Annotated in this window: 101 protein-coding genes, 1 other RNA gene and 2 pseudogenes (2 of these 104 cut by a window edge); 62 read left to right on the top strand and 42 right to left on the bottom strand. The window is 64.9% G+C overall.

The genetic code is table 11. The features are described from left to right. On the bottom strand, window positions 1-496 hold the 5' portion of the coding sequence (gene lexA, locus OKW43_RS21975; protein ID WP_429449798.1) for a transcriptional repressor LexA. 155 nt of this gene lie to the left of the window's left edge; the window shows 496 of its 651 coding nt (coding positions 1-496); the start codon lies at window positions 494-496; the stop codon falls past the left edge of the window. A gap of 312 nt (window positions 497-808) precedes the next feature. Between lexA and OKW43_RS21980 the strand changes: the two genes are divergently transcribed. The 5 genes from OKW43_RS21980 (at window position 809) to OKW43_RS22000 (ending at window position 5,908) form a co-directional block, all read left to right on the top strand. Next, window positions 809-1,855 (top strand): sulfate ABC transporter substrate-binding protein, encoded by a 1,047-nt coding sequence (locus OKW43_RS21980; RefSeq protein ID WP_429449800.1) that lies wholly within the window; start codon window positions 809-811, stop codon window positions 1,853-1,855. Between the two features lie 161 nt (window positions 1,856-2,016). After that, complete coding sequence (gene cysT / locus OKW43_RS21985; protein WP_429449802.1) at window positions 2,017-2,919, top strand: sulfate ABC transporter permease subunit CysT; 903 nt, start codon at window positions 2,017-2,019, stop codon at window positions 2,917-2,919. Beyond that, a complete protein-coding gene (cysW, locus tag OKW43_RS21990; protein ID WP_429449804.1) occupies window positions 2,916-3,920 on the top strand; it encodes a sulfate ABC transporter permease subunit CysW in 1,005 nt (334 codons plus the stop codon). The genes cysT and cysW overlap by 4 nt, the downstream gene beginning before the upstream one ends. Continuing rightward, on the top strand, window positions 3,921-4,985 hold the full coding sequence (locus OKW43_RS21995) for a sulfate/molybdate ABC transporter ATP-binding protein (protein ID WP_429449806.1): 1,065 nt from the start codon (window positions 3,921-3,923) through the stop codon (window positions 4,983-4,985). It begins immediately after the preceding gene. After that, complete coding sequence (locus OKW43_RS22000; RefSeq protein WP_429449808.1) at window positions 4,982-5,908, top strand: CysB family HTH-type transcriptional regulator; 927 nt, start codon at window positions 4,982-4,984, stop codon at window positions 5,906-5,908. The genes OKW43_RS21995 and OKW43_RS22000 overlap by 4 nt, the downstream gene beginning before the upstream one ends. Before the next feature lie 145 nt (window positions 5,909-6,053). Here OKW43_RS22000 and OKW43_RS22005 read toward each other — a convergent pair whose 3' ends face one another. After that, window positions 6,054-9,539, bottom strand: coding sequence for a YadA-like family protein (locus OKW43_RS22005; RefSeq protein ID WP_429449810.1), 3,486 nt, complete (start codon window positions 9,537-9,539; stop codon window positions 6,054-6,056). A 549-nt stretch (window positions 9,540-10,088) separates the two neighbouring features. On the opposite strand from OKW43_RS22005, the gene OKW43_RS22010 reads away from it, so the two are divergent. Then, the gene (locus OKW43_RS22010) at window positions 10,089-11,135 is read left to right on the top strand and encodes an asparaginase (RefSeq protein ID WP_429449812.1); all 1,047 of its coding nucleotides are present in this window, start codon (window positions 10,089-10,091) and stop codon (window positions 11,133-11,135) included. 321 nt (window positions 11,136-11,456) lie between these two features. On the opposite strand, the gene OKW43_RS22015 is transcribed toward OKW43_RS22010, so the two are convergent. From OKW43_RS22015 to gcl, 3 genes are all read right to left on the bottom strand, one after another. Then, window positions 11,457-12,368: a 2-hydroxy-3-oxopropionate reductase gene (locus OKW43_RS22015; protein WP_187638664.1), complete on the bottom strand. Its 912-nt coding sequence runs from the start codon at window positions 12,366-12,368 to the stop codon at window positions 11,457-11,459. Window positions 12,369-12,443: 75 nt separating this feature from the next. Beyond that, window positions 12,444-13,253 carry a hydroxypyruvate isomerase gene (gene hyi, locus OKW43_RS22020; protein ID WP_187638665.1) on the bottom strand — a complete coding sequence of 270 codons (810 nt, stop codon included), beginning with the start codon at window positions 13,251-13,253 and terminating at the stop codon, window positions 12,444-12,446. Between the two features lie 128 nt (window positions 13,254-13,381). Continuing rightward, complete coding sequence (gene gcl, locus OKW43_RS22025) at window positions 13,382-15,157, bottom strand: glyoxylate carboligase (protein ID WP_429449815.1); 1,776 nt, start codon at window positions 15,155-15,157, stop codon at window positions 13,382-13,384. Window positions 15,158-15,329: 172 nt separating this feature from the next. On the opposite strand from gcl, the gene OKW43_RS22030 reads away from it, so the two are divergent. From OKW43_RS22030 to OKW43_RS22075, 10 genes are all read left to right on the top strand, one after another. Continuing rightward, a complete protein-coding gene (locus OKW43_RS22030; RefSeq protein ID WP_187638667.1) occupies window positions 15,330-16,244 on the top strand; it encodes a substrate binding domain-containing protein in 915 nt (304 codons plus the stop codon). Window positions 16,245-16,420: 176 nt separating this feature from the next. Then, window positions 16,421-17,314 (top strand): RNA polymerase sigma factor, encoded by an 894-nt coding sequence (locus OKW43_RS22035; protein WP_187638668.1) that lies wholly within the window; start codon window positions 16,421-16,423, stop codon window positions 17,312-17,314. Beyond that, a complete protein-coding gene (locus OKW43_RS22040; protein ID WP_429449818.1) occupies window positions 17,304-18,254 on the top strand; it encodes an anti-sigma factor family protein in 951 nt (316 codons plus the stop codon). The genes OKW43_RS22035 and OKW43_RS22040 overlap by 11 nt, the downstream gene beginning before the upstream one ends. A 192-nt stretch (window positions 18,255-18,446) precedes the next feature. Next, window positions 18,447-18,821: a 30S ribosomal protein S6 gene (gene rpsF, locus OKW43_RS22045; RefSeq protein WP_027197541.1), complete on the top strand. Its 375-nt coding sequence runs from the start codon at window positions 18,447-18,449 to the stop codon at window positions 18,819-18,821. A 69-nt stretch (window positions 18,822-18,890) separates the two neighbouring features. Then, window positions 18,891-19,190, top strand: coding sequence for a primosomal replication protein N (priB, locus tag OKW43_RS22050; protein WP_187638670.1), 300 nt, complete (start codon window positions 18,891-18,893; stop codon window positions 19,188-19,190). 2 nt (window positions 19,191-19,192) lie between these two features. Next, window positions 19,193-19,468, top strand: coding sequence for a 30S ribosomal protein S18 (gene rpsR, locus OKW43_RS22055; protein WP_013588504.1), 276 nt, complete (start codon window positions 19,193-19,195; stop codon window positions 19,466-19,468). Window positions 19,469-19,495: 27 nt separating this feature from the next. Continuing rightward, complete coding sequence (gene rplI / locus OKW43_RS22060; protein ID WP_187638671.1) at window positions 19,496-19,948, top strand: 50S ribosomal protein L9; 453 nt, start codon at window positions 19,496-19,498, stop codon at window positions 19,946-19,948. 166 nt (window positions 19,949-20,114) lie between these two features. Beyond that, window positions 20,115-21,503, top strand: coding sequence for a replicative DNA helicase (locus OKW43_RS22065; protein ID WP_187638672.1), 1,389 nt, complete (start codon window positions 20,115-20,117; stop codon window positions 21,501-21,503). 115 nt (window positions 21,504-21,618) lie between these two features. Then, window positions 21,619-22,245 (top strand): DUF47 domain-containing protein, encoded by a 627-nt coding sequence (locus OKW43_RS22070; RefSeq protein WP_187638673.1) that lies wholly within the window; start codon window positions 21,619-21,621, stop codon window positions 22,243-22,245. Next, window positions 22,245-23,255 carry an inorganic phosphate transporter gene (locus OKW43_RS22075; protein WP_429449822.1) on the top strand — a complete coding sequence of 337 codons (1,011 nt, stop codon included), beginning with the start codon at window positions 22,245-22,247 and terminating at the stop codon, window positions 23,253-23,255. Before OKW43_RS22070 ends, OKW43_RS22075 begins: the two co-directional genes overlap by 1 nt. Before the next feature lie 128 nt (window positions 23,256-23,383). On the opposite strand, the gene OKW43_RS22080 is transcribed toward OKW43_RS22075, so the two are convergent. The 13 genes from OKW43_RS22080 to OKW43_RS22140 all read right to left on the bottom strand — a co-directional run bounded on the left by OKW43_RS22080 (window position 23,384) and on the right by OKW43_RS22140 (window position 36,148). Then, a complete protein-coding gene (locus OKW43_RS22080; protein ID WP_429449824.1) occupies window positions 23,384-24,190 on the bottom strand; it encodes an SDR family oxidoreductase in 807 nt (268 codons plus the stop codon). A gap of 51 nt (window positions 24,191-24,241) precedes the next feature. Then, on the bottom strand, window positions 24,242-25,288 hold the full coding sequence (locus OKW43_RS22085) for a C40 family peptidase (RefSeq protein ID WP_429449826.1): 1,047 nt from the start codon (window positions 25,286-25,288) through the stop codon (window positions 24,242-24,244). A gap of 211 nt (window positions 25,289-25,499) precedes the next feature. Then, on the bottom strand, window positions 25,500-27,365 hold the full coding sequence (locus OKW43_RS22090) for a PhoH family protein (RefSeq protein ID WP_429449828.1): 1,866 nt from the start codon (window positions 27,363-27,365) through the stop codon (window positions 25,500-25,502). Between the two features lie 103 nt (window positions 27,366-27,468). Further along, window positions 27,469-27,645 (bottom strand): hypothetical protein, encoded by a 177-nt coding sequence (locus tag OKW43_RS22095; protein WP_429449830.1) that lies wholly within the window; start codon window positions 27,643-27,645, stop codon window positions 27,469-27,471. 75 nt (window positions 27,646-27,720) lie between these two features. Continuing rightward, on the bottom strand, window positions 27,721-28,182 hold the full coding sequence (locus tag OKW43_RS22100) for a peroxiredoxin (protein ID WP_429449832.1): 462 nt from the start codon (window positions 28,180-28,182) through the stop codon (window positions 27,721-27,723). A gap of 82 nt (window positions 28,183-28,264) precedes the next feature. Next, window positions 28,265-29,158, bottom strand: coding sequence for a polysaccharide deacetylase family protein (locus OKW43_RS22105; protein ID WP_429449834.1), 894 nt, complete (start codon window positions 29,156-29,158; stop codon window positions 28,265-28,267). Between the two features lie 10 nt (window positions 29,159-29,168). Further along, window positions 29,169-30,215 (bottom strand): bifunctional UDP-4-keto-pentose/UDP-xylose synthase, encoded by a 1,047-nt coding sequence (locus tag OKW43_RS22110; RefSeq protein WP_429449836.1) that lies wholly within the window; start codon window positions 30,213-30,215, stop codon window positions 29,169-29,171. Then, a complete protein-coding gene (locus tag OKW43_RS22115; RefSeq protein WP_429449838.1) occupies window positions 30,212-31,141 on the bottom strand; it encodes a formyltransferase in 930 nt (309 codons plus the stop codon). Before OKW43_RS22115 ends, OKW43_RS22110 begins: the two co-directional genes overlap by 4 nt. Continuing rightward, on the bottom strand, window positions 31,138-32,181 hold the full coding sequence (locus OKW43_RS22120; protein ID WP_187638683.1) for a glycosyltransferase: 1,044 nt from the start codon (window positions 32,179-32,181) through the stop codon (window positions 31,138-31,140). The genes OKW43_RS22115 and OKW43_RS22120 overlap by 4 nt, the downstream gene beginning before the upstream one ends. Window positions 32,182-32,187: 6 nt before the next feature. Beyond that, window positions 32,188-33,339: a DegT/DnrJ/EryC1/StrS family aminotransferase gene (locus OKW43_RS22125; RefSeq protein WP_187638684.1), complete on the bottom strand. Its 1,152-nt coding sequence runs from the start codon at window positions 33,337-33,339 to the stop codon at window positions 32,188-32,190. A gap of 175 nt (window positions 33,340-33,514) precedes the next feature. Continuing rightward, window positions 33,515-33,886, bottom strand: a complete 372-nt coding sequence (locus tag OKW43_RS22130; RefSeq protein WP_187638685.1) for an SMR family transporter — start codon at window positions 33,884-33,886, stop codon at window positions 33,515-33,517. 23 nt (window positions 33,887-33,909) lie between these two features. After that, window positions 33,910-35,655: a glycosyltransferase family 39 protein gene (locus tag OKW43_RS22135; RefSeq protein WP_429449841.1), complete on the bottom strand. Its 1,746-nt coding sequence runs from the start codon at window positions 35,653-35,655 to the stop codon at window positions 33,910-33,912. A gap of 118 nt (window positions 35,656-35,773) precedes the next feature. After that, the gene (locus OKW43_RS22140; protein ID WP_187638687.1) at window positions 35,774-36,148 is read right to left on the bottom strand and encodes an Mth938-like domain-containing protein; all 375 of its coding nucleotides are present in this window, start codon (window positions 36,146-36,148) and stop codon (window positions 35,774-35,776) included. A gap of 382 nt (window positions 36,149-36,530) precedes the next feature. Between OKW43_RS22140 and OKW43_RS22145 the strand changes: the two genes are divergently transcribed. The 6 genes from OKW43_RS22145 to moaE all read left to right on the top strand — a co-directional run bounded on the left by OKW43_RS22145 (window position 36,531) and on the right by moaE (window position 42,876). After that, window positions 36,531-37,778 carry a pyridoxal phosphate-dependent aminotransferase gene (locus tag OKW43_RS22145; protein WP_429449843.1) on the top strand — a complete coding sequence of 416 codons (1,248 nt, stop codon included), beginning with the start codon at window positions 36,531-36,533 and terminating at the stop codon, window positions 37,776-37,778. A gap of 90 nt (window positions 37,779-37,868) precedes the next feature. After that, the gene (locus OKW43_RS22150; RefSeq protein ID WP_187635160.1) at window positions 37,869-39,200 is read left to right on the top strand and encodes a homoserine dehydrogenase; all 1,332 of its coding nucleotides are present in this window, start codon (window positions 37,869-37,871) and stop codon (window positions 39,198-39,200) included. Between the two features lie 8 nt (window positions 39,201-39,208). Further along, window positions 39,209-40,660, top strand: a complete 1,452-nt coding sequence (thrC, locus tag OKW43_RS22155; RefSeq protein ID WP_429449846.1) for a threonine synthase — start codon at window positions 39,209-39,211, stop codon at window positions 40,658-40,660. Window positions 40,661-40,819: 159 nt separating this feature from the next. Next, window positions 40,820-42,046 (top strand): molybdopterin molybdotransferase MoeA, encoded by a 1,227-nt coding sequence (locus OKW43_RS22160; protein ID WP_429451761.1) that lies wholly within the window; start codon window positions 40,820-40,822, stop codon window positions 42,044-42,046. Window positions 42,047-42,091: 45 nt separating this feature from the next. Next, on the top strand, window positions 42,092-42,349 hold the full coding sequence (gene moaD / locus OKW43_RS22165; protein WP_187635162.1) for a molybdopterin converting factor subunit 1: 258 nt from the start codon (window positions 42,092-42,094) through the stop codon (window positions 42,347-42,349). Window positions 42,350-42,399: 50 nt separating this feature from the next. Next, window positions 42,400-42,876: a molybdopterin synthase catalytic subunit MoaE gene (gene moaE / locus OKW43_RS22170; protein WP_187635163.1), complete on the top strand. Its 477-nt coding sequence runs from the start codon at window positions 42,400-42,402 to the stop codon at window positions 42,874-42,876. A 73-nt stretch (window positions 42,877-42,949) separates the two neighbouring features. Here moaE and OKW43_RS22175 read toward each other — a convergent pair whose 3' ends face one another. Next, window positions 42,950-43,495 (bottom strand): group III truncated hemoglobin, encoded by a 546-nt coding sequence (locus tag OKW43_RS22175; RefSeq protein WP_429449849.1) that lies wholly within the window; start codon window positions 43,493-43,495, stop codon window positions 42,950-42,952. 256 nt (window positions 43,496-43,751) lie between these two features. Here OKW43_RS22175 and OKW43_RS22180 point away from each other — a divergent pair, with 256 nt between their 5' ends. Both OKW43_RS22180 and clpB read left to right on the top strand, forming a co-directional pair. Next, entirely contained in the window at window positions 43,752-44,282 is a 531-nt protein-coding gene (locus tag OKW43_RS22180) for an Rrf2 family transcriptional regulator (protein WP_429449851.1), read from the top strand. Between the two features lie 171 nt (window positions 44,283-44,453). Beyond that, window positions 44,454-47,059 (top strand): annotated as a pseudogene (gene clpB / locus OKW43_RS22185) (ATP-dependent chaperone ClpB). A gap of 179 nt (window positions 47,060-47,238) precedes the next feature. Here clpB and OKW43_RS22190 read toward each other — a convergent pair. From OKW43_RS22190 to trxA, 10 genes and pseudogenes are all read right to left on the bottom strand, one after another. Beyond that, the gene (locus OKW43_RS22190) at window positions 47,239-47,778 is read right to left on the bottom strand and encodes a YidB family protein (protein WP_429449853.1); all 540 of its coding nucleotides are present in this window, start codon (window positions 47,776-47,778) and stop codon (window positions 47,239-47,241) included. Further along, window positions 47,775-48,341 carry a ComEA family DNA-binding protein gene (locus OKW43_RS22195; protein ID WP_429449855.1) on the bottom strand — a complete coding sequence of 189 codons (567 nt, stop codon included), beginning with the start codon at window positions 48,339-48,341 and terminating at the stop codon, window positions 47,775-47,777. The genes OKW43_RS22190 and OKW43_RS22195 overlap by 4 nt, the downstream gene beginning before the upstream one ends. A gap of 297 nt (window positions 48,342-48,638) precedes the next feature. Beyond that, on the bottom strand, window positions 48,639-50,018 hold the full coding sequence (locus OKW43_RS22200; protein ID WP_187635169.1) for an MATE family efflux transporter: 1,380 nt from the start codon (window positions 50,016-50,018) through the stop codon (window positions 48,639-48,641). 2 nt (window positions 50,019-50,020) lie between these two features. Continuing rightward, the gene (locus tag OKW43_RS22205) at window positions 50,021-51,778 is read right to left on the bottom strand and encodes an ArnT family glycosyltransferase (RefSeq protein WP_429449857.1); all 1,758 of its coding nucleotides are present in this window, start codon (window positions 51,776-51,778) and stop codon (window positions 50,021-50,023) included. A gap of 306 nt (window positions 51,779-52,084) precedes the next feature. Next, window positions 52,085-52,348, bottom strand: coding sequence for a type B 50S ribosomal protein L31 (locus tag OKW43_RS22210; RefSeq protein WP_187635171.1), 264 nt, complete (start codon window positions 52,346-52,348; stop codon window positions 52,085-52,087). Window positions 52,349-52,526: 178 nt separating this feature from the next. After that, window positions 52,527-53,360 (bottom strand): zinc-dependent peptidase, encoded by an 834-nt coding sequence (locus tag OKW43_RS22215; RefSeq protein ID WP_429449861.1) that lies wholly within the window; start codon window positions 53,358-53,360, stop codon window positions 52,527-52,529. A 14-nt stretch (window positions 53,361-53,374) separates the two neighbouring features. Next, window positions 53,375-53,743: pseudogene (locus tag OKW43_RS22220) on the bottom strand (MFS transporter); the annotation flags it as partial. Between the two features lie 21 nt (window positions 53,744-53,764). Then, window positions 53,765-54,319 carry a MerR family transcriptional regulator gene (locus tag OKW43_RS22225; RefSeq protein WP_187635173.1) on the bottom strand — a complete coding sequence of 185 codons (555 nt, stop codon included), beginning with the start codon at window positions 54,317-54,319 and terminating at the stop codon, window positions 53,765-53,767. A gap of 177 nt (window positions 54,320-54,496) precedes the next feature. Beyond that, window positions 54,497-55,765 (bottom strand): transcription termination factor Rho, encoded by a 1,269-nt coding sequence (gene rho / locus OKW43_RS22230; protein WP_027197577.1) that lies wholly within the window; start codon window positions 55,763-55,765, stop codon window positions 54,497-54,499. Between the two features lie 206 nt (window positions 55,766-55,971). Next, window positions 55,972-56,298 (bottom strand): thioredoxin TrxA, encoded by a 327-nt coding sequence (trxA, locus tag OKW43_RS22235; RefSeq protein WP_013089343.1) that lies wholly within the window; start codon window positions 56,296-56,298, stop codon window positions 55,972-55,974. Window positions 56,299-56,781: 483 nt separating this feature from the next. Between trxA and ffs the strand changes: the two genes are divergently transcribed. From ffs to OKW43_RS22275, 8 genes are all read left to right on the top strand, one after another. Next, window positions 56,782-56,880, top strand: an RNA gene (gene ffs / locus OKW43_RS22240) — signal recognition particle sRNA small type. A gap of 179 nt (window positions 56,881-57,059) precedes the next feature. After that, entirely contained in the window at window positions 57,060-59,621 is a 2,562-nt protein-coding gene (locus OKW43_RS22245) for a DNA polymerase III subunit gamma/tau (protein WP_429449864.1), read from the top strand. Between the two features lie 73 nt (window positions 59,622-59,694). Further along, window positions 59,695-60,021 carry a YbaB/EbfC family nucleoid-associated protein gene (locus OKW43_RS22250; RefSeq protein ID WP_027197578.1) on the top strand — a complete coding sequence of 109 codons (327 nt, stop codon included), beginning with the start codon at window positions 59,695-59,697 and terminating at the stop codon, window positions 60,019-60,021. 228 nt (window positions 60,022-60,249) lie between these two features. Continuing rightward, window positions 60,250-60,846 (top strand): recombination mediator RecR, encoded by a 597-nt coding sequence (gene recR / locus OKW43_RS22255; RefSeq protein ID WP_429449866.1) that lies wholly within the window; start codon window positions 60,250-60,252, stop codon window positions 60,844-60,846. A gap of 74 nt (window positions 60,847-60,920) precedes the next feature. Beyond that, entirely contained in the window at window positions 60,921-62,162 is a 1,242-nt protein-coding gene (locus OKW43_RS22260) for a CaiB/BaiF CoA transferase family protein (protein ID WP_429449868.1), read from the top strand. A gap of 89 nt (window positions 62,163-62,251) precedes the next feature. After that, on the top strand, window positions 62,252-63,289 hold the full coding sequence (locus tag OKW43_RS22265) for an ABC transporter substrate-binding protein (RefSeq protein ID WP_187635176.1): 1,038 nt from the start codon (window positions 62,252-62,254) through the stop codon (window positions 63,287-63,289). A 121-nt stretch (window positions 63,290-63,410) separates the two neighbouring features. Further along, complete coding sequence (locus OKW43_RS22270; protein WP_187635177.1) at window positions 63,411-64,223, top strand: ABC transporter ATP-binding protein; 813 nt, start codon at window positions 63,411-63,413, stop codon at window positions 64,221-64,223. A gap of 72 nt (window positions 64,224-64,295) precedes the next feature. Continuing rightward, window positions 64,296-65,120, top strand: coding sequence for an ABC transporter permease (locus tag OKW43_RS22275; RefSeq protein WP_187635178.1), 825 nt, complete (start codon window positions 64,296-64,298; stop codon window positions 65,118-65,120). An 11-nt stretch (window positions 65,121-65,131) separates the two neighbouring features. Here OKW43_RS22275 and OKW43_RS22280 read toward each other — a convergent pair whose 3' ends face one another. Then, complete coding sequence (locus OKW43_RS22280) at window positions 65,132-66,106, bottom strand: NADPH:quinone oxidoreductase family protein (RefSeq protein WP_429449871.1); 975 nt, start codon at window positions 66,104-66,106, stop codon at window positions 65,132-65,134. A gap of 245 nt (window positions 66,107-66,351) precedes the next feature. Between OKW43_RS22280 and surE the strand changes: the two genes are divergently transcribed. From surE to rlmD, 6 genes are all read left to right on the top strand, one after another. Further along, the gene (gene surE / locus OKW43_RS22285) at window positions 66,352-67,110 is read left to right on the top strand and encodes a 5'/3'-nucleotidase SurE (protein WP_187635180.1); all 759 of its coding nucleotides are present in this window, start codon (window positions 66,352-66,354) and stop codon (window positions 67,108-67,110) included. Then, window positions 67,107-68,318 carry a protein-L-isoaspartate(D-aspartate) O-methyltransferase gene (locus OKW43_RS22290; RefSeq protein ID WP_429449874.1) on the top strand — a complete coding sequence of 404 codons (1,212 nt, stop codon included), beginning with the start codon at window positions 67,107-67,109 and terminating at the stop codon, window positions 68,316-68,318. The genes surE and OKW43_RS22290 overlap by 4 nt, the downstream gene beginning before the upstream one ends. Window positions 68,319-68,323: 5 nt before the next feature. Further along, entirely contained in the window at window positions 68,324-69,259 is a 936-nt protein-coding gene (locus OKW43_RS22295; protein ID WP_187635182.1) for a peptidoglycan DD-metalloendopeptidase family protein, read from the top strand. A gap of 11 nt (window positions 69,260-69,270) precedes the next feature. Then, window positions 69,271-70,359, top strand: coding sequence for an RNA polymerase sigma factor RpoS (gene rpoS, locus OKW43_RS22300; RefSeq protein ID WP_187635183.1), 1,089 nt, complete (start codon window positions 69,271-69,273; stop codon window positions 70,357-70,359). Window positions 70,360-70,362: 3 nt separating this feature from the next. Beyond that, complete coding sequence (locus tag OKW43_RS22305; protein WP_187635184.1) at window positions 70,363-71,139, top strand: 3'-5' exonuclease; 777 nt, start codon at window positions 70,363-70,365, stop codon at window positions 71,137-71,139. Window positions 71,140-71,260: 121 nt separating this feature from the next. Further along, on the top strand, window positions 71,261-72,691 hold the full coding sequence (gene rlmD / locus OKW43_RS22310; protein ID WP_187635185.1) for a 23S rRNA (uracil(1939)-C(5))-methyltransferase RlmD: 1,431 nt from the start codon (window positions 71,261-71,263) through the stop codon (window positions 72,689-72,691). A 93-nt stretch (window positions 72,692-72,784) separates the two neighbouring features. On the opposite strand, the gene OKW43_RS22315 is transcribed toward rlmD, so the two are convergent. Beyond that, window positions 72,785-73,645 (bottom strand): outer membrane protein assembly factor BamD, encoded by an 861-nt coding sequence (locus OKW43_RS22315; RefSeq protein ID WP_429449877.1) that lies wholly within the window; start codon window positions 73,643-73,645, stop codon window positions 72,785-72,787. Window positions 73,646-73,683: 38 nt separating this feature from the next. Between OKW43_RS22315 and OKW43_RS22320 the strand changes: the two genes are divergently transcribed. The 12 genes from OKW43_RS22320 to OKW43_RS22375 all read left to right on the top strand — a co-directional run bounded on the left by OKW43_RS22320 (window position 73,684) and on the right by OKW43_RS22375 (window position 88,354). Further along, window positions 73,684-74,934, top strand: coding sequence for an RluA family pseudouridine synthase (locus OKW43_RS22320; protein WP_429449879.1), 1,251 nt, complete (start codon window positions 73,684-73,686; stop codon window positions 74,932-74,934). Further along, entirely contained in the window at window positions 74,931-75,794 is an 864-nt protein-coding gene (gene pgeF / locus OKW43_RS22325) for a peptidoglycan editing factor PgeF (RefSeq protein ID WP_187635188.1), read from the top strand. Before OKW43_RS22320 ends, pgeF begins: the two co-directional genes overlap by 4 nt. A gap of 605 nt (window positions 75,795-76,399) precedes the next feature. Next, window positions 76,400-78,214: a class I poly(R)-hydroxyalkanoic acid synthase gene (phaC, locus tag OKW43_RS22330; RefSeq protein WP_429451763.1), complete on the top strand. Its 1,815-nt coding sequence runs from the start codon at window positions 76,400-76,402 to the stop codon at window positions 78,212-78,214. A 196-nt stretch (window positions 78,215-78,410) separates the two neighbouring features. After that, the gene (locus OKW43_RS22335; protein WP_429449881.1) at window positions 78,411-79,592 is read left to right on the top strand and encodes an acetyl-CoA C-acetyltransferase; all 1,182 of its coding nucleotides are present in this window, start codon (window positions 78,411-78,413) and stop codon (window positions 79,590-79,592) included. Window positions 79,593-79,821: 229 nt separating this feature from the next. Beyond that, complete coding sequence (locus tag OKW43_RS22340) at window positions 79,822-80,562, top strand: 3-ketoacyl-ACP reductase (protein WP_187635190.1); 741 nt, start codon at window positions 79,822-79,824, stop codon at window positions 80,560-80,562. A 137-nt stretch (window positions 80,563-80,699) separates the two neighbouring features. Further along, a complete protein-coding gene (gene phaR / locus OKW43_RS22345) occupies window positions 80,700-81,335 on the top strand; it encodes a polyhydroxyalkanoate synthesis repressor PhaR (protein ID WP_429449884.1) in 636 nt (211 codons plus the stop codon). Window positions 81,336-81,606: 271 nt separating this feature from the next. After that, window positions 81,607-82,650 carry a tRNA dihydrouridine synthase gene (locus OKW43_RS22350; RefSeq protein ID WP_429449886.1) on the top strand — a complete coding sequence of 348 codons (1,044 nt, stop codon included), beginning with the start codon at window positions 81,607-81,609 and terminating at the stop codon, window positions 82,648-82,650. Window positions 82,651-82,731: 81 nt separating this feature from the next. Then, entirely contained in the window at window positions 82,732-84,126 is a 1,395-nt protein-coding gene (gene rimO, locus OKW43_RS22355) for a 30S ribosomal protein S12 methylthiotransferase RimO (RefSeq protein WP_187635193.1), read from the top strand. Window positions 84,127-84,129: 3 nt separating this feature from the next. Continuing rightward, window positions 84,130-85,080 (top strand): sugar kinase, encoded by a 951-nt coding sequence (locus OKW43_RS22360; protein WP_429449888.1) that lies wholly within the window; start codon window positions 84,130-84,132, stop codon window positions 85,078-85,080. A gap of 94 nt (window positions 85,081-85,174) precedes the next feature. Next, the gene (bktB, locus tag OKW43_RS22365) at window positions 85,175-86,359 is read left to right on the top strand and encodes a beta-ketothiolase BktB (RefSeq protein WP_429449890.1); all 1,185 of its coding nucleotides are present in this window, start codon (window positions 85,175-85,177) and stop codon (window positions 86,357-86,359) included. 63 nt (window positions 86,360-86,422) lie between these two features. Continuing rightward, entirely contained in the window at window positions 86,423-87,085 is a 663-nt protein-coding gene (locus tag OKW43_RS22370) for a hypothetical protein (RefSeq protein ID WP_187635196.1), read from the top strand. 84 nt (window positions 87,086-87,169) lie between these two features. Continuing rightward, window positions 87,170-88,354 carry a cystathionine beta-lyase gene (locus tag OKW43_RS22375; protein ID WP_429449892.1) on the top strand — a complete coding sequence of 395 codons (1,185 nt, stop codon included), beginning with the start codon at window positions 87,170-87,172 and terminating at the stop codon, window positions 88,352-88,354. 145 nt (window positions 88,355-88,499) lie between these two features. Here OKW43_RS22375 and serB read toward each other — a convergent pair whose 3' ends face one another. Further along, window positions 88,500-89,339, bottom strand: a complete 840-nt coding sequence (serB, locus tag OKW43_RS22380) for a phosphoserine phosphatase SerB (RefSeq protein ID WP_429449894.1) — start codon at window positions 89,337-89,339, stop codon at window positions 88,500-88,502. Window positions 89,340-89,677: 338 nt separating this feature from the next. Here serB and OKW43_RS22385 point away from each other — a divergent pair, with 338 nt between their 5' ends. The 3 genes from OKW43_RS22385 to OKW43_RS22395 all read left to right on the top strand — a co-directional run bounded on the left by OKW43_RS22385 (window position 89,678) and on the right by OKW43_RS22395 (window position 93,975). Next, window positions 89,678-90,688, top strand: a complete 1,011-nt coding sequence (locus OKW43_RS22385; RefSeq protein ID WP_429449896.1) for a Ku protein — start codon at window positions 89,678-89,680, stop codon at window positions 90,686-90,688. Window positions 90,689-90,736: 48 nt separating this feature from the next. Next, window positions 90,737-93,577, top strand: coding sequence for a DNA ligase D (gene ligD / locus OKW43_RS22390; protein ID WP_429449898.1), 2,841 nt, complete (start codon window positions 90,737-90,739; stop codon window positions 93,575-93,577). Window positions 93,578-93,660: 83 nt separating this feature from the next. Then, window positions 93,661-93,975: a hypothetical protein gene (locus OKW43_RS22395; protein WP_187635201.1), complete on the top strand. Its 315-nt coding sequence runs from the start codon at window positions 93,661-93,663 to the stop codon at window positions 93,973-93,975. Window positions 93,976-93,997: 22 nt separating this feature from the next. Here the strand turns inward: OKW43_RS22395 and OKW43_RS22400 are convergent, their stop codons facing one another. Beyond that, complete coding sequence (locus tag OKW43_RS22400; RefSeq protein WP_429449901.1) at window positions 93,998-94,966, bottom strand: LysR family transcriptional regulator; 969 nt, start codon at window positions 94,964-94,966, stop codon at window positions 93,998-94,000. A 112-nt stretch (window positions 94,967-95,078) separates the two neighbouring features. Here OKW43_RS22400 and OKW43_RS22405 point away from each other — a divergent pair, with 112 nt between their 5' ends. Together OKW43_RS22405 and OKW43_RS22410 are read left to right on the top strand one after the other, a co-directional pair. Further along, window positions 95,079-96,095: a zinc-binding alcohol dehydrogenase family protein gene (locus tag OKW43_RS22405; RefSeq protein ID WP_429449903.1), complete on the top strand. Its 1,017-nt coding sequence runs from the start codon at window positions 95,079-95,081 to the stop codon at window positions 96,093-96,095. A 233-nt stretch (window positions 96,096-96,328) separates the two neighbouring features. Then, complete coding sequence (locus OKW43_RS22410; RefSeq protein WP_429449905.1) at window positions 96,329-96,877, top strand: DUF6013 family protein; 549 nt, start codon at window positions 96,329-96,331, stop codon at window positions 96,875-96,877. Between the two features lie 69 nt (window positions 96,878-96,946). Here OKW43_RS22410 and OKW43_RS22415 read toward each other — a convergent pair whose 3' ends face one another. Beyond that, a complete protein-coding gene (locus OKW43_RS22415) occupies window positions 96,947-97,753 on the bottom strand; it encodes an ABC transporter permease (protein ID WP_429449907.1) in 807 nt (268 codons plus the stop codon). Further along, window positions 97,750-98,490 carry an ABC transporter ATP-binding protein gene (locus OKW43_RS22420; RefSeq protein WP_429449909.1) on the bottom strand — a complete coding sequence of 247 codons (741 nt, stop codon included), beginning with the start codon at window positions 98,488-98,490 and terminating at the stop codon, window positions 97,750-97,752. Before OKW43_RS22420 ends, OKW43_RS22415 begins: the two co-directional genes overlap by 4 nt. A 203-nt stretch (window positions 98,491-98,693) precedes the next feature. Here OKW43_RS22420 and OKW43_RS22425 point away from each other — a divergent pair, with 203 nt between their 5' ends. Further along, window positions 98,694-101,159 carry an AsmA family protein gene (locus OKW43_RS22425; RefSeq protein WP_429449911.1) on the top strand — a complete coding sequence of 822 codons (2,466 nt, stop codon included), beginning with the start codon at window positions 98,694-98,696 and terminating at the stop codon, window positions 101,157-101,159. 52 nt (window positions 101,160-101,211) lie between these two features. On the opposite strand, the gene OKW43_RS22430 is transcribed toward OKW43_RS22425, so the two are convergent. Further along, complete coding sequence (locus OKW43_RS22430) at window positions 101,212-101,703, bottom strand: hypothetical protein (RefSeq protein WP_129957323.1); 492 nt, start codon at window positions 101,701-101,703, stop codon at window positions 101,212-101,214. A gap of 113 nt (window positions 101,704-101,816) precedes the next feature. On the opposite strand from OKW43_RS22430, the gene OKW43_RS22435 reads away from it, so the two are divergent. The 4 genes from OKW43_RS22435 to OKW43_RS22450 all read left to right on the top strand — a co-directional run bounded on the left by OKW43_RS22435 (window position 101,817) and on the right by OKW43_RS22450 (window position 106,040). After that, on the top strand, window positions 101,817-102,092 hold the full coding sequence (locus OKW43_RS22435; RefSeq protein WP_429449914.1) for a hypothetical protein: 276 nt from the start codon (window positions 101,817-101,819) through the stop codon (window positions 102,090-102,092). Further along, complete coding sequence (locus OKW43_RS22440; RefSeq protein ID WP_429449916.1) at window positions 102,089-103,699, top strand: sensor histidine kinase; 1,611 nt, start codon at window positions 102,089-102,091, stop codon at window positions 103,697-103,699. Before OKW43_RS22435 ends, OKW43_RS22440 begins: the two co-directional genes overlap by 4 nt. A gap of 80 nt (window positions 103,700-103,779) precedes the next feature. After that, window positions 103,780-104,007 (top strand): hypothetical protein, encoded by a 228-nt coding sequence (locus tag OKW43_RS22445; RefSeq protein WP_187635209.1) that lies wholly within the window; start codon window positions 103,780-103,782, stop codon window positions 104,005-104,007. 59 nt (window positions 104,008-104,066) lie between these two features. Further along, entirely contained in the window at window positions 104,067-106,040 is a 1,974-nt protein-coding gene (locus OKW43_RS22450) for a response regulator (RefSeq protein WP_429449919.1), read from the top strand. Between the two features lie 121 nt (window positions 106,041-106,161). Here the strand turns inward: OKW43_RS22450 and mscL are convergent, their stop codons facing one another. From mscL to mfd, 4 genes are all read right to left on the bottom strand, one after another. Beyond that, window positions 106,162-106,608, bottom strand: coding sequence for a large conductance mechanosensitive channel protein MscL (gene mscL, locus OKW43_RS22455; protein WP_187635211.1), 447 nt, complete (start codon window positions 106,606-106,608; stop codon window positions 106,162-106,164). Window positions 106,609-106,708: 100 nt separating this feature from the next. Further along, window positions 106,709-107,743: a threonine/serine dehydratase gene (locus OKW43_RS22460; RefSeq protein WP_187635212.1), complete on the bottom strand. Its 1,035-nt coding sequence runs from the start codon at window positions 107,741-107,743 to the stop codon at window positions 106,709-106,711. A gap of 88 nt (window positions 107,744-107,831) precedes the next feature. Beyond that, the gene (gene argE, locus OKW43_RS22465) at window positions 107,832-109,055 is read right to left on the bottom strand and encodes an acetylornithine deacetylase (protein WP_429449923.1); all 1,224 of its coding nucleotides are present in this window, start codon (window positions 109,053-109,055) and stop codon (window positions 107,832-107,834) included. 170 nt (window positions 109,056-109,225) lie between these two features. Continuing rightward, entirely contained in the window at window positions 109,226-112,708 is a 3,483-nt protein-coding gene (gene mfd / locus OKW43_RS22470) for a transcription-repair coupling factor (RefSeq protein WP_429449925.1), read from the bottom strand. A gap of 121 nt (window positions 112,709-112,829) precedes the next feature. Here mfd and ispD point away from each other — a divergent pair, with 121 nt between their 5' ends. Together ispD and ispF are read left to right on the top strand one after the other, a co-directional pair. Further along, window positions 112,830-113,543 (top strand): 2-C-methyl-D-erythritol 4-phosphate cytidylyltransferase, encoded by a 714-nt coding sequence (ispD, locus tag OKW43_RS22475; RefSeq protein WP_187635215.1) that lies wholly within the window; start codon window positions 112,830-112,832, stop codon window positions 113,541-113,543. A gap of 83 nt (window positions 113,544-113,626) precedes the next feature. Continuing rightward, complete coding sequence (ispF, locus tag OKW43_RS22480; RefSeq protein ID WP_018432029.1) at window positions 113,627-114,106, top strand: 2-C-methyl-D-erythritol 2,4-cyclodiphosphate synthase; 480 nt, start codon at window positions 113,627-113,629, stop codon at window positions 114,104-114,106. Between the two features lie 30 nt (window positions 114,107-114,136). Here ispF and OKW43_RS22485 read toward each other — a convergent pair whose 3' ends face one another. Then, a complete protein-coding gene (locus tag OKW43_RS22485; protein WP_187635216.1) occupies window positions 114,137-114,685 on the bottom strand; it encodes a peroxiredoxin in 549 nt (182 codons plus the stop codon). Window positions 114,686-114,759: 74 nt separating this feature from the next. Next, window positions 114,760-115,343 carry the final stretch of an ATP-binding protein gene (locus OKW43_RS22490; protein ID WP_187635217.1) on the bottom strand. Its footprint extends 766 nt past the window's final position, so only the last 584 of its 1,350 coding nucleotides appear in the window; its start codon lies beyond the right edge, outside the window; its stop codon occupies window positions 114,760-114,762.

Consider the following 115,343-nt stretch of genomic DNA (forward strand, 5'->3'; position numbering starts at 1 on the left):
CGCCGAGCCGCGCAATGATGATCTGGCCGTCCTTCGCTTCGCTGCGCTTTTGCACTGCGAGCAGGTCGCCGTCGAGAATCCCGGCGTCGCGCATAGACAGGCCGCGCACTTTCAGCAGGTAGTCGGGTTTGCTCGAGAACAGCGCCGGGTCGCACGCGTAGTGCTGCGAGATATGTTCCTGCGCGAGGATCGGGCTACCCGCCGCGACCCGGCCGATCAGCGGCAGCGACAACTGCATCAGGCCCGCATGCGGCAGCGTGAACTGGTGTGGCGCGTCCTCTTGCCCGGACAGCAGGCGGATGCCGCGCGACGCGCCAGCCGCGAGTTCGATCACCCCCTTGCGCGCCAGCGCGCGCAGATGCTCTTCCGCGGAATTGGCCGAGCTGAAACCGAGTTCGGCGGCGATTTCCGCGCGAGTGGGCGGAAAGCCGGTGCGTTCGATCGCGCGGCGGATCAGATCGAAAACCTGCTGCTGTCGTGCGGTGAGTTTTGTCATGGCCACTGTATGTATGAACAGGTGACTGTATTTTTATACAGTATCCGGCGCATTTCAAGCTTTACTTTAAGTTCGGCCGGAGGGGCGCGTTCGGGCGTCGTTTATCGGCCACATCGCGTCGTTTCCGGTGCGTCAACAGCCGTCGCATCTGCCGTTACCACTTTTGAGTATTAAAAAATGAAGAAACATTATTTTTAATGATGAAAGCCCTTCGATAGACTGGCCTCCGGATTGGCGCTCATGTGCACGTGACCGCGACGCAGAACAACACCAGACGCTTGGCAGCGGACCATCACACGGAGAAAAATCGAGATGAACTATCGGCACACGGGGCTTGCGGCTCGAACCAGAAAACTGATCACGGCGCTCGCCGTCGGCGCGGCGGGCGCGCTGGGCATGGTGGGCGCAAGCGGCATCGCGCACGCCGACACGACACTGCTGAACGTGTCCTACGATCCGACGCGCGAGCTGTATCAGGACATCAACCAGGCATTCGGCAAGGAATGGAAGGCCAGCAGCGGCGAAGCCGTCACCTTCAGGCAGTCGCACGGCGGCTCGGGCGCGCAGGCTCGCTCGGTGCTCGATGGTCTGCAGGCCGACGTCGTGACGCTCGCGCTCGCTTATGACATCGATGCGCTCGCGAACAAGGGGCTCGTCGACAGGAACTGGCAGAAGCGTTTGCCGGACAACGCGTCGCCGTACACCTCGACGATCGTGTTTCTCGTGCGCAAGGGCAACCCGAAGCACATCAAGGATTGGGACGATCTGGTGAAGCCGGGCGTGTCGATCGTGACGCCGAATCCGAAGACCTCGGGCGGCGCGCGCTGGAACTATCTGGCCGCGTGGGCCTACGCCGAGCATCAACCGGGCGGCAACGACCGGAAGGCCAGGGAGTTCGTCGGCAAGCTGTACAGGAACGCCGGCGTGCTCGATTCGGGCGCGCGCGGCGCGACGACGAGCTTCGTTCAGCGCGGCATTGGTGACGTGCTGATCGCGTGGGAAAACGAGGCGTTCCTGTCGCTGAAGGAGTTCGGTCCGGACAAGTTCGAGATCGTCGTGCCGTCGGTGAGCATTCTCGCGGAGCCGCCGGTCGCGGTGGTCGACAAGGTCGTCGACAGGCACGGCACCCGCAAGCTCGCCGAGGCTTATCTGAACTTCCTCTATAGCGAGGAGGGCCAGGAGATCGCCGCGCGCAATTTCTATCGTCCGCGTTCGAACAAGGTGCCGGCCGATCTGACCGCGAAGTTTCCGAAGCTGAAGCTGTACACGATCGACGATTCGTTCGGCGGCTGGACCAACGCGCAGAAGACGCATTTCGCCGACGGCGGCGTGTTCGATTCGATTTATCAGCCGCAGTAAAAACCGCCGCCTGCATCAAAGGCAGAGGTGAAAGGGCGCGCCCAATGGGCGCGCTTTCGGCTAACCGGAGGCCGTGGCCAGCAGTACCGCAGTTCGATAACGACACAACGAGACAGCAACACGACAACCGCGCGAGCATCAACCATGAACGAGTATCCAGCATGACCACGTTGACCTTCCGCAAGCCGAGCGCCTTGCCCGGCTTTGGCCTGACACTCGGCATCACGGTGGCTTATCTGAGCCTCGTGGTGCTGATTCCGTTGGCGGCGACCTTTCTGAAAACCGCGACGCTCGACTGGGATCAGTTCGTGCGCGCAGTCACGTCGCCGCGCGTGCTCGCGTCGTATCGGCTGACGTTTTTCTCGGCACTCGGCGGCGCGTTGATCAACGCGGTGTTCGGCTTTCTCGTCGCGTGGGTGCTGGTGCGCTACACGTTTGCGTTCAAGCGCATCGTCGATGCGGTCGTCGATTTGCCGTTCGCGCTGCCCACTTCCGTCGCGGGCATTTCGCTCGCGGCCGTCTATTCAGGCAACGGCTGGATCGGCCAGTTTCTCGCGCCGCTCGGCATCAAGATCGCGTTCACGCCCGCCGGCGTGCTGGTCGCGTTGACCTTCATCGGCCTGCCGTTCGTCGTGCGCACGGTGCAGCCGGTGCTCGAGGAGTTCGAGCGCGAGCAGGAGGAAGCGGCCGCGTGCCTCGGCGCGTCGCGCTGGCTCACGTTTCGCCGCGTCGTGCTGCCGGCCGTGTTCCCGGCGTTGCTGACCGGCTTCGCGCTCGCGTTCGCGCGCGCGCTCGGCGAATACGGCTCGGTGATCTTCATCGCCGGCAACGTGCCGATGAAGTCGGAGATCACGTCGCTGCTGATCATCACGAAGCTCGAGCAATACGACTATGCGGGCGCGACGGCGCTCGCGGTCGTGATGCTGGTCGTGTCGTTCCTGATGCTGCTGTTGATCAACACGCTGCAGTGGTATCTGCAGCGGCGCACGAGCCGCGGCAACGCGGCGCCGGCGCCGGCGCCGGTGGCCACGAACGTCGCCGCAATCGGTGGAGGTGTGCAATGAGCCGCGTTCCGACGAATCCGGCGAGCGCCGCGCGCCGCCCCGATCCGGTCAGCGAGCCGCCCGTCGTGCGCTGGCTGCTGATCGGCCTGGCGCTGCTGTTTCTCGCGCTGTTTCTGGTCGTGCCGCTCGTCGCGGTGTTCTATCAGGCGCTGAGCAAGGGGCTGCGTTTTTACTTCGAATCGCTTGTCGATCCGGACGCGCTGTCGGCCATCAGGTTGACGCTGATCACCGCGGCGATCGCGGTGCCGCTGAACCTCGGGTTCGGCCTCGCGGCGTCGTGGTGTATCGCGAAGTTCGAATTCCGCGGCAAGGCACTCCTGACCACGCTGATCGATCTGCCGTTTTCGGTGTCGCCGGTGATCTCCGGTCTGATCTACGTGCTGATGTTCGGCGCGCAGGGCTGGTTCGGCCCGTGGCTCGAAGATCACAACGTGCAGATCATCTTCGCGGTACCGGGCATCGTACTCGCGACGATCTTCGTCACGTTCCCGTTCGTCGCGCGCGAGTTGATTCCACTGATGCAGGCGCAGGGCAACGACGAGGAAGAAGCCGCGCACGTGCTCGGCGCATCGGGCTGGCAGACGTTCCGTCGCGTCACGCTGCCGAACGTCAAATGGGGTCTGCTGTACGGCGTGATTCTGTGCAATGCGCGCGCGATGGGCGAGTTCGGCGCGGTGTCGGTCGTGTCGGGTCATATTCGCGGGCAGACCGACACGATGCCGCTGCATGTCGAAATTCTCTACAACGAATACAACTTCTCGGCCGCGTTCGCCGTGGCGTCGGTGCTCGCGCTGCTGGCGCTGGTCACGTTGGGGCTGAAGCTGTTGGCCGAGCGTCATATGTCGGCGGAACTGTCGGCAGCGCGCGACGTGCCCGCGTATGCGGGGCCGGCGCCGTCCGGCGCTTCGCAGGCCGGGAGCGCGCAGTCCGCTTCTCATTCGTTTTTCGTCAACGCCACGCCTGCGTCGCAGCGACATCCGCTCAAGCAAGGAGAGCTGTAAATGGGTATCACCGTTCGTAACCTGCAAAAGCGCTTCGGCGATTTCGTCGCGCTCGACAACGTGTCGCTCGACTTTCCACCGGGCGAACTCGTCGCGCTGCTCGGGCCGTCGGGTTGCGGCAAGACGACACTGTTGCGCGTGATCGCCGGCCTCGAATACGCGGACGGCGGCCAGGTCGAGCTGCAAGGCCAGGACGTCGCGGCGGTCGGCGCGCGCGAGCGCGAGGTAGGCTTCGTGTTCCAGCATTACGCGCTGTTCCGTCATATGACGGTGTTCGAGAACGTTGCGTTCGGTCTGCGCGTGAAGCCGCGCAAGGAACGTCCGTCAGAGAAGGTGATTCGCGAGAAGGTGCATGAGCTGCTGAAGCTCGTGCAGCTCGACTGGCTCGCGCAACGCTATCCGTCGGAGCTGTCCGGCGGCCAGCGGCAGCGCATCGCGCTCGCGCGTGCGTTGGCTGTCGAGCCGAAAGTGCTGTTGCTCGACGAGCCGTTCGGCGCGCTCGACGCGAAGGTGCGCAAGGAACTGCGCAGCTGGTTGCGTCGCCTGCACGACGATCTGCATATCTCGACTATCTTCGTCACTCACGATCAGGAAGAAGCGCTCGAAGTGGCCGATCGCATCGTCGTGCTCAATCGGGGGCATGTCGAGCAGGTGGGGAGCCCGCAGGACGTGTACGACCATCCGCAGACGCCGTTCGTCTATGAGTTTCTCGGCGCGGCGAACCGTCTGCACGGCAGCGTCGATGCGCAAGGCTTCGTCGTCGATGGCGCCGCGCTGCCGGTCGCGATTGCCGCCGGTTTCAGCGGTCCTGCGTTCGCCTATGTGCGGCCGCACGATCTGCAGTTGTATCCGCAGGCAGCCGGGCATCGCGAGGGCATCGTCGTCGACCTGCGGCGCGTGGTGACGCTCGGCGGCTCGGTGCGCGTCGAGCTCGCGGGCCGTGAGGGCAACCTGCTCGAAGCCGAACTCGATCGCGAAACGTGGCGTGATCTGCAACTGACAATAGGCGATGGCGTGACGGCGGTGCCGCGCGCATTGCGCGTTTTTCCGGAGACAAATCGATGAATTTCCAGCAGTTGCGCTTCGTGCGCGAAGCGGTGCGGCAGAACATGAACCTGACCGAAGTGGCGAACGTGCTCTACACGTCGCAATCGGGCGTATCGAAGCAGATCAAGGATCTCGAGGACGAACTCGGGGTCGATATTTTCATCCGCCGCGGCAAGCGTCTGACGGGGCTCACCGAGCCGGGCAAGGCGGTGCATCAGCTGATCGAGCGGATGCTGCTCGATGCGGAGAATCTGCGCCGCGTCGCGCGCCAGTACGCCGATCAGGACAGCGGTCACCTCGTCGTCGCGACCACTCACACGCAGGCGCGCTACGCGCTGCCGAAGGTGGTCCGGCAGTTCACGTCGGTGTTTCCGAAAGTGCATCTGGCGCTGCGCCAGGGCAGCCCGCAGCAGATCGCGCAGATGATCATCAACGGCGAAGCGGATATCGGCATCTCGACCGAGGCGCTCGACCGTTTTCCCGACATCGTCACGTTCCCGTGCTATTCGTGGCATCACGTCGTGGTGGTGCCGAAGGATCATCCGCTCGTCGGCCGAGCGAATCTGACGCTCGACGAGATCGCCGAATTTCCGATCGTCACCTACGACCAGGACTTCACGGGCCGCTCGCATATCGACCAGGCGTTCGCAAAAGCGGGTGCGTTGCCCGACGTCGTGCTGACCGCGATCGACGCCGACGTGATCAAGACCTACGTGGAACTCGGCATGGGTATCGGCGTGGTCGCTGCGATGGCCTACGACCCGAAGCGCGACACCGAACTCGTCGCGCTCGACACGCAGCATCTCTTCGAGGCGAGCACGACCCGCGTCGGCCTGCGCAAGGGGGCATTCCTGCGCGCGTACGCGTATCGGTTGATCGAGATGTTCGCGCCGCAGTTGAGCGAGGCGGACATTGCGGCGCAGTTGCGTGAGGCGGCTTAGAGCCGCGAGCAGCTTAGGGTAGGACTTGCACCCGCAGGATGGGCGCAAAAAAAAGAGTCCTGCTGTGCCCGGCAAGACTCTCTCTAAACACCCGCTATACAGCTATTGGACTAACGGACCTTCCGCTTTTTACGTGACATGGCTATTAGAACTCGTAGCCAACCTGCGCACGTGCGCCAGCGTCACCAGTCGACGTGACCGACACCGCAGCGTTGACGAGCCACTTATTATTCCGTGAGCGGTACGTAGCTCCTACTGCTGCGGCGCTGCCGCCCTTATAGGTCGCCCCACCCGCAGCGACGATCGTCTTGCCCGGGCCCGACGGCGTCATGTTCGGCATTGCCATCGCTGCTGCGATCCCTGCGTAGGCGTTCTTCGCGACGTCGTTGATCGCCTGGTTGGTCGCGTTGATACGCTGATCGGTGTAGTTGTTGGCCTGCTGAACGCCTTGTGCGACCGAGCTGTTCATCTGACCGACATTGACTGCATCCGTGTCCACCGTACCCGCTGCGACGTTGGTGATCTGGCGTTCGTGACCCACTGAACCCACCGACACCGAGTTATCGCGATCCGTCACCGAGCCCTGACCCAACGCCACCGAGTTCGCATTGCCAGCCTGCGAGCCGGTGCCGATCGCCGTCGAGTTGCCGCCGGTTGCCGCCGCATTTGAGCCCACTGCCACCGCGTTGTCTGCTGTTGCACTGGCGTTTGCCCCGGCCACGGTGCTGCCCACACCGGTACCCGGCGTCGCCGCATTGGCCACTGCGTCATTGTTGCGGTCCGGCGACGAAACATCCGGGGTGACCGGCTGGATGTTCGACAGCTGGGAACCGAGATCCTTCACCTGCCCGTCGAGATCCGTCACCTGGTCCTGCAACGCCGACAGCTGGCCGAAGTTCACCGCGTCATACTGGCTCGTGCCGTTCGCCACATTGCTCAGGATCACCGGGCCTGCGCTCAGGCTTCCGCCGAGCGTCACGGAACCGAAGTTCACCGAGCCGTCAGCGTGACGGTCGTACTGCACCGCGCCCGACAGTTGCGTGCCGACATCGCCCACCTGCGTCTGCAGCTTCGTGATGTCCGTGGTGTTCTCCGTCACCCGGTCATCCAGGTTGGTGACGGCATCGCCTACGCTATGCACCGTCGTACCACCCACGCTGTAGCTCGGTGCGCTGATCGTGCCATCCGCGTTCACGGCCGAGCCGCCACCCAGACCCGCGGCGACGCTCGCCGAGTTCGCATACAGCTGGCTGCCGTTGACGGCTTCCTTGCTGCCCGCAGCAATCGCACCTTCGGCCACGCCGCTCAGCGTGCGCGCGCCATCGGTGCCACTGAAGTCCACCGTCGTGCCGTCCAGGCCCCTGGCCACCGTGATGACCTTGCTGGTCGCGTCCTGCTGCACCAGGCCGACGCTGCCGCCGTCCAGTTGCTGCGTCAGGTTCGTGACCGAGCCTTCCACGTTGGTCACGCGGCCGTCGATGCTGGTGATCGCCGTCTTGTTGGCCGCAACGTTCGTCGTGTTGGCCGCGATGCCGGCCGTGTTGGTCGTCACGTTCTGGTTGGTCGTGTGCAGCTGCGAACCGTTCACCGCTTCGGTGCTGGTGTCGCCGAGCGCGCCGGCCTTCACGCCGCCCAGCGTGCGCACGCCAGCGGTGCCACTGAAGTCCACCGTCGTGCCGTCCAGGCCCCTGGCCACCGTGATGGCCTTGCTGGTCGCGTCCTGCTGCACCAGGCCGACGCTGCCGCCGTCCAGTTGCTGCGTCAGGTTCGTGACCGAGCCTTCCACGTTGGTCACGCGGCCGTCGATGCTGGTGATCGCCGTCCTGTTGGCCGCGACGTTCGTCGCGTTGTCCGCGATGCTGGCCGCGTTGGTCGTCACGTTCTGGTTGGTCGCGTGCAGCTGCGAACCGTTCACCGCTTCGGTGCTGGTGTCGCCCAGCGCACCAGCCTTCACGCCGCTCAGCGTGCGCACGCCATCGGTGCCACTGAAGTCCACCGTCGTGCCGTCCAGGCCCCTGGCCACCGTGATGGCCTTGCTGGTCGCGTCCTGCTGCACCAGGCCGACGCTGCCGCCGTCCAGTTGCTGCGTCAGGTTCGTGACCGAGCCTTCCACGTTGGTCACGCGGCCGTCGATGCTGGTGATCGCCGTCCTGTTGGCCGCGACGTTCGTCGCGTTGTCCGCGATGCTGGCCGCGTTGGTCGTCACGTTCTGGTTGGTCGCGTGCAGCTGCGAACCGTTCACCGCTTCGGTGCTGGTGTCGCCCAGCGCGCCAGCCTTCACGCCGCTCAGCGTGCGCACGCCATCGGTGCCACTGAAGTCCACCGTCGTGCCGTCCAGGCCCCTGGCCACCGTGATGGCCTTGCTGGTCGCGTCCTGCTGCACCAGGCCGACGCTGCCGCCGTCCAGTTGCTGCGTCAGGTTCGTGACCGAGCCTTCCACGTTGGTCACGCGGCCGTCGATGCTGGTGATCGCGGTCCTGTTGGTCGCGACGTTCGTCGCATTGGCCGCGATGCCGGCCGTGTTGGTCGTTACGTTCTGGTTGGTCGCGTGCAGCTGCGAACCGTTCACCGCTTCGGTGCTGGTGTCGCCCAGCGCACCGGCCTTCACGCCGCTCAGCGTGCGCGCGCCATCGGTGCCACTGAAGTCCACCGTCGTGCCGTCCAGATCCTTGGCCACCGTGATGTTCCGGGTCGCTGCGTCGTGCTGCACCAGACCGATGGTGCCGTCGTTCAGGTTGTTGGTGACGTTCGTGATGTCGCCACTCATCTTCGTGATGTCAGCTTTGTTGATCGCGATGTCATTACTGTTGTCGAGCGCGATGTTGTGGATCATCACCAGGCCATCGTTGAGGTTGTCCATCTTCGAGGCGTTGCGGCGCACGTTTTCGTCAATGTTGGCAACCGCGTCACCCACGTTGTTGACCGTCGTACCGCCCACGCTGTAGCTCGGCGCGCTGATCGTGCCATCCGACTTGATCGCCGCCCCACCGCCTAGCGCATTCACCACTCCTCCGAGCTGGCTCAGATTGACAGCATCCGTACTTTGGGTACCTGCAGCCAGGTTCACAATCTGGCGTTGGCCGGTGGTCGCGCCTACCGACACCGTATTCGCCCGGTCGGCCACCGAATTCACGCCCAAAGCTACGCTATTGGTGGCGGTGACCGTGCTCCCGAAACCGAGCGCCACAGAATTTGAGGCACTCACGGTTGAAGCTGGGCCGAAAGCTGCCGAGCGATCACCGTTGACAACGGCCATTTCGCCGAGTGCAATCGCGCCACCCCCGTTCGCCTTGGCTGAATCGCCGATGGCAATGGCCGAGCTACCGTCATAATCAACGTCGCCTTTAGCGTTTGCACCAGCACCAATCGCTATCGATCCAGGAGTGCTGGCAGAAGCAGCGGCGGAGGTGATGGTCGAATTGTTAATAGCAATGTTGCCATAGGCGCCAATAGGATTCGTCACATTAGCAGCAGCATTCCCGCTGTAGCCGGCAATCACACCCAAGGCTACGCCGATGCTACCCATCACGCAGCGTGACTTGCTGCGTTTGCCGCGACGCGCAGTGTGCTCGGATGCAGCCACCCACGACCCAAGGGCTTCGCTCCAGATGCTGACATAGGATTTGTTCATGACATGATTCCTTTTAAAGTTTGAAAAAGAATTGAGTTATGCGAACTAATGCCAAATCGCTGTTGCCATTTCTTGCTGTTCAATATCAGCTGCAAAAACGGGAGCGATGTCGATCCCGAAAGCTCGTGGCCGCAGTAAGAATCGGCCAGATTCTGCCGAGTCAATCTAGGTCTGGCCTTTGCTAAATCTCTGTAACTGGGTTCAGTCTATATTTTTGAGATTGGGCAAAAATAGGTCAGGTCCGAATCGGCGCTGACCGGCATTTGAGCGCTGCAGCGCGTGAGATGGCGGTACCTGCCTGTAATTGCGGAAAGCGTGGCAACGCCAGAAATCTCGACACGACGACAGATGGTAGAAAGGGGCCCCTCATGTGTTTCATCAAGTATCAGCAGTTCAGCGATGTCCGCCTTCAATACTTGCGCTGAGGAGTGCAACTGGGCGTCGCACGGGATTCAGGCCCGCTCGCAAGTTGCGCGCGCACGCGGGGGCGAGCCTGCGTCCGGTTTTTCACGCATGGCGGCGCATAGCGCATCGCTTACAATCGCCGCCATGAATATCTCCACTTCTCCGTCTCTCCCGATTCCGCCCGGCCATCCCGCCGCGCCGACGCTGCCGCGCATCGCGGTGCTCGCGACCGGCGGCACGATCGCCGGCTCGGCCCCGGATGCCGCCAATACGTCGGGCTATCAGGCGGGCGTCGTCGGCGTCGATCAGCTGCTCGCGGCGGTGCCGGCGTTGTCCACGGTCGCGCGAATCGCCCCCGAGCAGATCGCCAGCGTCGATAGCAAGGACATGGCGATGCCGCTGTGGACCACGCTCGCGCAACGCATCGACACGCTGCTCGCGACGGACGACGTCGACGGCGTGGTGGTCACGCACGGTACCGATACGCTCGAAGAAACCGCCTACCTGCTGCATCTGACCGTCAAGTCGGACAAACCGGTCGTGCTGACCGCGGCGATGCGCCCAGCGTCGGCGCTCTCCGCCGACGGTCCGCTGAATCTGCTAAATGCGGTGACGGTCGCCGCGCACGCGGCGGCACGCGGGCAGGGCGTGCTGGTCGCGTTCAACAACCGGATTCATAGCGCGCGCGACGTCGTTAAAACGAGCACGTATGCGGTCGATGCCTTCCAGTCGCCCGAGATCGGCGCGCTCGGCTGGGTGCAGGATGGCCGCGTCGAATTCCAGCGCGGCGTGGTGCGCGCGCATACGTTCGCGAGCGAATTCACGATCGATGCGGCGTGGCCGCAAGTGGAGATCGTCACGAGCTATGCGGGCGTGTCGCGGATCGCCATCGATGCGTTGGTCGCCGCGGGTGTGCGCGGCATCGTCGTGGCGGGTACGGGCAATGGCTCGATCCACCAGTCGTTGCAGCAGGCGCTGGCGGATGCCGCGATGCGCGGCGTGGCGGTGGTGCGCTCGTCGCGCGTGGGTTCGGGGCATGTAATGCGCAACGGCGCGGCGGCCGACGATGCGCTCGGTTTCGTCAGCGCGGGTTCGCTGAATCCGTACAAGGCGAGGGTGTTGCTGATGCTGGCGCTGGCCGCGGGCCATACCGCGCCGGCGGCGTTGCAAAAGGTGTTCGATACGTATTGATAGCGATGCTCGCGACCGCGCTGCCGATACCGGTCGTATCGACGGTGGCGGCGAAATGGCCCAACGCTGAATCCGACAGCCGGACACCCGACGACGACGTCTGACCGACCAAGGCTTCCCCGGCGTAGCCGGGTGCCGCTGCGGACCCCACCTGCCGCTCTCAGCCCAGAGCGGCGCGATTTGCCCGTTCCACCACGCCGGCAGCCCAAGCTGCCACGCGACGAACGGGCGCCCCACCAGTGCTCACCGTGATTGCGCGGATGCCCAGGCGGCCATCAGCGCAATCAACGGCGTGTTCAATCACAGAGCAATCACGAAGACCTAAGCCGCCTTCGCGTCCTCGCTGTCCGGCGTCCGCGCGACCTCGTGGTTCGCCATGATCTCGAGCGCGCGCACCATCGCCGAGTGATCCCACGCCTTGCCGCCGTTCGCCGCACAGACGCTGAACAGCTGCTGCGCGCTCGCGGTATGTGGCAGCGCGATGCCGAGCTTGCGCGCGCCGTCGAGCGCGAGATTCAGGTCCTTCTGATGCAGCTCGATGCGAAAGCCCGGATTGAACGCGCGCTTCGTCATGCGCTCGCCATGCACTTCGAGAATCCGCGACGCCGCGAAGCCGCCCATCAACGCGCGGCGTACTCGCTCCGGATCGGCGCCCGAACGCGACGCGAACAGTAGCGCTTCGGCCACCGCCTCGATATTGAGCGCGACGATGATCTGGTTCGCGACCTTGCAGGTCTGACCCGCGCCGTTCTCGCCGATCAGCGAAATGTTCTTGCCCATCAGTTCGAATAGCGGCCTGGCCAGCGCAAAGGCTTTCTCGGGACCGCCGACCATGATCGTCAGCGACGCGTCGCGCGCGCCGATTTCGCCGCCGGATACCGGTGCATCGAGATAGTCGACGCCGAGCGCGTTGATCTTCTTCGCGAACGCCTGGGTGTCGAGCGGCGAGATCGAACTCATGTCGATCACGAGCTTGCCTTTGGTGAGACCCGCGGCGACGCCGTCGTCGGCGAACAGCACGTTGGCGACGTCAGGTGTGTCCGGCACCATGATGATGACGATGTCGGCAGCCTGCGCGACCGCGGTCGAACTGGCGACCACGCTCGTGCACTTCGCGATGTCGTCCGGCATCGGATACCCGCCGTTCACGAACAGCGCGTGTCCGCCCTTGATGAGGTTGCGCGCCATGTGCGCGCCCATGATGCCGAGTCCGATGAAGCCGATCTTTGCCATGTGTGTGAATCTCCAGGGTTATTAGGGGACGTGCGTTGAGGACCTTCAGGGAGCCGTGATGATCCCTGATGCGCCTCAAGCCGCCGCGTGTGCCGCGCCGCGCGTCTGACCGGCCACGCTTTGCACCCAGCCGAGGCCGGCATCGGTCGTCGTGCGCGGCTTGTATTCGCAACCGACGTAGCCTTCGTAGCCGAGCGAGTCGAGCAGCGCGAACAGGTACGGATAGTTGATCTCGCCGGTGCCCGGTTCGTGCCGGCCCGGGTTGTCCGCAAGCTGGATATGCGCGATCTGCGCGAGGTTCTTTTCGATCGTCGCCGCGAGTTCGCCTTCCATCCGCTGCATGTGATAGATGTCGTATTGCAGGAACAGATTGTCCGAGCCGACCTCGCGAATCACGTCGAGTCCGTCGCGCGAACGGTTCAGCGCGAAGCCCGGAATGTCGTATGAGTTGCACGGCTCGACGAGCAGCCGGATGCCGGCCTCCTTCAGCTCGCGCGCGGCAAAGCGCAGGTTCTCGACGATCGTCGCGCGGGCGGTGTCGGCGTCGACGTTCGCGCCCGGAATGCCGACGAGGCAGTTCAGTTGCGGCACCTTCAATGCGCTGGCGTATTCGATCGCGCGGCCGACGCCTGCCTGAAACTCGGCGACCCGATCGGGCAAACACGCGATGCCGCGTTCGCCGGCTTCCCAGTTGCCGGCCGGCAGGTTGTGCAGCACCAGTTTCAGGCGGTTCTGTTGCAGACGTTCGCTCAATTCGGCGATCGAATACGGGTACGGAAACAGGAATTCGACGGCATGAAAGCCGGCATTTGCCGCCGCCGCGAAACGGTCGAGGAACGGCATTTCGGTGAACAGCATCGTTAGGTTCGCTGCGAATTTCGGCATGGTGCGTATGTCTCTCAGGTCGGTCAGGGAATGGCGCGTTGGGTCGTAATGAGGCGAGGGCGCAGAGCACATGCTCGGCCCTCGCACCGCGCGCGCTGAATGCTGCGGATACCGCGAAGGCGCAACGCCTAGTCGAGCAGGCTGATCGCCGTCGGCGCGTCCGCGCGCTTTTCGGCCAGTTCCTCGAACTCGTTGATCGCGTCGATCTCGGTGCCCATCGAGATGTTGGTCACGCGTTCGAGAATCACTTCGACGATCACCGGCACGTTGAACTCGGCGAGCATCGACTGCGCTTTTTGTAGCGCCGGCTTCAGCTCTTCCGGCTTGAACACGCGAATCGCCTTGCAGCCGAGACCAACGGCCACCGCGACATGATCGACGCCATAGCCGTTCATCTCCGGCGAGTTGATGTTCTCGAAGCCGAGCTGCACGCAGTAGTCCATCTCGAACGCGCGCTGCGCCTGGCGAATCAGGCCGAGGTACGAGTTGTTCACGACGACATGCACGTACGGCAGCTTGAATTGCGCGCCGGCCGCGAGCTCCTCGATCATGAACTGGAAGTCGTAGTCGCCGGACAGCGCGACGATCGGCCGTTGCGGATCGGCCGCGCGCACGCCGAGCGCCGCCGGAATCGTCCAGCCGAGCGGGCCGGCCTGGCCGCAGTTGATCCAGTTGCGCGCCTTGTAGACGTGCAGGAATTGGGCGGCGGCGATCTGCGACAAGCCGATCGTGCTCACATAGCACGTGTCGCGGCCGAACACCTGGTTCATCTCTTCGTAGACGCGCTGCGGCTTCATCGGCACGTTGTCGAAGTGCGTCTTGCGCAGCATGGTGCGCTTGCGTTGCTGGCAATCGGCGACCCACGCGCTGCGATCCTTCAGCTTGCCCGCGGACTTCCATTCGCTGGCGACTTCGACGAACAGTTCGAGTGCGGCCTTCGCGTCCGACACGATGCCGAGATCCGGGCCGAACACGCGGCCGATCTGCGTCGGTTCGATATCGACGTGCACGAACTTGCGCCCCTTCGTATAGACATCGATGCTGCCGGTGTGACGGTTTGCCCAGCGATTGCCGATGCCGAGCACGAAGTCGGACGCGAGCATCGTTGCGTTGCCGTAGCGATGCGAGGTCTGCAGACCGACCATGCCGACCATCAGCGGATGGTCGTCGGCAATCGCGCCCCACGACATCAGCGTCGGGATCACCGGCACGCCGAGCGTTTCGGCGAACTTCACGAGCAGGTCTTCGGCCACGGCGTTCAGCACGCCTCCGCCCGATACGATCAGCGGCTTATCGGCATCGTTGAGCAGCGTCAGCGCCGCCTCGATCTGCTTGCGGGTTGCCTTCGGCTTGTAGACCGGCAGCGGTTCGTACGTGTCAATGTCGAATTCGATTTCGGCGAGCTGCACGTCGATCGGCAGATCGACCAGCACCGGGCCCGGACGGCCCGAGCGCATCAGATGGAACGCCTGCTGGAACACACGTGGCACCAGCGCCGGCTCGCGCACGGTCACGGCCCACTTGGTGACGGGCTTCGCGATCGATTCGATATCGACGGCCTGGAAGTCTTCCTTGTACAGGCGCGCGCGCGGCGCCTGGCCTGTGATAGCCAGAATAGGAATCGAGTCGGCCTGCGCGGAGTACAAGCCGGTGATCATGTCGGTGCCAGCGGGACCCGACGTGCCGATGCACACGCCGATGTTGCCCGGCTGCGCGCGGGTGTAGCCCTCGGCCATGTGCGACGCGCCTTCCACATGGCGCGCGAGCACGTGGCTGATGCCGCCGGCTTTGCGCATCGCCGAGTAGAACGGATTGATCGCGGCGCCCGGCACGCCGAACGCGGTATCGATGCCTTCTCTTTCGAGCACCAGAACGGCGGCGTCGACGGCTCTCATTTTGGCCATGAATGTCTCCTCAATGTCGGGGAATTACGTCGGTTGAAGGACACTGTAGGCCTGCGCCAAAGGTTTGATAAGATCAGTCCGGGTCGCTTATTCCGAAACAAAAAGTATCGAATGGCGTGAAGCCCGGCGCACGGCCGGCGGCGGCCTGCCATCAGACAGGTGGGAGACGAACATGGACCGCTTCAAACAGATCGAAACCTTCGTGCGAGTCGCCGACGCGGGCAGTCTCGCGGCGGCGGCGCTGGAGGAGGGGGTGTCGCCAGTGATCCTCGGGCGGCGCATCGATGCGCTCGAGAAGCGCCTCGGCGTGAAGCTGATGTATCGCACGACGCGGCGGCTCGTGGTCAGCGAGGACGGTGCCGCATTTCTCGAACGCTGCCGGGGACTCCTCAGCGAATGGGATCAGGCGGAGAACGAACTGAGCGCGGGACGCCGCGCGGTGAACGGCCATCTGATCGTGTCGGCGCCGGCGGCGTTCGGCCGCAAGCACGTCGCGCCGCTCGCGCCCGGGTTCTTGCGCGACAAACCCGGGTTGCAGATGTCGTTCAATCTGACCGACCGGGTCGTCGATCTGGTGCGCGAGGGTTACGACCTGTCGATCCGCATCGGCGGCGTGGTCGATCCGAACTTCGTCGCGGTGAAGCTCGCGTCGAACCGGCGTGTGGTGTGCGGCACGCCCGACTATTTCCGCCGCCACGGCAAACCGAAGACGCTCGAGGATCTGCCGGCCCACAACTGCCTCGCGTTCAATCTGCAAGGCGGACAGAACCGCGGCTGGTACTTCCGCCGCAACGGCAAGCTCGCGACAGTGCGGGTGGGCGGCTCGCTCGACTGCAACGACGGTGAACTGCTGCATCGCTGGGTCTCGGAAGGGCTCGGACTCGGCTGGCGCTCGACGTGGGAAATCCAGCGGCAGCTCGCGCGCGGCGAGCTCGAAACCGTGCTCGACGAGTATGCGCTGCCCGATTACGACATCCTCGCGGTCTATCCACAGCAACGCTTCGTGCCGGCGCGCGTGCGCTATTTCATCGACTACCTGAAAGACGTGTACGCGAGCGACGACTACTGGAACCGGTCGTCGTACTAGCTGGCGAGCGGCGCGCATAGGCGATCCTGATTTTTTGCGAATCCTCGCGTGAGTCGGGAATAAACTGGGTCTGTGGCCAGTTCTGCCGTGAAAGACACGTCAGGAACGACACCTCGCGGGGCGCGCAACAGCAGCGACCCGCACGAAGCAGCCGCCATGCCCTTGGAGGGGCCCACGTGGTCCAGACCGACTCAGACGCCGCCCGCGCGCGGGGCGAGCCAAATGCTGGCACCGACGCCGATGCCGATGCCGCGAAAAGCCGCCGCTTCCAGCAGCTGGCGTTGCCGCATCTCGACGCCGCGTACAACCTCGCGCGTTGGCTGTGCGGCAATCCCGCCGATGCCGAGGACGTCGTGCAGGAAGCGTTCATGCGTGCGTTCCGCTTCTTCGATACGTTTCGCGGCGACTCCGCGCGGCCGTGGCTGCTCGCGATCGTGCGCCGCACCTGGTACACGGAATGGCGGCGGCGCGCGCCGTCGCACGACATGCTCGAATTCGACGAAACCATGGACGACGCGACCCTCGACGGCTGGACTGCTGGCGGCGACGATCCGCAGACGCTCCTGATCCGCGACGAGGATGTACGGCAGGTGCACGACGCGTTGGCGCGTTTGCCGGTCGAGTATCGCGAGGTGCTCATTTTGCGAGAACTTGAAGAGATGGGATATCGGGAGATCGCGCTGGTGGCCGACGTACCGATCGGGACAGTGATGTCGCGACTCGCGCGTGGGCGGCGCAAGCTGGCGGAGGTGTTGATGGTGCTGCGACAAGGCGGGGGGGAATCGGATGGCGGCGGCCGCAAAGGCGGGCAGGGTGGGGGGCGCGGGCCGACGGATGCGCCGCTCGATCAGGCCGCGCAGTCCGGGCGACTCGCGCAGTCTGCGGCGTCTGCGGCGTCTGCGTCCTCCGCCGAGCCAGCACGAAGTTCGGGCGAAGGTGGACCGGCATCATCGTCAGATGTGCCCGTCACCGCATCAGTGACGCGGCTCCGGGCGTTTGCCGACGGCCGGCCCCTCAATATTCCCGGCGCTGCCGCCGACCCCGCTCAGGAGACGCCGGATGGACTGTAACGAAGCACGGCCGCTCCTCGATGCGAATGCCGATCACGAATTGCCGGCGCCCGATGCGCGCCGGGTGCAGCAGCATATCGAGAGCTGCGACGACTGCCGGCGCGCGGGCGACAACCTGCGCGCGCTGAGCGGCGCGCTGCGCGCGGCGCCGTATCATCGGGCGCCGCAGTCGTTGCGGCTGCGGATCGTGGCGGGCTTGCCCGGCGCGCCCGATAAAGCGACCGCGGTGGCGGCGGCGCCCGACGATGTACCGATAGACTCTGCCGGCAACGCTACCGCCGGCATGACGGAGCCGGCGACGCAGGAACCACGGCGTCAGCGGCGCGGGGCGCGGTGGCCCGCGTGGCTCGACGGATGGCTCAGGGGCTTCAGCGGCCCAACCGCCGCGGGCGGTGCAACCCGCGCGGCGGCGCGCGGCGGTGTCGCAGCACTTGTGATCGCGTTGTGCGCGGCCGCCGCGGTTCTGACGCTGACGCTGCACCGCCCCGCCGAATCCATGCCATTCACCGACGAACTCGTCGCAAGCCATGTGCGCGCGCAGGTATCCGGCCGCGACATCGACGTGATTTCGACCGACCGTCACACAGTCAAGCCGTGGTTCAACGGCCGGCTCGACTATTCGCCGCCCGTCGAGGATCTCGCAGCGAGCGGCTTCGCGCTGCAGGGCGGCCGGCTCGACTACCTCGCGCATCAGCGGGTCGCGGTGCTCGTGTACCGCGCCGGCAAGCACGTGATCGACGTGTACGTATTCCCGCAGTCGGCGGCGGGGGGGATGGCGCCGGCATCGCTCGATCGCGACGGTTATTCGATCTCTCACTGGGACGCGGCGGGCATGACCTGGTGGGCGATCACGGATGCCGCGCCCGATGCGCTGAGAGGCCTCGAAGCGGCGCTCAGAGCGCGTTTGCAGAGTGGCAGCCAGCGCACGGAAGCGGGTTGAGTGACAATAGCGGCGCCGCTTGCGCGACCCACCACCTCTAAGCTCTTGAAAACACGTCCGATTCCGCCACCGAATCGGCGGAATACCTTGCAACCCGTCCCCATTCAGGTTACACTTTCAGGCTTCTCACTTGCCGCACCGGTTCCGACGCCCGGGCGGCTTCTATCCAAAAGTCAGCACAAGGAGTGTGTAATGCGTCATTACGAAATCGTCTTTATCGTGCATCCCGATCAGAGCGAGCAGGTGCCCGCCATGATCGAGCGTTACAAGAGCACGATCACGTCGCACGGTGGTCAGATCCACCGCGTCGAAGACTGGGGCCGTCGCCAACTGGCCTACATGATCGAGAAACTCGCGAAGGCTCACTACGTCTGCATGAACATCGAATGCGACCAGACGACGCTCGACGAACTGGAACACGCGTTCAAGTTCAACGACGCCGTTCTGCGTCACCTCATCGTCAAGATGAAGAAGGCCGAAACCGGCCCGTCGCCGATGATGAAGGAAGTGCACCGCGAAGAAGCCAAGAAGTCGGCAGCCGCTCAGCCGACCGAAGCGCAGGCTTAAGACTCACTATTTAAGCTGCCAGACTCGCGGCGTCGCTCCGCTCAAGTACACGAAGGCATACACAGGTACATGAACCGGCTGCAACTCACGGCGAGCGTCGTCGAACGCGAATCGGTGCGGTATACCCCCGCCGGCGTTCCGATCGCAAGCTGCACGTTGCACCACCGCACGGAAGTCGTCGAGGCGGGCATTGCCCGTCAGGTCGAACTGACCGTGCAGGCGGTCGCCGCGGGCGAAGCGAGCGGTAAGCTCGAAAACTGTCAGATGGGCGTCGAAACGCTCTTCACAGGTTTTCTGGCGAAAAAACACCGTAACGCGCGAACTCTGGTATTTCACATCACAGCATTGCAGGACATTGGAAAGGACTAATCATGCCCCGCCCGACTGGTAAAAAATTCGACAAGCGTCGTCAGCAACAGAACCCGCTGTTCAAGCGCAAGAAGTTCTGCCGTTTCACGGCCGCTGGCGTCGAGTACATCGACTACAAAGACATCGAAACGCTGAAGGACTTCATCGGCGAGAACGGCAAGATCACGCCGGCACGTCTCACGGGTACCAAGGCTCATTATCAACGCCAGTTGGACACGGCCATCAAGCGCGCGCGTTTCCTCGCGCTGGTGCCGTACACCGACCAGCACAAGGCCTAACCCGACGACGCGATAAGGAGCATCCGAATGCAAATCATTCTTCTGGAAAAAGTCGTCAATCTGGGTAACTTGGGCGACATCGTGAAGGTCAAGGACGGCTACGCACGTAACTTCCTGATCCCGAACAAGAAAGCTCGCCGTGCAACGAAGGAAGCCCTGGCTGAATTCGAAGTGCGCCGCGCAGAACTCGAAAAGACCGCCGCTGAAAAGCTGGCAGCCGCCCAGGCTCAAGGCGAAAAGCTGGCAGGCCAGACCGTTCAGGTCAAGCAGAAGGCGGGCGTCGACGGCCGTCTGTTCGGCTCTGTGACGAACGCCGACATCGCCGCAGCGCTCGGCAAGCAAGGCTTCGAAGTCGAAAAGTCGCAAGTGCGTCTGCCCGAAGGCCCGCTGAAGATGGTTGGCGAGCACCCGGTTCAGGTTTCGCTGCACACCGACGTTCTCGTCGATGTGACGGTGGCTGTGATCGGCGAGCACGTCTAAGTCGACCGCTGAGCGTCACGCAGTATCAGCCAGCACTTGGCTGGTGAAGGGCAGGGGCCGGGTAACCGGCCCCTGCTTTTTTTGTGCCCGGCTATCTGTCCTGTACCCCTACGTTTGCGTTTTTTCTGCTCGCAGCCGTCGCCGGATTGCCCGATAATTCCTCCCCATGAACGCACCGTCCAAAGATCCCCAACTCGAGTCGCTGAAAGTCCCGCCGCATTCGATCGAAGCCGAGCAATCGGTGCTGGGCGGCCTGTTGCTCGACAATGCGGCGTGGGACCGCATCGCCGACTTCCTCGCGCAGAGCGACTTCTACCGCTACGACCACCGCATCATCTTCGAGCACATCGGCAAGCTGATCGCGGCCACGCGGCCGGCCGACGTGGTCACTGTCTACGAAGCGCTCGGCACCTCGGGCAAGGCGGAAGAGGTCGGCGGACTCGCCTACCTGAATGCGCTCGCACAGAACACGCCGAGCGCGGCCAATATCCGCCGCTACGCGGAAATCGTGCGCGACCGTGCAGTGCTGCGCCGGCTCGTGTCGGTCGCCGACGAAATCTCTTCCGACGCGTTCAACCCGCAAGGCAAGGAAGTTCGGCAATTGCTGGACGAAGCGGAATCGAAGGTGTTCTCGATCGCCGAAGACGGCGCACGCGGCACCCAGGGCTTTCTCGAGATCGGGCCGCTACTGACCGAAGTGGTCGAACGGATCGACACGCTCTATCACACCGCCAATCCGAGTGACGTGACCGGCACGCCGACCGGCTTCGTCGATCTGGACCGCATGACCTCGGGCATGCACGGCGGCGAGTTGATCATCGTCGCGGGCCGTCCGTCGATGGGTAAGACGGCGCTTTCGATGAACATCGGCGAATACGTCGCGGTCGAGTACGGACTGCCGGTGGCGGTGTTTTCGATGGAAATGCCGGGCACCCAGCTCACGATGCGTATGCTGGGCTCGGTCGGCCGGCTCGATCAGCATCGCATGCGAACCGGGCGCCTGACCGACGAGGATTGGCCGAAGCTCACGCACGCGGTGCAGAAAATGAGCGAGGCGCAAATCTTCATCGACGAAACCGGCGGTCTGAACCCGATGGAACTGCGCTCGCGCGCGCGCCGGCTGTCGCGCCAGTGCGGCAAGCTCGGCCTGATCATCATCGACTACCTGCAGTTGATGAGCGGCTCGTCGTCGGGCGAAAACCGCGCGACCGAAATCTCGGAAATCTCGCGGTCGCTGAAGAGCCTCGCGAAGGAACTCGACGTGCCGGTGATCGCGTTGTCGCAGCTCAATCGCGGCCTCGAGCAGCGTCCGAACAAGCGACCGATCATGTCGGACTTGCGCGAATCGGGTGCAATCGAGCAGGACGCCGATGTGATCCTGTTCATTTACCGCGACGAAGTGTACAACCCGGACAGCCCCGACAAGGGCACCGCCGAAATTATCATCGGCAAACAGCGGAATGGTCCGATCGGTCCGGTTCGACTCACGTTCCACGGCCAGTACACGAAGTTCGACAACTTTGCTGGAGCGCAAAACTTCTACGGCGGCGAGTGACGCGAGAGGTCGCGAGCTGTTGTAACTGCGTTGCCGCCAGTGCGGCAACGGTGGCGCAACGGTACAATATGGCGGTTTTATGTCAGCCATAACGTGACCCATTTCCAGGATCCCAATGTTCGGTCGATTCATGCCCACCGAGGGCAAGTTCTTTGAAATATTCAATTCGCACGCAACGTGCATCATCTCGGCAAGCCGCGAACTCGAGCTCCTGATCGACAATCTGCAGGACGCCGAAACCCACAAGCAGAACGTGCAAAAGGCCGAGAAAGCGGCCGACAAGCTCACGCACGAAGCCATCGACCTGCTGCACAAGACCTTCATCACGCCGCTCGACCGTGACGAGATCCACAAGCTGATCACGACGATGGACGACATCCTCGACCTGATGGAGGACGTCGCGACCGCGATCTCGCTGTATGACGTGCAAGCGGTCACGTCGGAGGCGAGCCAGCTTGCGCATATCTGCACGGCGACCTGCGAGCGCGTGCAGTTCGCGGTTAGCCTGCTCTCGGACATGAAGCAGGCGAGCCAGATCCTGAAGGCCTGCGAGGAAATCGACCGGCTCGAATCGGAAGCCGATCGCGTGCTGCGCGCGGCGATGTCGAAGCTGTTCCGCGAGGAAGACGACGTCAAGGTCCTGATCAAGCTGAAGGCGATCTACGAGCTGCTCGAAACCATCACGGACAAGTGTGAGGATGTGGCGAACATCATCGAAGGCATCGTGCTGGAAAACGCATAATGCAATCGATACAACTCGCTATCTGGGTCGTCACCGGCCTGGTTGCCATCGCGCTGGTGTTCGACTTCATGAACGGCTTTCATGACGCGGCGAATTCGATCGCCACGGTCGTGTCGACCGGCGTGCTGAAGCCGCAGCAGGCGGTGGCGTTCGCGGCGGCGTTCAACGTCATCGCGTATTTCGTGTTCCACCTGAAGGTGGCCACGACCGTCGGCAAGGGCACGATCGACCCGGACATCGTCGATCACTACGTGATCTTCGGCGCGCTGGTCGGCGCGATTGCGTGGAACGTGATTACCTGGGTGTACGGTATCCCATCCAGCTCGTCGCACGCGCTGATCGGCGGGCTCGTGGGCGCGGCGCTCGCGAAGTCGGGCTGGGGGTCGCTCAACTGGGACGGCCTGATGAAGACCGTCGCGTTCATCTTCATTTCGCCGCTGCTCGGCTTCGTGCTCGGCTCGTTTTTCACGCTGCTGGTGTCGTGGCTGTACTTCCGCACGCCGCCGAGCAAGGTCGACCGGCGCTTCCGCCGCCTGCAGCTGATCTCCGCTGGCTTATATAGCCTCGGTCATGGGGGCAACGACGCGCAGAAGACCATCGGCATCATCTGGATGCTGCTGATCGCAACCGGCTTCGCGTCGATGAAGGCGGCTGCGCCGCCGCTGTGGGTCATCGGCGGCTGCTATCTGTCGATGGGCCTCGGAACGCTGTTCGGCGGCTGGCGCATCGTGCGCACGATGGGGCAGAAAATCACGAAGCTCAAACCGGTCGGCGGCTTCTGTGCCGAGTCGGGCGGGGCGCTCACGCTGTTCACCGCGTCGGCACTTGGCATTCCCGTCTCCACCACACATACGATTACCGGCGCGATCGTCGGGGTCGGCGCGACGCAGAAATTGAGCGCGGTGCGCTGGGGCGTTGCCGGCAACATCGTGTGGGCGTGGATTCTGACGATTCCGGCTTCCGCGGTGCTGTCCGGCGGGGCCTGGTGGCTGGGTCACCACCTCCTGTAATCACCGTGCGATGCGGGCCTGCGCTGCTGGGTCGGCTGAGTCCGGCTGAACCGCACGCGCGGGGTTCGGCTTCACGCCGCCCGTTGCGTCGCACCGGTTTCCCTACGTAGTTCGACAACAAGCCCCGGTCAGATCAATGGTGCGTTTGCGCCATCCATCGGAATGATCGCGCCCGTCACATAGCTCGCGCGGCGGCTCGCGAGGAACATCGCCACGTCGGCGATTTCCTCTGGTTTGGCATAGCGGCCGAGCGGCATCCTGGCTTGGCCGCGCGTGAGCGCTTCGTCGTTGCCGATGCCTTGCTGCGCTGCCTCCAGCCGGACCGCTTCCTCGACGCGCTCGGTCAGCGTCGGGCCTGGATTGATCGCGTTGATGCGGATGCCGTAGCGCGCGTAGTAATGCGCGAGGCCGACCGTCGCGAGCATCAGCGCCGCGTTGGCCGCGCCGCCCGCGATATGAATGTCGCTCGCGACCTTGCCGCCCATGCCGATGATATTGACGACCGTGCCCGGCTCCGCACCACCGTTGGCCTTCGCGCGCTCGGCCATACGGCGCAGCACTTCCTGCTGTGGGTAGATGTACGGGAAATACTTCGCTTCCATCGTCGCGCGGAATGCGTCGGCATCGAGCGTTTCGGGGTCGTACCGGCGCGCGGCGCCGGCGCTGTTGATCAGCACGTCGATCGGACCCACTGCGGTGGTGACTTCCTCGACGATATCGGTGGCGCTGTGCGGCTCGTGCAGGTCTGCGCGCGTGCGGTGCACGTGGAATCCTTCCTGTTTCAGCTGCTCGTAGGCGCGCGCCAGATTGGCGGGATCGCGCGACACGATCGCGACCTTCGCGCCTTCCTGCGCGAAGGCTCGCGCGCAGGCGAAGCCGATGCCTTTGCTGCCACCGGTGATGAGCACTACCTTATTCTTGAGCCCGAGTTCCATGGTCGTCACCCGCCGTCGAAAGAATATCGATGACGATAGCAGATCACGGCGTCAGAAGTTGCCGTTCGCGAATCGGGCGATGGGGTCGTCGCTGCTTTGCGTGGGGGCGGGCGCGCCGTGCGAGGCCGTCGACGCGCGCATCAGCTGAACGCCGCTTGTGCCTTCGGTCTGCTGTGCCTGCCGCGCCTGGCGTTCCGCGATGGAAGCGGGCGGGGCCGGTTCGAATGCATCGGCGGCGGCGTCGATTGCGTCGGGTGCGGTTTGCGCAAGGGTGCGGGCGGTCGTCGCGGGCTGCATCGGTTGCGCGGGCGAAGAGGTGTCACCTTCATACGTGCTGGCCTGCGCCGCCGGGGTGCCCGTCGCTGCCACGGCGGCGGCCGGGCGCGCCTGCATCTGCGCGGCGCTGAGGCCGGACGGCGGCGGCTCGAATTGATCGGCTTGCGAGACGGGTGTGCCGCCACTTGCACTGGTCGCCGGGGTCGCGGCCGCGACCGCAACACCACGCCCGGTCTGGGGCGCCGCCGCCTGATAACCCGGTGTATCGAACGGGGCCGGCGTCGCCGCCGGCCCAGCCATCCGGCGGATCCCGTCGAAGCGCTTCGCCCAGTAGGGATTGGTCAGATAGTCGAGCCGCACCGTGCCGCCCGTCGACGGCGCGTTGACGAAGCGCAGCTTGCCCACGTAGATGCCGACGTGCGAATGCGCACGCCCGGTCGTATTGAAAAAGATCAGATCGCCGGGCGCGATTTCGTCGGGTTCGACCGACTCGCCGCGCCCGCTCATCTCTGCCGTCGTGCGCGGCAGGTTCACCGACGCCGCGCGCAGCACGACGTAGCGCACGAGTCCGCTGCAATCGAAACCGCTGTCAGGTGTATTGCCGCCCCAGCGGTATGGCACGCCGACGAGGCCCATCGCCTGAATCGAAATTTCCTCGCGGCCGATGCTGTGATCGACGAAGTGGGGGAAGCCTGCCGGCGGTGCGTTATAGGCGCCGTTCGCGACCACGATGCCGCCGGACCCGCGCGAGCTCTTCTGCGGCGCGCCGGCGCAGGCGGCGAGCAGCAGGACGGGCAACAGCGATAAGGCGAGTCGGCGCATGAAGACGGCACGGGCGGTAAACGCCCGCTTACTCACTGACGATGTCGGGATGGTAGCCGCCCGACAAGGCTGCCGCAAGAATTCTTGATAACTTACTTGAAGTTTGCGCGCTAAGTGTTGCCCGCGCGGCACGCCGGGCGATAAAAAAAGCCGCGTCCGGGAAGAACCGGACGCGGCTTGCGATGAAAGGCGGAAAAAAACCGGCGAACGCCTAGAGGATCTCCGACGCGTAATCAGCGAGGCGCGAGCGCTCGCCGCGGGCGAGCGTCACGTGTCCGCTGTGCGCCCACCCCTTGAAGCGGTCGACCACATAGGTCAGGCCCGAACTGCCCTCGGTCAGGTAAGGGGTGTCGATCTGCGCGATGTTGCCGAGGCAAATGATCTTCGTGCCCGGACCCGCGCGCGTAACGAGCGTCTTCATCTGCTTAGGCGTCAGGTTCTGCGCTTCGTCGATGATCAGATACTTGTCGACGAACGTGCGGCCGCGCATGAAGTTCATGCTCTTGATCTTCAGGCGCGAGCGGATCAGCTCCTGGGTCGCGGCGCGGCCCCATTCGCCGGCGGCGTCGTCGGTTTTCTGCAGGACCTCGAGGTTGTCGTCGAACGCACCCATCCACGGCTGCATCTTTTCCTCTTCGGTGCCTGGCAGGAAGCCGATGTCTTCGCCGACCGGCACCGTCGCGCGCGTCACGATGATCTCGTTGTAGCGCTTGTCGTCGAGCACTTGCGCGAGACCCGCCGCGAGCGCGACCAGCGTCTTGCCGGTGCCGGCCTGGCCGAGCAGCGTGACGAAGTCGATTTCTGGATTCATCAGCAGGTTCAGCGCGAAGTTCTGCTCGCGATTGCGCGCCGTGATGCCCCACACGTTGTTCTTGTGGTGGCCGTAGTCACGCAGCGTTTGCAACAGAGCGGTCTTGCCGTTCAGTTCGCGCACCAGTGCATGAAACGCGGGCTCGCCGTTCTGCGGCTCCAGATAAACGAACTCGTTGACCAGCATCGACGCGCACAGCGGACCCGTCACACGGTAGTACGTGGTGCCGGTTTTCGTGTCCTGCCAGCTTTCCATGCCCTTCGCGTGCCTGGTCCAGAAATCCTGCGACAGCGCGCGGATGCCCGTGTACAGCAGGTCGCTGTCCTCGAGCACCTGGTCATTGAAGTAGTCCTCGGCGGGCAGACCGAGCGCATGCGCCTTGATGCGCATGTTGATGTCTTTCGACACCAGCACGACCTGGCGATCCGCGCGATCGCGCTGCAGCGCGCGCACGACGCCGAGGATCTGGTTGTCGGCCTTGCCTTCGGGCAGACCTTCGACGGGCTCGATGGCGGTCAGCCGGGTCTGGAAGTACAACCGTCCGGACGCCTCGCGGCTGCCCAGACGCGCGAGCGAAATGCCGTCGGCCATGTCGCCCGCGTTCGCGACCAGCGCGTCGAGCGTGCGGCTCACCTGACGCGCGTTACGTGCGACTTCCGACATCCCCTTCTTGTGGTCGTCGAGCTCTTCCAACGTCATCATCGGCAGATAGACGTCGTGCTCCTCGAAGCGGAACAGGCAGCTCGGATCGTGCATCAGCACGTTCGTGTCGAGAACGAAAAGCTTCTGGACTTCGGCCAGCGTGGCGCTCGTGCCACGTTTCTTGCGCGTGGTGGCCGGGGCTGCTGCGGCGGGTGCGGCGGCTGTTTCGGCCGTGGGCTGCTTCGCGGCAGGCGCGCGCGCGACGACCGGCTGCGCGTCACGCTGCGCTTCGAGCGCATCGGCTTCGAGCTGCGGGCGCCCAGCCGGAACCGGCTGCAACAGCGCGGCGGTCTGCCGGGTCTTGCGGCTGCGCGCGGGCGCGAGCGCGGGTTGCGCGGCGGGCGGAGACTCGACGGCGGGCACGGGCCACAACGTGGTGGCGGCGTTGGCGGCGTGCGCCATCGGTGTGGCGACATTGGCGCGGCCATAATCGGCCGACTCTGCGGATTCCCCTTCACGCGCCTGTTTTTTCGCGGCGGAGCGCGCGGGCGTGACGGCTTTGGCCTTGTATTCGTCAGGCGGCAAAAGATTGCCGAGCTTGCTGGGGGGAGTAGGCAAAGGCATGGTTTCCCTCGAAATGATCGGGTCACATATCGTGCGCCGCCCATCGCATTCCAACGATGCCCTCATGGGACATCCAGTTTGCGCGAGGAGGCGCGCATTCGGTCTAAAGATGCCGGTTCGCCTGGTCTTCGATAGGCTCCTTGATGGAAGCGCGCGAACCAATGAACGAACGGTCGCGCGCAATTAAAAAAGCCGCCGCCCCGGCAATCGGGGCAAGCGGCTCGACGATGATGCTCGCGTTGCGCCTCACGCTCGGAACGGCACCGGTGGATCCGGTCAAGCGGCCGTCGGAGTTGGCGCAGCGGAGAAAAATGTGGGGTGGACAGGCACTCATTGCGGCCCAATATAACGCGCATCAAAGCGCTTGTACAGCCTCCAGAATATCGTCGACGTGGCCCGGCACTTTAACGCCGCGCCACTCCTGGCGCAGCACGCCATCAGCGTCGATGAGGAATGTGGAGCGTTCGATTCCCCGTACCTCTTTGCCATACATTTTCTTCATTTTGATGACGGCGAACAGGGCGCACAGCGTTTCTTCCGGATCCGAAATCAGCGGGAAGGGCAGTTCGAGCTTGGCTTTGAAATTGTCATGCGAACGCAGGCTGTCACGCGATACACCGATCACTTCGGCGCCGGCCTTCCGGAACTTCGGATACAGATCGCGGAACTGCAACCCTTCGGTCGTGCAGCCCGGCGTGTTGTCCTTCGGATAGAAATACAGCACTACCTTCTTGCCCCGCAGCTTTGACAGCGTGATTTCGCCGCCCGTCGCGGCGGCGGTGAAGTCGGGGATGGGTTGGTCGACTGCGATGGACACGAGGTTCTCCGGTTATTGTGGCCGGCGCCGCTAGCTGCCGCGGCGTCGGCCGGTCTGTCGATGACTTCCGCGCGGCGGCCCTTCAGGGCTGGACGATCAGTTCGCCGGAGCGCCCCGGAATCTCGCCCCACGTAACAGGGTACGATGGCAGCGTGTCCCGGTCTAGCGTGGCGTAGTAATCGCCCATCGTCGCGAACGTGTGGCCCTGCGCGCGCCAGCCCTCGAGCAGCTGTTCGAATACCGGCGCGAGCTTCTGTCCTTCGAGTTCCGCGTGCAGCGTGAACACCTGGTCGTGCGGATTGTTTTCGGTCTGCTTCAGCATCCACGCAGCGACGTTGTGCGTGTCGACACCGTCGACCCCGAGCACTTCGTCGAGCGTCGGCAGCGTGGTCGGCATTTGCACGTGCGTAAGCGTCTTGCCGTCGACCACCGGCAGATACGGCGAGTGGCCGCGGCCGTCGGACGCGTAGCGCATGCCCCATGCGTCGATCTGCTCGAACGCGTGGCCGTTCATCTGCCAGCCCGCCGCGCCGTGCGTGACGGGCGGCGCGCCGAACACTTCGATGAACCGCGCGTGGCTCTGCTGCATCTGCGCGACGGTCCACGCGCGATCTTTGGCGCGCACGTTGTCCTGCCAGTACACGTGATCCCACGTGTGGATGCCGCACTCGAAGCCGGCTTCGTGGATCGCGCGCATCTCGGCCGCGGCCTTCGCGCCGATATCCGGACCGGGCAGCAGCACGCCGTACATCAACTGCCTGACGCCGTAATGCTCGACCACCGATGTGCGCGACACCTTCTTCAGAAAGCCCGGCCGCAGCACCCGACGCATCGCCCAACCGGTGTGGTCGGGTCCGAGGCTGAACAGGAAGGTGGCGCGCGCCTTGAAGCGGTCGAAGATGCGCGCGAGATTCGGCACGCCTTCGCGGGTGCCGCGCAGCGTGTCGACGTCGATCTTCAGGACGATGCGAGCCAAGGACGCGCCCTTATTGCTGTTCGACGAGTGCGCGGGCTTCGGCGACGTGGCCGCGATACGCTTCGAAAATCTTACGCAGCGCTTCGTCGAAAGTCGACGTGGGTGCCCAGCCGAGTTCCTGCATCGTGTTGTCGATCTTCGGCACGCGATTCTGCACGTCCTGATAGCCGTTGCCGTAGTACGCGCCCGACGACGTTTCGACCAGTTGCACCTGCCTGGCGAGGTCCGCGTATTCGGGGAATTCGGCCGCGAGTGCCAGCATCTTGTGCGCGAGTTCACGCACCGAGAAATTGTTGGTCGGATTGCCGATGTTGTAGATCTTGCCCGTGGCGACGCCGTTCCTGTTTTCGATGATCTTCATCAGTGCGCTGATGCCGTCGTCGATGTCCGTGAACGCGCGCTTCTGCGCGCCGCCGTCGACGAGGCTGATGTTCTCGCCACGCACGATGTGGCCGAGGAACTGCGTGACCACGCGCGAGCTGCCTTCCTTCGGTGTATAGATCGAGTCGAGGCCCGGGCCGATCCAGTTGAACGGACGGAACAGCGTGAAGTTCAGGCCTTCCATGCCGTAGCCCCAGATCACGCGGTCCATCAGCTGCTTCGAGCACGCGTAGATCCAGCGCGGCTTGTTGATCGGGCCGTACGACAGCTGCGATTCTTCCGGATCGAACTGCTCGTCCGTGCACATGCCGTAGACCTCGGAGGTCGACGGAAACACCAGATGCTTGCCGTACTTGACGGCCGAACGCACGATCGGCAGGTTCGCCTCGAAGTCGAGTTCGAACACCCGCAGCGGCTGCTTCACATAAGTAGCGGGCGTGGCGATCGCGACGAGCGGCAGAATCACGTCGCACTTCTTGACGTGATATTCGACCCATTCCTTGTTGATCGTGATGTCGCCTTCGAAGAAGTGCATCCGCTCATGATTGACGAGGTCGCCGAGACGTTCGGTCTGCATGTCCATCCCGAACACTTCCCAGTCGGTGGTTTCGAGAATGCGTTTGGACAGGTGATGGCCGATGAAGCCATTCACACCCAGAATCAGGACTTTTTTCATGAATGAGATTGGATGAGCTGGGCGAATTCCGCCGGACTGACGGCAGTCTCGCCGCCGTCGTGCTGGTGCCGCAATTCGTGGATGTTGATCGCGCGGCCGTCGCCGCAGATCGCGAAAACGGCATTATCGCTTACGTGCAGGCCCGGGGGCAAATCCGAGCGGAGCGCCCCGGGCGCGGCGAGAAGCGCGCGCGCGACGATGAAACGGTGGCCGTTAAGATCGGCAAAGGCGCCCGGATACGGCGGCGCGACCGCGCGGATCAGGTTGTAGACCTGTTGCGCGGACTGATTCCAGTCGATGCGGCCGTCTTCCGGTTTGCGCCCGCCGTAATAGCTGCCATGCGCGAGATCGTTCGGCAGATGCGGCGCCTCGCCCGCGAGCAGCGCCGGCAGCACGCGCCACAGCGTCTGCTCGGCGGCGACCGTGACCTTGTCGAACACCTGCGCGGCGGTGTCGTCGGGCAGGATCGGCACCGGTGTTTGCGCAATGATCGCGCCCGCGTCGGGCTTCGCGGCCATTTCGTGCAGCGTCGCGCCGGTTTCGCTTTCGCCGTTGAGCACCGCCCAGTTGGTCGGCACGCGGCCACGATACTTCGGCAGCAGCGAGCCGTGCATGTTGTAAGCGCCCCGTGCAGCGATCGCGAGCAGTTCGGGCGGCAACATGTGGCGGTAGTAGAACGAGAAGATGAAGTCCGGCCGGGCGGCGCTCACCGCGGCGCGCAGCTGCGGGCTTGTCGGATCGGCCGGCGTGACGACGGCGATGCCGTGCTCGGCCGCCACCGAGGCCACGCTGCCGAACCATATGTTCTCGCTCGGGTTGTCTTCGTGCGTGACGACGAGCGCGATGTCGACGCCGCGCGCGAGCAGCACCTGCAGGCACCGCACGCCGACGTTGTGATACGCGAATACGACGGCGCGCGGCTTCATGGATTGTGCCCCTGATCGGCGACCGGCACCGGCTGCACGCCCTGCACGACGGTCTGACGCGGCGCTTCGGCGACGGCCGCGCCGTCGCGTTCTTCGAGAATGGTCTGCACCAGATAACGCGGCCGCGCACGCACCTGCTGATAGATCCGGCCGATGTATTCACCGAGCAGGCCGAGCGCGAAGATGATCACGCCGAGCAAGAAGAAGGTGATTGCAAACAGCGTGAACACACCTTGCACTTCCGCGCCGATGATGAAGCGGCGAATCAGCAGCAGGACGAACAGCGCCGCGGACCCCAGCGACAGGATCACGCCAATGAACGACAGCCATTGCAGCGGCACCACCGAGAAGCCGGTGACGAGGTCGAAATTCAGACGGATCAGCGAGTACAGCGAGTACTTCGATTCACCGGCGAAGCGTTCTTCGTGCGCGACCTCGATTTCGACCGGATTCTGCGCGAACGTGTACGCGAGCGCCGGAATGAACGTGTTGATTTCGCCGCAGCGGTTGATCGTATCGACGATATGGCGGCTGTACGCGCGCAGCATGCAGCCCTGATCGGTCATCTTGATGCGCGTGATGCGCTCGCGCAGATGATTCATCGCGCGCGAGGCCTTGCGCCGCCACAGGCTGTCCTGGCGCTGCCGACGGATCGTGCCGACGTAGTCGAAGCCCTCGCGCATCTTTGCGACGAGCTTGCCGATTTCCTCGGGCGGATTCTGCAGGTCGGCGTCGAGGGTGATCACGATGTCGCCGCGCGACTGCTCGAAGCCCGCGAGAATCGCCATGTGCTGGCCGTAGTTGCCGTTCAGCAGGATCACGCGCGTGGTGTCGGGGCGCGCGCGGAACTGCCCGGCGAGCAGCGCGGCGGATTTGTCGCGGCTGCCGTCGTTGATGAAGATCACTTCATAACCGGTGCCGAGCGCGTCGAGCGCCGGATAGAGGCGCGCGAACAGCGCGGCCAGTCCGGCCTCTTCGTTGTACACCGGAATGATGATCGACACTTCCGGTGCGACGGCGCGATGTTCCGAATAAGTCATGTCCGCTTACTTTCCGTAGTGTTCGCAAATTTCGTTGACCGCGCGGCATACGCGCTCGACGTCGCCTTCGTGCATCAGCGTGAAGAGCGGCAGCGTGACGGTGGTGGCGCCGAAGCGCTCCGCGTGCGGGAACATGCCTTCCTTGAAGCCGCGCGCGCGGTACAGGGAAAACAGGTGCAGCGCCGGGTAGTGCACGCCCGAGCCGATGCCGCGCTCCTTCAATTCACCCATGAAGCCGGCGCGGTCGATCGACAGTTTTTCGAGCGGTAGCGTGATCTGGAACATGTGCCAGTTGCTGTTTTCGAAATCGGCGAACGGCAGGCCGATGCCGAGCTTCACCGCCGCGCCGCCTTCGAGTTGCGCGAAGTACGCGCGCACGAGCTTCTTGCGCTGCGCGACGAAGCGCTCGAGATGCGGCAGCTGGCCGAGGCCGACGCGCGCGGCGACGTCGGTCAGGTTGTATTTGCCGCCGAGCACGTCGCAGTCCATGCCGTCGAAGCCAGTGCGCGTGATGCCCTGCAGCCGGTACTTCTGAGCGAGCACCGCTTCTTCCTCGTTGTTCAGCACCAGCGCGCCGCCTTCGATCGACGTCAGGTTCTTGTTCGCGTGGAAGCTGAACGACACGATGTCGCCGAGCTTGCCGATGCGCTCGCCGTTCCAGCGGGAGCCGAACGCCTGTGCGGCGTCTTCGATCACGCGCAGCTTGTGCGCGCGGGCGATCGCGTACAGACGGTCCATGTCGACCGGCAGGCCGGACAGGAACACCGGCAGCAGCGCCTTGGTGCGCGGCGTGATCGCTTGTTCGAGCAGATCGAGATCGATGTTGCGCGTGACCGGATCGATGTCGGCGAACACCGGGGTCGCGCCGGTCTCAAGGATCACGTTGCAGGTCGACACCCAGGTGGCCGGCGTCGTGATGACTTCGTCGCCGGGACCGACGCCGGCGATGCGCAGGCCGATTTCGAGCGTCGCGGTACCGGAATTGAAGGTGCGCACCGGGCGGCCGCCGCAGAACTCGGACAGCGCGGCCTCGAACTTCTGGTTCTGCGGGCCGGTGGTGATCCAGCCGGAACGCAGCACGTCGGCGACGCCCTGGATCGTTTCCTCGTCGATCTCGGGTTTGACAAACGGCAAAAACGGGACTTGTGACTGGCTCATGAATGCATCGCTCGATGGAAAGGGGCGCGGCCCGACGGGCGCGAAGTAAACCACAAACTACGCGCAAACCCAAGGCCGCGGCTGAAAAAACGCAACCGCACAGCTTACCGCGGCCGACCTTACGTCTCGCTTAGGCGGCGCGTGCGCCGCGCGGGTTCCTGCGCGAGGCGCCGCGCTAGCTGCGCGCGAGCACGACCACGCCGACGAGAATGATGCCGATGCCAACCAGCTTCTGCACCGACATCACTTCGCCGAACAGGTACCAGGCGGCGATCGCGTTGACGACGTAGCCGAGTGACAGCATCGGATAGGCGATCGACACGTCCACGCGCGATAGCCCGATGATCCACACCGCCACGCTGATCACGTAGCAGGCGAGCCCGCCGATGATCGGCGGCTGGGTTGCCAGCTTGAGGCCGATGGGCAGGATGTTCGCACGGGTGAATTCGAAGTGTCCAACGGCATTCGTGCCGGCCTTGAGCAGCAGCTGCGCGCCGGCGTTCAGCGTAACGCCGGCGAGGATGCAGAAGAGGGAAATCGGGTTCATCGAAGGTCGGGTTCTCGAAATGACTATGGCTTTGCCGCGGGCGCGGAGGGGGCGGCCGCAGCGGCGTCGGCGAGTGGCTTCATCACCACCACGCGACGCGGGTCGCGCGCGATCACCTGCATCGGCACGCCTTGTTTGTCGAGGCGCTCGTAGGTCGGCGGCGGGATCAGCGCGAGCGCGTAGCGATCGGCCTTCCAGCGCTCGATCCACGCGTCGAGCGTCGGCACCCATTTTTGCGGCTCGACGGACACGCCGAACGCGAGCTCGTCCGGGTGCGCGACCATGATCATCGTGTGGCCGATGTAGAACGGCAGCGTGTGGTCGAGCACGCCGACCGAGTAGAACGGCGTGTCGGGCGGCAGCTTCGCGAGTTCGGCCTTGATCGCGGGCGCGAGCGGCGCGCCGGAGCTCAGGCGCCCGAACACGTCGTGACCGGTGCCCGCGATCGTGCCGAGCAGCAGCCAGCCCGCGCCGAACGCGGCGAGGCTACCGAGGCCGACCCGCGCGTTGGCGCCCGTGCCTGTCTGGCCGCGGCGGTTGAGCCACAGCGCGAACAGCGTCAGCACGAACGCGACGGCCAGCGCGGCGAGCACCCACACGCGGAATGCGACATACAGTGCGGCCGGATTGCGCGCGGTGCCGAGACGCGGCAGGAACAACGCCGCGAACGCGGCGACCACGAAAAACAGCGCATAGCCCGCCAGATGTCGGCGCAGCTGTTCGCGCGTGACGAGCGACAGATACATGCCGATCAGCAACGCAATCGGCGGCGCGATCGGCAGCGTGTAGGACAGCAGCTTCGAGTGCGACGCGCTGAAGAACAGGAAAATGAAGACGATCCACGTGAGCATCAGCGTGACCGGCGCGAAGCCGTTCGGCTGACGCGGCTGGCGCCACGCATGGCGCACACTCTGCACGCTCACCGACAGCCACGGCAGGAAGCCCACCAGCAGCACCGGCACGAAGTAGTAAAACGCGCCGGGGCGATTCTGCTCGGGCGTCAGATAGCGCTTGAACTGCTGGACGACGAAGAAGAAGTTCAGGAACTCCGGATTGCGCTGTTGCACGAGCACGAACCAGGGCGTCACGATCGCGAAGAAGGCGATCAGGCCGCTCACCAGATGCAGACGCTTCCACAGCGCCCAGTCGCGCGCGATCAGCGTGTAGAGCACCAGCACCGCGCCCGGCAGGATCAGCCCGACCAGGCCTTTCGAGAGTACCGCCAGCCCCATCGACGCCCAGCACACCAGCATCCAGCCACGCACGCACGGGGGCCGCAGGTTGGGGCGCTGTGCGAGCAGCAGCGCGCACAGCGTGAGCGTCATCCAGAACGACAGGCCCATGTCGAGCGTGTTGAAGTGGCCCATCAGGTTCCAGTACGGCGAGCAGGCGAGTACGAGCGCCGCGAACACGCCGGTCGCCGCGTTGAACCCGCGCGCGCCGGTGAAGCCGATCAGCAGCACGCCGGCGAAGCCCGTCAGCGCGGTGTAGAGGCGCGCCTGCCATTCGCCGATGCCGAACCACGCGAAGGTCAGCGCGTTCGCCCAGGTTTGCAGCGGCGGCTTCTCGAAGTACTTGTAGGCGTTGTAGCGCGGCGTGATCCAGTCGCCGGTCACAAACATTTCGCGCGCCATTTCGGCGTAGCGGCCTTCGTCGCTCGGCAACAGATGGCGCCAGCCGAGCGGCACGAACCAGATCACGGCGAGAACCAGCACCAGCAACAGAATCGCGGTGCGGTTGAGCGGTAGCCTCGACGGCGTATCGTTCATCAATTTCAACCTTTTTTGTTATCGACGGCGCGCGCACGGGCGCGGCGCGGGGGCCAGAACGGGGGAGGCCGGACGCACCGGCGCGGGGCCGCGCGGGATGCGTCCACGCCGGGCACGCTCAGGCTTCGATCAGCAACGCAGCCGCGACCTTGCGGCCCTCGGCCATCAGAATGTTGTAGGTGCGGCAGGCGGCCTTGAAGTCCATCGTTTCGACGCCGATGCGTTTCATGGTGAGCGCCGCGGTCAGGCGCGGGTGCGGAAAGCGCAGCCGCTCGCCGCTGCCGAACACGACCACTTCGGGCGCGGCGTCGACCAGCATCGCGAAATGCTCGGCGCTCAACTGCTCGAACGACGAGACGGGCCAGGCAATGACCGGCGCGTCCGGCAGCACGAGAATACTGCCCGCGTGACGCACCAGATTGATTTCGACGTAGTCGGCGCCGTAGCCGGTAACGGTATTCAGCGCGCCGCTGGAATCCTGATGTAATTTCAAATTGGTTTTCCGAAGTCGTCGTGAGACGTCATGCGTGTTGCCGGCCTGGCTGCACGTCGCACAGGCCGCGCGGTTCGACGCGTGTGACACACGAGAAGGCCGAAAAGGCTTGCCGTTGCGGGTGGTGCATTGCGGAAGTCGGCCAAAATCCGCTAAATTATAACTTTTTAGCCGCCTTGCGGCGCCCCTCGCTCAAGTGCCGCCACAAGCCGCGCTGCGCGCATCGGCGTGGCCTACCGGCTGCCTGTGTTGGCATTGCCCGCTTTCGCTGCGTTTTTTCCCGCGCCGGAACCCGCCAGGCCGCGGCCGCTCGACAGTTCGACTCATTTCGCGGCTGGCCGCCGTTTGCCCAAGGTTCGCCCCAGCCATCAACCAGGATGAAGTGCCCGCCGTGAAACCGATTCTCAAATCCAACAAGTTGTTGAATGTCTGTTACGACATTCGCGGGCCCGTCCTCGAACATGCGAAGCGGCTCGAAGAAGAGGGTCACCGCATCATCAAGCTGAACATCGGCAATCTGGCGCCGTTCGGCTTCGAGGCGCCGGACGAGATCATTCAGGACATGATCCTGAATCTGCCCAGTTCGTCGGGCTACTCGGATTCGAAGGGCGTGTTCGCCGCGCGCAAGTCGATCATGCACTACACGCAGCAAAAGGGCGCGCACGGCGTCGAACTCGACGACATCTACATCGGCAACGGCGCGTCCGAGCTGATCGTGATGGCGCTGCAGGGCCTCGTCAACGATGGCGACGAAGTGCTGCTGCCCGCACCCGATTACCCGCTGTGGACCGCCGGCGTGAGCCTCGCGGGCGGCACGCCGGTGCACTACATCTGCGACGAGTCCAATAGCTGGATGCCCGACCTCGACGACATCCGCGCGAAAATCACGCCCAACACGCGCGCGCTCGTCGTGATCAACCCGAACAATCCGACCGGCGCGCTGTATTCGGACGAACTGCTGCTGGGCCTGATCGAGATCGCCCGCCAGCATGGCCTCGTGATCTTTGCCGACGAGGTTTACGACAAGATCGTCTACGACGGCAAGACACACACGTCGATGGCGTCGCTGTCCGAGGATGTGCTGACCGTCACGTTCAACAGCCTGTCGAAGAGCTACCGCTCGTGCGGCTACCGCGCCGGCTGGATGGCAATTTCGGGCCTGACCGGCGAGAACCGCCGGCTCGCGAAAGACTATCTGGAAGGGCTCGGCATCCTCGCGTCGATGCGGCTGTGTCCGAACGTGCCCGGCCAGTACGCGATCCAGACCGCGCTCGGCGGCTATCAGAGCATCAACGACCTGATCGTGCCGGGCGGACGCCTGTACAAACAGCGCGAACTCGCCTACGACATGCTGACGGCGATCCCAGGCGTCAGCTGCGTGAAGCCCGAGGCGGCGCTGTACATGTTCCCGCGCCTCGACCCGAAGGTGTATCCGATCCAGAACGACCAGCAGTTCATCCTCGACCTGCTGCTCGAAGAGCGCGTGCTGCTCGTGCAGGGCACCGGCTTCAACTGGAAAACGCCGGATCACTTCCGCGTCGTGTTCCTGCCGAACGTCGACGACCTCGCGGATTCGATCAACCGGATCGCGCGGTTTCTCGACGGCTACCGCAAACGTCACACGGCCTGAACCGGCCTCGCGTACGATGTGGCGCGTGAGGCGCGTCGCTCGTGCCACCCTCGACACCCTTTTCAAACCTCTACTAGAAACACACGCTGCATGGAACCGATCAAAGTTGGACTGCTGGGCTTCGGCACGGTAGGCAGCGGCACCTTCACGGTACTGCGCCGCAATCAGGAAGAAATCAAACGTCGCGCGGGCCGCGGCATCGAGATTGCGCGCATCGCGGTGCGCAACCCGGCCAAGGCGACCGCGGCGCTCGGCGGCGAAGCCGCCAGCGTGGCGCTGACCGATGACTTCAACGCGGTCGTCGACGATCCGTCGATCGCGATCGTCGCGGAAATGATCGGCGGCACCGGCATCGCGCGCGAGCTGGTGCTGCGCGCGATCAAAAACGGCAAGCACGTGGTCACGGCCAACAAGGCGCTGCTCGCGGTACATGGCACGGAGATTTTCGAGGCGGCGCGCGCGAACGGCGTGACGGTCGCGTTCGAGGCGGCGGTGGCGGGCGGCATTCCGATCATCAAGGCGCTGCGCGAAGGCTTGACGGCCAACCGCATCCAGTACATCGCGGGCATCATCAACGGCACGACCAACTACATCCTGTCGGAGATGCGTGAGCGCGGCCTCGATTTCGCGACCGCGCTGAAGGCCGCGCAGGAGCTCGGCTATGCGGAAGCGGACCCGACCTTCGACATCGAAGGCGTCGACGCCGCGCACAAGGTGACGATCATGAGCGCGATCGCGTTCGGCGTGCCGGTGCAGTTCGACCGCGCGTACGTCGAGGGCATCAGCAAGCTCGCCGCGATCGACATCAAATACGCCGAGGAGCTCGGCTACCGCATCAAGCTGCTCGGCATCACGCGCCGCACCGACAAGGGCATCGAGCTGCGCGTGCACCCCACACTGATTCCGGAAAAGCGTCTGCTTGCCAACGTGGAAGGCGCGATGAACGCGGTCGTCGTACACGGCGACGCAGTCGGCACGACGCTGTACTACGGCAAGGGCGCGGGCGCCGAGCCGACGGCTTCCGCCGTGGTCGCCGATCTGGTCGACGTGACGCGTCTGCACACGGCCGACCCCGAGCACCGCGTGCCGCATCTGGCCTTCCAGCCGGACCGCCTGTCGAACACGCCGATCCTGCCGATCGAAGAAGTCACGAGCGGCTACTACCTGCGCCTGCGCGTCGCCGACGTGACCGGCGTGCTCGCCGACATCACGCGCATCCTGGCGGACTCCGGCATTTCGATCGACGCGCTGCTGCAAAAGGAATCGGAGGTCGTCGACGCGAACGGCAAGGGCGAAACCGACATCCTGCTGATCACGCACGAGACGGTCGAAAAGCAGGTCAACGCCGCGATCAAGTCGATCGAGGCGCTGCAGACCGTCGTTTCGCAAGTCACGAAGCTGCGCATGGAAGCGCTGAACTAGGCCGAACTATGAACTACCTCTCCACGCGCGGCGCCGGTGCCGGCGAGCGCCATACCTTCTCCGAGATCCTGCTCGGCGGTCTCGCGAAAGACGGCGGCCTGTATCTGCCGGCCGACTATCCGCGCGTCACCGCGGACGAACTCACGCGCTGGCGCACGCTGCCGTACGCCGACCTGGCATTCGAGATCCTGTCGAAGTTCTGCGACGACATTCCCGCCGACGATCTGCGCGCACTGACGCGCAAGACCTATACGGCCGCGACCTACTGCAACGTGCGCGACGACGAAAGCGCCGCGCAGATCACGCCGCTGAAGACGCTCGGCGTCGAAGAAGGCGCCCCGCTGTCGCTGCTCGAACTGTCGAACGGGCCGACGCTCGCGTTCAAAGACATGGCGATGCAGCTGATCGGCAATCTGTTCGAGTACGCGCTCGCGAAGCACGGCGAAACGCTGAACATTCTCGGCGCGACGTCGGGCGACACCGGCAGCGCGGCCGAATACGCGATGCGCGGCAAGAAGGGCATCCGCGTGTTCATGCTGTCGCCGCACGGGAAGATGAGCGCGTTCCAGACCGCGCAGATGTATAGCCTGCAAGATCCGAACATCTTCAACCTCGCGGTGCAAGGCGTGTTCGACGACGCGCAGGACATCGTGAAGGCGGTGTCGAACGATCACGCGTTCAAGGCGAAGTACAAGATCGGCACGGTCAATTCGATCAACTGGGCGCGGGTCGTCGCGCAGGTCGTCTACTATTTCAAGGGCTACGTCGCCGCGACGAAGTCTAACGACGAGCGTGTGTCGTTCACGGTGCCGTCGGGCAACTTCGGCAACGTGTGCGCGGGTCATATCGCGCGCATGATGGGTCTGCCGATCGAGAAGCTGGTCGTCGCGACCAACGAGAACGACGTGCTCGACGAGTTCTTCCGCACCGGCATCTACCGCGTGCGCAAGGCGGCCGAGACGTATCACACCAGCAGCCCGAGCATGGATATCTCGAAGGCATCGAACTTCGAGCGCTTCGTGTATGACCTGCTCGGCCGCGATCCGGCGCGCGTGCTGCAACTGTTCCGCGACGTCGAGGAGAAGGGCGGTTTCGACCTCGCGGCAAGCGGCGACTTCGCGCGCGTGAAGGCGTTCGGTTTCGTGTCGGGCAGCAGCAGCCACGACTCCCGCGTCGACACGATCCGCGACGTGTTCCAGCGTTACGACACGATGATCGACACGCACACGGCCGACGGTGTGAAGGTTGCGCGCGAACACCTGCAGCCCGGCATTCCGATGATCGTGCTCGAGACCGCGCAGCCGATCAAATTTGGCGAAACGATCCGCGAGGCGCTGCTGCGCGAACCGGAGCGGCCGGCGGCGTTCTCGGGCCTCGAGTCGCTGCCGCAGCGTTTCGAGGTCGTGCCCGCGGATGCGCAGCGGGTGAAGGACTTTATCGTCGCGAATACCGGCGAATAACGGCGACCGGGCCGCGTGAGCCGTTTTGCGGCTCACGCGGCATCCCCCGCGATGCCCCAGGACGCCCGGCCGCCCAGGCTGACGGCATCGGCCGCTACAATGTGTTTTTAACCTGCGGCTTCGACACTCCAGATGTCCACCCCCACGCCCCGCGCTCCGATGCTCGCCACTGCCGATGCGTTGGCGATCCTGCTCGACGCCGCGCGCCCGATCGACGGCACGCAAACGCTGCCGACGCTCAACGCGCTGAATCGCGTGCTCGCCACCGACGTCACGTCGCCGCTCGACGTGCCGCCGATGAACACGAGCGCGATGGACGGCTACGCGGTCCGCATCGCCGATCTCGCGCACGGCAGCCGCCTGCCGGTCTCGCAACGCATTCCGGCCGGCCATGCGCCGGCGCCGCTCGCGCCTGACAGCGCGGCGCGCATCTTCACCGGCGCGACGGTGCCCGCTGGCGCGGACGCGGTCGTGATGCAGGAACAGACCGAGGCGGCCGGCGACGAAGTGACGATCGTGCATCGTCCGCACGCGGGCGAGTGGATCACCGCGCAGGGCGCCGATATTCGCGCGGGCTCGGTGATCCTGCCGGCCGGCACGCGGCTCACGCCGCAGGCGTTGGGACTTGCCGCGTCGGTCGGATGCGCGCGGCTCGAGGTGCGCCCCCGCGTGAAAGTCGCCGTATTCTTTACCGGCGACGAACTGACGATGCCCGGCGACCCGCTGAAGCCAGGCGCGATCTACAACTCGAATCGTTTCACGCTGCGCGGCCTGCTCGACACACTCGGCTGCGAAGTGACCGACTACGGCATCGTCGCCGATCAACTCGACGCGACCCGCGCGACGCTGCGCGAAGCCGCCCAGGCGCACGATCTGATTCTCACGTGCGGCGGCGTGTCGGTCGGCGAGGAGGATCACGTGAAGCCGGCAGTCGAGGCCGAAGGACGTCTTTCTATGTGGCAGATCGCCATGAAGCCGGGCAAGCCGCTCGCGTTCGGCACGGTGCGCCGTGGCGCGGACGGTGCTATTGGGGGCGAACCGGCCGAAACGTTTTTTATCGGCCTGCCAGGCAATCCGGTGTCGAGCTTCGTCACATTCCTGCTGTTCGTGCGTCCGTTCGTGCTGCGGCTGGCCGGCGCTCAGGCGGTCGCGCCGCGCGCGCTGTCGCTGCGCGCGGACTTCACGCAGGGCAAGGCCGATCGCCGCAACGAGTTCCTGCGCGCGCGCGTCAATGCGGCGGGAGGGCTCGATCTGTTTGCTAACCAGAGCTCGGCCGTGTTGACGTCGACCGTCTGGGGTGACGGCCTGATCGACAATCCGCCGAACCACGCGATCAGCGCCGGCGAAACCGTGCGCTTCATTCCGTTTTCCGAACTACTGAACTGAGGCCGGTCGTCCGCGGCATGCGCGGCGCAGACTGGCGGTATCCCGATGAAGATTGAACTCCGATACTTTGCGAGCGTGCGAGAAGCGCTCAACATGTCCGACGAAGCCGTCGAGGTGCCCGACGCCATCGCGACCGTCGGCGACGTGCGCGCGTGGCTGCGCGTGCGTGGCGGCATCTGGGCCGAGACGCTCGCTGAAGGCCGTGCGCTGCGCATGGCCTGCAACCACGTGATGACCGACGCGAGCACCCGCATCACCGAGGGTTGCGAGGTCGCGTTCTTTCCTCCCGTCACCGGCGGCTGAGCCGCGCCCACGCGCGACAAGCCAGCGACAAACGCCCTCAGGAGCCGCCCATGCCCGTTCGCGTCCAGACCGAAGACTTCGACCTCAGCGCCGAGGTAGCCGCGCTGCGCGCGCGCAATCCGAAGATCGGCGCGGTCGCATGCTTCATCGGCACCGTGCGCGACCTCAACGAGGGCAGCGCAGTCGAGACGATGGAACTCGAGCACTACCCGGGCATGACCGAGAAGTCGCTCGAGGCGATCGTCGAGCGCGCGCGCGAACGCTGGCCCGGCATCGAGGTGCTGATCGTGCATCGCGTCGGCAAGCTGTATCCGCTCGATCAGATCGTGCTCGTCGCGACGACGGCCGCGCATCGTGGTGATGCGTTTGCGTCGTGCGAATTCGTGATGGACTATCTGAAGACCGAAGCGCCGTTCTGGAAGAAGGAGAAGACCGACGCGGGCGAGCGCTGGGTCGACGCGCGCGTCACCGACGATGCCGCGCTCGCGCGTTGGGGCACCGAGGCGCGAAAGCGGACTGCGGAGTAGCAGAGCTGCCGGCCGCGGAGTTGCGACGGCACGTGCGGCGTCTTGGTGTCAGGGCGCCAGTGGCGATCCACGTTCACTCGTGCTGTGAGCGTCCGATGATCGGCACCGGAAACGGCTCCCCAGCCGGCCGCGACGGATGCTCGCCATCGTCGCCATCGCGCGGCCGACGCTTCGGCGCGACGCGCTCGAGCAGCACCTGCTGCTCCGGCGGAATCTTGTAATCCCACCCGAAACGGCTGAGCTGCAGACTCTGCGCGATCCGCAGCGCCGGCTCCATGAAACGGACCGCCGCGGCCGGCTGATAGCGCGATTCGACCGTATCGAGGAACAGGTACAGCCAGCGGCTGAAATGCTGCGGCTCAATGCCTTCGAGCGGTTGATGCGCCTGCTGCACATTGCCGCGATACTGCTTCGCGCCGAGCACGAGGCTGGTCCAGAACGTGCACATCTTCGGCAGATGGTCGTCCCAGCGGCCGGCGAGCTTTGCGTCGAAGACGGGACCGAGCAGCGGATCGGCGCGCACGCGATCGTAAAAGCCGTAGACGAGGTCGCGGATATTCGCGTCGGTGGGTTCGGTGGCGCGCTCGACCGGTGGCGCGGCGGGAAAAGACGGATTCATGCGGATTCCAGAAAAATGCGGTTGCCGATGGCGGCTGAACAGAGCCTCGAACCCCCCGTTTTTCTAACAAACGGTTGATGCGGAAAAAGATACTATTGCTATCCGAAACAGCTATGCAACGCGACTCGACGAACGACGCCGTCAGCCAATCAGCCATGTTAGGGCGCGGCACTCGTTCAGGGCAACCCTTGCGTCTATGCGGTTACCGGCGCGTTCAAGGCACTTGCTCGCAGCCTTTCACGCTATACCAGGACCTATGAGACTTACCGACTATACGGATTACGCGCTGCGAGTGCTGGTGTACCTTGCAGTGCGGGGCGACGGATTGTCGACGATTCACGAGATTTCGCAAGCTTACGGCATCTCGAAGAACCATCTGATGAAGGTCGTGCAGCAACTCGGCGAACTCGGCTGGGTCGAAACCGTGCGCGGCCGCAATGGCGGGCTGCGGCTCGGCACGCAATCGCTGTCCCTGACCGTCGGCGAGGTAGTGCGCGTCACGGAAAGCGACTTTGCGCTGGTCGGCTGTCTGCCGGATCGGCAGGGCCGGCAGCGGGCTTGCGTCATCACGTCGCAATGCCGGCTGCGTGGCGCGCTGCAGGCGGCGAACCTCGCTTTTCTTACCGAGCTGGATCGCCATACGATCGGCGAAGTCGCGCAGCCGCAAAGTTCGCTGGCGGCGTTGCTTGGATTAGGCCCGACGACTCAGGTGGTGCCGCTGCCGATTCCGCTGGCTTCCGAGAGCACGCGCGGCGGTAGTCCGGCGCGACTGGGCCACAAGCACTAGAAACATCCGGCCGGCTCCGGGGGGCGGAAACGCGCCGAGCCGCGGCGATGGGGAAGGATCGCGACAGTTCTTGCGCTCAAATGTTAAATAGTTGCGACCGAGGCCAAAAAAGCGCTTGAAACCCAAATAAAACGCCTCATTTTGGTGGTAATCGAAATTGGAGGTCTCTTGATGAGAATCGACAAACTCACCACTAAATTCCAGGAAGCGCTCGCGGACGCCCAAAGTCTGGCGGTTGGCCACGACAATCAGTACATCGAACCGGTCCACGTGCTGGCGGCACTCGTCGCGCAGCAGGACGGGTCCGCCCGCTCGCTGCTGTCGCGCGCTGGCGTGCATGTGCAGCCGCTGCAAACCGCACTGAACGACGCGATCACGCGGCTGCCGCAAGTGCGGGGCACCGACGGCAACGTGCAGATCGGCCGCGAACTGACCGGTCTGTTGAACCAGGCCGACAAGGAAGCGCAGAAGCTCAACGACACGTTCATCGCGAGCGAAATGTTCCTGCTCGCGGTCGCCGACGACAAAAGCGAGGCCGGCCGTCTCGCGCGCGAGCACGGGTTGTCGCGCAAGTCGCTCGAAACCGCGATCGCCGCGGTGCGCGGCGGCTCGCAGGTGCATAGCCAGGACGCCGAAAGCCAGCGCGAGGCGCTGAAGAAATACACAATCGACCTGACCGAGCGCGCCCGCGCCGGCAAGCTCGATCCCGTGATCGGACGCGACGACGAAATCCGCCGTTCCATTCAGATCCTGCAACGCCGCACCAAGAACAACCCGGTGCTGATCGGCGAGCCGGGCGTCGGCAAGACCGCGATCGTCGAAGGCCTCGCGCAGCGCATCGTCAACGGTGAAGTGCCGGAAACGCTGAAGAACAAGCGCGTGCTGTCGCTCGACATGGCCGCGCTGCTGGCGGGCGCCAAATATCGCGGCGAGTTCGAGGAGCGCCTGAAGGCCGTGCTCAACGACATCGCGAAGGACGAAGGGCAAACCATCGTCTTCATCGACGAAATCCACACCATGGTCGGCGCCGGCAAGGCCGAAGGCGCGATGGACGCGGGCAACATGCTGAAGCCGGCGCTGTCGCGCGGCGAGCTGCATTGCGTCGGCGCGACCACGCTCGACGAATACCGCAAGTACATTGAGAAGGATGCCGCGCTCGAGCGCCGCTTCCAGAAGGTGCTGGTGGACGAACCGTCGGTCGAGGCGACCATCGCGATCCTGCGCGGTCTGCAGGAGCGCTATGAGCTGCATCACGGCGTCGACATCACCGACCCGGCGATCGTCGCGGCCGCCGAGCTGTCGCATCGTTACATCACGAGCTCACGGACCGCTTCCTGCCGGACAAGGCGATCGATCTGATCGACGAAGCCGCGTCGAAGATCAAGATGGAAATCGACTCGAAACCGGAGGAGATGGATCGGCTCGACCGTCGTCTGATCCAGCTGAAGATCGAACGCGAAGCGGTGAAGAAGGAGAAGGACGAAGCGTCGCAAAAGCGTCTGCAGCTGATCGAAGAGGAAATCGAGCGGCTCAACCGCGAATATTCGGACCTCGATGAAATCTGGACCGCGGAAAAAGCGGCGGTGCAGGGCAGCGCCCAACTGAAGGAAGAGATCGAGAAGACGCGCGCGGAAATCACGCGCCTGCAGCGCGAAGGCAAGCTCGAGAAGGTGGCCGAACTACAGTACGGCAAGCTGCCGGGTCTCGAAGCGCAGCTAAAGGAGGTCACGCGCGCCGAAGCCGAGGAGCAGAACAGTCCCAAGCGTCCGCGTCTGTTGCGCACGCAGGTCGGCGCGGAAGAGATCGCCGAGGTCGTGTCGCGGGCCACCGGGATTCCGGTGTCGCGCATGATGCAGGGCGAGCGCGAAAAGCTGCTGCAGATCGAATCGAAGCTGCATGAGCGCGTGGTCGGTCAGGACGAGGCGATCAGCGCGGTCGCCGATGCGATTCGCCGCTCGCGCGCGGGTCTGTCGGACCCGAATCGTCCGTACGGCTCGTTCCTGTTCCTGGGACCGACCGGCGTCGGCAAGACCGAGCTGTGCAAGGCGTTGGCGTCGTTTCTGTTCGATTCGGAAGAGCACCTCATTCGTATCGACATGAGCGAGTTCATGGAGAAGCACAGCGTCGCGCGTCTGATCGGCGCGCCGCCGGGATACGTCGGCTACGAGGAGGGCGGTTATCTGACCGAGGCCGTGCGTCGCAAGCCGTATAGCGTGATCCTGCTCGACGAAATCGAGAAGGCGCATCCGGACGTGTTCAACGTGCTGCTGCAGGTGCTCGACGACGGCCGCATGACCGATGGCCAGGGCCGCACCGTCGACTTCAAGAACACGGTGATCGTGATGACCTCGAACCTCGGTTCGCAGGTGATCCAGGCGATGGTCGGCGAGTCGCAGGAAGCCATCAAGGACGCGGTGTGGGAAGAGGTGAAGCTGCACTTCAGGCCCGAGTTCCTGAACCGGATCGACGACGTCGTCGTGTTCCATGCGCTCGATCGCTCGAACATCCAGTCGATCGCGCGGATCCAGTTGCAGCGTCTGCACGAGCGGCTCGCGAAGCTCGACATGCAGCTGGTGGTGTCGGACGCGGCGCTCGAGCACATCGGTAAGGTCGGCTACGACCCACTGTTCGGTGCGCGGCCGCTGAAGCGCGCGATACAGCAGGAGATCGAGAACCCGATCGCGAAGCTGATTCTCGCCGGCAAGTTCGGTCCGAAGGATGTGATTCCGGTCGAAGTGGACGACGGCGAACTGCAGTTCGAGCGCGTCGTGCACTGAGCGCGATGGCTTGGTGACGCGACGGCGCGGCGGCGGCAGTCGGGCCGTTCCCGCCGACGTTAAAAAACCGGCAACGAAGCTCACTTTGTTGCCGGTTTTCTTTTGGCCGCCGATTTTGAACCGGGCGTCCGCGTCGAGCGGCGGCCCAAGCCGCCGCCAGCGCATCGCGCGCAGGGTGCTTAAGCGTTGCCCTTGTTGCCGAGCAGCGCCGACAGGCCGCCGAGCGCGCCGAGCACCGTGGTCGCGTTCAGCTTGCCCTCGGCCGGCACTTCGCCTTCCGGCGTGGCCGCGTTGACGACGTGCGGCAGGATCTGCGACAGCAGACCCGTCACCTGGTCCGGCTGGACCCCGGCCTTCGCGGCGAGATCGGTCACGGCTTGCGAGCCGAGCACGCCGTGCAGCGCTTCGGGCGCGATCGGCTGGTTTTCGCCATTGCCGACCCACGACGACACGACGTCGCCGAGGCCCTTTTCCTGGAAGCGCTGGATCAGGCCGTTCAGGCCGCCCGGCTGGTTGTTGACGAATTCGAGCGCGGCGGCGATCAGCGCTTGCTGGCCGCCGCCTTCTGGCGATTTGCCAAGCAGGGAACCGATGGAATCGAGTAGGCTCATGACGGTCTCTCTTGAATGCCGGCGCGCGCATGACGGCCGGGCGGGTGACGACGCCGCGCGGTTGCGCGGCGCGGTGAAACGCAAGGGCGGCAGCCCCGTCGGCATCATGCGCCGGACGCAGCCGCGGCGGATGCCGCCTTGCTCTTGTTCGCTTTTTTCTTCGAAGCCTTGGTGCCGGACGCGTCGGCCGGTGCGCTGGCTGCCGCGGCGGCCGGAGCCGAAGCGGCTGCCGCATCGGACGCCGCGGCTTTGCCCTTCTTCTTCGGCTTCGACGGATTCGCGGCCGAGGAGGGCGCGGTCGTCGCAGCCGGCGCGGGCACTGCCGTCGTGGTAGCGGGCGCGGCGGCGGTGGTTGCCGCGCCGGCCGACTTGCTCGACGTCTTCGCACCGGTCGGCGGCGCCGACGAGCCGTTGATCGTCAGTCCGGCCGCTTCGAGGTTTTGGACCGATTTCTGGCCGATGCCCTTCACGCGCGCGGCGAGATCGTCGGCGTTCTTGAACGGGCCGTTTTTGGCGCGTTCGTCGACGATCGCTTTCGCATGCACGGGGCCGATGCCCTTGACCGATTCGAGCGCGGCCTGATCGGCGGTATTCACTTCCACGGCCGCGGCAAATCCCGCGGACAGCGATAAAGCCACAGCGACGCAAAGCATCAAAAGCTTTTTCAGCATGGCAAGCACTCCATCGAGGGGGCAAAAAAGTTAGCCGGGAACGGACGACGCATCCTGTCAGCGGGCGCTGCGTTTAAGCATAGGACAAATCGCCGGCCCGATTTGAGACCGCGGACGATTTATACCGATCGATTGATGACAAGTAAATCAAGCCGCACAATATTTAAAACTTTTTCGGGATGCAATGCAGGTGAATTTATCGATCGATATCGGTCGCGATAAATCTTCCGCGATAACCCTTGCACGCGCAAATCGACGGCAATGGGCACCGTCTGATCGAGGCACGGCCCACTCTCTTCAAACCGCCGAATTCGCCCGCGCAACCGCGTCCGCACGCAGAAACTGCTGGCTCACGACTCGCCAGTACACGAGCAGCCCGATCCCGGCAATCGCGAGACTGGCGGTATTGGCGACCCAGAAGCCGCGCGCGCCGGTCAGCCAGGGCGGAGTAAGACCGGTCGTATCGAAGCCGAGCGCATACCCGCCGCCGAGCCCGACGCCCCACAGCGCCACCGCATAGATGACGGTCGGCACGACCGCGACCTTGTAGGCGCGCAGCACGAACGCGGTCGAGATCTGCAACGCGTCGAACAGGTGATAGCAAGCGACGATCAGCACCAGCGGCAACGCCTTTGCCGCGACCTGCGCGTTCGTCGTGTAGCCGCCGACGATGTACGGCCGCAGCACGAGCACGAGCGCGCCATAGCAGCACGCGATCGCGACCGCCATCGCGATGCCGTGACGCGACAGCGTGCGCGCCGCCTGCGGCCGATGCGCGCCGAGCGCCTGCGCAACCAGCGTCGACGACGCGATGCCGATCGACAGCGGCGTCATATACAACACCGCGCCGACGTTGCCGGCGATCTGATGCCCGGCGAGCGTCGTCGTGCCGAAGCGGGCGATGAAGAGCGCCATGAACGTGTACGACGTGACCTCGATCAGATACGACAGCCCCATCGGAATACCGAGCCGCAGCAGCGCGGCCTGGCGCTTCCAGACCGGCCAGCAGAAATGCGTGAAGATGCCGAGCGCCCTGAAATCGTCGACGCGCGCGAGCAGCAGCATGCCGAGCGCCGCGAGCGCCCAGTTGAGCAGCGTGCTCGCGAGCGCGCAGCCCGGACCACCGAGGGCCGGCACACCGAAGCCGCCGAAAATGAACCAGGTATTGAGCGGAATTTTCAGCAGCAGCGCGGCGATCTGCAGGAACATCACGAGCCGCGGCCTGCCGAGCGCATTGGCAACGGAGCCGTAGACCCGGAAGGCGAGGCCGGCCGGCAGCCCGAACGCGAGAATCCGTAGGTACGCGAGCGTGCGCTCGTGCAGCGCGTCGGGCACGCGCGACAACGCCAGCAGCGACCCGGGGAAGAACAGGATCAGAAAGCCGATTACGGTCAGCGCGGCGGCGAGCCACCATGACTGGCGCACCTCTTCGCCGATCTCGCCATAACGGCGCGCGCCGTACAGTTGCGCTGCGATCGGTTGCAGCGCGGTCAGGATGCCGGTCAGGCCGATATAGACCGAGATGTAGATCGACGAGCCGAGGCCGAGCGCGGCCAGATCGACGGCCGAGTAGCGCCCGACCATCGCCGTGTCGATCACGCCAAACGCAATGATGGCCAGCTGACCGATCAATACGGGCCACGCGAGCGCGGCGATTTTCCGTACGTCGGCGAACATGGTCAGTCGAGCTTCTTGTGCCAGTTGCGACGCTTGCCGGGCGGCGGCTTGGGACGGTCGATGCGCACGTACAGGCGGAAGCGCTCGTCGCGGTCGGCGGCGCGGCGGCCTTCCCATACGAGCTTCCAGATGTAGTCGGGCATCGCGCTCGGGTCGCCGTAGTCTTGCGAGTCCTGACGCAAGATCACGTCGCAGTCCTGGTCGAACGAGAAGTGCATGTCGCCGAAATACGCGAACGTCGCGATCTGCGCATTGCCGAGGCGCACCGGCGCAATGCATGTGTAGTCATCGGGCAAGTGATTGGCGATCTGCTGCGCGACGTCGCGATAGGTCCGGCTGTAGTTGACGACCGGCAGCCACAGCGTCATTAGCAGCACCCACATCAGCGTCGTACCGGCGCTCGACAGCACGACGCTGCGCCACAACACCTTCGGATGACGCGCGAGGCGCCAGCGCACCAGCAGGAACCAGCACACGGTCACCGCGACCGCGCACACGAACGACAAAATCTTGAACTGAGGCACGAAGCCGGGCGCGAGCCGCGCGAGGTTGCGCGCGAGCGGATGCGGAAAGCCGGTCAGACCCGCCACATACACGAGCCACACGAAGCTGCCGAGGATCGTAAAGCTCAGCAGCGCGAACCAGTCGATCGCGTTGATCGCGCCGCGCTTGAGCGTCGGCAGCGCAAAAGTGGCGAGCACCGCGAGCGGCGGCAGCAGCAGCATGTAGAGTCGGTTCGACTGATGGCTTTGCAGCACGACGAGCACGAACAGCGGCCCGATCACCGACAGTGGAATCGCCACGTGCGGCGCGCGCCGCAGTCCCTTCCAGCTGAACCACGACCACAGCGCGAGCGGCCAGGCGGGCCAGGTGAAGAGCGGCAAGTTTTTCAGCGCATACGCGGCGACCGAGCCGGGTGGGCCCATGAACGAGTTCAGGCTGACGTGCAGCCACTGGTTCAGATACCAGACGGCGTCGTCGGGGAAGGCGGCGAGCGCGATGATCGGCCACGACACCGCGAGCACCAGCGCGACCGGCAGACCCGCGAGCAGCAGCCAGCGCGAACGCGTTTCGCGCACGATCAGCGTCATCGCGAGCGTGCCGAGCAGTAGCGCGCCGACCAGCACCGGACTGCTCGCGAGTGTGACGAGGCCGATCGCGAGACCCCAGATCAGCGCGCCCTGGATCGGCTTGTCGATCATGCGCACGAGGCCGTACACGAGCATCGCGATGCAGACGAACTGCACGAGCTGCGGCGTGGTTTCGTGGCCACGCTCGGCGAGGCCGAAGCACGCGAGCAGGATCAGCAGCGCGCCATCGGCAAGCGTGCGGCCATAGTCGCGCGGTTCCGGCTCGCCGCCGAATGCATATTTGAACGGCTGCACTTCGGCACGCCGGCCGAGCAGATACGCCGCGTACCAGACGAACGCGCAGCCCGCGCAGAACAGCAGGCCCGTGAACACGCGCGACGCGTTGCTCGCGTCGACCCAAGGCGCGAGGACGCGGATCGCGCTCGCGCCGAGCCAGTAGCCCAGCGGGCCGTCCTCGGTCAGATATTTGCCGACCAGATTCGGCAGCAGCCAGTCGTGCGCGCCGCCGTTCGCCATCGACCACATGACACCGAAGCCGGCTGCATCCTCGTTCTTCCACGGATCGCGGCCGAACAGGCCGAACGAGGCGTAGACGATACAGATGGCCAGAAGCAGCCAGCGCGGCAACGCACTGGTCGCAGAGGCGGTGAGGCGAACGACAGGTCTCATGCGGTGTGTGGAATCTGGATAAGCGATGCAGCCGCGGCGGCCCGATGAGTCAGGGCGGCAGGGCCAGTTTCGAGCATCCGGCATTGTAGTCGTGCAGTGCGATACACGTCACGGCCGGTAACGCGCGGCAACGTCAATGGACAAGCTGTAACACGGTGTCGCGAAAGCGCGGATTGCCGGTTGCGGGTCAAGGCGTCGCTCGGCGTGCGACCCAGCGGCTGCACAGGCACAGGCGACAAAAAGGGCAGCTCGCGCTGCCCTTTCTGTTTGCTCCGTTGCCGGCCGGAAGCCGGCACTCTTGCGGTCTTACTTCACTGCCTTGCCCGAAGCGCGCGTGCCGAACTTCTTGTTGAACTTCTCGACGCGGCCGGCAGTGTCCATGATCTTTTGCTGGCCGGTATAGAACGGGTGCGATTCAGACGACACTTCGATCTTCGCGAGCGGGTAGGTCTTGCCGTTGAATTCCGCAGTTTCACGCGTCTGGATGGTAGAGCGCGTCACGAACCGGAAGTCGTTCGACATGTCGATGAACAGGACTTCGCGGTAATCCGGGTGAATGCCTTCTTTCATGGTCTTTCCTTTAATCTGGCGGTAGCCAACCCGCGTGCAGCCTTGAATTGGACTGCCTTCAGGCGCGAGCCACTTGCCTACGGTCGAAAAGCGGCAATTATGCCAGAGAATCAGTCGCTTGGCGATTTTTCTGCCAGCGGATTCTATTGAGGCGCAAGCAGCGCCCGTTCGCGGCGTTTCAAACCGGCGCGAACGTCAATCCCACGCGCGCCGGATCTTGCCGGTAGTAGCGCGCGAGCAGCCGGTACAGTTCCGGATATTCCGCCTCGAAGGCCCGCGGTTTCACGAACAGCGCCTCGCTGCACACGGCAAAAAATTCCGACGGATGGTCCGCGGCATATGGATCGATCAGCGATTCGCGCTCGAAACGCGCCCAGCGTCGCTCGGGCACCGCGTCGACTTTCGCGCAGAAGTGGTCGTATGCATGGTCGAACACGTCGGCCCATGCCTGCGCATCGAGCGGCGCGTGCCAGCGGCGCATCAGCGGCGGATGACCATCCGCTTCGCCGTTCAGCATGTCGATCTTGTGCGCGAACTCGTGAATCACGACGTTGTATGCGTCGTCGCCGGCGGTCAACTGCGCGTCTTCCCACGACAGCACCACCGGCCCGCCTTCCCACGCTTCGCCGCTTGCGTCGTGTTCGATCTCGTGCACCACGCCGTCTTCGTCCTCGACGGTCTTGCGAATCACGAACTCGCCCGGATAAACGATCACGCCGACCCAGCCGCGATACAGATCGAGGCTCAGATTCAGCACCGGCAGGCACGCCTGCGCGGCGATGCCGACTGTCATCGCGTCGGTCAACTCGAGCTGGTGCGCTGTCGAGAACGCCTTCTGCGCGATGAACAGACTCGCCAGCTCGCGCAGCCGCGCGAGATCGGGGGCTTCCAGATGGGTGAGAAATGGCAGCCCGGCAAGCGTCGCCTGCCACAAGGCATCGTCGATCGCGTAGTCGCGCAGCGCGCGCTCGCGGCGGCGCGAGCCCAGCCAGTTCGTGAGTTTCGACAGCATGCTTGAGCCCACCTTCAGTCGATCTGCGTTTGCCACGCGGCGAACAGGCCGCCGCATATCGCGACGCCGATCAGAAAATAGAAGCCGTCGAGCGACGCCAGGAAACTGACCTGCTGCGCTACCGCACGGCTGATCGACGCGATCGCGAGCGCGTGCGCCTCGCTCGCCGCATGACCGGCGGCGAAGCCGCGGGTCAGCGTCGCGAGCGCGTTCCGGTAGACCGGATTGTACGGATTCACGGACTCCGCGAGGCGACTTCGAAGCAGTGCGAGCCGACGCTGCTCGATAATGATCGTCGAGGCGGTCGCGAAGGAGATCGTCAATTCCCGCATGATGTTTTTCAGCCGGTAGCCGTGCGTGAACTCCTCGATCGCGAAGATGCGCGGCGCGGGACGAGGCGGGGTTCATGACGATCTGGCCGATGTGCCGGTGGGGGATTTGCCTGTGCGTTTGCGGCGCGCAAGTGCGGCTTTTCCACCCGCGCCGGCCGCCTGGGCGCGCGCGTGACGACACTGTTCGAGCAATTGGTCGGCGTTTTCGCCGGCGAGGCGTCGTTCCAGATAGTCGAGGTCGGGGACCAGTTCGGCGCGCAGTGCCTGTGCTTCCTTCAGTTCGCGGCGCACCGCTTCGATGCGGGCGTCGAGCGATTCCAGCTGCTGGGCGATCGCGTCGCGAATCTGCTGCAGCGATTCGTTCGAAAAACGATGACCGCCCTCAACCGGTTCGAGCGGCCGCTTCAGCATTTCGGTGATGCTTTCCAGCGAGAAACCGAGCGAGCGCAAGCGCAGAATGCGCGCGAAGCGCGTCAGGTCTTCCTCGTCGTATAGACGATAGCGACCTTCGCTGCGGGTCGGCGACACCAAGCCGCGTTCCTCGTAGTACTCCAGCGTGCGCGGCGTGACGCCGAGACGTTCGGCGGCGTCGCGCACGGTCAATAGCGCGGGGGAGTCCTTCGACATGACGGTGACGGCCGACACGGATTGTCGGCATTGTACTGAAACCTGTACGTTCACGTACATGTTGAGGCGGCGCATCGCCTGGGCGGACGATGGACGAAAAAAAACCGCTCGCAATGTGCGAGCGGTTTTTCATGCGGTGCAGTAGCCGGCTAATGCGGCCAGCAAGAACGTCGCGCGTTAGCTGCCACCACCACGACGCATCATGTCGAAGAACTCGGAATTGCTCTTCGTCTGGCGGATCTTGTCGAGCAGGAATTCCATCGACTCGACTTCGTCCATGTCGTGAATGAACTTGCGCAACACCCAGATCTTCTGCAGCACTTCGGGCTTGATCAGCAGTTCTTCACGGCGCGTGCCCGACTTGTTCAGGTTGATCGACGGATAGACGCGTTTCTCGGCGAGACGGCGCTCGAGGTGCACTTCCATGTTGCCGGTGCCCTTGAACTCTTCGTAGATCACGTCGTCCATGCGGCTGCCGGTTTCGATCAGCGCCGTGCCGATGATGGTCAGCGATCCGCCTTCCTCGATGTTGCGCGCCGCGCCGAAGAAGCGCTTCGGGCGCTGCAGCGCGTTTGCGTCGACACCGCCCGTGAGCACCTTGCCCGAGGCCGGCACGACGGTGTTGTAGGCGCGCGCGAGACGCGTGATCGAGTCGAGCAGAATCACCACGTCGTTCTTCATTTCGACGAGGCGCTTGGCCTTCTCGATGACCATTTCGGCGACTTGCACGTGACGCGCGGCGGGTTCGTCGAACGTGGAGGCGATCACTTCGCCGGCCACCGAACGCTGCATTTCCGTCACTTCTTCCGGACGCTCGTCGATCAGCAGCACGAACAGCACGACGTCGGGATGGTTCTGCTTGATCGCGTGCGCGATGTGCTGAAGCATCACGGTCTTGCCCGACTTCGGCGACGCGACGAGCAGGCCGCGCTGGCCCTTGCCGATCGGCGCGATCATGTCGATGATGCGGCCCGTCACGTTCTCTTCGCCGCGCATTTCACGTTCGAGCAGCAGCACCTTGTTCGGGTGCAGCGGCGTCAGGTTTTCGAACATGATCTTGTGCTTCGAGGCCTCCGGCGGCTGGCCGTTGACCTTGTCCACCTTCACCAGCGCGAAATAGCGCTCGCCGTCTTTCGGCGTACGCACTTCGCCTTCGATCGTGTCGCCGGTATGCAGGTTGAAGCGGCGGATTTGCGACGGGCTAATGTAGATGTCATCCGTGCTGGCGAGGTAGGAGGTTTCCGGCGAACGCAGGAAGCCGAAGCCGTCTGGCAACACTTCGAGGGTGCCGTCGCCGAAGATCGTGTCGCCCGCTTTGGCTCGTTTTTTTAGAATGGCGAACATCAATTCCTGCTTGCGCAGGCGGTTCGCGCTTTCGATCTCGAGGCCATTGGCCATCTCGATCAATTGGGAGACGTGCTGAGTCTTAAGCTCGGATAAATGCATACGGAGAACCCGCAGGAGAAGGTGCGACGAAATGTAATCTGGGAGGAGGGTGAGCGGAGCGCTCAAAGACTTACACGTCTTTTCGACGTTTTGTGGATTCTAGCATAGCACACGCCAATTTAAGGCAGTGCGGCGGCGTGGCATCTTTGTTGCAAAGCGTGTTGCCGCCTGACAACACGCTTGGAGCGCCGCGGCGTGCTACTGCTTTACAGGTTGCCGTCGAGGAACGCGGTGAGTTGCGACTTCGACAGAGCACCGACCTTCTGAGCGGCGACGGCGCCGTTCTTGAACAGGATCAGCGTGGGGATGCCGCGCACGCCGAATTTGACCGGCGTGGACTGATGCTCGTCGACATTGATCTTCGCCACTTGCAGGCGATCCGCGTAATCCTTGGCGACTTCGTCGAGGATCGGCGCGATCATCTTGCACGGACCGCACCATTCGGCCCAGAAATCGAGCAGCACGGGTTTATCGGATTTCACGACGTCCTGTTCGAACGATGCGTCGCTAATATGCTTGATTTGTTCGCTCATTTATGAATACCTCTATCGGTTCGAGGCCCGCCTGAATTGCTCGCCACGATACGTCAAAAACCGGGAAAATTTCAGTTCGCCTTGCCGCATCCAGAGCCTTGCCGCGCTTGCTAGTGAAAATCAGAAAAACCGTCTGAAAAAAGCGCCGGGTTTTCACGAATACGCGGAAAGATCCAAGTTTGCGGGTCTTCCAACTGGCAGTGTAGCTTAATTCGCTATGCGTTGCCGATGGCGATAGTACTCGTTAGGGCAGTGGGGCTAATGGGCCGCCCCAACAGCGTCAGCGGGTTTCGACGGTTGCCGGATACCGCGTTGCAATCTAGATGGTAGCGGGCGCGGTGAACTCAAGTGCACTATGTGGCGGGCGTTGCCGGCGCGCATGATGCGCGCATAAAAGGCGAGGAGCCGTTCGAACCGGCGCGTCGTTCGTTTTGCTCGGCACAACAGTCGCACAATGCGCGCGGCAATGATAGAATCTTTCGTGACGGGCCTCCTCGCATGGAGGGATGGTCAACCTGGTCAGGTCGGGAACGAAGCAGCCACAGCCGTTTTCCACCAGTGCCGAGGGTCAGGCTCGTCACCCTCCTTTGCTGTTTTCTTCGCGGCCGTTTTCACGGATTCCCCGCAGTTCTCTTCAGTCATTCCCAGCTTCCGCATTGATCGTGCGCCATGTTCGGATCGAGCGTCGTCCCCGCCGCGTCGTGCTTTCGCACGTCTTCCCGAATGGTTTTGCGCGCCATTGTTACTGATACAATTTCCGGATGACCTATCAAGTTCTCGCACGCAAATGGCGGCCGAAGGATTTCGCTTCGCTCGTCGGACAAGAGCACGTGGTGCGCGCGCTCACCCATGCGCTCGACGGCGGCCGTCTGCACCACGCCTATTTGTTTACAGGTACGCGCGGTGTTGGCAAGACCACGCTGTCGCGCATCTTCGCGAAGGCGCTCAATTGCGAGACCGGTGTGACGTCGACGCCGTGCGGTGTGTGCCGTGCGTGCCGCGAGATCGACGAAGGGCGCTTTGTCGATTACGTCGAGATGGACGCGGCGAGTAATCGCGGAGTCGATGAAATGGCCGCGCTGCTCGAGCGCGCGGTGTACGCGCCCGTCGATGCACGCTTCAAGGTCTACATGATCGACGAAGTGCATATGCTGACGAACCACGCGTTCAACGCGATGCTGAAGACGCTCGAAGAGCCGCCGCCGCACGTCAAGTTCATCCTCGCGACGACCGACCCGCAGAAGATTCCGGTCACCGTGTTGTCGCGCTGTCTGCAGTTCAATCTGAAGCAGATGCCGGCCGGCCATATCGTGTCGCATCTCGAACGCATTCTCGACGAAGAGGGCGTGCCGCACGAGGCGCAGGCGCTGCGCCTGCTCGCGCGCGCGGCCGACGGTTCGATGCGCGACGCGCTGTCGCTGACCGATCAGGCGATCGCCTATTCGGCGAATCAGGTCAGCGAAGACGCGGTGCGCGGCATGCTCGGCGCACTCGACCAAAGCTATCTGATCCGATTGCTCGACGCGCTCGCGCAAGGCGACGGCGTGGCGGTGTTGTCTGTCGCCGACGAGATGGCGTTGCGCAGCCTGTCGTTCTCGACGGCGCTGCAGGATCTGGCGAGCCTGCTGCACCGGATCGCGTGGGCGCAGATCGCGCCTTCGTCGGTGCTCGAGGAATGGCCGGAGGCCGCCGATCTGCGCCGCTTCGCCGACGCGTTGAGCGCCGAGCAGGTGCAGCTGTTCTATCAGATCGCGACGATCGGCCGAAGCGAACTCGGCCTCGCACCCGACGAATACGCGGGCTTCACGATGACGCTGCTGCGCATGCTCGCGTTCGAGCCGGCGCCGACGGGCGGCGGTGGTGGAGCGGCGGGAGCCGCCGGCACGCAGACCGGCGCGGCCAGCGCCGGTGCAAAGCGCTCCGGTGCACCGACGGTTGCGGCACTGCGCGCGCCGTCGCCGTCGTCTGCAACGCCCATGGCCGCCGCGGCACCGGCTGGTGGACCGCAGGCTGGCGTTGCCGGTGACGACCATGGCGATGCGCTGACAACCACCGCGCAGGCTGCAAAGCCGATCGCGAAGTCCGTAGCCCACGCCGCGCAAGATAAAGTAGCGCCGCCATCGCTCGATGCCGAAGCCGCGCGCACGAAAGTCGTGTCGCCCGCCGCCACGGCACGCCCGTTGGCGCCGTGGGAAGACGCGCCCGAGAACGACGGCGCCACGATCGGCGGTTCGACCACGCCGGTCTCGAACGAAGTCTCCGACACCGAACCTGCGTCCGCACCGAGCGCGCTTGCAACTGCCGCACTCGCGCGCGCGGAGGACGTCTCGTCGTCAGAGCTGGAGCCGCGGCAGGAATTGGCGACGCCCGCTTCAGCGGCGGCGGAGCCGGCCGCAGCCGATCCCGCTCCGCGCCGCGCGGCCGGGGCCAGCGCCGCGCTCGACGTGTTGCGCAACGCGGGCATGAAGGTATCGTCCGACCGTGGCCGCGCAAATACCGGCGCGGCCGCGAAGCCTGCCGCGCCCGCCACGCCGAAGCCGGCCGCGCCGAAGCCGGCCGCACCGAAACCCGTTGGGCCGCGCGTGATCGTGCCGGTACCGGTGCCTACCGCGCCACGCCGCGCGTCGCACGACCCCGCCGCGCCTACCGCCAATGCAAACAGCGGCGCCAGCAGCAATGCGCAACAGAACAGCCCGTCGAGCCCACCTTGGGACGACATGCCGCCCGACGACTACGTGCCGCTATCGGCCGCGGACGATGCCTACTTCATTCCGCCCGACGACGACTTCGTGCCGGTGTTCGACCGCGGCCCCGACGACGTCCGTATGGACGGCCCGGCCGCGCAGGGCGCCGCGCCCGCGCCGATCGTCGATACGCGGCCGCTGCCGCCAGCCGTGCCGCTCGATCCGCTTGGTTTCACCGGCGACTGGCCCGCGCTCGCCGTCGATCTGCCGCTGAAGGGCATCTCGTACCAGCTTGCGTTCAACAGCGAACTGATGGCGCTCGAGGGCAGCACGCTGAAGCTGAACGTGCCGGTGCCGCAATACGCGGAAGCGTCGCAGGTCGCTAAACTGAAGTCAGCGCTCGTCGAGCGGCTCGGCCGGAACGTCGACGTGCAGGTCGACGTCGGCCCGGCGCGCCGTACCGCCGCCGCGCACGACGCGAAGCTGCGCGCGCAGCGCCAGCAGGAAGCGGAGCGCGAGATTAGCGCCGATCCGTTCGTGCAGTCGCTGATTCGCGAGTTCGGCGCGAGCATCGTGCCGGGCTCGATCCGCCCGATTATCCCGGACGCCGCGCCGAACGGCGCGTCGCCGGCCCACTGATCCATCGTTCGCGGCGGCGCCGCAGCGCGGCGCCGGAAAACCAGATTCCACACTATCTAGAAGGAGCACGTCCATGATGAAAGGCCAACTCGCCGGGCTGATGAAGCAAGCCCAGCAGATGCAGGAAAACATGAAGAAGATGCAGGAGCAACTCGCGCTGATCGAGGTAGAGGGGCAGTCGGGTGCCGGTCTCGTCAAGGTGACGATGACCTGCAAGAACGACGTGCGTCGCGTGTCGATCGACCCGAGCCTGCTCGCCGACGACAAGGACATGCTGGAAGATCTCGTCGCCGCCGCGTTCAATGACGCCGTGCGCAAGGCCGAGGCGACCGCGCAGGAAAAGATGGGCGGCATGACCGCCGGCCTGCCGCTGCCGCCGGGCTTCAAGCTGCCGTTCTAAGCCGCCGCTGTTGAAGCGGGCTGAAGCGGGCGAGCGCCGCGGCGGTGATCGCCGCGGTGCGAGCGCAAGCGCTCGCTGGCCGCGCGCCGCGCGCAGGCTGCAATCACCGACAGTACAGCCGCGCGTGAAAGCGCCGCCGTCACGGCGCGCAAGCGCGGGCCGATTCGAGCACCACCCCCTCATCCCAATTCGCCCACCCGAGCACCACTCACGTCGACGCCGATCCGCATGAAACAACCTTCCGCCTTGTCGGCGCTCGTCGAAGCGCTGCGCGCGCTGCCCGGTGTCGGGCCGAAGTCCGCGCAACGCATGGCGTATCACCTGATGCAGCACGATCGCGAAGGCGCCGAAAAGCTCGGCCGCTCGCTGCTGTTCGCGACCGAGCATCTGCGTCACTGCGAAAAGTGCAATACGTTTACCGAAGCGCAGATCTGCGAGGTCTGCCTCGATGAAGAGCGCGATCCGTCGCTGCTATGCGTCGTCGAGACGCCGGCCGACCAGATCATGCTCGAACAGACGATGACCTATCGCGGCCTCTATTTCGTGCTGATGGGGCGGTTGAGTCCGCTGGACGGCATCGGCCCGAAGGAAATCCATTTCGACCGGCTCGTCAAGCGCGCGTCGGATGGCGTCGTCAAGGAAGTCGTGCTGGCTACCAATTTCACCAACGAAGGCGAAGCCACCGCGCATTACCTCGGGCAGACGCTGAAGGCGCGTGGGCTCGCCGTCACGCGCCTCGCGCGCGGGGTGCCGGTGGGCGGCGAACTCGAATATGTCGACCCAGGCACGATCGCTCGCGCGATGCTCGACCGTCGTTCGATGTAGCCACGCGGCTACCGTTGGCGGCCGCAGTACCCGTCCAGGCACGCGTCGCCATCTCTGGCCGACAAAGGAGACTCATGAGCGCCACCCCCGAATCAGACGCGAGCGCCGCACCGCATGACGCGCGCGGCCCGCTCGCCGGTGTCAAGGTGCTGGAGCTCGGCACGCTCATCGCCGGGCCGTTCGCCGCGCGTTTTCTCGGCGAATTCGGTGCCGATGTCATCAAGATAGAAGACCCCAAAGGCGGCGACCCGCTGCGCAAATGGCGCAAGCTGTATCCGGAAGTCGGCGGTACGTCGCTGTGGTGGGCCGTGCAGGCGCGCAACAAGAAGTCCGTCACGATCAATCTGAAAGCCGAAGAGGGCAAGGAGATCGTGCGGCGCCTCGCGAAAGAGGCCGATATCGTCGTCGAGAATTTCCGGCCCGGGCTGCTCGAAAAGCTCGGGCTCGGCTACGACGTGCTGTCCGCCGAGAACCCTGGCCTCGTGATGGTGCGTCTGTCGGGCTACGGCCAGACGGGTCCGTATCGCGACCGGCCCGGCTTCGGCGCGATCGCCGAGTCGATGGGCGGTCTGCGCCACATCACCGGCTACCCGGAGCTGCCGCCGCCGCGTATCGGCATTTCGATCGGCGATTCGATCGCCGCGCTGCACGGTGTGATCGGCGCGCTGATGGCGTTGCACCACAAGCAGGTGAACGGCGGCAAGGGGCAGGTCGTCGACGTCGCGCTGTACGAGGCCGTCTTCAACATGATGGAAAGCGTGGTGCCCGAATACGGCGTCTACGGCATGGTGCGCGAACGTACCGGCGCGTCGCTGCCGGGCATCGTGCCGTCGAACACGTATCCGTGCCGCGACGGCAGCATCGTGATCGGCGGCAACAGCGATCCGATCTTCAGGCGCCTGATGATCGCGATCGAACGCGACGATCTGGCGAACGATCCGGCGCTCGCGCATAACGATGGCCGCGTGCCGCGCACTCAGGAAATCGACGCCGCGATCGCCGCGTGGCTGTCCTCGCGCACGATCGACGAAGCGCTCGCGGTAGTGAACGCGGCCGATGTACCGGTGGGCCGCATCTACAGCGTCGCCGACATGTTCACCGATCCGCAGTTCATCGCGCGGCAGATGATCCAGCGGTTCAAGTGGCAGGACGGCAATGAAATCACGCTGCCGGCGGTCACGCCGAAGCTGTCGGCGACGCCCGGCGAGACCCGCTGGCTGGGGCCGGAACTGGGTGAACATACCGATGAAGTCCTGCAATCGCTAGGTTATGATGCTGACGGCATCGCGAGGTTGCGGGTGCAACAGATCGTTTGATGCGCACAGCGCAACGCATAGAGAAAAGCGCGTAAAGCGCACACGGGCGGTCAAAAGCCGCACGACGAAAAATCTGGAGACAACGGACCATGCAACGCAGAACTTTCCTTGCCGGCGGGGCGGCGCTCGCGGGCGCCTCGCTCGCGGCCACGCCGTTCGCTTTCGCGCAGGGCAAACCCGAGACCACCAGGGTGGCGATCGCGGTGGGCGGCAAGAACCTGTTCTACTACCTGCCGCTGACGATCGCCGAGCGCCGCAGCTACTTCAAGGACGAGGGGCTCGAAGTCGAGATTTCCGACTTCGCGGGTGGCTCGCAAGCGTTGAAGGCGGCAGTCGGCGGTAGCGCGGACGTGGTCTCCGGCGCGTTCGAACACACGCTGCTGTTGCAGGCGCAAAAGCAGATGTTCCGCGAATTCGTGTTGCAGGGCCGCGCGCCGCAGATCGTGCTCGCGGTGTCGAAGAAGACGATGCCGAACTACAAGTCGATCGCTGATCTGAAGGGCAGGAAGATCGGCGTGACTGCGCCGGGTTCGTCGACGTCGATCATGGCGAGCTTCGTGCTCGCGAAAGCGGGGCTCAGCCCGAAGGACGTCGCGTTCATCGGCGTGGGCGCGGGTGCCGGCGCGATCGCCGCGCTGCAGTCCGGGCAGGTCGACGCGATCGCCAATCTCGATCCGGTCGTCACGCGCCTCGAGCGCGCAGGCGACGTGCGCGTCGTGTCGGATACCCGCACGCTCGCCGATACGCACACCGTGTTCGGCGGCGACATGCCGGCGGGCTGCCTGTACGCGTCGCAGTCGTTCATCACGAAGAACCCGAACACCACGCAGGCGCTGACCAATGCGATGGTGCGCGCGCTCAAGTGGCTGCAGAACGCGAGCGGCAGCGAACTGATCAACACGGTGCCGGAGAGCTATCTGCTCGGGGACCGCGCGCTCTATCTCGATGCGTGGCAGCACGTGCGCGAAGCGATGTCGCCCGACGGCCTGATGCCCGCCGACGGTCCCGCGACGTCGCTGAAGACGCTGAAGGCGTTCGATCCGATGATCCAGAACGCGCAGATCGATCTGTCGAAGACGTGGACCAACGACTTCGTGAAGAAGGCGCTGACGACCGTCAAGGCGTAAACGAAGCGGCGCGCGCGTAGGCATATCGAACAGCACGTGGACAGCGCGATTCGCCGCGTTCACGCCACCGCCAAGCGTCGCCGCGACCCCGCAAACCCGATTCCCCGAAGCGAGCCGTAAGATGACCGTTGCTGCCCTGGCGCTCGAAAACATCACCTGCACGTTCGCCGCTCGCGATAGTCGCGAGCAGCGCTACACGGCGGTCAAGGACACGACGCTGCGTATCGAGCCGGGCGAGTTCGTGTCGGTAGTCGGGCCGACCGGCTGCGGTAAGTCCACGCTACTGAACATCGGCGCGGGGTTGCTGCAGCCGTCGGCGGGCGCGGTCAGCGTGTTCGGCGAAAAGCTCGGCGGGCTGAATCGCCGCGCGGGCTATATGTTCCAGGCCGATGCGCTGATGCCGTGGCGCTCGGCGCTCGACAACGTGATGGCCGGCCTGTCGTTTCACGGCGTGCCGGCCTCGCAAGCGCGCGCGAAGGCCGAAGAATGGTTAAAGCGCGTCGGTCTCGGCGGCTTCGGCGACCGCTATCCGCATCAACTGTCTGGCGGCATGCGCAAGCGTGTCGCGCTGGCGCAAACGCTGATACTCGATCCCGACATCATTCTGATGGACGAGCCGTTTTCCGCGCTGGATATTCAAACGCGGCAGCTGATGGAAAACGAACTGCTCGATCTATGGGCCGCGAAGCGCAAGGCGGTGCTGTTCATCACGCACGATCTCGACGAAGCGATCGCGATGTCGGATCGCGTGGTGGTGCTGTCGGCCGGTCCCGCCACGCATCCAATCGGCGAGTTCCGGATCGATCTGCCGCGGCCGCGCGATGTCGCCGAAATCCGCTCGCATCCGCGCTTCGTCGAATTGCACGCGCAGATCTGGGGTGTGCTGCGCGATGAAGTGCTCAAGGGATATCAGCAGCAACTGACCGCGGTTTAAGTGTGCCGCGCATCCCTGCATGCGCATTGAAAGAGAAGGCGTGTTCAATAATCGTCCAAGGCGAACCAAGTCATGTGGAAGACGTTGCGCCCAAGCCGGGCGAATCTGGCGATCTGGCAGTGGCTGCTGCTCGTACTGTCCTTCGTGCTGTGGTACGTGCTGACGAGCCCGACGCTTTTGCCGCCGTTCTATTTCGACGATCCGAACAAGGCGGCGTTTTTCTTCGGCGAGCCGCAGAAAGTACTGCAGCGGATCTGGGAATGGTTCACGGGAGGCGAGATCTATCTGCATCTGTGGATCACGCTGGTCGAGACCGTGCTCGCGTTCGTGCTCGGCACCGCGATCGGGCTCGGCGTCGGCCTGTGGCTCGCGCTAGCGCCGACCGCGAGCGCGCTATTCGATCCGTACGTGAAGGCCGCGAATTCGATGCCGCGCGTGATTCTCGCGCCGATCTTCGGCGTGTGGTTCGGCCTCGGCATCTGGTCGAAGGTCGCGCTCGGCGTCACGCTGGTATTTTTCATCGTGTTCTTCAACGTCTATCAGGGCGTGAAGGAAGTGAGCCCCCTCGTGCTCGCGAATGCGCGCATGCTCGGCGCGAACCGCAAACAGCTGTTGCGCTTCGTTTATCTGCCGAGCGCGATGAGCTGGGTGTTTTCGAGCCTGCATACGTCGGTGGGGCTCGCGTTCGTCGGCTCGGTGGTGGGCGAGTATCTCGGCTCGGCGCGCGGTGTCGGCTATCTGATCCTGCAAGCCGAAGGCACCTTCGATATCAACACCGTGTTCGCGGGGATTCTGGTGTTGACCGCATTCGCTCTGGTTCTCGATGCGATCGTCGGGACGGCGGAGCGGCGCTTGATGAAGTGGCAGCCGCGCGCGGGAGATACCGAGAAGCTGTGAGCGATGCTGCATCAAGGCGTGATCACCACCTTGCCGATCACGCGACGCTCGGCCATGTCGCGCAACGCGCGGCCGGTGTCGTCGAGCGAATAGCGGGCGGACACGTAGGGCTTGAGCTTGCCTTCGCGAATCCAGCCGGTCATCTGCTCGAAGGCGGCGTGATTGCGCTGCGGCTCACGCTTCGCGAAGTCGCCCCAGAACACGCCGACCACGCTCGCGCCCTTGAGCAACATCAGGTTCAGCGGCAGCTTTGGGATCTCGCCGTTCGCAAAGCCGACCACCAGATAACGCCCCCTCCAGCCGATGCTGCGAAACGCCGGTTCCGCATAGATGCCGCCGACCGGATCGTAGATCACGTCCGGGCCTTTGCCGTCGGTGAGCGCCTTGATGCGCTCGCGCAAATCCTCGGTGCGGTAGTTGATCGTCGCGTCCGCGCCGTGCTTCACGCAGGTCGCGAGCTTTTCATCGCTAGATGCCGCCGCGATCACGCGCGCGCCGAGCGCCTTGCCGATTTCGACCGCTGCGAGCCCGACGCCGCCGGCCGCACCGAGCACGAGCATCGTCTCGCCAGGCTGTAGCGCGCCGCGATCGACCACCGCGTGATGCGAGGTGCCGTACGCGAGCGTGAACGCGGCCGCGAGTTCGAACCCCACGTCGTCGTCGAGCGGCACGCAGGCCGCGGCGGGCGCGAGCGCCTGCTCGGCGAAACCGCCCGAGCCCGTGAACGCGGCGACGCGCGAGCCCGGCCTGAACTGCGTGACGCCTTCGCCCACCGCGCGCACGATGCCCGCGGCTTCCGAGCCCGGCGTGAACGGCAGCGGCGGCTTGAACTGGTACTTGTTCTCGATGATCAGCACGTCGGGAAAATTGACGGCCGCGGCCTTCACGTCGATCACGACGTGGCCAGGCGGCGGTTCGAGATCCGGCAGGTCGTCGACGACCAGGCTCTCGGGCGGCCCGTACTGCTTGCAGCGAATTGCGCGCATCGTGTCTCCATATCGTTCAGGGTTCGCAACGTTTTCGAGTGTAAAGCAAAGCGCACGACCGTGCGATTTACTGCCGATTCAGCCCGCCTGCACAGCGTCGGGTTCAATACGAAGCAGCATCCCTTGCGTTCGACGCCAGCATTCGCGCGCCTGAAAAACATCGGCTCGCACGACGCTCGTGCCTGCCACCCGGACACACCGGCCATGTCGTTCGCGTGCCATCTTTCCTCGGTTACAATCGGCGCATGCGAATCCTACTCAGCAACGACGACGGTTATCTGGCGCCGGGCCTCGCCGCGCTTTACGAAGCGCTGAAGCCGATCGCCGACGTCACCGTGATGGCACCCGAACAGAACTGTAGCGCCGCGTCGAATTCCCTGACGCTGTGGCGGCCGCTGTCGGTCCTGCGTTCGGCGAACGGTTTCTACTACGTGAACGGCACGCCGACCGACTCGGTGCACATCGCGCTGACCGGCATGCTCGACCATAAGCCGGATCTCGTCGTATCGGGCATCAACAACGGCCAGAACATGGGCGACGACACACTGTATTCCGGCACCGTCGCGGCCGCCACCGAAGGCGTCATGTTCGGCGTGCCGGCCATCGCGTTTTCGCTCGTCGACAAAGACTGGGCCCATCTCGAAGACGCGGCGCGTGTCGCCGCCGAAATCGTCGCGCATTATCTCGAACGACCGTTGCCCGGGCATCCGCTGTTGAACGTCAATATTCCCAACCTGCCGTACGACGAGCTGAGCGGCTGGCAGATCACGCGTCTCGGCAAACGTCATCCGTCACAGCCGGTGATCCGCCAAACCAATCCACGCGGCGAGCCGATCTACTGGATCGGCCCCTCGGGCCAGGCGCGCGACGCGAGCGAAGGCACGGACTTCCACGCGGTGGCCAACGGCGCCGTGTCGATCACGCCGCTGCAGCTCGATCTGACCTATACGCAAATGCTGCCCGCGGCGCGCGACTGGCTGCGCGCCGGCAGCGGCACTTCATGACCGGCGAGCGCGCGAAGCGCTTTCCGCTGGGTCTCGAGGACCTGGTCCGCGAACCGCGCCGGCCCGAGGGACGTCCGGGTGAGATGCGCGCGGCGGCGCTCGCGGCGAGCGCGGCGTTGAATGCGCGGCAGCAGTCGGCGAAACCGACGCAGGGCGGCGCGGGCGCACGAGCGCAAGCGAGGACCTCCACTGCCGCGCAACCTGCGCCGGCGATGCGAACCCAGGTGATTCCCCAGGTGAAGACGCAAAGCGCATCGTTGAGCTCGGCAACGGCCGCGCCCAGTGCGATGCCGCCGAAGCCGCAGGCCGCGCCAGTCGCGAAGACAATGGCGAACACGTTGGCTGGTGCATTGGCGGGGCAGCCTGTCAAGCAAGCGCCGAAGTCGTCGGTCAAGCCGGGCAAAACCTCGACGCATGCGCGAGGCCATAGCGCGCGCGGGACGCCATCACCACTTCAGTCGCAAGCGCAGCAAACCGCGAAAGGCGCGCCGAACGTCGCACTGGCCGGCGCGATGAGTGGCGCATTCGCTGGCGCAAGCAGCGGCGCGATGAACAACGCGCCGGCGCTGACTTCGGAACGGGTTCGCGAACGCATGGTCGAACGCCTTCGAGCCAATGGGGTGAGCGATCAGCGTGTGCTGAACGCGATGGCGGCGGTGCCGCGCCACATGTTCGTCGATCCGGGTCTCGCGGTCCAGGCGTACGAAGATGCCGCGCTGCCGATCGGTCATCACCAGACCATCTCGAAGCCGTCGGTGGTCGCGCGAATGATCGAGCTCGCGGCCGCCGGGCGCGCGCTGAACACCGTGCTCGAGATCGGCACCGGTTGCGGCTATCAGGCGGCGGTGCTGAGCCAGGTCGCGCGTGAGGTTTATTCGATCGAACGTATCAAGCCGCTGTCCGAGCGCGCTAAGACGAATCTGCGTCCGCTGCGCATTCCGAATATCCGGCTGCATTACGGCGACGGGCGGCTCGGTTTGCCGTCGGCGGCGCCGTTCGACGCAATCGTGATCGCGGCTGCCGGACTCGACGTGCCGCAGGCGTTGCTCGAGCAGCTTGCGATCGGCGGACGTCTGGTTGCGCCGGTCGGCTCACAGGAAGGACAGAGCCAGGTGCTGACGCTGGTCGAGCGCCTCGGGCCCGCGCAATGGCGCGAGTCGCGGCTTGATCGCGTTTTCTTTGTACCCTTAAAATCCGGAGTGATTTGACACCGATGAGTATGTTGCGCGCGATGCAGAGAACCACCCCGAATACCCCCATGACCGTAACCCAGCGCAGCGTGTGCGTGCTCGCCTTGTCCCTGTTGATGACGGCCTGCGCATCCCGGCTCGACCAGGCGCCCGTCGTCGACCGCTCCGGCGCCGGCACGCTCGCCACGGCGCAGGGCGGGGCGCAACCGGCCGTGCCGCTCGGGCCGCCGCCGCCCGGCTACTATCGCGTGAAGCCGGGCGATACGCTGTACCGCATTGCGCTCGAAAACGGCCAGAATTACCGCGACATCTCGACGTGGAACAACCTGACCAACCCGAATCAGATCGAAGTCGACCAGTTGCTGCGCGTCGTGCCGCCGGGCGCGAATACCGCGGCCATGACGCCGGGCGTGTCGACCGCGCCGATCGGCAGCACCGGCGCGGTGCAAAGCGCACCGCTGAACAACAACGCGCCGGCCGCGGTCGGCGCTGCGATGCCGCCGCTGTACGGCGGCGCGACGAACGGTACGCTCGCTGCGCCTCCAGCCAATCCCTCTGCGGCGAGCGCCGACACCGGCAGCGCCGCCACGGGCAACGTAGCATTTGCATGGCCGGCGCGTGGTCCGCTGCTCAACACGTTTAACGACTCGACCAACAAGGGCGTCAATATCGGCGGCTCGGTGGGCGAGCCGGTCAAAGCTTCAGCGGATGGTCGCGTCGTCTATGCCGGAAATGGGCTGCGTGGCTACGGCAATCTCATTATCATCAAGCATGATGCAACTTATCTCACCGCGTATGCACACAACCGCGCTTTGATGGTAAAAGAGGGGGACGCGGTAACGAAGGGGCAGAAGATCGCTGAGATGGGCAATAGCGATTCCGACCGCGTGATGTTGCATTTCGAAGTTCGCCGACAGGGTAAACCAGTCGACCCACTGAAGTATTTGCCGCCGCAATAAGCGATACGATCATGCCGAAATCGAAGCGCCGCCCGCCGCAAGCCGAGTCTGAGACGATCAGCGAAGCCACGTCCGCTGCAGTGGACGAAAGCGGCGCTTCGGAAGTGGAAGAAGAGACCGTCGAGGAGCGCGATCTCGACGAACGCCAGAGCGGTCTCGACGACAGCGAGAGCGCTGACGCGCGCGAAACCACCGGCGAGGCGCCGCCCGACGCCGACGATTTCCGCGCACTGCTGCAGGCCGAACTCACGGCCGACACGATCCAGCATTATCTGAATCGCATCAGCGTGAAGCCGCTGCTCACCGTCGAGGAAGAGCAGAAATATTCGCGCCTTGCCAAGGCCGGCGAGTTCGAAGCGCGGCAGGTGATGATCGAGCGTAATCTGCGGCTGGTCGTCAGCATTGCCAAGGGTTATCTGAATCGCGGCGTGCCGCTGCTCGATCTGATCGAAGAGGGCAATCTCGGCCTGATGCACGCAATCGAAAAATTCGATCCGACGCGCGGCTTCCGTTTTTCGACTTACGCGACGTGGTGGATCCGCCAGAGCATCGAGCGCGCGATCATGAACCAGGCGCGCACCGTGCGATTACCCGTGCATGTGATTCGTGAGCTCAACCAGGTGTTGCGCGCGAAGCGTCATCTGGAAAAGAACTCGATGAATTCCGGCGAGGCGGCCGAGCGCCGGGACGCGAGCATCGACGACATCGCCTACCTGACCGGCAAGACCACCGACGAAGTCACCGACATCCTCGCGCTGAACGAGCACACCGCGTCGCTCGACGCGCCGCTCGACCTCGATCCGGCCAGCAGTCTGCTCGATCTGCTGTCGGACGACCAGAGCCAGTCGCCAGACGCCGAGGTGCAGCATCGCGAGCTTGAAACGCTGACGCGCGCCTGGCTCGCGCGTTTGTCGGACAAGCACCGCCATGTGATCGAGCGGCGCTTCGGTCTGAACCACATCGAGCCCGCCACGCTCGAGGAACTGGCCGACGAAATGGGCCTCACGCGCGAGCGTGTGCGCCAGATCCAACAGGAAGCGCTGGTGCGACTCAAGCGCTTCTTCGCCTCAAACGGTGTCCGCAAAGACGCCGTTCTCTGACTGATGACACCGATTCTTGTTTTCGACATCGAGACGATTCCCGATGTCGCCGGCATCCGCCGTCTTGAAGATTTGCCCGCGTCGATGAGCGACGCCGACGTCGCCGAGCACGCGTTCGCCGCGCGCCGCGAAAAAACCGGCAGCGATTTTCTGCCGCATCACCTGCAACGGGTCGCGGCGATTTCCTGCGTGTTCCGCGACAACAACGGTTTTCGCGTGCGCTCGCTCGGCACGCCCGAGGACGGCGAGGCGACGCTCGTGCAGTCGTTTTATCGCGTGATCGAGAAGTACACGCCGCAACTCGTGTCCTGGAACGGCGGTGGTTTCGATCTGCCGGTGCTCAACTATCGCGCACTCGTCAACGGCATCCCGGCCTATCGGTTCTGGGATCTCGGCGAGGACGATCGCGAGTTCAAGTGGAACAACTACATCAGCCGCTACCACGCGCGCCACACCGACCTGATGGACGTGCTCGCGATGTACCAGGCGCGCGCCAATGCGCCGCTCGACGCGCTCGCGAAGATGTGCGGCTTTCCGGGCAAGATGGGCATGGACGGCAGCCAGGTCTGGCAGGCGTTCCAGCAAGGGCGCATCGAGGAAATCCGCAATTACTGCGAGACCGATGTGGTCAACACATACCTGCTGTATTGCCGCTTCCAGTTGATGCGCGGCGGCTTTTCGCCGTCGGAATATGCCGACGAGATCAACCTCGTGAAGAACGCGCTCGCTCTGGAAGCGGCGCCGCAGTGGGCCGAGTATCTGGCGGCGTTCGAGCAGTAAGCTCGCGCGAGCAAGGCTTGCGCGTGCTCGCCGCACGCCCGACCCGCACCGCGCCGCAGGCAAGCCCGACGCTTCGTCTACAATCTCGCCTTTCCCCCACAGTTTGTCAGGAAGTCCGCAGGTGTCCCGAACTGCCCCCCAACGTCGCTCGCCGCGGCGCTCATCGAAGCATGCCAGGGCGCAGGCCCCGGCGCCGGCGCCCGTCATTACCGGCAACGAACCGGTTATCGAAATCGTGTCGCTCGACATGGAAGCGCGCGGCGTGGGCCGCACCACCAGCGAAGACGGCACGCCAGGCAAGGTCGTGTTCGTCGAAGGCGCACTGCCGGGTGAACTGGTCAGCTACTCGACGTATCGCAGCAAACCCAAATTCGAGCAGGCCGAAGTGGTCCAGGTGTTCCGCGAGAGCGTGATCCGCACGACGCCGAAATGCGCGTACTTCAACGTCTGCGGCGGCTGCTCGATGCAGCATCTCGACATGCGCGCGCAGGTGGCGGTCAAGCAGCGCGTGCTCGAGGACAACCTGCAGCATCTTGCGAAGCTTCGCCCCGAAACGGTGTTCCGGCCGATTCACGGGCCGTCCTGGGGTTATCGGTATCGCGCGCGGCTCGCGGTGCGCTTTCTGCCGGAGCGCGGCGGCATGCGCATCGGCTTTCACGAGAAGAAGAGCAGCTATATCGCCGACATGAAGACCTGCGAGGTGCTCCCGCCGCATGTGTCGGCGATGCTGATGCCGCTGCGCTTCATGGTCCGCAAGCTGTCGATCTACGAGCGCATGCCGCAGCTCGAACTCGCGGTCGGCTCGTCGGTCACGGCGCTCGTCGTGCGCAACCTCGAACCGCTGACGGCTGAGGACGAGCAGGTACTGCGCGAGTTCGCCGACGAGCACAACGTGCAGTTCTGGATCCAGCCGGGCGGACACGACACGGTCACGCCGCTTTATCCGCTCGACGTACAGCTCGACTACACGCTGCCCGAGTACGGCATCCGCATGCCGTTCAAGCCCACTGATTTCACCCAGGTCAATCACGCGATCAACCGTGTGCTGGTGAGTCGCGCGTTGCGCCTGCTCGCGCCGGCGCGCACGGACCGCGTGCTCGACCTGTTCTGCGGGATCGGCAACTTCACGCTGCCGCTCGCGCGCATCTCGCGGGAAGTGGTCGGCATCGAGGGCAGCGAAGAGCTGACCCAGCGCGCGCTCGCCAATGCGGAGCTGAATGGCGTCGCGGGGCATGCGTCGTTCGCGTGCCGCAACCTGTTCGAAGTCACCGCCGACGACCTGCGCGCGCTCGGCCACTTCGACAGGTTCCTGATCGATCCGCCGCGCGAAGGCGCGCTCGCGATCGCGAAGGCCCTCGCGGAAATTGCGCAAAGCGGCAACGGGCCTCTGCCGAAGCGCATCGTGTACGTGTCGTGCGCGCCGGGCACGCTCGCGCGCGATGCCGGGCTGCTCGTGCACGAGGCCGGCTATCGGCTGGTGGGCGCGGGCGTCGTCAACATGTTCCCGCACACGTCGCACGTAGAATCGATTGCGCTGTTCGAGCGAGATTGAGTCTCGCGGCGCGCATAAAAGAAAACGCCACGACCGAGGTCGTGGCGTTTTCTTTTTCAGACGACGCTCAGCGTGCCGTCGGCGCGTGGGGCGTCAGAACTGCCACCACGACTTCGCGGCGCCGGGCCGTGCGCGGCCGGTGACGTACGGGCTGTCGGGGAAGGTGCCGGCCAGCACGCGACGCGTGTCGTCGGCGAGTTGCTGGTTGTTCAGCTTCTCGTACGACAGGATCATGATGTGCAGCGCGTCTTCGATGGCCGGCGCGTTCTTGTACTCGCGCAACGCGAGCTGCGCGCGGTTGATCGCGGCGACATAGGCGCCGCGGCGATAGTAGTAGTCCGCCGTGTGGACTTCGTGCGATGCGAGCGCATTCACGATGTAGCGCATGCGCTGCGCGGCGTCCGCCGCGTACTTGCTGTTCGGGAATCGGTCCACCACGACCTTGAACGCGTCATACGACTCGCGCAGCGACTTCGGGTCGCGCTCGCTCATGTCCTGGCCCGAGAAGCGGCCGAACAGACCGAGATCGTCGTTGAAGTGGATCATGCCTTTCAGGTAGTACGCGTAGGCGATGTCCGGATGATCCGGGTGCAGCTGGATGAAGCGGTCGATGGCCTGGTCGGCGGCGGCGTTTTCGTTGTCCTTCCAGTTGCAGTACGCGACGTTGATCTGCGCCTGCTGCGCGAAGTGGCCGAACGGGTCGCGGCCCTCGAGCATCTCGAAATACTTCGCGCACTTGCCGAAGTCACCACCGGTCAGGGCGTCGTTCGCCTCCGTATATAATTTGTTGTTGGTCCACGTTGCCGTTTCGTCGGTCTTTTCCGGCAGGCCATGGCAAGCCGCGATAGCGACGACGGCCGCGGCGCACGCAACGTATCCGGCCACTTTCCGGGCCGCCTTCTTGATGGCCGCCAAATTGATCGCCGCTTCAGTGATGGTGTTCAAGGCTCGCATTTTCCAGTCTAGCTTTACGTCCAGGTGACCCAGATTCAATGACCCGCTCAAATACTCCAGGCACCGCAGGCGCCGGGAATAGCAACGAAGATTATAGCGTAAGCGCCGACCCCGCCGACGCGTCGGGCGTCGATTCCCTCGACGACGATTTCACCGGCGACGCACTCGCCGCAAGCCGTCCGCAAGGCTCCGCCGCCATGGCGGCTCCCGTGCCGGTTCGCACGCTCGACGAAGCGCCGCGCAGCGTCCTGGTACCCGACGAACTGGCCGGCGAGCGCCTCGACAAGGTGCTCGCGAAGGTTTTTCCGGAGTTCTCGCGCAGCCGTCTGCAAAGCTGGATCGAGGCGCAGCGGGTGCGCGTCGACGGCAAGCCGGCCAGAATCCGCCAACCGGTGCCGCTTGGCGCCACGATCGAACTCGTGCCCGATCTGCTGCCAGAGCAGCTCGCCTTCACGCCCGAGCCGGTGCCGCTCGACATCGTCTACGAGGACGACACGCTCGTCGTCATCAACAAGCCGGCCGGCATGGTCGTGCATCCGGCGGCCGGCAACTGGAGCGGCACCGTGCTTAACGGCCTGCTGCACCGCTATGGCGAGGCCGCGGCGGGTCTGCCGCGCGCGGGCATCGTGCATCGGCTCGACAAGGAGACCTCGGGGCTGATGGTGGTCGCGCGCACGCTCGAGGCGCAGACTGACCTTGTGCGTCAGTTGCAGGCGCGCACGGTAAAGCGCCGCTATCTCGCGCTCGTGTGGGGCAACATGCCCGACGAAGGCACGATCGACGCGCCGATCGGCCGCGATCCGCGCGAGCGCACGCGCATGGCCGTGGTGACGGGGGCGGCCGGCAAGCCGGCGCGCACGCATTTCCGGCGCGTGGCCTCGGCGATCTGGCAGCGTCAGCCGGTCACGGCGATTCACTGCGATCTGGAGACCGGGCGCACGCATCAGATTCGCGTGCATTGCGCGCATATTGGCCATCCGCTGCTCGGCGATCCCGTGTATGGGCGCGCGCGCGGCAAGCGCTCGGTCACGCCGCTGCCGGACGGCTTCGCGCGCCAGGCGCTGCACGCGTGGCGGCTCGGACTGATCCACCCGAAGACCGGCCGCTCGATGCAATGGCGCGCCGACGTGCCCGCCGATATCGAGGCGTTGTCGGCGGCGCTCGGTCTGGGGCGCAACGACGCCGGCGAGTTCGATGACGCGAATGACGAGGATGAGGACTACGATGCGTCGTTCGACGACGGCGCGTACGATAAAGAGAGCGACCACGACGAGGACGATCACGCATGAGCACCAATTTGCCGGAGCTGGGTTTTGCCGATGTCGTGCAACCCGCATGGAACGTGTCGCCGCGCGTGCGCGCGCTCGTGACCACCCGCGACGGCGGCGTCAGCGACGCGCCGTTCGGCCGCTGGCGCAACGGCGCTGACCAGCCCGGCGGTCTGAATCTGGGCCTGAAGACCGGCGACGATCCCGCCGCGGTCGCAAGCAATCGCGCACGGCTCATCGCGCTCACCGGTGTTCGCGAAGCCGCGTGGCTCGAACAGATCCACGGCGCGGACATCGCACGTGCGGAGGATGCGGTCGCGCACGCGCGCGAGCATGGCGCGCCGGCGCGCGCCGACGCGAGCGTCACCGATCGCGCGGGCATCGCGTGCGTCGTGATGGTGGCCGATTGCATGCCGGTGCTGTTGTGCGACCAGGCGGGGCGCGCGGTCGGCGCCGCGCATGCAGGCTGGCGCGGACTCGCGGCGGGCATCGTCGAGCAGACGGCAGCGCGGGTCGCGGCGCTGGCGGGCGTAGAGGCGAGCGAGTTGCATGTGTACCTCGGACCGTCGATCGGGCCCAACGCATTCGAAGTCGGGGCGGACGTGCGTGACGCCTTCATGACGGATGTCGACGGCGCACAACGTGATGCGACCGCGCAGGCATTCGTCGCGCATCCCGGCAATGCGGGCAAATATCTCGCCGATCTGCCGGCGCTCGCCCGCTTGCGCCTGCGGCGGCTCGGCCTTACGCGCATCGGCGGCGGCGATCTGTGCACGGTCACGCTGCGCGAGCGCTTTTATTCGTATCGCCGCGATCGCGAAACCGGCCGGATGGCCGCGTTGATCTGGATCGACGAGCAGGCGCAATCCATTGCAGATTAAATTGGAGATGCCGCGCGTGCGCATCTCGTCATACTTTTAAATCGAACGGTGGTTTTATTTTCGCGTGAATGCGCACCGGTTCGTGATTTTCGAATCCCATTGCGGATCTGCCGCCGACAGGCTGTCTCCCAGCCTTTACACACCTTTTTTGTTGCGCTGCCAGAACGACCGCCAATAGCGCGAATCGCCCGCCGGCTGTGTGGGTGGCCGAACGAATAAATATGCTTAAATGCCATGCGCCGTGGGAGTTTTTAATTTCCTCGCGGTGTGAATCATTTGATTCGCAAGGGCGCGATTTGCCATACAGGGAAAACGATAATAAAAAAACTATCGCAGTGCGGCAAAATCGGGAGCAAGCATTGACATGCCTTGCGATGGGGAGCAAGAATGATTCTTCTAAGCTCCTCGTCCTTCATGGGACAGGGCGTGACGGACTTGCGAGTCATCGCTACGTGCGCACGAACCTGCCTCTCAACCCGTCCGCAAGGACTTACCGGTCAAAAGCAGGCATGGCAGCATCTCATTCCTCAGCTTCCCCCAGCACGGACTCCTCGAAGGAGCAGACGCAGCAGGCCGGTACGAGCGGTGCATCGTCAGCCGCGGGCATGCAGCAATTTCTCGACGCCTGGATGAACGCATGGCGTTCGTTCGGCGCGCCGGCAAACGGCACAGCGTTCCAGATGCCCTCAATGCCGCAGATGCCGAACCTCGCGCAGATCACGGCGGGCTTTCCGCCAATGCCTGCGTTTCCCGGCATGCCCGACTTCAGCAAGCTGGCCGCCGGCGCGTTGCCGTCGTTGCCCGGGCTGGGCATTCCCACCGCCGCGATTCCGCCAGAGCGTTTACAGAAACTGCAGACCGACTATTCGCGCGAGGCGATCGAACTGATCCAGCAGGCCACCACGTCGACGAGCAAGGCGCCTGAACTCAAGGACCGTCGCTTTAGCGCGGACGCCTGGAGCGCGGCGCCGGCCTACGCGTTCACCGCCGCGTGGTATCTGCTGAACGCGCGCTTTCTGCAGCAGATGGTCGAGGCGCTCGACACCGCGCCGAAAACGCGTGAGCGCATTCGCTTCGCGGTTCAGCAGTGGACCGCGGCGGCCTCGCCGAGCAACTTCTTCGCGCTGAATCCCGAAGCGCAGAAAACGCTGCTCGACAGCAACGGCGAGAGCCTTCGCCAAGGCGTGATGAACCTGCTCGGCGACATGCAGCGCGGCAAGATTTCCCAAACCGACGAGTCGCGTTTCACGGTCGGCGAGAACCTTGGCAACACTGAGGGCTCGGTCGTGTTCGAGAACGATCTGCTGCAACTGATCCAGTACAAGCCGCGCACGCCGACCGTGCGCGAGCGGCCGCTGCTGATCGTGCCGCCGTGCATCAACAAGTTCTACATTCTCGACCTGCAGCCCGAAAACTCGCTGGTCGCGCACGCGCTGGATTCGGGCCACCAGGTGTTCCTGATTTCGTGGCGCAACGCGGACCAGTCTATCGCGCACAAGACATGGGACGACTACATCGGCGAGGGCGTGCTCACGTCGATCGACACCGTGCGCAAGATCAGCGGCCGCGAACAGATCAATACGCTCGGCTTCTGCGTCGGCGGCACGATGCTCGCCACCGCGCTCGCCGTGGTCGCCGCGCGCGGCGAACATCCGGCCGCGTCGATGACGCTGCTCACGGCGATGCTCGACTTTTCCGACACTGGCGTGCTCGACGTGTTCGTCGACGAGGCGCACGTGCAAATGCGCGAGCAGACCATCGGCGGCAAGAACGGCGCGCCGCCCGGACTGATGCGCGGCCTCGAGTTCGCGAACACGTTCTCGTTCCTGCGCCCGAACGACCTCGTGTGGAACTACGTCGTCGACAACTACCTGAAGGGCCGCACGCCGGTGCCGTTCGACCTGCTGTACTGGAACAGCGACTCGACCAGTCTGCCGGGGCCGATGTACGTCTGGTATCTGCGCAACACGTATCTCGAGAACAAGCTGCGCGAGCCGGGTGCACTGACCACCTGCAGCGAGCCGATCGATCTGTCGAAGATCGACGTGCCGACCTTCATTTACGGATCACGCGAAGACCATATCGTGCCGTGGCAAACCGCGTATGCGTCGGCGCCGCTGCTCACCGGACCGCTGAAGTTCGTGCTCGGCGCGTCGGGCCATATCGCCGGCGTGATCAATCCGCCCGCGAAGAAGAAGCGCAGCTTCTGGAAGCTCGATACCGACGCGAAGACGCTGCCAGAAAGCGCGGACGACTGGTTCGACGCGGCGACCGAAGTGCCCGGCAGCTGGTGGCCGGAATGGACCGACTGGCTCGATCAGTACGGCGGCAAGAAAGTGAAGCCGCGCGCCACGCTGGGCTCCGACGAATTCCCGGTCATCGAGCCGGCGCCGGGCCGCTACGTGCGGCAACGGGAGTAAGTTTCACGCACCGGCTCGACGCGCGTGCGAGGTTGCTGTGGACGTCGGCCATAACGCGCAGCCGGCTGGTGAAGAAGTGTTTGGCAGGTGAATGAGCGTCTGGTTGATGAAGGCGTGAGAGCAACGCAAGTTGCAACGCAATTTTTAACGTAGCGGGCTGCGGCGCAGTTGGCCGGGATGCCCGGAGGATATGGAAATGACTGATGTTGTGATCGTATCGGCCGCTCGTACTGCAGTGGGCAAGTTTGGTGGGTCGCTGGCGAAGGTTGCCGCACCTGAACTCGGCGCGCTCGCGGTGCGCGCCGTGCTCGAACGGGCAGGCGTGAAGCCGGAACAGGTGAGCGAAGTTATTCTGGGCCAGGTGCTGGCGGCGGGCTCCGGTCAGAACCCCGCGCGTCAGGCGCTGATCAAGGCGGGTTTGCCGTCGGCCGTACCGGGCATGACGATCAACAAGGTCTGCGGCTCCGGTCTGAAGGCCGTGATGCTCGCGGCCAACGCGATCATCGCCGGTGACGCGGACATCGTCGTGGCTGGCGGCCAGGAAAACATGAGCGCCGCACCGCACGTGCTGCCGGGTTCGCGCGACGGTTTCCGCATGGGCGACGTGAAGCTGATCGACTCGATGATCGTCGACGGCCTGTGGGACGTCTACAACCATTACCACATGGGCGTGACGGCTGAAAACGTCGCGAAGGAATACGGCATCACGCGCGAACAGCAGGACGCGTTCGCGGCGCTGTCGCAGAACAAGGCGGAAGCCGCGCAGAAGTCAGGGCGCTTCAACGACGAAATCGTGCCGGTCGAGATTCCGCAACGCAAGGGCGAGCCGCTGCGCTTCGCCACCGACGAATTCGTGCGTCATGGCGTGACGGCCGAATCGCTGGCGGGCCTGAAGCCGGCGTTTTCGAAGGAAGGCACGGTCACGGCGGCGAATGCATCGGGTCTGAACGACGGCGCGGCCGCCGTGCTCGTGATGTCGCTGAAAAAAGCGGAAGCGCTCGGCCTCACGCCGCTCGCGCGCATCAAGGCGTACGCGAACGCGGGTGTCGATCCGAAGGTGATGGGCATGGGCCCGGTGCCGGCTTCGCGCCGTTGCCTCGAGCGCGCGGGCTGGACGCCGGCCGACCTCGACCTGATGGAAATCAACGAAGCGTTTGCCGCGCAGGCGCTCGCCGTGCATCAGCAGATGGGCTGGGACACGTCGAAGATCAACGTGAACGGCGGCGCGATTGCGATCGGCCACCCGATCGGCGCGTCCGGCTGCCGGATTCTCGTCACGCTGCTGCACGAAATGCAGAAGCGCGATGCGAAGAAGGGTCTGGCGTCGCTGTGTATCGGCGGCGGCATGGGTGTCGCGCTCGCGGTCGAGCGCGTTTAAAGTACGCTGGGTACGGCCGCACGCATTCGCGAGAGTTCGCGCGTGGCCTTCGCCGGCATAGGTATCGGGCCGCGCCGCACGTCGACTGGCGGTGCGGCGCGCTGCAACAGGTGACTCGTGCCGGTCGTGCGCGTTGCCAGGCGGTCGCCCGGCGGCAACGGGAACCAGCATCAGGCGAGGCACGAGGGGCGCCGGCAGGCGCCTCGACAACGATAACGGAGTGTGGTTTATGACACAGCGAATTGCGTACGTAACGGGCGGCATGGGCGGCATCGGCACTAGCATCTGCCAGCGTTTGCACAAAGAAGGCTTCAGGGTAGTCGCGGGCTGCGGCCCGAATTCGCCGCGCCGTGCGAAGTGGCTCGACGAGCAGAAAGCACTCGGCTACGACTTCGTCGCCTCCGAGGGTAACGTCGGTGACTGGCAATCGACCAAGGACGCATTCGACAAGGTCAAGGCCGAAGTCGGCGAGATCGACATACTGGTCAACAATGCCGGTATCACGCGCGATGTCGTGTTCCGCAAGATGACGCACGAAGACTGGACGGCGGTGATCGACACCAACCTGACCAGCCTGTTCAACGTCACCAAGCAGGTGATCGACGGCATGGTCGAGCGTGGCTTTGGCCGCGTGATCAACATTTCGTCGGTGAACGGCCAGAAGGGCCAGTTCGGTCAGACCAACTACTCGACCGCGAAGGCCGGTATTCACGGTTTTACGATGTCGCTCGCGCAGGAAGTCGCGACCAAGGGCGTGACGGTCAACACCGTGTCGCCAGGCTACATCGGCACCGACATGGTCAAGGCGATCCGCCCGGACGTGCTGGAAAAAATCGTCGCGACGATTCCGGTGCGCCGCCTCGGTCAGCCGGGCGAAATCGGCTCGATCGTCGCGTGGCTCGCGTCGGAAGAATCGGGCTTCGCCACCGGCGCGGATTTTTCGCTGAACGGCGGCTTGCATATGGGCTGAGCCATCGGCGCGCCGGACCGCAAAGCGGCGCGCTTGGGCTCAGATGGTTTCGCCGGCGTCCCGGCTGCGCAATGGTTCCGATTGCACAGCCCGGACGCCGTTTCCGCGTTTGCTTAACTCGAGCTTAAAGGCGTTACATGACTACTACTACAAAGAAAACGGCCGAACGACTGATCAAGAAATATCCGAATCGTCGGCTCTACGACACCGAGACGAGCACCTACATCACGCTGACTGATGTGAAGCAACTCGTGCTCGATCAGGAGGATTTCAAGGTCATCGATGCCAAAAGCAACGAGGACCTGACGCGCTCGATCCTGCTGCAGATCATTCTCGAAGAAGAGAGCGGCGGCCTGCCGATGTTCTCGTCGTCGATGCTGTCGCAGATCATCCGGTTCTACGGTCATGCGATGCAGGGCATGATGGGAACCTATCTGGAAAAGAACATCCAGGCCTTCATCGACATTCAGGCGAAGCTCGCCGACCAGTCGAAGAACCTCTATGAAGGTAAGGCGATGAACCCCGAAGTCTGGGCGCAGTTCATGAACATGCAGGCGCCGATGATGCAGGGCATGATGACCAGCTACATCGAGCAATCGAAGAATATGTTCGTGCAAATGCAGGAGCAGATGCAGAACCAGGCGAAGACGATGTTCGCCACCTTCCCGTTCACGCCGGGCGGCGCGGTCAATGCGAGCAACGCGAGCACCGCGAGCACCGCGAGCAATGCGCCGGCTACGCCGCAGGGGAATCCGGAGACGGAGAAGAAGTGAAGCAATGAGTGGCGGCGAGCTCGCGGGAGTGCAGCCGTCGGCGCGCTACAATGGCGCCCCCCGTGCGGGACGCTTTTCCGTCGGAACCGGATTCCGGCGGCTCGATGTCCGTTGCGTCCACTGCCGGCACACCGCTGCTTGCGCCGTTACCGTTTTCCTTCCGCTGGGCCCGTCCTATGTTTCATACCCTCTCCCTGATCGCGTCAGCGTCTTCCGTTGCGAAGGCCGCGCGGATCATTCTGCTCTGACCCGCCGTTCACCCACACCGCTGATGAGCCGACTGATTCTCGCCCCAATGGAAGGGCTCGCTGACTACGTGCTGCGCGACGTGCTGACGAGCGCAGGCGCTTTCGACGGCTGCGTGTCCGAGTTCATCCGCATCACAGGCTCGCTGCTGCCGACCCGCGTCTACGAGCGCGAGGCGCCCGAAATCCTGCACGCGAGCGTGACCGCCAGCGGCACGCCAATGGTGATCCAGTTGCTCGGCAGCGATCCCGAATGGATGGCGCGCAATGCCGCGCATGCGGCCACGCTGTCGCCCTACGGTATCGATCTGAACTTCGGCTGTCCCGCCAAAGTCGTCAATCAGCATGGCGGCGGCGCGATGTTGCTCGCCAACCCGAAGCTGCTGAACCGGATCGTCTCGGCCGTGCGTGCCGCGGTGCCGGCCGATATCGCGGTGACCGCAAAAATGCGCCTCGGTGTGTCCGACACGTCGCGGGCGATCGAATGCGCGCAGGCGCTGGCGGACGGCGGCGCGGCCTCGCTCGTCGTGCATGCGCGCACGCGCGACGACCGCTACCGGCCGCCTGCCCATTGGGAGTGGATCGCGCGCATCGACGCCGCCGTCGAGGTGCCCGTGATCGCGAACGGCGAGGTCTGGACGGTGGCGGACTGGCAGCGCTGCCGCTCGGTCAGCGGCTGCGCGGACGTGATGATCGGGCGCGGCGCCGTGTCGGACCCGTTTCTCGCGCAGCGAATCCGCGGGCTGATGGACCCGTGTCCGTCGCCCGACGAATGGCAGCAGGTGTTGCGATCGATCATCGGCTACATGAACAAGCTGCGCGCGCACGGCACGCTGACCCATGAGCATGGCCGCGTCAAGAAGTGGCTCAGCTACCTGCAACGGACCTGGCCGCAAGCGGCTGAACTGCATGCGGCGATCCGGCGAGTGCAGGACTCTGACGAAATTCTTACGGTGATCGGCCAGGCGCTGGCGGCGGCAGGCGCGTCGGCGCCGACGCGTCGGGACGTTTTCAGCGACGAAAATAACGAGCTGAATCAACCTGATCCGGCCGAAGCCATCCCCGTTTGAGCGCTAGAATTCAAAGACTTACGAGCGGTGGCAGTGGCGAACCGCTACAATTCGGGGTTTAACGTCTTCAAGCGGTTCCCCATGTCTTCCACCCCCTCGAACGCTCCGGCCGTGCCGGGCGCGACGCCGAAAGTCGGCTTCGTTTCTCTCGGCTGCCCCAAGGCCCTCGTCGATTCCGAGCAGATCATCACCCAGCTGCGCGCCGAAGGCTACGAAATCTCCGGCACCTATGACGGCGCGGACCTCGTGGTCGTCAACACCTGCGGCTTCATCGACGAAGCCGTGCAGGAAAGCCTCGACGCCATCGGCGAAGCGCTCAACGAAAACGGCAAGGTGATCGTCACGGGCTGCCTCGGCGCGAAGAAGAGCGCAAGCGGTTCGGGGCTGATCGAGGAAGTGCACCCGAAGGTGCTCGCGGTGACCGGCCCGCACGCGCTCGGCGAGGTCATGCAGGCGGTGCACAGCCATCTGCCGAAGCCGCATGATCCGTTCGTCGATCTGGTGCCCGCCGCGGGCGTCAAGCTCACGCCGCGCCACTACGCGTACCTGAAGATTTCCGAAGGCTGCAATCACCGTTGCACGTTCTGCATCATCCCGTCGATGCGCGGCGACCTCGTGTCGCGCCCGGTCGCCGAAGTGATGCTCGAAGCGGAGAATCTGTTCAAGTCCGGCGTGAAGGAACTGCTGGTGATTTCGCAGGACACGAGCGCATACGGCGTCGACGTCAAATACCGCACCGGTTTCTGGAACGGCAAGCCGATCAAGACGCGCATGACGGATCTGGTCGCCGCGCTCGGCGAACTCGCCGCGCAATACGGCGCGTGGGTGCGCCTGCATTACGTGTATCCGTATCCGAGCGTCGACGAAGTGATTCCGATGATGGCCTTGGGCCCGTATAAAGGCCACGTGCTGCCGTATCTCGATGTGCCGTTCCAGCACGCGCATCCGGAAGTGCTGAAGCGCATGAAGCGCCCGGCCAACGCCGAGAAGGTGATGGAGCGCGTGAAGGCGTGGCGCGAGATCTGCCCGGATCTGACGATTCGCAGCACGTTCATCGCCGGCTTCCCTGGCGAGACCGAAGAACAGTTCGAGACGCTGCTCGATTTCATCCGCGAGGCGGAGCTCGATCGCGTTGGCTGCTTTGCGTATTCACCGGTCGAAGGCGCGAGCGCGAATGAACTCGACGGTGCGCTGCCCGACGAAGTGCGTGAGGAACGTCGCGCGCGCTTCATGGAAGTGGCCGAGCAGGTGTCGGCGAAACGCATCGCGAAGAAGGTCGGCAGAACGCTGAAGGTGCTGGTCGACGACATCAACGCGGACGGCGGTATCGGCCGCACCGCGGCGGATGCGCCGGAGATCGACGGCGTCGTCTATATCGCGCCGTCCACCAAAGCGTCGAAGCGCTACAAGGTCGGCGATTTCGTATCCGTGAAGATCACCGGCGCGGACGGTCACGATCTGTGGGGCGAGGTCTAAGCGATGACGCTCAGCGCGGCCGTAGGGCCTGAAGCTCAAGCACCGGAAATCCTCGCGCTCGGCGAGGCAATGATCGAATTCAACCAGTCGGCGAAGGATCAGCCGAACTATCTGCAAGGCTTCGGCGGCGACACGTCGAACTTCTGCATCGCGGCCGCGCGCCAGGGCGCGAGGACCGGCTTCGTGTCGGCGGTCGGCGCCGATCATTTCGGATGCCTGCTCGTCGATCTGTGGGAGCGCGAGCGGGTCGACACGTCGTTCGTGCGCATCGATGCGCAAGCATCGACCGGCGTTTATTTCGTATCGCACGGCCCCAACGGCCACGCGTTCGACTATCTGCGCGCCGGCTCGGCGGCGAGCCGCTATGCGCCGGCCGACCTGCCGCGCGACGCGCTCGCGGCGGCGAAGGTCGTGCATCTGTCCGGCATCAGTCTCGCGATCAGCGTGAGCGCCTGCGACGCCGCGCTCGAAGCGATCGCGCATGCGCGCGCGAATGGCGTGCGCGTGAGCTTCGACACCAATCTGCGTCTGAAGCTGTGGCCGCTCGCGCGGGCGCGCGCGGTGATGCTCGAGGCGATCCGCCAGACCGACATCTGCCTGCCGAGCTGGGACGACGTGACCGAACTGACAGGGCTGACCGGCCGCGACGAGATCGTGGATTTTCTGCTGTCGCACGGGCCGCGCGTGGTCGCGCTGAAGCTCGGCAAGGATGGCTCGTATATCGCGACGCCTGACGAGCGGCGCGTCGTGCCGGGCCACGTCGTCGATGCGGTCGATGCGACCGGCGCCGGCGACTGCTTTGGCGGCGCATTGATCGCGCGCATCGTCGCGGGCGACGATCCTTTTGCCGCCGCGCGCTACGCGAACGTCGCCGCTGCGCTGTCCACGCAAGGCTATGGCGCGGTCGCGCCGATCCCGTCGCGTGAGACGGTCGAGCGGCTGCTGGCCGGATAGGAATTACGAATCACGCGAGCCGCGCGCGGCGCAAGCTGGCCCGCGCTGGCGCAATCATCCAGGCAGACTGGACAGACAACAGGAGGGACAAGCGATGCAACGGGACGTAGTGGTGGTAAGTGGTGTGCGCACGGCAATCGGCACGTTCGGCGGTAGCCTGAAGGATTTCGCGCCGACCGATCTCGGCGCGCGCGTGGTGCGCGAAGTGCTCGAGCGTGCGAGCGTGTCGGGCGACGAGGTCGGGCACGTCGTGTTTGGCAACGTCGTGCACACCGAGCCGAAGGATATGTATCTCGCGCGCGTCGCGGCGATCAACGGCGGGGTCGCGCAGCATACGCCCGCGCTGACCGTGAACCGGCTGTGCGGCTCGGGCTTGCAGGCTATCGTGTCGGCCGCGCAGAGCGTGCTGCTCGGCGACGCCGATATCGCGATCGGCGGCGGCGCTGAAAACATGAGCCGCGCGCCTTACTCGATGCCGGCCGCGCGCTTCGGCCAGCGCATGGGCGACGCGCGTCTGGTCGACATGGTGGTCGGCGCGCTCAACGATCCGTTCCAGTCGATCCATATGGGCGTGACCGCCGAGAACGTCGCGCGCAAGTACGAGATCTCGCGCGACGCGCAGGACGCGCTCGCGCTCGAGTCGCATCGCCGCGCGGCCCACGCGATCACGAGCGGCTACTTCAACGAACAGATTCTGCCGATTGCAATTCCGTCGAAGAAGGGCGACGTCGTGTTCGACACTGACGAGCACCCACGGATGAACGCAACGGCGGAAGACTTCGCGAAGCTGAAGCCGGTGTTCGTGAAGGACAACGGCACGGTGACGGCGGGCAATGCGTCGGGCATCAACGACGCGGCCGCGGCCGTCGTGCTGATGGAGCGTGGCGTCGCCGAGCGGCGCGGCGTCAAGCCGTTGGCGCGGCTCGTGTCGTACGCGCATGCGGGCGTCGATCCGGCGTACATGGGTATCGGGCCGGTCCCGGCGAGCCGCAAGGCGCTCGAGCGGGCGGGCATCACGGTCGCCGACCTCGACGTGATCGAGGCCAACGAGGCATTCGCCGCGCAAGCGTGCGCGGTCAGCAAGGAGCTCGGCTTCGATCCGGCCAAGGTCAATCCGAATGGCTCGGGCATTTCGCTCGGCCATCCGATCGGCGCGACCGGCGCGCTGATCACCGTGAAGGCGCTGTACGAGCTGCAGCGCATCGGCGGGCGCTATGCGCTCGTCACGATGTGCATCGGCGGGGGCCAGGGCATCGCGGCGGTTTTCGAGCGTCTGTGAGCGCGCACGGCAGGCCGGCGCGGCACGGGTAGCAAGCAGGAACCGGCAACGAGGATGGACACGATGCAGGAAGTGAAAGTGACGAAGGGTTCGGTAACGGGCATGGCAACGCGCGCGTTGCGCCGCCGCGTCGGCGTGGTGGCGAGCGCCGTCGCGCTGTTGTGCGCCGGCACGGCGCTATCGGTGCCGTCGCAGGCATGGGCGGAAAGCGATGCGGTCAAGGAGCTGGCCGCGCCGCCGCCGATCCAGCTGCCGCTGAAGCCGAGCCCGGAGTTCGCGAAGTTTCCGCGCTACGTGGGCACGCTCGGCGCGCGGCCGATCGTGCTGCGGCTCGGGCCCAAGACCGACGATCCGTCCGGCGTGCACGGCGAGTATCAGTACACCGATACCGGCGAGGTGATCCTGATCGCTGGCGATCGCGACGGCGATACGCTCGAAGTCGAGGAATCGAACGACGGCACGCATATCACCGGCAACTGGGTCGGCAAGTTCGCGGCGGACGGCTCGCTCGAAGGCGACCGCATGAACGTCGACGATTCGAACCCGCAGGCATTCAACCTGAAACCGCCGGCGGCGGGGCAGACGGGACAGGCGGTGCCAGCGGCCAAGGCTGCGACCCCAGCTCCGCAACCGGCCGCCGCGGTCAATGGCGCGACTGCAGCTCCCGCGTCCGCTGCCGGCGGACATCCGGTGGGCGGCGTCAGCAACCTGCAAACCGGCGATTGACGCGCTCGCGTGCCGGGCCTGCGGAATAGTGGGGCGCAGACGCAGTGTCAGTCCCGCTTCCCTGTGTTTTTGATCGAGCTTCACATGACTGAATCCAAACTCAATCGCGGTCTGCAAACCCGCATCGTGCACGCCAAGGACCAGATCACGCCAGGCTTCGAATCGTTCTCGACCCCGGTCACGCGTGCGTCGACGGTGGTGTTCCCGGACCTCGCCGCGATGCGCGCGCTCGACTGGAAGAACGACGCGCAATGGCGCTACGGCCTGCATGCGACGCCCACGCAGATCGCACTCGCGCAGCGCCTCGCCGCGATCGAGGGCGGCAATCATGCGCTGCTGCAGCCGTCGGGGCTGTCGTCGATCTCGAACGTGTACTTCGGTCTCGTGAAGGCCGGCGACGACGTGCTGATCCCCGATAACGTCTACTCGCCCAACCGCGACCACGGCGACTGGCTCGCGCGCGATTTCGGCATCACGGCGCGCTACTACGATCCGCTGATCGGCGCGGGCATCGCCGGTCTGATCCGGCCGAACACGCGGCTGATCTGGATCGAGGCGCCGGGCTCGGTGACGATGGAAGTGCCCGACGTGCCGGCCATCACGGTGGCCGCGCGCGCGCACAACGTCGTCACCGCGATCGACAACACGTGGTCCGCAGGTCTCGCGTTCCGGCCGTTCGACCACGGCGTCGACATTTCGGTGCAGGCGCTGACCAAATACCAGTCGGGCGGCGGCGACGTGCTGATGGGCGCGACGATCACAGTCGAGCGCGACGTGCATGTGAAGCTGAAGGCGGCGCGCATGCGCATGGGCATCGGCGTGTCCTCGGACGACTGCTCGCTGATTCTGCGCAGCCTGCCGAGCATGCAGCTGCGCTTCGCGCAGCACGATCGCGCGGCGCTGTCGCTCGCGGCGTGGTTGAAGAGCCGGCCGGAAATCGTCGCGGTGCTGCATCCGGCGCTCGCCGACTGTCCGGGGCACGAAGTGTACAAGCGCGATTTCACCGGCGCGGGCGGCCTGTTCTCGGTCGTGTTCGACGAGCGGTACAGCGCGGCGCAGATCGACACGTTCTGCGAATCGCTCGAACTGTTTTCGCTCGGCTGGAGCTGGGGTGGCGCGCACAGCCTCGCGATGCCGTACGACATCGCGTCGATGCGCACGGCGGCGCAGTGGCCGTATCGCGGCACGCTGGTGCGCTTCTATATCGGTCTCGAGGACGAGGCCGATCTGCGCGCGGATATCGAGCAGAGCCTCGCAGCACTCGCTTAACGCGCGTCAGCCCTGCCCGGTACCGTGGTTCGAGAAGCCCGCTGGGACGCGTTCCCGGCGGGCTTCCTTGTTTCGGGCATCGAGCAAACCTGACCGTTCGGCCGAAGGTTCGATGCCGCGACGCGACACTACGATGGCCGCAGCTTCAAAGCACCCGCAGCAAGCCGTCCAGTCCCACGAAATTGAACGACACGCTGGCTGCTTCGCGCACCACCGGTTTCGCGCGGAATGCAACGGAGAGTCCCGCTTCGGCCATCATCTTCAGGTCGTTCGAGCCGTCGCCGATCGCAATTGCGCGCGACGGTTCGATGCCGAGCGTCGCGCAGGTTTCGCGCAGCGTGCGCGCTTTCACGTCGGCATTGACGATCTCGCCACTCACGTTGCCCGTCAGCTTGCCGTCGATGATTTCGAGCGTGTTCGCGCGCGTGAAATCGAGGCCGAGGCGCGCCTTCAGCTTCGCGGTGAAGAACGTGAAGCCGCCCGACACGAGCAGCGTTTTCAGGCCCGCCTGCTTCGCGCCGGCAAGCATGCGTTCGGCGCCCGGCGAGAACTGCAGCCGCTCGTCGTACACGCGCTCGAGCGCGCTGGCGTCGAGTCCTTTCAGCAACGCGACGCGACGCGTCAGGCTTTCGTTGAAGTCCTTGATCTCGCCGCGCATCGCAGCCTCGGTGATCGCCGCGACTTCGGCTTTGAGCCCGCAGAAATCGGCGATTTCGTCGATGCACTCGATCGTGATCAGCGTCGAATCCATGTCCATCGTGACGAGGCCAAAGTCGCGCAACTGGCGGCCGGCTTCGACAAACGCGTAATCGAGTTGATGCGTGTAGCAATATGCTTCGACGTCGGCGCGCTGCGCGAGCTTCGCATCGGCGATGCGAATGGCGTTCGCGTCGATGACGGCGGCGTGCGAGCCGCGCGCGAGCGCGACGAGCGTTTTATGGTGGTCGGCGGAAAGGGGGGCGACGCTTTGAATGACGAGGTTCATGGACGACCAGTGACGCGGGAAATGAGGCGCGTGGCGCGCGGAAAATCCCGCTATTGTATCGGTTCCGCGCGTTGCGCCGTCGCGGCCGGCTGTGCCGGGATTGCCGGGTTTGCCGTTCAATCCGGCGGTGCGCGGTTCATACCGACGCATCGGATCGGGGACACCAGGAATGCCGTAGCTTTTGCCGCCGCATCGCAAGACTTACAGCCCCATGACAGCACGCCCCCGCGCCGACCGGGTCATGCTTCATTCGTGGCAACCGCGTAAAGCGCGCTGAAACGCGGGCACGCTTGCTGCTTCGCCTGATATCTCAGGCCCATGGGACAGGGGAGCGCGCGATGGCACACATGATCTGGAAGGGCGCAATCAGCTTCGGGCTCGTCCATGTACCGGTTCAGCTTTATCCGGCGACGCAGTCGGAGAAAGTCGGCTTCAATCTGCTCGACAAGCGCACGATCGACCCGGTCGGCTATAAGCAGATCAACAAGCGCACCGGCAAGGACGTGACCCGCGACAACATCGTGCGCGGCTTCGAGTACGAGAAAGACCGCTACGTCGTACTGTCGGACGACGAAATCCGCTCGGCGAACCCGGAGTCGACGCAGACAGTGGACATCCTCGCGTTCGTCGACGCCCCCGACATCTCGTTTCTCTATCTCGACACGCCGTATTTCCTGACCCCCGACCGCAAGGGCGAAAAAGTCTATGCGCTACTGCGCGAGGCGATGACGTCGTCGGGCAAGGTCGGCGTCGCGAGTGTCGTGCTGCATAACAAGCAGCATCTGGCGGCGCTGATTCCGCTCGGTCCCGTGCTGGCGTTGAACACGCTGCGCTGGGCCACCGAAGTGCGCAGTCTCGACGAATTCAAGGTGCCGCCCGAAGGTATGAAGGCTGCCGGCGTGTCGGCGAAGGAACTCGACATGGCGAAAAAGCTGATCGACGACATGAGCGAGACGTGGGACCCGACGCAGTATCACGATACGTTTCGCGACGACATCATGGCGCTCGTCGAGCGCAAGGTTCGCGCGGGCAAGACCGAGGAGATCACCGAAGTCGAAACGCCGCGCGAGTCGCGCAAGTCTGCCGACATTCTCGACCTGTCCGATCTGCTGCGGCGCAGCCTCGGCCGCGGTAAGGACAAGCAGGCCGCTGCGGGCCGCAAGCGCACCGCCGACGAGAACGAGGATCAGGCCGACAGCGAGGCTGGGTCTGATGAAGAGGTGGCCGCGCCCGCGCGCAAAAAGCCTCGCGCCGCGGGCACGGCGCGCAGTCGCAGCGGTAGTGGCGGCAGCGGGGGCACGACATCGAAAACCACGGCAACCTCCCGCAAGCGGCGCGCGGCGGCCTGAGCGCGCGGCCGACCCGCCAATCGCACCCTCCGCACTGGAGTCATCGCCATGAACGACCGACTCGAGCACTATCACCGCAAACGCCGCTTCGAGGACACGCCGGAGCCGGCCGGCGCGACGACCCCCAAGCGCGCCGCGAGCAAGACCGGCAGGAGCGCCACGCGTGCCGCGCCCGACGCGCTGTCCTACGTGATCCAGGAGCACCACGCACGGCGTCTGCACTACGACTTCCGGCTCGAACTGAACGGCGCGCTGCTGTCATGGGCGATTCCGAAGGGACCGAGCCTCGACCCCTCGGTCAAGCGGCTCGCGGTGCACGTCGAGGATCATCCGGTCGAATACGGTACGTTCGAGGGCGAGATTCCGCCCGGCAACTACGGCGCGGGTACCGTGATCGTGTGGGATCGCGGCACCTGGGAGCCGGCGGGCAGCGCGGCCGAAGCCGCGCGATCGTACGCGGCCGGCAAGCTCAAGTTTCATTTGCACGGCGAGAAGCTGCACGGCGGCTGGACGCTAGTACGCAGCCATATGCGCGGCAGCGGCGACAAGGAACAATGGCTGCTGATCAAGGAGCGCGACGAGCAGGCGCGCGACGAAAGCGACTACGACGTGCTGGAAAAGCTGCCGGGCAGCGTGCTGGCCGACGGGCCTTCGAAACGCAGGAGCACGAAGCAAGCGAAGGCGGACACGAAAGCAGACACGAAAGCGTCGGGCGACGGCAAAGCCACGAGCCCAGGCAAGCCGGCGCGATCCGCATCCTCGCGCCGCGTGGCCGATCCCAAACGCCCCGACATCGTCGCGACGCGCAGCGCGCAGTCGCTACGCGAACTCGCCGCGTCGCCATCGATAGAAGGCGCGGTCAAAGCCGCATTGCCCGCGAGCCTGACGCCGGAGCTGGCGACGCTGGTCGACAGCGCGCCGCCAGGCGACGACTGGCTCTACGAAATCAAGTTCGACGGCTACCGCGTGCTCGCGCGCATCGACCATGCATCGAAAGCGAAGGGCGGTGCCGTCAGCGTGTTGACGCGCAACGGCAACGACTGGACCGCGAAGTTCAGCAAGCAGGTCGAGGCCTTCGCATCACTCGACGTGCAAAGCGCGTGGCTCGACGGCGAAGCGGTCGTGCTCGATGAACGCGACGTGCCCAACTTCCAGTTGCTGCAAAACGCGTTCGACGCGAATCGCCCGCAGGACATCGTGATCTATCTGTTCGATCTGCCGTTCCTGAATGGCTACGACCTGCGCGGCGTACCGCTCGAACAGCGTCGCGCAATCTTGCACGCGCTGCTCGAAGGCGTCGACGATCGGGTGCTGCGCTTCTCGAACGACTTCGCGTTCAGCGCCGACGAACTGCTCAAGAGCGCGTGCGACATGGCGCTCGAAGGCATCATCGGCAAGCGGCGTGACAGCAGCTATGTGTCGGGCCGCTCGCCGTCATGGATCAAGCTGAAGTGCCGGCGCCGCCAGGAGTTCGTGATCGGCGGGTACTCGGAGCCTGGGGGCAGCCGCGCGGCGTTCGGCGCGCTGCTGCTTGGAGTCTATGACGGCGACGGACGGCTGCGGTACGCGGGGCGCGTCGGCACGGGCTTCGACGCCGCGCTGCTGCGCTCGGTCAAACGGGCGCTCGATGCGCACCCGAGCAAGCGCATGCCATTCGCGAGCGCGCCGTCCGAGCGCAGCCGCACGCCCGTGCATTGGGTCGAGCCGGTGCTCGTCGCCGAATGCAACTTCGCCGAATGGACGAGCGACGGCATCGTGCGCCAGGCGTCGTTCGTCAGCCTGCGCGACGACAAGCCGGCGCGCCAGATCGTCAGGGAAACCGCCCGACAAGGAGCCGACGTGCAACAGCAAACCGAAACCGCTTCCGACGATACGTCGCAAACAGGCGCGCCGAAAAAGCGCGTGGCTAAAAAGACCGCCGACACCGCGAAGACCGCCAGGGCCGCCGCCACAGGAAGCGCGCCGGCCCGAACCACGGCAACCCGCTCGCGCGCGCACAGCGAAATTGCCGGCGTGCGCATCTCGCATCCCGATCGCGTGATCGACAAAAGCAGCGGCGCAAGCAAGCTCGAACTGGTGCAGTACTACGAATCGATCGCCGAATGGATGTTGCCGCATTTGCGCGAGCGGCCCGTCGCGCTGGTGCGCGCGCCCGAGGATATCGGCGGCGAGCTGTTCTTTCAGAAGCACAGTCAGAAGCTGTCGATTCCGCACGTCACGCAGCACGAGGGACTCGATCCGGGGCATCCACCGCTGATCACGATCGACACGCCCGCCGCGCTGGTCGGTGCCGCGCAGATGGGCACCGTCGAATTTCATACGTGGAATGCGGTCGCGTCGAATATCGAAATGCCCGATCGCGTGGTGTTCGACCTCGATCCGGACCCGTCGCTCGGCTGGGAACGCATGGTCGAGGCCGCGCAACTGACACGCTCGCTGCTCGACGAACTGGGCCTGAAGTCGTTCTGCAAGACGAGCGGCGGCAAGGGCTTGCACGTGATCGTGCCGCTCGCGAAGCAGGCCGGCTGGGACGAAGTGAAGGCTTTCTCACAGGCGGTCGCGCAGCATATGGCGACGACGTTGCCGCAGTACTTCAGCGCAAAGATGGGCGCGCAGAATCGCAAGAAGAAAATTTTCATCGACTATCTGCGCAACAACCGCGGCTCGAGCACGGTGGCCGCATTCTCGGTGCGCGCGCGGCCGGGGCTCGGCGTGTCGGTGCCGCTCGCGTGGGATGAACTCGACAGCACGACGAGCGGCGATCAATGGAACATCCGCAACGTCCACGAGCGCGTGGACGGCCTCGGACGCGACCCGTGGGCCGCCTACGCGCAGACGCGTCAGCGCATCACCGCGGCGATAAAAAAACGTCTGGGCGACGCGCGATGAGCGCTCGTCCGCGTGGCTGAATCCAACCCGCGACTTCGCTGTGCGCACTTAGCGCGTGAACGCGATCTCGAAGGAGCAATGGAATGAAGACCCTGCCGCAATCGACAGATGGCGACCCGCAAGTGAACCCGCAAGCCGACCCGCACGCGAAGAAGGATCCAAAGTCGTTGCAGGAAGCCGCGGTGCCGCTGCCGCATGAAACCGATCAGCATCCGGAGTCGCAGCACGAGGACGAGCCGCGCCATGTCGGCAAGCAGGCGCATGAAGATATCGAGCACGGGCAGCAGGATACCGACCGCCGCGGCGGCGACGAGTATCAGCAGCGCACGCAGAACGACTCGCATACCGATGTGAACTCGCATCGCCAGCAGCGCGGCGCGAAGCGCGGCCAGCGCTGACGCCGCGTACCGGGCGTCGCGCCTACGCGCCCGCCAGTGCGGCCGGCTCCCGATCCCAATACGGCGGATCGCCGAGATGCGCGGCGACGAAGTCGATGAACGCGACCGTCTTCGGCGGCACGAACGCGCGGCTCGGGTACACGGCCCAGATCGCGACGTCGTCCGCGAGCGGATAGCTGTCGAGCACGCTGACGAGTTCGCCGCTGCGCAGATGGCGCGCCACGTCCCATGTCGATTTCAGCGCGATGCCGAAGCCCGCGAGCAGCGCGTCGCGAATCGCCTCGCCGTTGTCGGTGACGAGGCGGCCGCTCACGCGCACGTCGAGCGTGCCGGCAGGCGTCACGAAGCGCCAGTCGCGCTGCTCCGACAGGATGATGCACTCGTGCCGCGCGAGATCCGACGGATGATGCGGCGTGCCGCGCGCGGCCAGATAGGCGGGCGCCGCGCATAGCACGCGGCGGTTGACCGCGAGCCGCCGCGCGACCAACGACGAATCCTTCAGCGCGCCGATGCGAATCGCAACATCGATTCCCGCGTCGACCAGATCGACCACCTGATCGGTCAGGCGCAGATCGACGCTCACGCCCGGATAGCAGCGCAGAAACTCACTGATCACCGGCGACACATACTGACGCCCGAACGACGACGGCATCGACACACGCAACCGTCCCTGCGGCTCGGTCTGCGCGCGGCCGACCGATGCGCGCGCGACGGCGGCCGCGTCGAGCAGCGCCTCGGCGCGCGTCATGAACACTTCACCGTCCTGGGTGAGGCTGATGCGACGCGTGGTCCGATGCAACAGACGCGCGCCGAGCAGCTTTTCGAGTTGCGCGATCCGCGCGCTCGCGACCGCAGCCGACAAGCCGAACTCGCGCCCGGCCGCTGACACATTGGCGAGCAGCGCGGCGCGCACGAACAGCGCGACGTCGAGCAGATCGAGCCGTTCGCGCTTGCTGGGCAGGGACCGGCCGGCCGGGTCTGAACGATTCATTATTCTGAAAAACCAAAAGATGTTTCAGTGATTATGACTGTTTTATCAGAGTAACAACCATCCTACGATGTGGGTCGTGTGTGCACTTCAACCGAACCAACCAGGAGCAGCCATGAAAGCCGTCGGACTCTACCGTTATCTGCCGATCGATGACGCCGAGGCGCTCGTCGACATCGAGATCCCGAAACCCGAAGCGACCGGCCGCGATCTGCTGGTCAAGGTCGAAGCCATTTCCGTGAACCCGGTCGACACCAAGGTGCGCGCGCCGAAAGACGCCGTCGAAAAGACGCCGCGCGTGCTCGGCTGGGATGCGGCCGGCACTGTCGTCGCAGCCGGGCCCGAGGTCACGCTGTTCAAGGTCGGCGATCCGGTCTTCTATGCGGGCAGCATTACGCGGCCGGGCGCCAACAGCGAGTTTCATCTGGTGGACGAACGGATCGTCGGGCACAAGCCGGCGTCGCTCGATTTCACGCACGCGGCCGCCTTGCCGCTGACCGCGATCACCGCGTGGGAAGCATTGTTCGATCGCCTCGGCGTCTCGCCGCAGGGCGCCGACGAAGGCCGCACGGTACTGGTTTTCGGCGGCGCGGGCGGGGTCGGCTCGATCGGCATCCAGCTCGCGAAGCAACTCGGCAAGCTGAAGGTGATCGCGACCGCGTCGCGGCCCGAATCCGCGAAATGGGCACGGGAGCTCGGCGCGGATCACATCGTCAATCACTTCGGCGACCTGCCCGCGCAGATGAAGGAGATCGGCATCGAGCAGGTCGACTACGTGCTGATCTTCAACGACACCGATCGCAATTTCCCGGCTGCCGCCCAGCTGATCAAACCGCAAGGCGGCATCTGCACGATCGTCGAGAACAGCGCCGCGCTGCCGGTCGACTTGCTGAAGGCGAAGAGCGCCGCGTTTCACTGGGAGTTCATGTTCACGCGCTCGATGTTCGGCACACCCGACATGATCGAGCAGCACAAACTGCTGACCGAGGTTGCGCGCCTCGTCGATGCGGGCACGTTGCGCACGACGCTCGGCCAGCACTTGGGCGGCATCAACGCGGAGAATCTGCGCCGCGCGCATCGGCTGCTCGAACAAGGTCGCGCGATCGGCAAGCTGGTGCTGACCGGCTTTTGAGATGAAATCGACGCGCAGAAAGCGCGTCGCCGCAAGCGGGTTAACACCCGAGCCGACGCGACACGCGCGGTAGCGCGCTTGGCGTTAGACTGACGACGCAGCATGCCAAAACGGTTGCGTGTCTTGCGGCGAGGCAAGCCGGTACGAACCGGCCGGTCCCTGGCAGTGCGCGAACAGTGCACAGGCAGTCGCGTCGGCGCGAGCGCGCAGCGGCACAACAACGAGGTGACAGTATGAGCTTGAGCTTCAAACTCTCCGCCGTTTCCGTTGTCGCTTCTCTCGCCTGCGCACTGGTGCCGGCTGCTCACGCAGCCACGCCGATCACGGTGACCAACCAGGCCGCGCTCGACGGTCCGATTCGCTACACCGTTCGCGTCACGTCGAAACAGTTCGGCAATTCCCAGGAGACCCGCACGATCCGCTCCGGCGAATCGGACGACTTCACGTGGAAGACCGTGCCGCCTGGCGGTCCAGTGGCCGCGACGGACGCGTGCCCGGACTATTCGTCGCTGCCGGTCGACGCGAATGGCGCGATGATCCGCCAGACGCAAATTCGCTTCGCGCCGGTGGTGTCGAGCGACGGCACCGCGACCGTGCAGTTGAGCTTCCAGGCGCAGACGCCGCATGGCGTGAAAACCGTGACGAGCGGCGGCAAGACGCTCAAGTGTCCGAACGATGTGCGCATGAGTCAGATCGTGCGTTTCACGATGCCGGTCAATGGCACGACCAAAACGCTGACGCTGAGCGACGGCACCGAGGTCGCAGTTACCGCGAAGCGTTGAACGCTTGCACGCGCGCGGCCGAGCGTCGCGTGCGCCCAGTGGCATGCGCTAGCGCGTGATGCTCGCGAGTCATCCTTTACGCGCGTCACGCTCAACGAGCCGCGCCGGCAAGAACTGATGCTCGGCCGAAAAGAGTCGCCGGTACGTGAGCAGCACCGCGCCCACGGTGCCTAGCGCCGACGCCGCCGCGATCAGAAACATGATGACGATCTGATAGCGCACCGCCTGCAATGGCGACTGCCCGGCTAGCACCTGACCCGTCATCATGCCCGGCAAACTGACGACGCCGACCACCGCCATCTGGTTCAACGTCGGCATCATGCCCGCGCGCACCGCCTGGCGCGCCGGCACCTGCGCGGACTCCCAGCGCGTCGCGCCGAGCGCGAGCGCCATGTCGACGCGATCGCGCCGCGCGGTCAACTCCTCGGTCATCCGCTCGATGCCAAGCGACACGCCGGTCAGCGTGTTGCCGAGGATCATGCCGAGAATCGGTATCGCATACTGCGGCGCATACCACGGATGGATGCGGATCACGACGAACAGTCCCACCGCGGCAACCAGCCACGAACTGACCCAGATCGATAGCACGCTGTCGGCGCGTTGCCCGGCATAGGTGCGGCTGCCGCGTTGCGCGCCGGCGAAGCCGGCGATCAGCGTCATCACGATCATCAGCGGCAGCACGACGTACCAGCGATCGAAACGGAACACCCAGCCGAGCACGTAGCCGATCGCGAGCAGCTGGACGACGGTGCGCACCGCCGCCCATGCGAGCTTGCGCTCGAGATCGAGCTTCAGCGCGACCGATACCGCGCCATTCACGACGATCAGCAGCGTCGCGATCGCGACGTCCCACAAGCTCAAATTCTGCAGGCTCATGAGCGAGGCTCCCGGGGCAAGTCCGCGGCGGCATGTCGGTCCGCGTCGCGCCGCACGGCAGTTTCTTCGGCCAGTACGCCGGCGCGCATCGTCAGATGCCGTTCGCTCATGCGTGCCGCCTGCTCCATATCGTGCGACACCCACATCGACGCGTGGCGTTCCGGCGCGGCATCGAACCACGCCCGCACGAGCGCTTCGATTGCGCGCGACGACGCCGGGTCGAGCGATGCGGTCGGCTCGTCGAGCAGCAGCACTTCGGGCGCGAGTTGCAGCACGCGGATCAGCGCGGCGATCTGCGCTTCGCCACCCGACAGCTCGCTCGCGCGCTTGCCGAGAAAGTCCTCGCCGCGGCCGGCCTGGATGGCCAGCCCGGCCGCGCGCACGCGATCGAAGCGCACATCGCGATACGCGCGTAGCTCGAACGGATAGCGCAGATTGTCTTCGACGCTGCCGTCGATCAGCGCGGGCCGCTGCCGGATATACGCGACGCCGCGCCGGTAGCGCGGAATCGCCGCGCGCTCGACCGGCGCGCCATGCCATAGGATGCGCCCCGCATCGATCGGATCGAGCAGCGCGAGCGCGCGCAGAAACACGCTCTTGCCGGAGCCGGACGGTCCGGTAACCGCGACGCGCTCGCCGGCGCGCAGTGCGAAGGTGGTCGGCTGCAACAGCGTCTGGCCGCGCTGCGCGTCGCGCCGTACGATGCCGTCGGCGAGGACGAAGGGAACATCGGTCATGGTTGGAACATCGTGGGGAGCGGGTACTGGTCGGTCTGTCGGAAAAGCGTGCGCCATGATAAAACGACGAAGCGCGACGAGGCGCGACAACGCACGAAAACGCACGAAAACGCACGACAAGCAGCGCGGCGATTCATGGTCGCGCGCCGGGCACGATAACTGCTGCATCGTGCACAACGTAGAAAAATACGCGGAGCCTTTCAATGTCAGGGTCGAGCAGCACCGGACGACGGGTCGGAAAAATCTTTGCCTGGCTGCTGGCCGCGCTCGTGATCCTGATCGCCGCGCTCGTCATCTTCATCCTGACTTTCGACTGGAACCGCGCGCGGCCCTACATCGACGATAAGGTCAGCCAGGCGATCGGCCGGCCGTTCGCGATCAACGGCGATCTGAAGGTGGGCTGGCGTCACCCGGTCGGCGAAACCGGCTGGCGCGGCTGGGTGCCCTGGCCGCGCTTCTCGGGGGCCAACATCACGATCGGCAATCCCGACTGGACCAAACAGCCGCAGTTCGCGACGCTCGACGAGATCGACTTCGAGGTCGAGGTACTGCCGCTGCTCGCGCACGACATCGTGATTCCGGCGATCAATCTCGTCAATCCATCGGTCGATCTCGAACGTCTGCTCGACGGGCGCAATAATTGGACCTTCAAGCTGCCGTCGTCGAGCGGACCGTCCGAGTGGAAGCTCGATCTGCACGATATCGCGTTCGCGAAGGGCAATATCGCGCTGGCGGATCAGCAGAAGAAGATGGAAGTGCAGATGGTCGTCGATACGCTCGGGCAGCCGATCCCGATCGGCGACGCGCTGAGGCAGCAGGAGGCGGCCTCGCGCAGCGCGTCGGCGCAGGCGGTCGGCCGCGCGGGCGCGAGCGAGCTCGCCGCGCAGGCCGAGGCACAGGCGGCCTCGGAGGCGAAGGCGGCTTCCGCGGCGGCCGCTTATGAAGCGGCGGCGCAGGCGTCGGGTGCATCGGGCGCATCGGGCGCGTCGGGTGCATCGGGCGCGTCGGGCGCATCGGGCGCATCGGGCGCATCGGGCGCGTCCGTAACGTCAGGCGTGGCCGCGAGTTCCGGCGCGCTCGCGACGAGCGGCGCCGCCGCGCCAGCGGAAGCCATCAGCGGGAGCGCCGGCTCCGCCGCGGCGGTATCGGGGGCGAGCGGCACCGCACCGGGCGCCAGGCGCCCGACGCCGCTTTATGCGATCGGCTGGACCGTCAGGGGCACCTACAACCGCACGCCGGTTTCGGGCAGCGGCAAGCTCGGCGGCGTGCTCGCGCTGCAGGATGCGAACCGGCCATTCCCGGTGCAGGCCGACGTCAAAGCCGGCGACCTGCATATCGCCTTCGTCGGCACGATCACCGATCCGGCGCATCTCGCGGCGCTCGATCTGCGTCTCTGGCTGCAGGGCAACAGCATGGCGCGCCTGTATTCGCTGACCGGCGTGACCTTGCCCGAGACGCCGCCGTACGCGACCGAGGGTCGTCTGATCGGTCAGTTCAAATCGGGCGGCAACGTGTTCACGTATGAAAACTTTACAGGCCGGGTCGGCGGCAGCGATCTGAACGGTTCGTTGACCTATACCGCGCGCAAGCCGCGTCCGCTGCTGGCGGGTGAACTCGAGTCGCACCTGTTGCAGTTCTCCGATCTCGCACCGGTGATCGGCGCCGATTCGAACGCGAGCAAGGCCAGGCGCGGCGACGCCGCCCGGCAGCCGGGCAACCGCGCGTTGCCGGTCGAGGAGTTCCGCACCGAGCGCTGGAAGGCGATCGACGCCGACGTCAAGTTCACCGGCCGGCGCATCATCAAGAACTCGAACCTGCCGATCACGGATCTGTACACGCACGTCGTGATGACCGACGGCGTGCTGTCGCTCGTACCGCTGAAGTTCGGCGTCGCGGGCGGTTCGCTCGCGTCGGACATTCATCTCGATGGCAGCGCGGCGCCGCTGAAGGGCCGCTTCGCGATGTCGGCGCGGCACGTCAAGCTGAAGCAATTGTTCCCGAGCTTCAAGACGATGCAGAACGCGCTCGGCGAGATCAACGGCGATGCGTCGCTGTCCGCGACCGGTAATTCGCCGGCAGCGCTCGCGGCGACTTCGAACGGCGAGTTGAAGGCGCTCGTGACCGACGGCACCGTGAGCCGTCTGCTGATGGAGGCGGCCGGGCTCAACGTCGCGAACGTCGTGTATGAAAAGCTGTTCGGTACTAGCGACGTGAAGATCAATTGCGCGGCTGCCGATTTCGTCGCGACCGACGGCGTGCTCGAAGCGCGCGTGTTCGCGCTCGACACCGGCGACGCGGTGATCAACATCGACGGTCACGTGAATCTGCGCGACGAGACGATGGACCTTGGCGTGCATCCGCATACGAAGGGCTTCCGGGTCTTTTCGCTGCGCTCGCCGCTGTACGTGAAGGGCACCTTCAAGGATCCGCACGTCGGCGTCAATGCGGCCGCGCTCGCGTTGCGTGGCGGCGCGGCGGTCGGGCTCGGGCTGGTCAATCCGTTCGCGGCGCTGATTCCGCTGCTCGCGCCGAGTAACAACAAGCCGCTGCCGTGCGCGCAATTGCTCGCGCAAGTGCGGCAGATGCCGACGGCGCCGGCGCCGGGCGTCAGGCAACAGCCGAAGGCGCCGATGTCGCTCGAGGGCGCGCCGGTGAACAAGTCTCGATGAAGCGAAGAGAACGACCTGTCAGTAGCCCTGAACTTCGGGGCGCCTGCTCGGCCTATCTGAGCGAGCGTGGTGTTGCATCACCCGACGCATCCTGGCGACGCACGCCGCGGCGGGTACCGATCCGCGTCGCGCCGAACTCCGTCAGAATCTTGCCGCGCGCACGGCTCGCGAACACGAGGAAGCCGAAGCCGTCGGCCTCATACCAGTAGCCGCCGTTCTCGAGGCCGTCGAGCGGCTGCTCCAGCGCGTTGGTAATGGATTCGATGCAGCGCCGCCGCAATTCGGCCGGCGCGGGGTAGGGTGGCTGCGCGCCGCGCACACTGCATAGAAGCACGTCGAGTCCGGGCAGCACGTGTGCATAGAGCACCGGTTCGTCCTGCGCGCGAGCCCGCGCGATCTTGGTGTCGAGTTGACTGAATGGCTTGAAATGCCGCAGAACCGCGAGGAACGACTCGTCGCCGTCCACCTTCGCGCGTCGACGCTTTTTCGGGAAGGACATAAAAATTCGCCTGAAAAAGAATTGCAAGAAACGCTGCGTCCTCATGCGACCACTCCCGGCTTTCGCGCGCCGCACGTCGATCTTTTATAGCATACGACAAGGCTGGATTCACGATGATTCGACGCTAGCGCATCGCCCCACCGCCTCCCGCACGAATCATGCCGAACCGCCTCGCCGCGCGCATTCGCATCCCAGCACACCTTGTCTCCATCATAGACGCAGGCGGCGCGGAAAAAACATCCCATCCCAATAAAAAAGTCATTTTTGTGTGGTCGAGCGCTTGCTGTCGCGCCGTTGAAATATCCGCGATTCACGTCGATAATGACCCGTCCGGCCGCGCTGCGCCCGCTTTACTGCGGGCCACGGGTGCGCGCGAGCCCCGCCGTTCGAGTGACAGCCTGAATCACAGCCTGAACGCCCTGACGGAACCATGAAACTATTCACCAAAGGTCTGTTGCTGATCGCGGTACCGAGCGCGGTCGAACTCGCGCTACTCGGGGTCGTCTTCGACACGCAGGCGCGAACCGCGCAGGCCGCGCGATGGGTCGACAACAGCAAGCAGATCCTCTATCAATCGTCGGCCATTGTCGATCCGCTGCTGCGTCAGACCGCGCGTGTGCGCACGGCGATGGTGACGGGCAACGCATCGCTGATCGACCGCCACGCGGTGTGGGTCGACCTGAACGACCGGCTCGCGAAGCTCGAGGCGCTGGTCGCCGAAACGCCGCCGCAGGCCGAGCGCGTACGCAGCATGCGGCGCGCGATCGACGCGTATCGCGAACAGAGTGTCGCGATCTCGCAGGCTTTACACGAGGGCCGCAGTCTACGCCCCTATATCGCGCTCGAAACCGACGCGTTGCCGGAGCGGGTCGCCGTGTTCCGCGACGAGCTGGCGCAGTTCGGCGCGGCGGCGTCGGAGCTCGACGTCGAGCGCTCGACCGCGCTCGCCGAGCGGCGCGAGCTTCAGCAGCGTACGCTGATCGCCGCGGTGTTCGGCTCGATGCTGATCTGGGCGATGACCGCCTTCGTGTTCGCGCGTGGTATCGGCCAGCGCCTCGAAGTGCTGACCGATAACGCCGAGCGGCTAGGCAGCGGCCGGCCGCTCGCGGCGCCGTTGTCAGGCAGCGACGAAATCGCCGCGCTCGACATGGTGCTGCATCAGACCGATACGCGTCTGCGCGAGGCGGAAGCCGGGCAGCAGGCCCTGAAGACGGAGCTCGAGGCACGTGCGCGTGAACTGGCGGAAGTCAATGAGGAATTGCGCCAGGAAACGCAGGACAACGAGATGTTCATCGATAGCGTGTCGCACGATCTGCGCTCGCCGCTCGTCAATCTGCAGGGGTTTTCCAGGGAGCTGCACGTGTCGTGCGACGAACTCGACGGCCTCGTCGCGCAGGCTCGTCTGCCTGAAAACGAACAGCGGCGCATGACGCAGATCCTCGATGGCGACGTGCGCGAGTCGTTGCGTTATCTGCGCACCGCTGTCGCGCGCGCGGCGGCGATCATTGATGCGCTGTTGCGCATCTCGCGCGCGGGACGGCTCGACTACCAGTGGCAGCGGGTCAGTGTCGGGCGCGCGGTGGCGCGGGCCGTCGATGCGTTGCAAGGCACGATCGACCAGCGCGCGGCGAGCGTCACGGTGCGCGAGCTGCCGCCCGCATGGGGCGATCCGGCGGCGGTCGAGCAGATCTTCAGCAATCTGATCGGCAATGCGCTGACCTTCCTCGATCCGACGCGCCGCGGACGCATCGAGATCGGCGCGCTCGCGCCCGAACCCGTCGACGAAAACGAGCCGCGAGCGGTCCGCATGCGCACCTATTACGTCCGCGACAATGGGCTCGGCATTCCGGCCGCATATCTGTCGAAGGTGTTTCGCGCGTTCCAGCGTCTGCATGTGGACGTCGCGAGCGGCGAGGGGATCGGCCTCGCGGTGGTGCGGCGTTCGGTCGAGCGGCACGGCGGGCGCGTCTGGGTCGAATCGGCCGAAGGCGCGGGATCGACCTTTTTCGTGGTTCTGCCCGAGCGGCCGGTGCGCCTGTGAGCGCGGCGCATGCCGGCGCGGGCATTGCCTCTGCCAGCCGGCGAGCGGCATGGATGACGAATCGTTGGCACGGAGAGCTTATGAGTCACGCGCGAACGGTCAGCGTCGTTCTGATCGAAGATGACGACGGCCACGCGACGCTCGTGCGGCGCAATCTGCGCGAAATTGCGCGCTGCTACGAGCTGGGTTGCAACGTCTATATCTGCAAGCCGGTCGAATACGAGGCGTTCATCGAGGCCGTGCGCCGGCTCGGTTTATTCCTGCAAGTGGTCAAGCTGCCGCCGGGGCATCGGCTCGCGTCCCCCTGAAGCTGTCCGAAAGCCGTTCATGACAAGATAAGCGCTGAACTCAGCCAGAGAGCACCTGCATGACCGAAGAAGTGTCCACCTCGCACGCCGCGTATGTGCTCGTCGTCGATGACGACGAGGGCATCTTGCGGCTCGCGCGCAAGTCGCTCGAACGCGCCGGCTGCCGGGTGGCGATCTGCGCCGGCGTCGAGGCGGCCCGCGAGCGTCTCGCGAGCGGCGGCCCCGATCTGCTCGTGCTCGACTACCAGCTGCGCGGGCCGGAGACCGGGCTCGATTTCTTCCGGCGTCTGCGCGCGGAGGGGGTGCGCGTTCCGGCGATCCTCGTGACCGGCTTCACCGACGAGTCGCGCGTGATCGACGCGCTGCGCGCGGGCGTGTCCGACGTGGTGCCGAAGGCCGGCGACTATCTCGACTATCTGCCGGAGGCCGTGGAGCGCGTGCTGTCGCAGGTGCGGCTGCAACACGCGTCCGACGAAGCGCTGCTGCTGCGCGATCGCGAGCTCCACTACCGCACGCTGTCGGAGGCGTTGCCGCATCTCGTGCTGACCTGCGACGCGGCCGGCGATTGCGACTTCCTGTCCAAGCAGTGGCACGACTACACCGGCTTGCCCGAGCACGCGTCGTACGGTCTCGCGTGGCTCAACGCCGTGCATCCCGACGATCGCGAGCCGGTCCGTCAAAGCTGGCTGAAGGCCGTCGCAAGCCGCAGCGGCGACTATCGGCATGAGCTGCGGATTCGTCGCCACGACGGCGAATACCGCTGGTTCGACGTGCGTGTCGTCGCAATGCGCGACGCCGATGGCAACGTCAGCAAATGGTTCGGCAGCTGCACCGACATCCATTCGCAGCGCGAGGCGATCGAGGAGCGCGAGCGGCTGCTGGAGTCCGAGCAGGCCGCGCGCCAGGCCGCTGAAGAAGCGAATCGCGCGAAGGACCGCTTTCTCGCGATGCTGTCGCACGAGTTGCGCACGCCGCTCACGCCGGTGCTCGCGGGTGCGAGCATGCTCGAGATGATCCCGGAGCTGCCCGAGCAGGCGCGCGCGAGCGTGCGCATGATCCGCCGCAACGTCGAGCTCGAGGCGCGGTTGATCGACGATCTGCTCGATCTGACGCGCGTCGCGAACGGCAAGCTGCGGCTGTCGCTGGAGACCGTCGACGTACATGAGGTGATCGACGGCGTGCTCGAACTCTTTCGCAGCGAAATCCAGATCAAACAGCAGGACGTGCATGTCGGCAAGCACGCGACGCATCACTACGTGCTCGCCGATCGCGCGCGCCTGCAACAGATGCTGTGGAACCTGATTCGCAATGCCGCGAAGTTCACGCCGGACGGCGGCCATATCTATGTGCGCACGCGCGACGAACGCATGCAGGTGCAGATATCGGTCGAAGACACCGGCATCGGCATCGAGCCGGAGCAGATCGGCAAGCTGTTCAACGCGTTCGAGCAGGGCGACCAGAAAATGACGCGGCAGTTCGGCGGCCTGGGCCTCGGTCTCGCCATCACGAAGGCTTTGACCGACGTGCACGGCGGCACCGTGACCGCGCAAAGTCCCGGTCCGCATTGCGGCGCGACCTTCACGATCACGCTGCCGACCGCGGCCGCGCCGGCCGCGGCGCTGCCGGTGATCGTGCCGAGCATCGCGCAGCCGGCCAGCTCGCTGACGGTGCTGCTGATCGAGGATCATGCCGATACCGCCGACGTGATGGCCCAATTGATGCGCGGCCTCGGTCATCAGGTGACGGTGGTCGGGCGGATCGACGATGCGCTTGCGGCGACGCAGTTGCAGAGGTTCGATCTGGTCGTCAGCGATGTCGGATTACCGGATGGCACGGGCCTCGATTTCATCAAGATGTTTCGCGAGCATTCCGACGCGCCAGCGGTCGCGCTGACCGGCTTCGGCACCGACGAGGACGTGCGCCGTTGTTTGAGCGCCGGCTTTACTTCGCATTTGACGAAGCCTGTCAATTTCGGCCAGCTCGAAACGATGATCGACAACGCGGCGCAATTGAAGGCTCAAAAGGGATCGTGAGGCTAGATAATCCGCTGGGCTGAAAAAGGCGGGAAAACACCAAGGCCTGTTGCGACGTCAATCGCAACAGGCCTTTTTATTTCACTGACTCAGGCCGTCGAACCCGAGTTTAATTTGACAATTAGCTCTGCTGGTTCTTTAGCGTATCGCGGATTTCGCGCAGCAGCAGCACGTCTTCCGGCGTCGGCGGCGGCTCCGCCGGCGCGGCTTGCGGCTCCTTGCGCAGTGTGTTGATGAACTTGACCATCAGGAAAATGATGAACGCGAGAATAATGAAATTGATCGTCGCGGTAATGAACGAACCGTAGCCGAACACCGCGACGCCCGCGGTCTGCAGGTCTTTATATGATTCGAGGTTGCCCTTGTAAGTCGCCGGAACATGGCCGAGGCGAACGAACATATTCGAAAAATCGAGGCCGCCGGTAGCGAGCCCGACAACCGGCATGATCAGGTCTTTAACCACGGAATTGACAATGGTGGAAAATGCGCCGCCGATAATCACACCGACCGCCAGATCCATCACATTGCCTTTAAGGGCAAATTCTTTAAATTCCTGGACCATGCTCATAGATACACCTCCCCAAATATGAATAGCCGAATCATACCAACCTGATGCGGATAGCCTAGTGCTTTAGCCGCGATGCAACAAGTGCATTCGCTGCGCGTCGCTAATGAGGAAACTGCGACTCGCTATGACGCGCGCGTTCCAGATGCGCGGCAAAACCGACCGGATCGATATTGGTGCCGCACAGCAGCACGCCCACCCGTTTGCCTTGCAAGTGCCCGCGCAACGGGCCGAGCAGTGCGGCCGTGGCGGCTGCGCAGGCCGGCTCGACCGCGAGCTTCAGCTGATTGAACAGAATCAGCATCGTCTCGCGCAACTGGTCGTCGGACACCGTCACGATCCGATCGACATGGCGGCGGCACAACTCGTAGCTATATTGCTCGGTATGCGGCGACATCAGCGAATCGGCGATGCTGTACATATGGCCCATTCTGACCGTATGGTTGGCGGCAAAACTCTTGCTCATCACATCCGAGCCTTCGGGCTCGACGCCGTACACATGCACGTTCGGATTCGCGAGCCGCAGCGCGGTGGCGATGCCGGCCGCGAGACCGCCGCCACCGATTGGCACGATCACCGCTTCGAGGTCGGGCGTTTGCGTCGCCCATTCGTAGCCGAGCGTCGCCGAGCCGAGCACCGTGCGATAGCCGTTGAACGGATGCACGAAATAGCGGCCTTCCTCGGCTTCGACGCGGCGCACCAGCTCGAACGCTTCGGCGAGATCTTCCGCGTAGACGATGTCGGCGCCGTATTCGCGGCACAACGCGACGCGGGCCGGATTCGCCGTGCTGAATAGCACGACCTTCGCACTGACGCCGAGCCGCATCGCCGCGTAGGCGACCGCCACCGCATGATTGCCGCCCGACACGCAGGTGACGCCAGCGCTCTTCTGCGCGTCGTCGAGCGCGAGCAGGTTCGTGAAGGCGCCGCGTGCCTTGAAGCTGCCGCCCGCCTGCAGCAATTCGAACTTGAAATTGACGACGGTACCCTGCAGCGACGAGAAGTCGAGCCGGTCGAACACCGGCGTGCGCGCGACCCATGGCGTCAACGCGAAGTGCTGCGCGGCGATGTCGTCGAGCGTGGGGATCGGCTCACCGTCGATCGTGTGATCCGTGTGCTGCTGCATGGCGCTGGACATGGCGGTCGCTCCGGGGTCGTCGATGTCGTAAGACCGGTCGCGCGGCGCGCAGGTTCAGTACGATTGCGCGCCGCTGCAACGAAACGGGCTAAGCGGCCTCGACCGACATGCTGTGGATGAACTTGCGCAAGAAGCGCTCGCACGCGACGAGCTGCTCGAGCTCGACGAATTCGTTCGCCTTGTGCGCCTGCTGGATGTCGCCGGGGCCGCAGACGATGCTCGGAATCCCCGCGTTCGAAAAGAGGCCGGCCTCGGTGCCATACGCGACCTTGCGCTTGTCCTGATCGCCTGTCAGCGCGCGCACGAGTTGCGTGATCGCGGCCTGTTCAGACGAATCGAGGCCGGGCGCCGCGGCGATCCTGGTAATTTCGATCGCCGCCGACGGATGCTCGCGCAGCATTTTCGGCAACAGCGTTTCGCGCGCGTAGGTGTCGATGCGCGCGAAGATCTGCTCGGGATCGAGCGTCGGCAGATTGCGGAATTCGAACTGGAACTGGCATTCGGCCGGCACCGTGTTGATCGCGTTGCCGCCCGTGATCGTACTGGTCTGGGCGGTGCTGAACGGCACGTCGTACAGTTGGTCGAACGGGCCTTGCTCGCGGAACTGGTCGGCCACGTCGCGGATGTAGCAGATCAGGCGCGCCGCGTACTCGATCGCGTTCAAGCCCTTCGGCGTCAGCGACGAATGCGCGGCCTGGCCGCGTACGCAGCACTGATACGCGTTGATGCCCTTGTGCGCGATGATCGGGCGCATGCTGGTCGGCTCGCCGACGATACAGCCGTCCGGCTTTACGCCGCGCTTCATCAGATCGGCGATCAGAAGCGGCGCGCCGACGCAGCCGACTTCCTCGTCGAACGACAGCGCGAAATGGATCGGCTTCGCGAGCCTGGTACGCTGCATGTCCGGCACGAGCGCGAGCGCGGCGCCGATGAAGCCCTTCATGTCGCAGGTGCCGCGGCCGTAGAGCTTGTTGCCGCGAATCTCGGGCTTGAACGGATCGCTGTCCCATCGCTGGCCGTCCACCGGCACGACGTCGGTGTGGCCCGACAGCACGACGCCGCCGTTCGTTTCGCCATCGTGCGCGGGAATCGTCGCGAACAGATTCGCCCATTTGCCGCCCTTGCCGTGCGTGAGCGTCGCGTCGATACCTACCGCTCGCAGCTCGTCGCGCACCGTTTCGATCAGACCGAGATTCGGATTGCGGCTCACCGTGTCCATCGACACCAGACGGGTGACCCAGGGCAGCGATGCGGGAGAAGCGGAGGAGGCGGACGACTGCGACGATTGCGCTGTTTCAGCGACGTGAGACATGACATGACTCCAGCATTTCGTGTCTATCGATCATATCCCAAATTGCATTTTCGTAAGGGTATGCAAACCGCCGGGATCGCGTTGGCGCAGCGCAGCATCGATGCGAAAAACGGGGGACGTCCCCCCATTTTCTACAGTTTTCGCGAACCTTCGTGCGCAGCGCTCAGCGCTCAGCGCGCGGGCGCCGCCGCAGCCGTGCCGCGGCTCGGCGAACCGAGCGCGCGCAACGTCTCCTTGACGGTCGCAACGCGCACCGCGAGATCCGGGCTGCGCGTTTCGATACGCAGCTTGTCCTGTCCCGCAAGCTTGATGTGCTTGTGCTTCTGCACCATGTCGATGATCCGCATCGCGTCGACCGGCGGATTCGGGATGAACTGCAGGCCGATCACCGCTTCGCCCGCATCGATCTTCGAAATGCCGAGCGGCTTCGCGGCCAGCCGCAGACGATGCGTCTCCACCAGCGCATGCGCTTGCGGCGGCAGCTTGCCGAAACGGTCGATCAGCTCTTCGTGGATACCGTCGATCGAATCGTTGTGTTCGCAGTTCGCGAGGCGCTTGTACAGCGACAGACGCTCCTGCACGTCGCCACAATAGTCCGATGGCAGGATTGCCGGCGTATGCAGATTGATCTCGGTAGTCGCCGCGAGCGGCGCGGTGAGGTCCGGTTCCTTGCCGTTCTTGAGGGCCTTCACCGCGTCGTTGAGCATGTCGGTATAAAGCTGGAAGCCGATCTCGTGAATCTCGCCCGACTGTTTGTCGCCGAGCACCTCACCGGTGCCGCGAATTTCGAGGTCGTGCATCGCGAGGTAAAAGCCCGAGCCGAGCTCCTCCATCTGCTGGATCGCTTCGAGCCGCCGTTGCGCCTGCTTGGTAAGCCCTTGTGGATCGTGCACGAGCAGATACGAATACGCCTGGTGATGCGAGCGTCCGACGCGGCCACGCAACTGATGCAATTGCGCGAGACCGAACTTGTCGGCGCGATGGATCAGGATCGTGTTCGCGCTCGGCACGTCGATGCCGGTTTCGATGATCGTCGTGCACAGCAGCACGTTCGCGCGTTGCGCGACGAAGTCACGCATCACGCGCTCCAGTTCGCGCTCGTGCATCTGTCCATGCGCGACCGCAAGGCGCGCTTCGGGCACCAGCGCTTCGAGCATCTGCCGGCGGTTCTCGATCGTCTCGACTTCGTTGTGCAGGAAGTAGACCTGGCCGCCGCGTTTCAACTCGCGCAGCATCGCTTCGCGGATCACGCCATCTTCCTCGCGCCGCACGAAGGTCTTGATTGCGAGGCGCTTTTGCGGCGCGGTGGCGATCACCGAGAAATCGCGCAGACCTTCGAGCGCCATGCCGAGCGTACGCGGGATCGGCGTGGCGGTCAGCGTCAGTACGTCGACTTCCGCGCGCAGCGCCTTCAGCGCTTCTTTCTGACGCACGCCGAAGCGATGCTCCTCGTCGATGATCACGAGCCCGAGCCGCTTGAACTGCACGTCCGACGACAGCAGCTTGTGGGTGCCGATCACGATGTCGACCGAGCCTTCGTTGATCTGCTGGATCGCCGCGTTCACTTCTTTGGTCGACTTGAAGCGCGACAGTTCGGCGATGCGCACCGGCCAGTCGGAGAAGCGGTCACTGAAGGTTTGCGTGTGCTGTTCGGCGAGCAGCGTGGTCGGCGACAACAGCGCGACCTGTTTGCCACCCATCACGGCGATGAACGCCGCGCGCAACGCGACCTCGGTCTTGCCGAAACCGACGTCGCCGCACACGAGCCGGTCCATCGGCTTGCCGCTCGTCATGTCGCCGATCACGGCCGCGATCGCGGCGGCCTGGTCCGGCGTTTCCTCGAAGCCGAAGCTCTCGGCGAACTTCACATAGTCCTTCGGTTCGAGCGCGAACGCGTGGCCCTCGCGGACCGCGCGGCGCGCGTACAGATTGAGCAGCTCGGCGGCGGTGTCGCGGATCTGCTGCGCGGCCTTGCGCTTGGCCTTTTCCCACTGGCCCGAACCTAGCGAGTGCAGCGGGGCGCTTTCGGGATCGGCGCCGCTATAGCGCGAGATCACGTGCAATTGCGCGACCGGCGCGTAGAGCTTGCTGTCGCCCGCGTATTCGAGGTGCAGAAACTCGGTTTCGCCTTCGCCGAGGTCCATCGTCACGAGACCCATGTAGCGGCCGATACCGTGCTGCGAATGGACGACCGGATCGCCGAGCTTCAGCTCGGACAGATCGCGCACCATCGAATCGACGTTGCTCGCCTGTTCCTGGCGGCGGCGTCCCGAGCGGCGCGCGAGCGGCCCGTACAGTTCGGTTTCGGTGATGATCGCGATGCCGTCGCCCGGCACCGCGAAGCCGTTCGCGAGCGGCGCGACGCCGAGCGAGAAACGTGCGTCGCTTCTGAGCCAGTCGGCGAAGCTGTCGGCCGAGGCTGGCTTCAGCTGGTTATCGGCGAGCAGTTGCAGCAGCGTCTCGCGGCGGCCCGCCGATTCGGCGGCGAACAGCACGCGGTTCGGTGTCGTGCTCAGATACGCCCGCAGCGCCGACACGGGGTCGTCAGCGTGACGGTCGATTGCGAGGTTCGGCAAAGCGATCGACCAGGCGCCGCCGCCGTTGGTGGGCAGCACGAGCCGTGCGAACGGCTTCGCGAACGTGAAGAAATCCTCATCCGACAGGAACAGCTTCTGCGGTTCGAGGATCGGCCGGTCGCGGTCGTGCGACAGGAAGTTGAAGCGCTGCCTGGTGTCGTTGGTGAAGCGCCGGATCGCCGCGTCCAGATCGCCGACGAATGCGAGTTGCGAACCGTCGGGCAGGTAATGGAAGAGCGTGGCCGTCTCCTCGAAGAACAGCGGCAGATAGTATTCGATGCCCGCCGACGGCACGCCGTTGCCGATGTCTTTATAGATCGACGCGCGGCTCGGATCGCCCTCGAAGGTCTCGCGCCAGCGGCTGCGGAATGCGGTGCGCGCGGCCTCGTCGAACGGGAATTCGCGGCCCGGCAGCAGACGCACGTCCTTGACCGGATAGAGGCTGCGCTGCGTGTCGGGGTCGAACGCGCGAATCGAGTCGACCTGATCGTCGAACAGGTCGATCCGGTAGGGCAGCGGCGAACCCATCGGGAACAGATCGAGCAGCGAGCCGCGCACGCAATATTCGCCCGGACGCACGACCTGGCTCACGTGCTCGTAGCCGGCGAGCGTCAGCTGCGCCTTCAGCTTCGCCTGGTCGAGCCGCTCGCCTTGCGAGAACGAGAACGTGTAGGCGGCCAGAAACGACGCGGGCGGCATCCGGTACAGAGCCGTCGTGGCCGGCACGAGCAGGATGTCGCAGCGGCCTTCGCCGAGATCGTGCAGCGTCGCGAGACGCTCGGACACGAGGTCCTGGTGCGGCGAAAACGTGTCGTAAGGCAGCGTCTCCCAGTCGGGCAGCAGACGCACCCGCGCGTCGGGCGCGAAGAAGCCGATTTCCTGCGACAGCCGCTGCGCGTCGACCGCGCTTTCGCAGACCACCGCAAGCAGCGGCATCTGCTCGCGATACGCGAGATGGTAGCGGGCGATCAGCAGCGCGTCGGACGAACCGCGCGTGCCGTCGAAGGCGAAACGCTGGCCGGCCTTGACGGGCGCGACGGGCGGGGAGGACTGCGAGGATGCGGCGATGTCTGGCATAAAGGAGAAAAAGAGCGGCTCGGGGCGCACGCGACGGCCAAGTTTACGCGTGTACGGGCGTGGATGCGAAGGACCTATTATAAAATTCGTGCTTTACTTTGACCTGGCGGCATCCGCACTCGTGACTTCCCGTCTCTTCGCCCTGATCCCGTGCGCAGGCACCGGCAGCCGTTCCGGTGCCGCGATGCCCAAGCAATACCGCACTGTCGCCGGCCGCGACATGCTGCATTACTCGCTCGCCGCGTTCGACGGGTGCAGCGAATTCGCGCAGACGCTCGTCGTGATCGCGCCCGACGACCAGCACTTCGACGCCCGCCGCTTCGGCAATCTGCGCTTCGCGGTGCGTCGCGTGGGCGGCGCGTCGCGCCAGGCATCGGTGCTCAACGGTCTGCACGCGCTCGCCGAGTTCGGCGCGCGCGACGACGACTGGGTGCTCGTGCACGACGCGGCGCGCCCGGGCATCACGCCGGCGCTGATTCGCACGCTGGTCGGATCGCTGAAGGACGACGCGGTTGGCGGCATCATGGCGTTGCCGGTCGCCGATACGCTAAAGCGGATCGACCGCGCGTCGGTCGATGGCCGCATCGCCCGCACCGAAGCGCGCGATGGCTTGTGGCAGGCGCAGACGCCGCAGATGTTTCGCATCGGCATGCTGCGCGAGGCGATCCTGCGCGCGCAGGCCGACGGCCACGATTTGACCGACGAGGCGAGCGCGATCGAATGGTCGGGCCATGCGCCGAAGCTCGTGCAAGGCAGCCTGCGCAATTTCAAGGTGACGTATCCGGAAGACTTCGATCTGGCCGAGGCGATCCTGAGCCGCGCGGCCGGTTCGTGACGCGTGGCCGTTGCACATTGAAACGATTTAGAAAAGCTTTGTAGAAGCTGCAAAAGCTTTCAGCACTTGAGGACGTGACGCAGATGGATTTCAGAATTGGGCAGGGCTACGACGTGCATGCGCTGGTGCCGGGGCGCGCGTTGATCATCGGCGGCGTGACGATTCCGTACGAGCGCGGGCTGCTCGGCCACTCGGACGCGGACGTGCTGCTGCACGCGATCACCGATGCGCTGTTCGGCGCGGCCGCGTTGGGCGACATCGGCCGGCACTTCTCCGATACCGACGCGAAGTTCGCCGGTGCCGACAGCCGCGTGCTGCTGCGCGAATGCGTGGCGCGCGTGAAGGCGGCGGGCTTTGCGATCGGCAACGTCGATAGCAGCGTCATCGCGCAGGCGCCGAAGCTCGCGCCGCATATCGAAGGGATGCGCGCGAATATCGCGGCGGACCTCGGCCTGCCGATCGAGCGCGTGAACGTCAAGGCGAAGACGAACGAGAAGCTCGGTTATCTTGGCCGGGGCGAGGGCATCGAGGCGCAGGCTGCGGTGTTGCTGGTCAGGAGCTGATGGTTTTTTGGGGGCGATCGACAGTGTCGTTTACAGCGTCGCGCCGCCGATCGCCCGATTGCTCGGGCATAGCTCGTCCGTTTGCAGGCCGTCGAGGATGCGCAGCACTTCTTCGGGATTACGGCCCACGTACAGATTGTTGACCGACACGTGCTGGATCGTGTTGTCCGGATCGACGATATAGGTCGCGCGCAGCGCGACTCCCGCTTCCTTGTCGCGCACGCCGAGCTGGTCGATCAGTTCGCCCTTCACGTCGCCGAACGAGTAGTGATTGAGCCTGTCGAGATCCTTGCGCTCGCGGCGCCACGCGAGCTTCACGAATTCATTGTCGACGCTGCCGCCGAGCACCACCGCCTCGCGGTCCTCGAACTCCTTGACGAGCTTGCCGAACTCGACGATTTCCGTCGGACAGACCAGTGAAAAATCTTTCGGATAGAAGTAGATGATTTTCCACTTGCCTGGAAACGACTGCTCGGTGATCTCTTCGAACGCCGAGACGCCGTGTTCCTCGTGGTGATTGAAGCCCGGCTTGGCGGCGGTGACAGTGAACGCTTCGAGTTTATCGCCAACGGTTTTCATGCTGGAGCTCCTTCGGAAGTCGCAAGAACGCATGGTTCGAAAGGCGGCGGTGTGCCGTTGCGTGCGTCGTCGGCTCACGCGCCTTTCGCGAGCGGAAACTCGATCGTCACCTCGAGTCCAGGACCGGGCGAACGGTTGCGCAGACGCAGCGCGCCGCGATAACGCGCGACCAGCCGCTGCACGATCGCCATGCCCAGCCCCGTGCCATTGGCCTGGGTGCGCGCCGAATTCACGCGATAGAACGGCCGCGTGACCAGCGGGAGCTGGTCTTCGGGGATGCCGGGGCCTTCGTCGACCACCGTGAGTTCGACGCGCGAATGCGACACGCGCGTTTCGAGAATCACGTGCGGCACGCCATCGTCTTCGCTGCCTCCGTACTTGCGCGCGTTCTCGAGCAGATTGCCGACCACGCGCCGCATGTCGGTTTCATCGGCCTCGATCACCGCCGACGGGGCGAGCCGCGTGATCAGTCGCATGCTGTCCTCGCTTTGCATGCGCGCGGCGAGCTCGCTCGCGATCACCGACAGGTCGACCGGCTCCGGCACGCGTTGCACCGGACGCGCGTAGTCGAGGAAGCGGCCGATGATCATGTCCATCTGCTCGATGTCGTCGACCATCGCGTCCTTGGTGGCCTGGTCGGACGGGCTCATTTCGGTCT

Origin of the sequence: Paraburkholderia sp. WC7.3g (assembly GCF_050436345.1) — a bacterium.
Taxonomy (GTDB): domain Bacteria; phylum Pseudomonadota; class Gammaproteobacteria; order Burkholderiales; family Burkholderiaceae; genus Paraburkholderia; species Paraburkholderia podalyriae.

Bases quoted from the DNA above. Each gene is read 5' to 3' on its own strand.
- OKW43_RS21980 (WP_429449800.1), top strand. From the start codon at position 809: ATGAACTATCGGCACACGGGGCTTGCGGCTCGAACCAGAAAACTGATC.
- cysT (WP_429449802.1), top strand. From the start codon at position 2,017: ATGACCACGTTGACCTTCCGCAAGCCGAGCGCCTTGCCCGGCTTTGGC.
- cysW (WP_429449804.1), top strand. From the start codon at position 2,916: ATGAGCCGCGTTCCGACGAATCCGGCGAGCGCCGCGCGCCGCCCCGAT.
- OKW43_RS21995 (WP_429449806.1), top strand. From the start codon at position 3,921: ATGGGTATCACCGTTCGTAACCTGCAAAAGCGCTTCGGCGATTTCGTC.
- OKW43_RS22000 (WP_429449808.1), top strand. From the start codon at position 4,982: ATGAATTTCCAGCAGTTGCGCTTCGTGCGCGAAGCGGTGCGGCAGAAC.
- OKW43_RS22005 (WP_429449810.1), bottom strand. From the start codon at position 9,539: ATGAACAAATCCTATGTCAGCATCTGGAGCGAAGCCCTTGGGTCGTGG.
- OKW43_RS22010 (WP_429449812.1), top strand. From the start codon at position 10,089: ATGAATATCTCCACTTCTCCGTCTCTCCCGATTCCGCCCGGCCATCCC.
- OKW43_RS22015 (WP_187638664.1), bottom strand. From the start codon at position 12,368: ATGGCAAAGATCGGCTTCATCGGACTCGGCATCATGGGCGCGCACATG.
- hyi (WP_187638665.1), bottom strand. From the start codon at position 13,253: ATGCCGAAATTCGCAGCGAACCTAACGATGCTGTTCACCGAAATGCCG.
- gcl (WP_429449815.1), bottom strand. From the start codon at position 15,157: ATGGCCAAAATGAGAGCCGTCGACGCCGCCGTTCTGGTGCTCGAAAGA.
- OKW43_RS22030 (WP_187638667.1), top strand. From the start codon at position 15,330: ATGGACCGCTTCAAACAGATCGAAACCTTCGTGCGAGTCGCCGACGCG.
- OKW43_RS22040 (WP_429449818.1), top strand. From the start codon at position 17,304: ATGGACTGTAACGAAGCACGGCCGCTCCTCGATGCGAATGCCGATCAC.
- rpsF (WP_027197541.1), top strand. From the start codon at position 18,447: ATGCGTCATTACGAAATCGTCTTTATCGTGCATCCCGATCAGAGCGAG.
- priB (WP_187638670.1), top strand. From the start codon at position 18,891: ATGAACCGGCTGCAACTCACGGCGAGCGTCGTCGAACGCGAATCGGTG.
- rpsR (WP_013588504.1), top strand. From the start codon at position 19,193: ATGCCCCGCCCGACTGGTAAAAAATTCGACAAGCGTCGTCAGCAACAG.
- rplI (WP_187638671.1), top strand. From the start codon at position 19,496: ATGCAAATCATTCTTCTGGAAAAAGTCGTCAATCTGGGTAACTTGGGC.
- OKW43_RS22065 (WP_187638672.1), top strand. From the start codon at position 20,115: ATGAACGCACCGTCCAAAGATCCCCAACTCGAGTCGCTGAAAGTCCCG.
- OKW43_RS22070 (WP_187638673.1), top strand. From the start codon at position 21,619: ATGTTCGGTCGATTCATGCCCACCGAGGGCAAGTTCTTTGAAATATTC.
- OKW43_RS22075 (WP_429449822.1), top strand. From the start codon at position 22,245: ATGCAATCGATACAACTCGCTATCTGGGTCGTCACCGGCCTGGTTGCC.
- OKW43_RS22080 (WP_429449824.1), bottom strand. From the start codon at position 24,190: ATGGAACTCGGGCTCAAGAATAAGGTAGTGCTCATCACCGGTGGCAGC.
- OKW43_RS22085 (WP_429449826.1), bottom strand. From the start codon at position 25,288: ATGCGCCGACTCGCCTTATCGCTGTTGCCCGTCCTGCTGCTCGCCGCC.
- OKW43_RS22090 (WP_429449828.1), bottom strand. From the start codon at position 27,365: ATGCCTTTGCCTACTCCCCCCAGCAAGCTCGGCAATCTTTTGCCGCCT.
- OKW43_RS22110 (WP_429449836.1), bottom strand. From the start codon at position 30,215: ATGAAAAAAGTCCTGATTCTGGGTGTGAATGGCTTCATCGGCCATCAC.
- OKW43_RS22115 (WP_429449838.1), bottom strand. From the start codon at position 31,141: ATGAAGCCGCGCGCCGTCGTATTCGCGTATCACAACGTCGGCGTGCGG.
- OKW43_RS22120 (WP_187638683.1), bottom strand. From the start codon at position 32,181: ATGACTTATTCGGAACATCGCGCCGTCGCACCGGAAGTGTCGATCATC.
- OKW43_RS22125 (WP_187638684.1), bottom strand. From the start codon at position 33,339: ATGAGCCAGTCACAAGTCCCGTTTTTGCCGTTTGTCAAACCCGAGATC.
- OKW43_RS22130 (WP_187638685.1), bottom strand. From the start codon at position 33,886: ATGAACCCGATTTCCCTCTTCTGCATCCTCGCCGGCGTTACGCTGAAC.
- OKW43_RS22135 (WP_429449841.1), bottom strand. From the start codon at position 35,655: ATGAACGATACGCCGTCGAGGCTACCGCTCAACCGCACCGCGATTCTG.
- OKW43_RS22150 (WP_187635160.1), top strand. From the start codon at position 37,869: ATGGAACCGATCAAAGTTGGACTGCTGGGCTTCGGCACGGTAGGCAGC.
- thrC (WP_429449846.1), top strand. From the start codon at position 39,209: ATGAACTACCTCTCCACGCGCGGCGCCGGTGCCGGCGAGCGCCATACC.
- OKW43_RS22160 (WP_429451761.1), top strand. From the start codon at position 40,820: ATGCTCGCCACTGCCGATGCGTTGGCGATCCTGCTCGACGCCGCGCGC.
- moaD (WP_187635162.1), top strand. From the start codon at position 42,092: ATGAAGATTGAACTCCGATACTTTGCGAGCGTGCGAGAAGCGCTCAAC.
- moaE (WP_187635163.1), top strand. From the start codon at position 42,400: ATGCCCGTTCGCGTCCAGACCGAAGACTTCGACCTCAGCGCCGAGGTA.
- OKW43_RS22175 (WP_429449849.1), bottom strand. From the start codon at position 43,495: ATGAATCCGTCTTTTCCCGCCGCGCCACCGGTCGAGCGCGCCACCGAA.
- OKW43_RS22180 (WP_429449851.1), top strand. From the start codon at position 43,752: ATGAGACTTACCGACTATACGGATTACGCGCTGCGAGTGCTGGTGTAC.
- OKW43_RS22190 (WP_429449853.1), bottom strand. From the start codon at position 47,778: ATGATGCCGACGGGGCTGCCGCCCTTGCGTTTCACCGCGCCGCGCAAC.
- OKW43_RS22195 (WP_429449855.1), bottom strand. From the start codon at position 48,341: ATGCTGAAAAAGCTTTTGATGCTTTGCGTCGCTGTGGCTTTATCGCTG.
- OKW43_RS22200 (WP_187635169.1), bottom strand. From the start codon at position 50,018: ATGTTCGCCGACGTACGGAAAATCGCCGCGCTCGCGTGGCCCGTATTG.
- OKW43_RS22205 (WP_429449857.1), bottom strand. From the start codon at position 51,778: ATGAGACCTGTCGTTCGCCTCACCGCCTCTGCGACCAGTGCGTTGCCG.
- OKW43_RS22210 (WP_187635171.1), bottom strand. From the start codon at position 52,348: ATGAAAGAAGGCATTCACCCGGATTACCGCGAAGTCCTGTTCATCGAC.
- OKW43_RS22215 (WP_429449861.1), bottom strand. From the start codon at position 53,360: ATGCTGTCGAAACTCACGAACTGGCTGGGCTCGCGCCGCCGCGAGCGC.
- OKW43_RS22225 (WP_187635173.1), bottom strand. From the start codon at position 54,319: ATGTCGAAGGACTCCCCCGCGCTATTGACCGTGCGCGACGCCGCCGAA.
- rho (WP_027197577.1), bottom strand. From the start codon at position 55,765: ATGCATTTATCCGAGCTTAAGACTCAGCACGTCTCCCAATTGATCGAG.
- trxA (WP_013089343.1), bottom strand. From the start codon at position 56,298: ATGAGCGAACAAATCAAGCATATTAGCGACGCATCGTTCGAACAGGAC.
- OKW43_RS22245 (WP_429449864.1), top strand. From the start codon at position 57,060: ATGACCTATCAAGTTCTCGCACGCAAATGGCGGCCGAAGGATTTCGCT.
- OKW43_RS22250 (WP_027197578.1), top strand. From the start codon at position 59,695: ATGATGAAAGGCCAACTCGCCGGGCTGATGAAGCAAGCCCAGCAGATG.
- recR (WP_429449866.1), top strand. From the start codon at position 60,250: ATGAAACAACCTTCCGCCTTGTCGGCGCTCGTCGAAGCGCTGCGCGCG.
- OKW43_RS22260 (WP_429449868.1), top strand. From the start codon at position 60,921: ATGAGCGCCACCCCCGAATCAGACGCGAGCGCCGCACCGCATGACGCG.
- OKW43_RS22265 (WP_187635176.1), top strand. From the start codon at position 62,252: ATGCAACGCAGAACTTTCCTTGCCGGCGGGGCGGCGCTCGCGGGCGCC.
- OKW43_RS22270 (WP_187635177.1), top strand. From the start codon at position 63,411: ATGACCGTTGCTGCCCTGGCGCTCGAAAACATCACCTGCACGTTCGCC.
- OKW43_RS22275 (WP_187635178.1), top strand. From the start codon at position 64,296: ATGTGGAAGACGTTGCGCCCAAGCCGGGCGAATCTGGCGATCTGGCAG.
- OKW43_RS22280 (WP_429449871.1), bottom strand. From the start codon at position 66,106: ATGCGCGCAATTCGCTGCAAGCAGTACGGGCCGCCCGAGAGCCTGGTC.
- surE (WP_187635180.1), top strand. From the start codon at position 66,352: ATGCGAATCCTACTCAGCAACGACGACGGTTATCTGGCGCCGGGCCTC.
- OKW43_RS22290 (WP_429449874.1), top strand. From the start codon at position 67,107: ATGACCGGCGAGCGCGCGAAGCGCTTTCCGCTGGGTCTCGAGGACCTG.
- OKW43_RS22295 (WP_187635182.1), top strand. From the start codon at position 68,324: ATGAGTATGTTGCGCGCGATGCAGAGAACCACCCCGAATACCCCCATG.
- rpoS (WP_187635183.1), top strand. From the start codon at position 69,271: ATGCCGAAATCGAAGCGCCGCCCGCCGCAAGCCGAGTCTGAGACGATC.
- OKW43_RS22305 (WP_187635184.1), top strand. From the start codon at position 70,363: ATGACACCGATTCTTGTTTTCGACATCGAGACGATTCCCGATGTCGCC.
- OKW43_RS22315 (WP_429449877.1), bottom strand. From the start codon at position 73,645: ATGCGAGCCTTGAACACCATCACTGAAGCGGCGATCAATTTGGCGGCC.
- OKW43_RS22320 (WP_429449879.1), top strand. From the start codon at position 73,684: ATGACCCGCTCAAATACTCCAGGCACCGCAGGCGCCGGGAATAGCAAC.
- pgeF (WP_187635188.1), top strand. From the start codon at position 74,931: ATGAGCACCAATTTGCCGGAGCTGGGTTTTGCCGATGTCGTGCAACCC.
- phaC (WP_429451763.1), top strand. From the start codon at position 76,400: ATGCAGCAATTTCTCGACGCCTGGATGAACGCATGGCGTTCGTTCGGC.
- OKW43_RS22335 (WP_429449881.1), top strand. From the start codon at position 78,411: ATGACTGATGTTGTGATCGTATCGGCCGCTCGTACTGCAGTGGGCAAG.
- OKW43_RS22340 (WP_187635190.1), top strand. From the start codon at position 79,822: ATGACACAGCGAATTGCGTACGTAACGGGCGGCATGGGCGGCATCGGC.
- phaR (WP_429449884.1), top strand. From the start codon at position 80,700: ATGACTACTACTACAAAGAAAACGGCCGAACGACTGATCAAGAAATAT.
- OKW43_RS22350 (WP_429449886.1), top strand. From the start codon at position 81,607: ATGAGCCGACTGATTCTCGCCCCAATGGAAGGGCTCGCTGACTACGTG.
- rimO (WP_187635193.1), top strand. From the start codon at position 82,732: ATGTCTTCCACCCCCTCGAACGCTCCGGCCGTGCCGGGCGCGACGCCG.
- OKW43_RS22360 (WP_429449888.1), top strand. From the start codon at position 84,130: ATGACGCTCAGCGCGGCCGTAGGGCCTGAAGCTCAAGCACCGGAAATC.
- bktB (WP_429449890.1), top strand. From the start codon at position 85,175: ATGCAACGGGACGTAGTGGTGGTAAGTGGTGTGCGCACGGCAATCGGC.
- OKW43_RS22370 (WP_187635196.1), top strand. From the start codon at position 86,423: ATGCAGGAAGTGAAAGTGACGAAGGGTTCGGTAACGGGCATGGCAACG.
- OKW43_RS22375 (WP_429449892.1), top strand. From the start codon at position 87,170: ATGACTGAATCCAAACTCAATCGCGGTCTGCAAACCCGCATCGTGCAC.
- serB (WP_429449894.1), bottom strand. From the start codon at position 89,339: ATGAACCTCGTCATTCAAAGCGTCGCCCCCCTTTCCGCCGACCACCAT.
- OKW43_RS22385 (WP_429449896.1), top strand. From the start codon at position 89,678: ATGGCACACATGATCTGGAAGGGCGCAATCAGCTTCGGGCTCGTCCAT.
- ligD (WP_429449898.1), top strand. From the start codon at position 90,737: ATGAACGACCGACTCGAGCACTATCACCGCAAACGCCGCTTCGAGGAC.
- OKW43_RS22395 (WP_187635201.1), top strand. From the start codon at position 93,661: ATGAAGACCCTGCCGCAATCGACAGATGGCGACCCGCAAGTGAACCCG.
- OKW43_RS22400 (WP_429449901.1), bottom strand. From the start codon at position 94,966: ATGAATCGTTCAGACCCGGCCGGCCGGTCCCTGCCCAGCAAGCGCGAA.
- OKW43_RS22405 (WP_429449903.1), top strand. From the start codon at position 95,079: ATGAAAGCCGTCGGACTCTACCGTTATCTGCCGATCGATGACGCCGAG.
- OKW43_RS22410 (WP_429449905.1), top strand. From the start codon at position 96,329: ATGAGCTTGAGCTTCAAACTCTCCGCCGTTTCCGTTGTCGCTTCTCTC.
- OKW43_RS22415 (WP_429449907.1), bottom strand. From the start codon at position 97,753: ATGAGCCTGCAGAATTTGAGCTTGTGGGACGTCGCGATCGCGACGCTG.
- OKW43_RS22420 (WP_429449909.1), bottom strand. From the start codon at position 98,490: ATGACCGATGTTCCCTTCGTCCTCGCCGACGGCATCGTACGGCGCGAC.
- OKW43_RS22425 (WP_429449911.1), top strand. From the start codon at position 98,694: ATGTCAGGGTCGAGCAGCACCGGACGACGGGTCGGAAAAATCTTTGCC.
- OKW43_RS22430 (WP_129957323.1), bottom strand. From the start codon at position 101,703: ATGAGGACGCAGCGTTTCTTGCAATTCTTTTTCAGGCGAATTTTTATG.
- OKW43_RS22435 (WP_429449914.1), top strand. From the start codon at position 101,817: ATGCCGAACCGCCTCGCCGCGCGCATTCGCATCCCAGCACACCTTGTC.
- OKW43_RS22440 (WP_429449916.1), top strand. From the start codon at position 102,089: ATGAAACTATTCACCAAAGGTCTGTTGCTGATCGCGGTACCGAGCGCG.
- OKW43_RS22445 (WP_187635209.1), top strand. From the start codon at position 103,780: ATGAGTCACGCGCGAACGGTCAGCGTCGTTCTGATCGAAGATGACGAC.
- OKW43_RS22450 (WP_429449919.1), top strand. From the start codon at position 104,067: ATGACCGAAGAAGTGTCCACCTCGCACGCCGCGTATGTGCTCGTCGTC.
- mscL (WP_187635211.1), bottom strand. From the start codon at position 106,608: ATGAGCATGGTCCAGGAATTTAAAGAATTTGCCCTTAAAGGCAATGTG.
- OKW43_RS22460 (WP_187635212.1), bottom strand. From the start codon at position 107,743: ATGTCCAGCGCCATGCAGCAGCACACGGATCACACGATCGACGGTGAG.
- argE (WP_429449923.1), bottom strand. From the start codon at position 109,055: ATGTCTCACGTCGCTGAAACAGCGCAATCGTCGCAGTCGTCCGCCTCC.
- mfd (WP_429449925.1), bottom strand. From the start codon at position 112,708: ATGCCAGACATCGCCGCATCCTCGCAGTCCTCCCCGCCCGTCGCGCCC.
- ispF (WP_018432029.1), top strand. From the start codon at position 113,627: ATGGATTTCAGAATTGGGCAGGGCTACGACGTGCATGCGCTGGTGCCG.
- OKW43_RS22485 (WP_187635216.1), bottom strand. From the start codon at position 114,685: ATGAAAACCGTTGGCGATAAACTCGAAGCGTTCACTGTCACCGCCGCC.